This window comes from Monashia sp. HAY1-11D, assembly GCF_056868035.1.
The window spans coordinates 2787507-2901807 of the sequence record NZ_CP200320.1 but is presented as its reverse complement, the minus strand read 5'-3'; the positions used below and the strand labels follow the sequence as shown (position 1 = coordinate 2901807).

The following is a 114301-nucleotide window of genomic DNA, read 5'->3' as shown; positions in this document are numbered from 1 at the left end:
AGGGGGACCGAAGTTGCTGTCGCTCACGTGGAGTTGCCTCGGGTGCTGGGGCGGGCGGGGGGTCCGGCGGGTTCGGCTCCGCCGACGGGGCGGGCGGTGCCGCCAGCCAAACCATAACCCGCGGACCGGTGCGGTCCGCCGGGCCGATACCGCACCGTGACTCGGGCGTCGATGCGGCGCCTCCGTCGACCCCCGCCTCGGGTCCGACGTCGGGGCCGGCGGGACGATGCGGCAGCATGGACGCGTGGACCCGCAGCCCGTCATCGACCCCCTTGCCGTCGCCGCCCTCGACACCGAGCGTCACGTCGCCGCCGGCGGCTGGGACCAGCCGGCCCGGCTCTTCGCCCTGGTGCGCACCTCGGACCTGCTCGAGCGTGAGCCGCAGCTGCGCGCCGGCATGGGTCCGGCCGATCTCGCCGACGGGGCGCTGACCGCCATCGAACAGGACGGCCTGCCCCGGACGAGCTCGCTCGAGACGCTGCTCGGCCGGATCGCCTGGCCCGCCGAGGTCGCCGGCTGCGCCTTCGCCATCGAGCGGATGGTCGTGCCGCCCGAGGCCGAGCGCGACCTGCCGAGCCGCTCGGCCGACGCCGTCGAGGCGCTCGCCTCGCACCCGGACCGCAAGGACGTGCGGCTCGTCGTCGCGGTGCTGCGGGACGGTTCCTCGATCTGCCTGCTGCGCCAACGGGACCACGACTCCGACGACGCCGTGGCCACCGGTCGCGACATCGCGCCCGGACTCGTCGAGGCCCTGCGCGCCACCCTCTCGGACTGAGCGAGGCGCCCGCCCGGCCGAACCGGCCCCCTGTCCCGGTGGGGCGGTGCTCCGTCCGGGGTCAGCAGTGCGGCAGGGAGCCCGTCTTGTCCTTCGCGATCGCCTCGACGGCGTCGCGGGCCTGGTCGAACGTCGAGACCTTGACGACCTGCAGCCCGTCGGGCACGTGGGCGACGACCTCGTCGCAGTTGCCCGCCGGCGCCAGGAACCAGGTGGCGCCGTCGGCGCGGGCCCCCGCCAGCTTCTGGCGGATGCCGCCGATCGGCCCGACGTTGCCGTCGTCGTCGATGGTGCCGGTGCCGGCGATCTGGTGGTTGCCCGCGAGCGCGCCCGGCGTCAGCTTGTCGTAGATGCCGAGGCTGAACATGAGGCCCGCCGACGGGCCCCCGATCGAGCCGGCATCGATCTTCACCGTGGCGGGGAAGTCGTGCGCGAGGCTGAGGATGACCCCGAGCGCCGTCCGGCCGCCCTGCCCCTCGATGGTCGGGACGGTCACGGTGACGTCCTTGCCGCCGCGCGACACCGTCAGCTCGATGCTCTCGCCCGGTCGACGCTGCTGGAGCGCGGTGCGGACGTCGTCGGCCGACGTGATCTCGGTGCCGCCGACACGCAGGATCCGGTCCTTGGGCTGGAGCAGGTCCTTGGCCCTGGACTGGTCGGTCAGCTGGGCGATGACGATGTGGGTCGGTACGACCTTGCCGATGGCGCGCAGGGCGACCGCGGTGGCCTCCTCCTGCGACCCGGCCATCTGGACGGCGTTCTCCTCGGCGACCTGCTCCTCGCTGACCTGCGGGTCGAAGACGTCGTCGACCGGGTACACGTCGCGGGTCGGGTCGATCCACGCCCGCAGGACGTCCCACGCGTCGACCGGGTAGCCGGGCCCGCCCTCGACGCGGACGGTGGTGAACCGCAGCGCCCCGTCGGTCGGGTAGGTGGGCAGGCCGGTCACCGAGATGATCGGCGTCTTCTTGCCGTCGGAGGAGACGCCGAGGGTGTCCTGCGTCGGACCGGGGCTCATGACCGCGTACGGCAGGTGCACGAGGGACCCGATGACCATCGCGACGAGGAAGGCGAAGAAGAGGCCGAGGACCGCCTTGTTCCCCGGGTCAGCCGACCGTCGTCGCCGTGGCGGGGGTCGTGGACACCCGGGACGGACGCGCGGGGCACGGGCGGGTACGTGCCGGGCTGCTGGTCCGGCACGCGTCGGATCGTCCTCACGGCAGACCGACCCACTCGTCGGCGCCGTCGGTGAACTGCTGGTGCTTCCAGATCGGCACGCCGGCCTTGAACTCGTCGATGAGGGCCCGGCACACCTCGAAGGCCTCGCCGCGGTGCTCGGCGCTGACCCCGACGACGACCGCGAGGTCGCCGACCTCGAGGTGGCCGACGCGGTGGACGACCGCGATCCGCACGACCCGACCGTCCGCGGCGTGCTTCTCGGCGAGCGCGCGGGCGACCTCGGCGGCCTGCGGGTGTGCCGTGTAGTCGAGGTGGCTGACGCCCCTGGCGTGCTCGCCCGTGCCGCCGCCCTCACCCGCGGCCCCGGCCGGGCGGTCGTGGTCACGGACGGTGCCGATGAACAGGCACGTGCCGCCGGCGCGCGGGTCGGACACGCTCGCGAGCACCTCGTCGACCGACAGAGGTGACTCGCGGATCTCGGCAAGGGTGACCGTCACGCGCGCCATCGTATGCTGCCGGGCCGCGCCCTCGCGTCCGGTCGCCGCGACCACGGGGGAACCAACCCGACCGGTCCGTGGTTGTCTTGGAGAGACAACCGACAGCGGCGATGGGGATGAGCAGGATGGCCGACGACCGAGGTTCCCGGCGGGACGACGGACACGACGACGAACGCGACGACGAGCAGGACGGACCCGACGCCGGGCAGTCCGGCGGTCGGGCGGACGCGGGTGACGAGGCAGGCGGCTCGGCCGGTGCCGAGACGGGTCACCCGAGCGGTGACGCGGCGTCCAGCGGCGACCCGACGGTGCCGTCGATGCCGTCGATGCCGTCGGTGCCCTCCGACCCCTCGGGGCTCTTCGGGGCGGACAGCCCGTTCGGGCTGCCGCTGCGTCGCCCCGGGGGCGGCGACGTGCCCCCCGCCGACATCGGCGCGATGCTCGAGCAGGTCCTCGGCGAGGCTGCCGGCAACCCCGAGCTCGCGGAGGCGATGCGCAGCATGGGCGTCGACCTCACCGACCCGGCGACCCAGGCCGCGATGCGGGCCCAGCTCGGCACGTTCATGGCCGCCCAGCAGTCCCCGACCGGCTCGCGCGACCTCGCCACCGACGTCGCCCGCAAGCACGTGCTGGCGGGTGAGGGCAACGACGTGCACGACGACGCGGCGTCCCGCGCGGTCGTCGACGCCGTGTCCGTCGCCTCCCTGTGGCTCGACGAGCAGACCACCCTGTCGACGCCGGCCTGGCGTGCCACCGGCCTGAGCCGCGCCGAGTGGGTCGAGGCGACGATGCCGCGCTGGTTCGACCTCATCGAGCCGGTCTCGGACGGCGTCACGGCGGCGACGTCCGACGCGCTGCGCAAGCAGGTCGGCGAGCTCGGGCCCGAGGCGTTCGGTGACGCGCTGCCGCCCGGTCTGCCGGCCGGCTTCGACCCGCGGGCCATGGTGGAGCAGTGGGCGCCGATGCTCGGCAACCTCAGCCGCCAGATGTTCTCGGCCCAGCTCGGCCAGGCCGTCGGCACGCTCGCGACGGAGGTCGTCAGCGGTACCGAGGTCGGGCTGCCCCTGACCGAGCCCGGGGTCGTCGCGCTGCTGCCCGGCAACGTCGCCGCGCTCGCCGATTCCCTCGAGATCGACATCGCCCAGGTGCGCCTCTACCTCGCGGTGCGCGAGGCTGCGCGCGTCCGGCTGTTCGCCGAGGTGCCGTGGCTCGGCCCACAGCTGCTGTCGGCGGTGTCGGACTACGCGCGCAACATCACCATCGACACCGACGCCATCGAGTCGGCGCTCTCGACGATCGACCCCTCGGACCCCGAGGCGCTGCGAGCCGCCTTGCAGGGCAACCTGTTCCGGCCCCAGCCGACGGCCGCCCAACAGGCGGCGCTCGACCGGCTCGAGACCCTCCTCGCGCTCGCCGAGGGCTGGGTCGACCACGTGACGGACCGCGCCACCTCGCGCCACCTGCCGCAGTCGGCGGCGCTCGCCGAGACGATCCGTCGGCGTCGCGTCGGGGGCGCCGCCCAGAAGACGTTCGCCGGGCTCGTCGGCCTCGAGCTGCGCCCGCGCCGGCTGCGCGACGCGGCCAACCTCTGGGCCGCGCTCGAGGACGCGGGCGGGGCGTCGCTGCGTGACGGTCGCTGGGCCCACCCGGACCTCGCCCCCACCTCACGCGACCTCGACGACCCGATCGGCTTCGTCGAGCGGGTGCGCGGTGGGTCGGCCGGCGTCGGCGGGGCCGGTGACGCCGGTGGTGCCGGCGAGCTCGGCGACCTCGACTCCGTGCTGCGCGACATCCTCGAGGACGCCGAGCGCGAGCGGGGCCGCGGTGCCCGACCGGGCTCCGCCGGAGAGGCCGATGACTCCAGTGGCTCCAGTGGCTCCGGTGACTCCGGTGACTCGGGCGATCCCGGGGACCTCCCCGGTCCGCCGCGGTGACCCGGACGGACAGCGGCGCGGCACGTCGCGGGGTCGGCGACGCGTGGCTGCGGCTGCGTGCCGACGCGATGGCGCGCCTGGAGTCGTGGCAGGCGCCCGACGCTGCCCAGGAGCGTCTCCGGGTCGAGTTCCTCGACCATCTGGCCGCGAACACCGACGCCATGAGCAAGCAGGGACCACCGGCGCACCTGACCGGCAGCGTCGTCGTCCTCGACGACGAGGGCGCGCGCACCCTGCTCACGCACCACCGGCGCGCCCTGGCGTGGTTCCAGCTCGGCGGTCACTACGAGGAAGGCGACGCGTCGGTGTGGCACGCCGCCTGCCGCGAGGCCACCGAGGAGTCCGGCATCGACGCCCTCACCGTCCTGCCCGGCATCGTCCACCTGGACCGGCACGCCCTCGTCGGCGACTTCGGGTCGTGCCGCGAGCACCTCGACATCCGCTTCGCGGCCGTCGTGCCGCGTGGCGCCCGGGCCAGGGTCAGCGACGAGTCGCTCGACGTGCGCTGGTGGCCGGTCGAGGCGCTGCCGGAGGGGACCCGGGACGAGCTGCGTCCCCTCGTCGAGGCCGGGAGGCGCGCCCTGCGCGGCTGACGCTTCGGCCGCCGGGCACGGCACGGGCACGCGGCGCCGGGTGGCCGAAGGCTCCGGGGACACGGAGAGCACCGCGGCAACCGCGGACACCGGCGTCGGTTCAGTCGTCGCTGAGGTCCAGCCCCGCCGCGGCGGAGACGCCCTGCAGGTAGCCCCGCGCCCGCTCCAGGCGCGGATAGCCCTCGAGGAGCGCCCAGAACTGCGGCCCGTGGCCGGGCTGGAGCAGGTGGGCCAGCTCGTGGAGGAGCACGTAGTCGACGACCCAGGACGGCATGCCGTGCAGCTTGTCGGACAGGCGGATCGTGCCGTCGGCAGGTGTGCACGAGCCCCAGCGAGACGCCTGGTTGCCGACCCAGCGCACGCTCGAGGGCACCGCGCGGCCGCCGAGGTGGTCGCGGGACAGCTCGAGGGCCCGACGCTCGAGGTCGGTGTCGCTGCGCTGCCGGCGCCGTTCCGACGCGGCGACGCGCGCCACCATCGTGCGCACCCACTCCCCCTCCTCCGCCCGGCTCATCCGGGCCGGGACGAGGACGACGAGGCGTCCTTCCTGCCGGTAGGCCGAGACGGTGCGACGGCGACGCGGGCTGCGGCGGACCTCGACGGCGACACCGTCGACCACCGTGTGCACCACCTCGCGGGACGCCACTGCCATAGGGGCAGGCTAGGCCAGCACACCGACAGCCGCCCGCAGCACGGCGCGGACGCGCTGGAGCAGGGGGCTGTACCGCATCGCCGACGCGCGCGCCCAGCGGGGGATGAGCATGATTTCGTGCTCAGCGTGCTCTAGGGTTGCAGGAGTCGAGGCGCCCGTCGGATGGGCGCCAGCTACAAGGAGACACCAATGGCTGACGAGACCTACAAGGGCGAGTTCTACTGCGTGAAGTGCAAGGAGAAGCGCGAGGCCGAGGGCAAGGTTGTCGTGTCCGACAACGGTCGCCGCATGGCCAAGGGACAGTGCCCCGTGTGTGGCACGAACCTCAACCGCATTCTGGGCAAGGCCTGACCAGGTCGCGACGGCGTCGCTGACGCCGTGTGACGAGGGGCGGGACCCGACGGGTCCCGCCCCTCGTGCGTGCCGAGCCTCGTGCGTGCCGAGCCTCGTGCGTGCCGAGCCTCGTGCGTGCCCTGCCTCGTGCCTGCCGGGCCTCGTGCCTGCCGAGCCTGCCGGCCGGGAACGCGGTCCCGGGCCTGTGGACGACCCGCTCGTGGCCCGCTCGCGGCCTGCCAGCCTGAGCGGGTCCGGACCTCGCCCGCCGAGGACCGGCGTCGCCGCTCGACCCGCCTGGAGGCCCGATGTCCTCGTTCCCGGTCCCCGACCGTCCTCGCCTGCCCGCCTGGCTGCGGCCGTACGTGCGGCGTCCCGGCGAGATCCAGTTCGGCCTCCTGCCGGGGGCACCCGTCGTCGAGGGCGTCACACCCGCCGAGGCGAGCCTCCTCGCGGGCCTCGACGGGTCGCTGACGAGCGACCAGACCTACGCCGTGGCGGCCGGCGCCGGGGTGGCCCGCCGCCGCTGGCGTGACGTGCTCGCACTCGCGGCGTCGCTCGGCGTGCTCGTCGAGGCCTCCGCCGCGTCCGGGTCGCCGGCGTCCGTGCGCCGGCCGGGCCGTCCCGCCCTGCGGCAGCCGACGGCCCGGCGGCGGGTCCTCGTGGACGGGGACACGTCGCTGGCCTCCGACGTCGCGGCCGCGTTGCGCGACGCCGGTGCCGGCCTCGTCGTCAGCGACCGGTCCGACGTCGACCTGGCCCTCGCCGAGCCCGCCCGCGACGCGCCCGCGCTCGTCGTCCTCGTCGGCGCGCCTCTCGTCGACCCCCGTCGCGGCGACGTGTGGCTGGCGCACGGCGTGGCGCACCTGCCGGTCAGCGGTGCGGGCCCGTCCGCGACGGTGGGTCCGCTCGTTGCGGCCGACGGGTCCGGGCCGTGCCTGTGGTGCCTCGAACGGCACCGCACCGACCGCGACGACGCCTGGCCCACGGTCCTCACCCAGGCGATGCGGCACGACGACGCGGCGCCGGCGGGCACCACGGTCACCGGCCGGTCGCCCTGGCGCGAGCCCCTCGCACCCGGACTGTCCCAGCTCGTCGCGGGTGCGGTGACCCTGCTAGCCGGACGCGTCGTGCGAGGGGACGCCCTGCCCGGCGGCGTCTCCGTCGAGGTCGCCGTGCCCTGGCCGCGGATGGACCACCGACGCTGGAGCCCGCACCCGCTGTGCAGGGCCCACCCGCAGGCGCGGACCCCGACGGACCGGTGCTCGGCCTGAGGGCTGGGGCCCAGGCGTCCGTCCGTGCCGCGAGACCGAAACATCTAGAGTCGGGGCAGGGCCTGCCGACCGACGGGCCCAGCCGTGCTGGAGGACGCGTCGAAGGAGGGTGTGCCCGGTGACCGACCTGCCGCGCAAGGCCGTCGTGCGCTCGGCCAAGCTCGCCTCGGTGCCCCTCGGCTTCGCCGGCCGCACCGCACTCGGCCTGGGCAAGCGTCTCGGGGGCCGCCCCGCAGAGGTCGTCACCGCCGAGCTGCAGGCCCGCACCGCCCAGCAGCTGTTCCAGGTGCTCGGCGAGCTCAAGGGTGGCGCGATGAAGTTCGGCCAGGCGATGTCGATCTTCGAGGCGGCCCTGCCCGAAGACCTCTCGGGCCCCTACCGCGCCATGCTGACCAAGCTGCAGGACAGCGCCCCACCGATGCCGACGAGCTCTGTCCACGGCGTGATGCGCACCAGCCTCGGCCCACGCTGGCGCAGCCGGTTCGTCTCCTTCGACGACCACCCCGTGGCGTCGGCGTCCATCGGCCAGGTGCACCGGGCGGTCTGGAGCGACGGCCGCGAGGTGGCGGTCAAGATCCAGTACCCCGGCGCGGGCGCGGCCCTCATGAGCGACCTGCGCCAGATCTCGCGGGTGGCGCGGATGGCGGCGGGGTGGGTGCCGGGGATCGAGCTCGGACCGATCCTCGACGAGCTGCGCGAGCGGATGGCCGAGGAGCTGGACTACCGCCTCGAAGCGCGGTCCCAGCAGGCGTTCGCGGCGGCCTTCCGGGACGACCCCGAGTTCGCGGTGCCCGACGTCGTCGAGGGCGCCGAGCACGTCATCGTCTCCGAGTGGCTCGAGGGGCTGCCGCTGTCGCGGATCATCGACTCCGGCACGCGGGAGCAGCGCGACGCCGCGTCGCAGCTCTACCTCGAGTTCCTCCTCGCCGGACCGGCCCGGGCGGGACTGCTCCATGCCGACCCGCACCCGGGGAACTTCCGCATCACGCCCGACGGGCGCCTCGGCGTCATCGACTTCGGCGCCGTCAACCGGCTGCCCGGGGGCATGCCGCCCGAGATCGGCCCGCTGCTCACGACCGGTCTGCGCGGCAGCGCCGAGGAGGTGCTCGAGGGCCTGCGCCGGCTCGGCTTCGTCCGTTCGGGCATCGACATCGACCCCGAGCGGCTGCTCGACTACCTCGAGCCTTTCATGGCGCCGTTCCGCACCGACGAGTTCACGTTCAGCCGGGAGTGGCTGCGGGGCGTCTTCGCCCACATCAACGACCCTCGCCAGCCGAACTACGCGGTGGCCTTCAAGCTCAACCTGCCCCGGGAGTACCTGCTCATCCACCGGGTCTGGGGCGGCGGCATCGGCGTCCTCTCGCAGCTCGGGGGCACCGTCCGCGGGCGTGAGGCCGTCGACGAGCTGCTGCCCGGCGCCGACCTGCCGCCGATCGACGACGCGGACGCTTAGGCGGGCACCGGCTGCGTCGCGGTCCCGGCGCGCGGCCTCACCACCACGCGGGGTCGAGCTTGCTCTCGATCGAGCGGAGGTGCTCGCGGCTGCAGGCCTCGCACGTCCACGTCGTACGGCCGCGTTCGGTGCCCCGGCCCCAAGACAGGAGGGCGGCGGCACGGGCGGGGCCGGAGGCGACCCGTCCGCACGAGCCGCACACGAGGGCGGCTTCTGCCGGGTCGGGGTCGGTGCTGGGTGTGGCCGCCGTGTTCTGCGCGGCGTCGGTGCTCGAGGTGGCCATGGGGGTCTCCCTTCTCCTCACTTCGAGTATCCGCCGCTGGCGCGTGTCGTGTGGGCACCACGCCCAGAACCAGGACCTCACACCGGCGACGGCGCCGAGGTCCCGACGGTCACCGGCCGGGGACGCGAAACCGCGGGTGACGTTCGCGTCACCCGCGGCTCGCTCACTCGGTTCGGTTGTGGGGTACTGGCCGTGACGTCCCGCTCCTGCGGGACCAGCGTCACTTCTCGTGGTGGCGTCGACTGGCGCGGATCTCCTGCGCGATCAGCCGGGCGCTGCGACGGATGCCGCTGCGCTCCGAGCGCTGACTGCGCTGGTTGATCCGGTCGCGAGCCAGCATCTCGAGCTGGTTCATGACGGTCTCCTCGTCTGGGAAGAAAGTGGGTGGTCGTGTCGTGGTCGGTGGTCCGGCTGGCCATGTGGATCGCGGTGCGTCACAACGGAGCTCAGGCGGCCACGGGGTGCTTGCGCGGACGGCCGCGGGGTCGCTTCCTCGCGACGACGGCGCCCTGGACGAGCAGCTGCCCGCCCCAGACACCCCACGGCTCCTGGCGCTCGAGGGCACCGGCGAGGCACTGGACCCGCGCCGGGCAGAGCCCGCAGAGGGTCTTGGCGAACTCGACGTCCTCGGGGCGCTCGGCGAACCAGAGCTCGGCGTCGTAGTCGCGGCAGGGGATGGTCTCCCCGACCTGCTGGGCCTCGGTGCCGAGGTCGAGCATCTCGCTCAGCTGCATCGTTCTCACCTCCGTCTCCTGCACGGTCGTCGTCGACCGTTGCGTCTCACTCGTCTCTGTCCTGGCCCGAAGGCCGGCACCCGTGGTGCGGCTCTCGGTCCTGCTGCTCGGCATCCGGGGAGTCATGTGGGTTCCCTGATCTGTCTGGCACCGGTGGGTGCTGCTGGTGATGGCTGACCGTGTGGCTGTGGTCGGGTGGAGCGGCATTCGGCTGTGAGAAACGACAAAGGCCGCGAACCCGGTGATGTCGGGTTCGCGGCCTGGAGGTGAGGCTCGGTCTGTGTCTAGACCGGTGGCCTCCCAGAGCGGGAGCGAGCGACATCGATGGTCTTGTAGTCCGGGTCGAACGTGCGGGCGGCGGCCGGGACGAGTCCCTCGACGAGGGAGCCGGCACCGGCGACACCGCGGCCCTGACGGGCGGCGAAGGACACAGTGGTCCCCTCGCCCTGAGCACGGTTGTCCGCCATGAGGATCTGGCCGACCGGACGCAGACGCACGGAAAGAACGCAGGACACTGCGTTCGTCGTCATCGTGGTGATGTCCATCAGGTCAACCCTCCTCACTGTGGCTCGCGGTCCCCGACCGGCCACCTGGGCCGTCGGGCTTGACGTCGTCAAGGGTACGCGGGCCCCGAGCGACCGAACAACTGATTTATCGAAGATTTCGGAAGTTTTTTCAGGCAATCTCAAGGAACTGGCGATTCCTTTGCGGCAGAACGCCTTTCAAGAAGCTCTTCGACATCTGCGCCCTTCAGGACGGCGAGGACGTCGGCGCCGTACTGCTCGATCTTGCGAGCCCCGACGCCGCTGATTCCGGCGAGTCCCGCCTCGTCCGAGGGCGCCTCCTCGGCGATCGCGGTCAGGGTCGCGTCGGTGAACACCACGTAGGCGGGCACGCTCGCGGCTCGCGCGACGGCGAGCCGCCACGTGCGCAGCCGCTCGAAGGTGGCCTCGTCGTAGGTCGGAGGGCACGCGTCGCAGCGGCCCGTCTTGCGCTGGGCCGCGGTCGTCAGCTCGGTGCCGCAGCCGCGGCAGAACGCCAGACGCGCCTGCTTCGGGGCGCTGCGCCGCGACCCGCCGCTCCTCGCCTCCGCACGGGCGCCGGCACCGAGGATGTCGGCAGCCGGCGCGAGGAAGCGCGAGACGCGTCGGGTCGCTCGGGCGCCCGGGGTGCGTGCCGAGGACCAGGAGATGTGCAACCGACGCCGGGCCCGCGTCAGCCCGACGTAGAGAAGGCGCCGCTCCTCCTCGACGGCGTCGGGCCCCTCGGCCATCGAGATGGGGATGAGGCCGTCGGAGGCCCCGACGAGGAACACGGTGTCCCACTCCAGGCCCTTGGCGGCGTGCAGGCTGGCCAGGGTGACACCCTGCACGGCGGGCGCGTGCTGCTCGGCGGCCCGCCGGTCCAGCTCGGCGACCAGCTCGGGCAGTCGCGCCTCGGGAGCTGCGGCGGCGAGGTCGTCGGCCAGGGTCGCGAGGGCGCTCAGCGACTCCCAGCGCTCGCGCGTCGCTCCCCCGCCGGCCGGCGGCTCGGGCGACCAGCCCGCACCGGTGATGACGTCACGGGTCAGGCTGCCGAGCGACTTCTCGCCGTCGTCGCCGCGGGCGGCTCCCCGCAGCAGCAGGATGGCGTCGCGCACCTCCTTGCGGGCGAAGAACCGCTCGCCGCCTCGGACGAGGTACGGCACGCCGACATCGGTGAGGGCCGACTCGAAGGCCTCCGACTGGGCGTTGGTGCGGAACAGCACCGCGATCTCGGCCGGCGCGTGCCCGTCGTCGACGAGCGCGCGGACCCGCGCGGCGACTCCGGCTGCCTCGGCGGGGTCGTCGGCGTAGGACACGAGCTCGGGGGCGGGGCCGTTGCGCCCCTGCGCCTGCAGCCGCACCGCGCCCTCGCGCGCCGCCTGCGTGCCGGAGCCGACGACGGTGTTGGCGAGGGCGACGATCTGGGGCGAGGACCGGTAGTTGCGGACGAGGCGGACCACGTGCGCGCCACGGAAGCGCCTGGGAAAGCCGACGAGGTGGCGGGGGCTCGCGCCGGTGAAGGAGTAGATGGTCTGCGCGGGGTCGCCGACGACGGTGAGGTCGTCGCGCTCGCCGAGCCACAGGTCGAGGAGTCGCTGCTGCAGGTCGTTGACGTCCTGGTACTCGTCGACGACGAACTGCCGGTACTGGGAGCGGACGGCGCGCGCGATGTCCTCGCGCTCGTCGAGGATGCCGACGGTGAGCAGCAGGACGTCCTCGAAGTCGATGACGCCGCGCCGCTGCTTGACGTCCTCGTAGGCCTCGAAGAGGCGGGCCATCGCCGTGTGGTCCACGCCCGGCGGTTCGCGGCGCGCCTCGCGCGCCCGCGTGGCGTAGGACTGCGGGGTGAGGAGGTTGACCTTGGCCCACTCGACCTCGGCCGCGAGGTCGCGGATCGTCGTGCGGTCGAACTGCATGCGCAGCCGGGAGGCCGCCTCGGCGACGGCCGGCGCCTTGTGGCTCATGACCTCCGGCGCCGCCCCTCCGATGGCCTGCGGCCAGAAGTAGTGCAGCTGGCGCAGCGCGGCTGCGTGGAACGTGCGCGCCTGGACGCCGGCGACACCGAGCCCGCGGAGTCGAGTGCGCATCTCCCCCGCGGCGCGCGCCGTGAAGGTGAGGGCGAGGACCCGCTGGGGCTGCTGGGCACCGGAGTGCACGGCGTAGGCGATGCGGTGCGTGATGGCGCGCGTCTTGCCCGTTCCGGCGCCCGCGAGGATGCAGAGCGGCCCGGGTGGCGCGACCGCGACCTCCTGCTGCTCGGGGTCGAGGCCGGCGAGGACGTCGTCGGCGGACGGTGCGCGGCCTGCGGAGGTCGCGGGGGCATCAGGGCCTGCGGGGCGTGCGTGGCTCAGGACCGATCACCCTTCGAGCGCTGGTCGGCCGCCGCGAGGACGTCCGCGGCGTGGTCGGGCACGTAGTTCTGCTCGCTCTGGGGCGGCCGCTCGTACCCCCGCGGGGCCGGACGGTCGGGCACGGGGGGCACCTCGGGGGTCATCGGCTCGTGCGGGATCGAGGTGAGCAGGTGGTGCATGACGTTGACGCGCGAACGCCGCTTGTCGTCCGACTCGACGACGTGCCACGGCGCCCAGTCGGTGCTCGTCGCGGCCATCATGCGGTCCTTGGCCTCGGAGTAGTCCTCCCACCGGGTGATGGACTCGAGGTCCATCGGGGAGAGCTTCCACTGCCGCATCGGGTCCTTGGCGCGGGAGCGGAACCGACGCTCCTGCTCGACGTCGGAGACGCTGAACCAGTACTTGCGCAGGACGACACCGTCCTCGACGAGCATCCGCTCGAACACGGGGGCCTGGGCGAGGAAGCGGTGGTACTGCTCGTCGGAGCAGAAGCCCATGACGTGCTCGACACCGGCCCGGTTGTACCAGGATCGGTCGAACAGGACGATCTCGCCGGCCGCCGGCAGGTGGGCGATGTAGCGCTGGAAGTACCACTGGCTGCGCTCGCGGTCGGTGGGCGCGGGCAGCGCGGCGATGCGGGCCACGCGCGGGTTGAGGTACTCGGTGATCCGCTTGATCGCCGAGCCCTTGCCGGCGGCGTCGCGGCCCTCGAAGACGACGACGACGCGCTGCCCGGTGGCCCGCACCCACTCCTGGAACGCGACGAGCTCGACCTGCAGCCGCCGCAGCTCGGTCTCGTAGGCCTCGCCGTCCATCTTGGGAGGTCGTTTTGCACCGCGCGAGGCCATGGAGTCATCCTTGCACCGAGGGACGACACGTGCGACGGGCCGTCCCCAGCCGGCACGAGACCGCGTCCGGCCACGGACGCAGACGAAGGATGAAGGAACAGCATGCCCAAGGTGACCCCGGACGAGGGCTCGATCACGATGTTCACCACGACGTGGTGCGGCTACTGCACGCGGCTCAAGGGTCAGCTGACGCGCGAGGGCGTGCCGTTCACCGAGATCGACCTCGAGGCCAACCCCGAGCACGTCGACTTCGTCGAACAGGTCAACGCCGGCAACCGGACCGTGCCGACCGTCGTCTTCCCGGACGGCACCGCCGCGACGAACCCCTCGCTCGCCGAGGTCAAGTCGCGCCTCGCGGTCTGACGCGTCCCGGCGCGTCGGCGAGGACCTCTTGGCGGGTCACCGGCTCACCAGCGCGGTGTCGCGCCGCCGGTGACCGACTCCACGGTGGCACCGAGCCACCGCTCGATGATCCGCTTGGCGATGGAGATGCCGCTCGGGGTCCGGATCGTCCCGCCGGCCAGCAGGTCGCGGTACTCCTGCCGCGTCACCCAGCGGGCCTCGGCGATCTCGGCAGGGTCGGGCACGAGTTCGGTGTCGGTCGTCGAGGCAGCGAAGCCGATCATCACCGAGGACGGGAACGGCCAGGGCTGGTTGCCGAGGTAGCGGGCGGCATCGATCGCGATGCCGACCTCCTCGCGCACCTCGCGTGCGACCGCGGCCTCGAAGGACTCCCCCGGCTCGACGAAGCCGGCCAGCACCGAGAACCGACCCTCGGGCCACTGCGCCCCGCGTCCGAGCAGCAGCCGGTCCTCCGGGTCGACGACGGACATGATGACGGCGGGGTCGGTGCGCGGGTAGTGCTCACTGCCCTCCGCAGTGCACCGGCGCACCCAGCCGGCCTGGACCGCCTCGGTCGGGGCACCGCACCGGGGGCAGAACCGGTGAGCGGCGTGCCAGTGGGCCAGGGCGAGCGCCGTGGTGAACACCCCGGCGTCGCGCGCGGCCATCGCCTCCCCGGCCTGCCGCAGCGTCAGCCACCCGTCGGCGCCCGCCGCGGCGTCGGTGTCGGGCTCCGCCGTCGCGACGACGGCGACGTGTGCCGCGCCGTCGGTGTCGCGTCCCAGGTGCAGGACGAGCCGGCCGGCGTCGGCGTCCTCGGGCGCGCGCACCGACAGGGCGAGCGCACCGCTGCCGTCCTCGACGACGTGCAGCCGGTCTCCCCTGACCTCGACGACCCGCGTGCGCGGGTCCTCGAGCAGGGTCGCGACGGCGTCCGGACGCTGCCGCTCGTGGGCGACACGGTCGAGCGTCCCCCGTGACAGCGCGAGATCGCGCAGGATGTCGTCGACCTCGCTCACGCCTCCACCCTAGGGTGCGCCCCACGGGACCCGCGGGCGGCGGTGCGGCCGTGCGGCGGCACGGCGGTACGGCGGCACGGCGGTACGGGCGGCACGACCCGGCCCGTCCCGCCCACCTCCCACGATCCGGCGGGCGCGCGGCCTACCGTGGACGCGTGACGCGCAGCCCCCTGTTCCTCGCCGCCCTGGCGAGCTCGGCCGTCCCGGGCCTGGACCCGGTGTCGGTCAGGGGTGTCGCCGCTCGCACCGACGACCGCTTCGAGGTCGCCCACGTGCGCGACCGCCAGGACCGCGAGTGGGTCGTCAAGGTGCCGCGCACGCCGGCCGCCGGCGCCCAGCTCGACGACGTCGTCGGACTCTCGGCCCTGCTCGCCAGGCGCCTCGACCTGGCCGTGCCGGCCTACCAGGGCCATGCGCCCGTCGCGGAAGGTCGTGCCGCCGTCTACCCGCGTGTCGAGGGGCGGCCGCTCGACTTCGCGGCCCTGCCTCCCGGTCCGCTCGCCGAGGCCGTCGGTCGCGCCCTCGCCCACGTCCACAACCTCGAGCACCTGCTGTACGAGGAGGCGGGGCGACCGACCTACGACGCCGAGACGCATCGGCGCCGGCGGCTGTCCGACCTCGACCGGGCTGCCGCCACTGGACACGTGCCGACCGGCCTGCTGACGCGGTGGGAGGGCCTGCTCGAGGACGTCTCCCTGTGGCGGTTCGCCCCCACTGCCGTCCACGGCACGTTCGTCGGCCCCAACGTGCTGGCCACCTTCGACGACGAGGACGACGCGTCCAGCGGTCGCGTCGTCGGCCTCCTCGCGTGGGAGGAGTCGCGGGTCGGGGACCCCGCCGACGACTTCGCCGACCTCGTCGCCACGCTCGACCCCGACACCTTCGACGCCGTCCTCGGCGCCTATGCCCGCTCTCGCGTCGAGCGGCCCGACGGCCATCTCGTGCGCCGGGCCCGGCTCGCCGCGGAGATGGCCGTCCTCTCGACGCTCCTGCAGGCGTCCGCGGAGGGACGCACCCGAGCCGTCGAGCGCACGGCGGCCCTCCTGCGCGAGCTGGACGAGCGCACGGAGGACCTCGACGCCGAGTACGCGCGCGAGGACGCCGTCCGCAGCGAACGGACGCGCACCGCCCACCCGGACGAGGGCACTGACGGCCAGGACCCCGACGACCCCGAGCAGCCGCGGCCGGGCCACGACGTCCCGACGGCCGACGTGCCGTTCCCGATGCTCGCCGAGACCCAGGCCGTGCCGATGGCCGCGTTGCTGCGCGACGACCCCGAACCTGCCTCCGGCGCCCCGGCGGGCACCGGCACCACCGAGCCCGATGGGGCGACCCCTCAGCGGTCGTCGCACCGCCAGGCGGAGACGGTCCTCATCGACCCGGCCGTGCACGCGCCGCCGGTCGACGGCCACCCCGGGACCCTGCAGGCCGGTACGGGTCTGCAGGACGACCCTCGCGCGCCGGAGGGTGCCGACGCGCCGGAGGGTGCCGACGCGCCGGAGGGTGCCGACGCGCCGCCACGGGCGGGCGGCGTCCGACCGGAGCCGGTGCCCTACCTCGACGCCACGGACTCGTCGGCGTTCGAGATCGACGAGGTCGAGGCGCTGCCGGAGCCGTCGACCGACGTGGGCCGGGGCGGCTGAACCGGCTCAGTCCGGCAGCGTCCGCAGCAGGTCGAGCAGCTCCTGCTCGCGCGGAAGGTCGGGTCTGACGGTGACGCCCTCCGCCGCGTAGTAGAAGGCGGCGTCGACCTGCTCGGGCGGCACGCCGCGCAGTCGGGCGAAGGCGAGGGCGTACGCGCCGAGCTGCAGGGCCCGCACGGCCGCGTCGCGGCCGCTGGGCCGGGCACCGGTCTTCCAGTCCACGACGGTCCAGCCACCGTCGGCTCGCCGGAACACCGCGTCGACGCGACCGCGGACGGCGATGCCGTCGAGGACGGTCTCGATGGACAGCTCGACCTCCTCGGGCACGCGCCCGGCCCACTCGCCGGCGAGGAAGTGCTCCTTCATGGCCTCGAGGTCGGCGTCGTCGGCTGCTCCCTCGTCGGCGCTGCCGGGAAGGTCGAACAGGTCGACGATCGCGGCACGCGAGTAGTGCTCCTCGACCCAGGCGTGGAACGCCGTGCCCTGCCGCGCCGCGACGGCAGGGGGCTGCGGCATCGGTCGGCGCAGCGTCATGGCGAAGGCCTCGACGTCGCGGGCCAGCGACACGACCGCCGAGGCCGACAGGTGCCGGGGGACGTCGACGACGGGTTCCTGGCTGCGGGCCCGACGTGCGTCCCGCTCGGCGAGCAGCAGCCGGAGGTCACCGAGCCGCGGGTCTCCCTGTGGCACAGGCACTCCCGCCTCGATGACCGACGCGAGGCGGGACGCCGCAGCGTCGAGGGCTGCTCGCCGGTCGCCCATCGGGTCGTGCGGCCAGGTGGCGGAGACGGGGACAGCGAGGTGCGGGTTGGTCGGCGGCGTGGCCCTGCCCTCGTCGTCGAGGAGCGGCTCGGGGGCGCGCTCCCAGTGGCTGCGGGTGACCTCGGCCGGCATCGCCTCGCACACCTCGGTGAGGAAGCGCGAGGGAACCGAGAGCGTCTTCTTCGTCGCACCCCAGACGTGGCAGGACAGCAGCATCTCCGAGCGGGCGCGGGTCAGGGCCACGTAGGCGAGGCGGCGCTCCTCGGCCACGGCGTGCCGACCACCCTCGAGGACGAACGCCTCGATGGCGGCGCCGAGCGCCTTGCGGTCCGGCGCGGTGCGCCAGTCGAGGACCGGCAGGCCGTCGCGGTCGCCGCGCAGGTCGTAGGGCACGGAGTCGAGGCCGACGAGCCACCCCTTGTCCTTGGGTTCGCCCGCGCACGCGTACTCGACGGGGTCGGCGTCGTCGACGAGGGACACCGACGTGGCCGAGTGCGCCGGGAAGACACCCTCGACGAGCGAGGGGACGGCCACGACGTCCCACTCGAGGCCCTTGGCCGCGTGCACGGTGAGCACCTGGACGGCGTCGGCATCGGTCTCGACGTGACCGGCGTCGAGACCCCGCTCCTGGTCGCGCGCCGCGTCGAGCCAGGACAGGAAGCCCGACAACGTCGGGCGGTCCGAGCTGGTGGCGTACCGGGCGGCGACGTCCGCGAAGGCGTCGAGGTGGACGCGAGCCGTGGACGCGGTGTGCTCGGCGCGCGCGAGCACCTCGACGTCGAGGCCGATGGCGACCTCGGCCTCCGCGACGAGGTCGACGAGCGGGAGCGCGGTGAGGCGTCGCAGACGGCGGACGACGTCGGCGAGGTCGTGGAGGCGGCGCAGCGCCTCGTCACCGATGCGGGCGCCGTCGCGGCCGGTCCAGCCGGGCCGAGGCAGCTCGTCGAGGGCCTCGACGAGCGTGGCGGTGTCGGCGCTGTCGGCCGCGAGGTCGGAACCGCGGCGGTCGGAGTCAGCGCCGTCGGCGGTCTCCGACGCTGCAGGGCCGATGCCGACGCCCTCGGCCGTCGCTGCGGCCGGGAGGTCGCCGATCGGCAGCGCGGCCTGGGTCGTCGGCGCCGCGCCGACCCGCCAGGGCCGCGCGTGCAGCTCGCGGGCCCACGACCACAGGCCGGCGAGGTCGGCCGCGCCGAGGCGCACGACCGGGCCGGTGAGCAGGCGCATGAGCATGTCACCGCGCGTCGGGTCCTGGACCACCCACAGCGCCGCGACGAGGTCGCTGACCTCGGGTGTCACGAGCAGGCCGCCGAGCCCGACGACCTCGACCGGCAGGTTCTGCCGGCGCAGCGCCTCGAGGACGAGCGGGAAGCTGGACCGGCGGCGGCAGAGCACCGCTGCCGAGCGTCCGGTGCGCCGACCGGACGGGCTCGTCCACCGGCTCGCGATCCACGCCGCCACGTGGTCGGCCTCGGCTGCCGCGGTGTCGAGGCGCGCCACGGTGATGGCGCCGCGGCCGGCGTCGGGACGGGCTCGCAGGGGTTGCACGTGCTCGGTGGCGAGCGGGCGTGCCGTGACGTTGGCGGCCTCGAGGATGGTCGCGTCGTTGCGCCAGCTCGTCGACAGCGGCAGCACGGCGGCCGGCCCCGACGCGTCGGCGAACTCGACGGGGAAGCGCAGCAGCGTCGTCGCGGACGCGCCGCGCCAGCCGTAGATGGACTGGTTCGGGTCGCCGACGGCGGTCAGGGCGACGGCCTCGTGGTGGAAGAGCGCACGCAGCAGTACCAGCTGGGCCTCGGAGGTGTCCTGGAACTCGTCGAGGAGCACGGCCCGGAACCGCTCCCGCTCGGTGGCGCCGACAGCCGGGACCGACCCGGCGAGCCGTGCCGCGACGGCCATCTGGTCGGCGAAGTCGAGCGACTCCCGCTCTCGCTTGAGGTCGAGGAAGGACTGGACGATCGGCAGGACGGCGCGCCGCTCGCGCAGCACGGCGAGGGCGTCACGGGCCGGGGTGGTGCTGCCGCGGCCCTCGCCGTCGGGCAGGCCCTCGAGGCGCGCGATGACGGCATCGAGGTGCTCGATGACCTCGGCCGGCGTGCGGACGTGCTCGGCCATCTCGCCGGCGAGCGCCATGACCGAGGAGATGACGGTCGACTCGCTCTTGACGACCTCCTCCATCGGCCCGTCCCAGCGCGAGACGGCCTCGGCCGCGAGCTGCCAGGCCCCGGCCTCGGTGAGGACCCGGTACTCCGGCTCGATGCCGACGCGGAGGGCGTGCTCGCGCACGAGCCGACCGGCGTAGGCGTGGTAGGTCGAGACCGTCGGCGTGCCGCCGAGCACCTCGGCCCCGGTGCCGTCGTCGGCGGGCGGCTCCCAGAGGCCGGCGCGCACGAGCCCGCGCAGGCGCTTGCCGATGCGCTGGCTCAGCTCGGCAGCGGCCTTGCGGGTGAAGGTGAGGCCGAGCACCTGGTCGGGGGCGACGAGGCCGTTGGCGACGAGCCAGACGACGCGGGCCGCCATCGTCTCGGTCTTGCCCGACCCGGCGCCGGCGACGACGAGGAGCGGTCGCGGCCCGGCCTCGATGACCGAGGCCTGCTCGGCGGTCGGCGGTGGCATGCCGAGGGCGCGGGCGATGTCGAGGGCCGAGTGGCGGGGTGCGGAGCCGGCCGCAGGCGGCGACACCGGTGCCGTGCCCGCTGTCACGGCGTCCATCGTCGACGTGCTCACAGGGCGTCTCCCTCCGGCTGGACCGGGCACGAGGAGCGGACCGGGCACGTCTCGCACGCCGTGCCCTGGGCGGCGACGAACTCCGCGGCGCCCATCCCCTCGGCCGTCGACTCGACGAGGGCGCGGGCCCAGGCCGGGTCGGGGCTGGCGTCGAGGGCCGGCTGGTCGAGGACGCTCGGCTTGAGGCCGGACAGGCCCGCCTTGCCGATGAAGACGAGGGCGGCACCGGCGCTCTGCGACCCGAGCTCGGGAAACCCCTTCTCCTGCACGGCGACCTGGTAGGCGCCGAGCTGCCCGTGCGCGGCGAGCTCGGCGCGGGACGGCTTCGAGGAGCCCGTCTTGAGGTCGACGATGCGGATGCCGCCCGACGCGGCGCGCTCGATGCGGTCGACGCGGCCGCCGAGCAGCGCGCGGCCGACCTTCACCCTGAAGTCCTTCTCGATGCCGACGCGCTCCCACGTGCCCTCGGCGGCGTCGCGGTAGGAGACGAAGCGGGCCACCATGTCGTGCGCCTCCCGGCGGGTGCGCTCGGTGGTCCACCCGGGACGGAGTCCCAGCCGCCCCCAGCGTGCGTCGACCTCGGCGCGCAGCTCGGCGAGGGAGGCGTCGGGCAGCTCGGCGACGACGTCGTGGACGAAGGTGCCGACCGAGGCCGCACCGAGCTGGGTGCCCTCCCCGCCCACCGAGGTGAGGAACCAGCGCAGCCCGCAGTCGGAGAAGTAGGTGACCTTCGACGGCGACACCGGGACCGGCTCGTCGGGTCGACGCACCGGCCGGTCGTCGGTCAGCGACCGCAGCGCCCACCACGACGCCGGGTCGGCCCCCCGCACGCCGGCCTGGGCGGCCGCGGCGAGGACGGCGAGCGCCGGTTCGGCGACGCCCGGGTCCGGGTGGACCGCCTCGCGGCGCAGCTCGCCCACGAGGCCGGACAGGGTCATGGTGCGGGCGACCTCGGTGTGCGGGCGGACCTCGGCGGCCACGCCCTCGCCCTCGGGCGGGTCGACGAGGTCGAGGTAGACCGAGGGTTGCTCGTCCTCGTTGCCCACCGCCGTGACGAGGAGCCGCTCGGTGGCCCGGGTGACGGCGACGTGGAACAGCCGGGTCTCGTCGTAGCGCACCTGGGCCTGCGCGGCACGGAAGCCGAGCGGACGGTCGGCGACGGCCGCCACGAGGTCCTCGGAGCCGAGGACCGAGCCGCGCAGGCGCAGGTCCGGCCACACCCCCTCCTGGACGCCCGCGACGACGACGATGCGCCACTGCCGCCCGGCGGCGGACTGGGGCGTGAGCAGGCTGACGCTGCCACCGGCCTGCCCGCGGGCGGCCAGCGTGTCACCGGGGACGTCCTGGCCCAGCACGTGGTCGAGGAACTTGTCGGGCCCGGCGGTCGGCAGGCGGTCGACGTAGGCGGCGGCCGCGTCGAAGAGCGCCAGGACGGCGTCGAGGTCGCGGTCGGCACGCTCGCCCGGTGGGCCACCCGCGAGGGCGGTGCGCCGCCACGCCTCGGCGACGCCGGCGCCCTGCCACACGGCCCAGAGGACGGTCTCGGCGGTGACGCCGCTCGCCCACCGGCCCTCGGGCGTCAGGCGGGCCGCGGTGGCGCCGGAGGCGATGGCGTCGGCCACCCGGGCCGCGGCGCGGCCCACGGACCCGAGGAGGTTGGCGCGGTGCGGTTCGAGCAGGAGGTCGGCGAGCAACTCGTCGCTGGACCGCCCGCCACCTGACGCGAGCTCGTCCTGTCGCAGCACCCGCCGCAACCGCCGCAGAGCCACGGCGTCCGAACCCCCGAGGGGCGACAGGACGAGGTCGGCGGCGCGGGTCGGGTCGATGACGTGCCGTCCGCCCGCGACCTCGGCTCGCGCCACGGCGAGGGACTCCTCGAGGATCGCGAGCAGCGGCCGCACCGCGCCCTCGTCGCGGACGGGGGTCTCGGCGGTCGCGGCGGACACCGGGACCCCGGCCTGGGCCAGGGTGCGGCGCAGCGAGTCGGCGCGGCCGGAGCCGCGGACGATGACGGCCATGTCGGTCCACGGCACGCCCTCGATGAGATGGGCGCGGCGCAGCACGCTGCCGATGTGGGCAGCCTCCTGGGCCGCCGAGCGCAGCAGCGCCACGGCGACCCGCTGGTCACCCCGGGACGCGTCGGCCTCGTGCCGGCGCTGGTCGCCACCACCGAGCGCGCCGATCCGCCGCGCCACCCGCTCGGCCACGGCGTCGAGGACGGGGCCGAGACGGTGGCCGTGCTCGAGCACGACGGTGTCGGTCGAGGCCGGTGGCGCCGACGAGCGCCCACGGGCGTCGGCGAGCGCCTCCCAGCCGTGCGCGAGGAACCTCGGGTCGGCCCCCCGGAAGGTCTGCACGGCGACGTCGGGGTCACCGAGCAGCACGACGCGGGGCCCGCCGGGCGCGAGCACGCGCAGCAGCCTCGCCGCGGCGGCCGTGACCTCCTGCGCCTCGTCGACGACGACCATCGCGAGGCGCTCGTGCAGCCGGTCGAGGGCATCGGGGTCGTCCTCGAGCAGCTCGGCCACGGCCGTGAGCACCCACGCGGGGTCGTAGGAGCCGTGCCGGCTGAAGGACGTGACCTGGTCGTACTCACGCAGGACGTGCGCGGCCGCCACCCACTCGGGGCGGTCGTGCTCGACCCCGAGCCGATGCAGGTCGTCGGGCCCCTGCCCGTGCTCGACGGCGCGCATGAGCAGGTCGCGCAGCTCGTTGCGGAAGCCGCGCGTCGTCAGGGCGCCGCGCAGCGCGTCCGGCCAGTTGGGTCCGGGCACCTCGCCCGAGGCGTGCCCGGCGAGGAGGTCGCGCAGGATGACGTCCTGCTCGGGGCCGTTGAGCAGGCGCGGGCTGGGGTCCCCGTGCAGCGCCGCCTCGGCCCGCAGGACCCCGAAGCCGAACGCCTGCCAGGTCCGTGCCAGGGGCTCGGTCGTCGTGCCCCCGAGCCGGGCGGTGACCCGCTGGCGCAGCCCGGCCGCCGCCGACCGGCTCGAGGTGAGCAGCAGACAGTGGTCGGCGCGGGCGCCGCGACGCCGGACGGCGTCGGCGACCAGCTCGACGGCCAGGGTGGTCTTGCCGGTGCCGGGCGAGCCGAGCACCCGCAGGACGCGGGCCCCGGAGTCGAGCGCGGCCTGCTGCGACGCGTCGAGGCACACCTCCTGGGCGACCGGGGCCGGAGCGCGACGGAGGATGACCACCGGAGGATTCCATCACGTCGCACCGACACCGGCGCGGCGCCGTGCGGACAGCGCGGGCCACACGCGGCGACCCGGCTGCGCAGCCGCGGGACCCGCGTCCCGGCCGGCCCGGGTGCGACGCCCGTGCCGGGCTCGCGCGGTTTCTGGCGTTTTCAGTGTGGCCACCCCTGCACCGGCGTAGCGTCGAACCGTTTCATCGCCCTGTGTGCTCACCCGTTCGGGGACGTGACGCGATGTCGATGTGGGACGACCTGCCGCAACCGGTCCAGAGCTCCGGGGCGCTCGACGGGGTGCGCCCGCTGCTCGAGGACCTCGACGTCACGGGGCCGACGGAGGTGGGCGACGCCGACGGGGCGTGGGACGTCTGGACCTTCGACCAGGACCTGACCCGCCCCCTCGCCCTCGACCCCCGCACGGGAGGGTTCGGCGCGAGCCAGGGGTCGACGGGCACGCCGGTGGAGTTCACCGACCCGCACGTCGACGGTGACTTCTCGCTGCACAAGGACGGCCCCGGCGGCACGCGGGACGGCGGCTGGCGCCTGCGGATCGCCTCGCCGGGGTTCCTGTTCCACGTGCCGTTCCTCCGTGGAGCGCTGCTCGACGCCCAGGGCCAGCTGCGGGCCGACCCGGCCAAGCCGCAGGTCGGGTTCGTCGTGCCGCGCGTGCGCTTCCGGGTGCAGCAGCTCGGCGGCGGCTCGGTCGGCGTCGACATCCTCTCGGCGACGACGTCGGGCACGCCGGTCGACCACATCTACGAGCTCATCCGGATGGACCCGCCGTACGCCCTCGTCGGCCCGAGCGACTGCGTCGGGTTCGCCTTCCGCACCGCGGTCCTCGACCTCTCCGGCACCGCGGGTCCCGGCGTGCCGGCCGGCGCCCGCGCCATGCCGGGCGACTGGCAGGGCTTCTACCTGCCGGAGGCGCGTCTCTTCGTCGCGCCCGACGGCATGGAGGGCATCGCCGTCAGCGCCGGCGTGCGCAACCTCTGGGTCGGCATCGGCGTGCACGAGGGCGTCACCGGCGTCTTCGAGGCCGAGGTGGTCAACCGGGGCACGAACCCGAGCGTGCGCGTCCACTTCCGCACGGCCACCGGGGAGCTCGTCGACGACCCCGGGACCGGCACCGCGATGCTGCCCGAGCAGTCGACCCTGTTCGTCGACGCCGACGGTGGCCTCGCGCCCCTGACGACGACGATCGTCGTGGGCGGCGTCACCGCCACGCCCGCGAACACCGACCGCACCACCGTCACGACGCCGGACACCGGGACCGTCGCGGTCACCGTGACCGTCACCGACGCCGCGGCGCACACGACCGTGCGCACCTTCAGCGTCGGGCGTCGTACCGAGCCGGTGACCCCCGGCGCGACGGGCATGCCGGTCACCGTCACCGACACCTCGCACGAGGCGACGCGGGTCGTCATCGTGTCGCAGACCGGCACGAGCGCCCGCGTCGCCCTCGCGAGCGGCGTGGCCGCCGACTGGTCCTGGACCGGCGGCAGCTCGGGCAGCCTGTCGGCCGCGACCGAGGCCGAGATCGAGGTGGGCTCGGGCGCCACGGTCAGCGTCTCCGCCACGACGACGAGCGCCGCCCGGCAGCAGCTGGACGCCTACTTCCTCTTCGACCATCCGAGCCCGAGCGAGGGCCATGACTACGCCGTCAACCCGGCGAACCTGAGCGCCTCGCCCGCGACCGACCGCACCCACCCCTCGACCGGTCCCTCGTTCATCGCCGACGCCACCTCCCGCCGGTCGGTCGTCGGAGCGGCCACCCCGCTCACCGTCGACGGGTTCGCGTCGTACGAGGGGCCCGAGCAGCAGCCGGGCCACAACCAGGCGCTCAGCGAGCGCCGCATCGCCGCCATGGTCGAGGCCCTCACGGCGGCCGGGTACACCGCCGTCATCCCGGGCACGGCCCACGGGCACGGACCCGCCCAGGGCAGCGGCGACCCGGCGTCGGCCCGGTGGTGGCACGCGACCGCGACGTCCGGGGCCGGACCGGCGCCCGTCATGGTGACCGCCGACCTGCACCGCGATCCGCCGCCCGCGACGCACGACGACGACCCGGCCCCGCACCAGCCCGCACGCCCCGACTGCTTCCACCTCCTCGGAGTCCGGGTCGAGCTGGTCCGCAGCACCGTCGTGCGCTGCGAGGTCTACGGCGAGTTCGACATCGAGACCGCCACCGAACGCCGCCTTGCCGCGCACGGCGCCGAGCCGCTGCGGGCCGGTGACCGGCCCAACCCGAGCGACGGCATCTGCACCTTCCTCGTGCGGCTGCGCATCGCCGAGGACCAGGGCTCGTGGGACGTCACCGGCGAGTTCCGCGCCAAGGAGGGCGACCTCGACGGGCTCGCCGAGATGCGCGACTCGCAGGCGCACCCGGTCACCCTGAACATCCTCGGGGCCCTGAGCGTCCTCGCGCCGCTGACGTCGTCGGCCACCGAGCTGTCCCCGGCCGCCGGGGCCGTGGTGGCCCTCGGGTCGGTCGCGCTCGGCGCGGGCGACCTGCTGCACACCAAGCGGCTGACCCTGCGGGGCGCCGAGGTCATCGTGTCGCAAGGAGTCCTCGGCGGCGACGGCATCACGACCGTCAGCGACCGCGGCACGGCGGTGAGCGTGCTCCTCGACGTCGAGGTGGCGTTCTGGTTCGACCTCACCCTCGTGCGGGTCGACCCGAACATGCCGGTGACGACGCGGTACAAGGCCATCGGCGTGCGGTCGCAGTGGGGCACCGGCTCGGGAGGGTCGCTCGACTACGTGCCCCTGCCGGTCTTCGACCCGAGCCGGGGCTACTCGCTCGACATCCCCGCGGGGTCGATGCACGCGGTGCCGCCGCTCGACAACGTGCTGCGGATCATGGGCGTGCGGGTCAGCCGCGACAACCCGACCTACCTCGAGGTCGAGGTGGGGCTGGGACTCGATCTCGGGATCATCACCATCGAGACGGTCCGGGTGCGCGCCCGCGTCGACGGGCCGCCGCTCGACCTGCAGATCACCAGGCTCGCCGCGTCGATCGACATCCCGAACGTCATCACCGGACGCGGCGAGGTGAGCATCGAGCCGGGTGGCTTCTCGGGCGCGCTCGACGTGCAGATCGTGCCGGTCAAGATCCGCGGCAGCCTGACCTTCACGTTCCGGCAGGCCGGTGGGGTCAGCGGCGTGCTGCTCGGCGCCGAGATCGAGTTCCCCGTGCCGCTCGTGCTCGGGAACTCCGGCCTCGGCATCTTCGGCTTCCTCGTCGGCGTCGGCATCAACCACAAGCGCATCGAGGGCACCGGCCAGGTACCTGCTCTCGACTGGCTGCGCGACCAGCTGGGCCGGCCGGGCGGCGTCATGAACGGCGCCGGCTGGGAGCTGCACCAGGGCGGGTTCGCTTTCGCTGCAGGCGTTCTCGTGGGCACCCTGGAGGGCGGCTACGTCCTCCACCTCAAGGGTCTTGTCATCGTCGAGGTGCCCGGACCACGCCTGCTGTTCGTCATGAAGGCCGACGTCCTCAAGGTGCCCCCGGCGCTCGAGGACGCCAACCAGAGCGCGACGTTCCTCGCCGTCCTCGACCTCGACTTCGGCCGCGGCACCATCACGATCGGCATCGTCGCGGAGTACCAGATCGAGAAGATCCTCAAGGTGCGCGTGCCCGTCACCGCGTTCTTCGACACCAACGACGTCGAGTCGTGGCTCGTCGAGCTCGGCAACTACCAGGAGCGCGTCACCGTCGAGGTGCTCGAGGTCATCACCGGCAGCGGCTACCTCATGATCCACGGCAACGGGATCTCCCACGCGCAGCTGCCCGTCGACGGCCTGCCGGCAGCGCCGAGCGGCCTCGCCATCGCGACGGGGTTCCACATCAGCGCGGTCCTCATGGGCAGCAAGTCGGTCGGCCTCTACCTCGAGGTGGCGGCGGGGTTCGACGCGATCGTCGGCTTCGACCCGTTCTTCATCGCCGGCACGATCTACGCGCGCGGCGAGCTGCGCCTCTTCGTCGTCAGCATCGGGGCCTCGGCCGAGCTGACCGTCATGGTCGGCAAGCGGACCATCGGGGGCGTCGTCCGCGACGACCCGTACGTGCACGGCGAGGTGTGCGGCGAGATCGACCTGTTCTTCTTCTCCGTCAAGGGCTGCGTGTCCCTGACGATCGGCGCCGAGCCGGAGGACGACCCCAGGGCCAAGCCGCTCGTGGCCGGGCTGGCCCTGGTCTCACGCTCCCCCGCACTCGTCGAGGGCACCGCCACCGAGCGGGCGGTCGACGCCAAGATCGGCGACGGCGTCGACGTCGACGCCACCGACCCACCGCCGATGCCGGTGGTGCCGATCGACGCCGTTCCCGTGCTGACGTTCTCGACGCCGCCGCGCGTCGCCGCGAACTGCGTCATGGGCGGGAACCCTTTGGGACAGAACGGCGCTGCCGCCAACCCGTGGAGCCGCATCGGTGACCGCTGGTGGCGCTACGACGTGTCCTCGGTGACCCTCACCGGTGGGGCCCTCGTCCCGGCGCCGCCGACCGGCAGGACGCCCAGCGTCTGGTGGACCGGCGCCCCGGCCGGGACGGCCGTGCCGACGACCGCGCTGGCCCTGCTCGACTGGTTGCCCACACCGTTCTCCCGCGCCATCCCCTACGGGGAGCAGCTGACGACGAGCGTCACCGAGCGCTGGGGCACCGTGTGCCACCCGGCGGCACCCGCGGCGCCGGTGCTGTGGACCTTCGACGGCAAGCCGGCCGGCCCGAGCGTCCCGGGCTGGCGCCTCGACGGCGTCGCGTGGCCCGACCCTCCTGGCACGACGCGCTCGGCGCCGGTCCAGGCCCTCATGGCGGTCACCGAGCCGTGGCGCACCGGCGACCCCGAGGTCGACCTCCTCCACGGCACCGATCCCGCCGTGGTGCTCGCCGACGCCGTCCCGTGCCGGGGCGGCCGGGTGCGACGCTCCGACGGGCGCCTGCCGGCGAAGCTGGCGGCCGGGTCCGCGCTGACCGCCAGCGCGTCCGCGTCCTCGTGGACCACCGGCGACGCCGCGACGCTGGACCTCATCGACGCCGGCACTCCCCTGGCCGACGTCATGGCAGTCCGGGCGACGACCGCCTGGAGCCCCGACGCCGGGGCGGAGGGGCTCGCCTGTCGAGGTGCGGTCCTGCGCAGCCCGCGCCGCGACTCCCTCGACCCGGCGCCGCTCGGCACCGACGAGGACCGCGAGGAGGTCAAGGAGGCATGGGCCAGAACGAAGTTCGTGCCTGAGGACCTGCGCGACGCAGTCCGGTTCTCCCCCGACGGTGGCCTGCGCGGGGCCACGTTCCTGCTGCTCGCGCCGGAGCGAGCAGTGGGCGGCGGGCTCGTGCTGCGTGCCGAGGCGGCCGACCGGTCGGTGCTGGTCGACCGCCCCGTCGACGGCGGCGACCTCGTCGACGCGGGTCACCCGCTGCCGGCGACGTGGCTGGACGCGTCGGGGCCGTGGGTCGACCCGGTGCTGCGGGCCGGGCTCTACGCCGCCCGCGTGCGGGCCGCGTCCGGCTCCGGACTCGTGTTCGTGCTCGTCGACCTCGAGAAGCTCCCGGACGAGACGGCGAGCGTCGTCATCGGCTGGCGCCCCGAGGTGGCCGCCAGGCTCGACGAGCCCTTCTACGTCGTCGCGGCCACGGGCCTCGTCGGCTCCGAGGCGTGGCGCGAGGACTGGGACTCCACGACCTCCTCGGCCGACCAGGACGCCCTCCAGACGGCCCTGACCCAGGACCCCGACGACCGCGCCCTCCTCGAGCCGGGCCAGACGTGGACCGTCGCCGTCACGTGGACCGCGGCGTGGATGAAGCAGGACGCGCAGCCGGCGCCGACCGACACCGGCACGGTCCAGCCCGCCGTGACCCAGTCGTTCCGGTTCCGCACCGACGCCGCCTCGGCGTACCCGAAGGTCCTGTCGCCCTGGCTCGTCGCGACCGCCCCGGGCATGGACGACGTCGGCGTCTTCTGCCGTGAGCCCGTGCGGATCGCCTTCGCGACGCAGAAGGTCGCGGCGCTCTACCAGGCGCACGGACGCTCGCTCCAGGCCGTCGTGCGGTCGGCGTCCGGTGCCCACCCACCGGCCCCGGGCTCGGCCGACCCGGGCTCGCCCTACGACATCACGCTCGACCCCGAGGCGCTGCTCGCACCGGCGGCGGGCCTGCGGGTGCTGACGCCGTGGGAGGACGCGGTGCGCGACGTCGTGTCCGCCGGGGGCGACGGGACCCGCTGCATCGACGTGTCCGGCGAGCGGGTCCTCCAGGATGTCCTGACCCTCCCCTACGACTTCGAGCCGCTCACCGACTACCTCGTCGACGTCCACGCCGTCGCCTCGGGCGAGGCGACCACCAGCGCCAACCGCATCCACCGCATCGGCTTCACGACCTCGCGGTTCCTCGGGCTCGACGACCTCGTCTCCTACGTCGCGCCCGCGACCGTCCGCGGGCGCCTCGTGCCGACGGGGGCCGCCCTCTCCGGGCTGCCGCTTCGGCCCAGCGGGGACGACGTCGACACCGCCTACCAGGCAGCGGGACTGTCGGTTCCCGAGGTGCCCTCCTTCCCCGCGGTCGAGGTCCTGTGGTCCGGCGACGCCGTGCCGCAGCCGGTGGCCCTGGTCGTCGAGTGCAGCGAGCCGCTGTGGCGCTCCCGCGTCATGCCCCAGGTCGTCTTCGGCCCGATCGACGCGAGCGACCCGACCCACAAGTGGTGGAAGGGAGTTCGAGGCGACTGGCTCTCGCTCCAGCCCAGCACGGCGCCCGTCGGCGGTGGGGACCTCCCCCGGGCGAACGTGACCCGGATCGTGCGGTGCCCCGGCGACACGCGGGCCATCGCCCTGCTCGCCCCCGGCTCGCGGGGCCAGGAGGTGCGCCTCGACCTCGTCGTGGCCGCCGACCCGCTCGCGGGCGTCGCCGAGGACCGACGGGCGTGCGTGCGGATGGGCCTGCTCCGGGCCCCCTGGGAGGTGGAGGACTGATGGCACTCCTCGCGAGCAGCCGGCTCTTCCGGGCCGAGGCGATGCGCCTGGACTGGGGCCGCGTCGTGGAGGCGCACGTGGAGCAGGTGCACCGGTCGGGCTCGCCCCTCGCCGAGAAGGTCCTGCCCTCCGGTCGCCAGCTCGAGGAGGCGAAGCGACGCTCCCGCGACCTGCACGTGTGGTGGGCGTGCAGCCCGCGCCTCGGCGTGCCGCGCGGCCCCTTCACGGTGTGGGCGCGGGTGCCCGACGACCCGCTGACCGACGTCGACGCCGTCGGGCTGCCCGGCGGCGCGGGCGAGGCGCCCATCACGGCGTGGAACGTCGAGGCGGCGGTCGTCGAGCTGTCGGTGTCGCCCTTCGACGCGGGCCGGCCGGTCCGCGTCACGCTCCACCGGCTGCAGGGCACGCTGGCCGACGTCGTCGCGGCCGCCGTCGTGCCGCCGGGCAGCGGTCCGACGAGGGTCGGGCTGCGCTGCTCCGGAGCCACCTTCGCCCGCGTCGACAACGCGTCGGTCACCGCCGTGCGCGTCCGCAGCCTCGTCGACGTCGTCAACGACCCCGGCTGGCGGCGCCTGGAGGTCGTCGGGCTCCCGGCCGAGCAGCCTTGGGCCGCAACGGACTACGACACGACCGACCAGGGGTTCGTGAACGACCTCAAAGCCCCGCGGGAGGCGGCGGTGGACCGGCTCGTCCGTGGTGCCCCGCCGCTCGGGTGGTCGCCGATGACCCAGTCCGGACGCGCCGCGCCACCGTGGGTCTCCGCGGACCCCGACGGCCTCGTCAAGGAGGTGCAGGTCGAGCTGCTGCCCGAGCTCGAGCCGCTCTACCGGGCGAGCGTCCCGGAGTGGACCCAGCGCACCCTCGAGGAGACGCGCGCCGTGGCCGGGCCGAGCAACGGCCCGCGCACGTCGAGCCTCGACACGTCGGCCGTCATCCGGCCGCTGTCGCTGCTGACGCTGCCGGCCCAGACCGACCCGCTGCTCAACCTCGCCACCGGCTTCGGCACGACGTACACGGTCGACACGACGCTGCCCTTCGACGGCTGGCCCGACATCGCCGAGCGCCTCGACTTCATGGTGACGGCCGACTACTCGCGCACTCCATCACCGTGGCGTACCAAGGGCACCGTCGCCGCCTACGCCCCGGTCGTCGGGCCGCACACGGTGACCGCTCCGCCGACGGCGCTCACCGCCGAGCGTGCCGGTCTCGTCGGCCCGCAGCACCCCGACGACCCCTGGCGGGAGAGCGTCCGGGTGTCGTGGGACGCACTGCCGACCACCGTCAGCTTCGGACGCGTGTCGGCCGGCGTGCTCGCCCGCTGGGACGCGTCGTCGCTGACGAGTGAGAGCCTCGCGCCACCACGCGACTCCGGCGGTGTCCGCCCGCTGACCCTGAGCCCGGACGGCCCCGAGGGGCAGCCGGGACACGACCGGATCGCCTTCGTCGACGGCGCCGCCGACATCCCGATCGGCAGCGGCGGCCGCGACGTCGGCTACGCCACGGCCCTCGTCGACATCCACGGCCTGTGGTCGGCGTGGCGCGACGTGCCGTACTCCGGTGACGAGCCCGCGCCCCAGGCGCCCCGCGTCATCTCCCTGGCCCTCGACAGCACCTTCACCGGCAGCGCCGCCGCGTGCCCGTCCGCCGTGCGCCTCGAGGCCGCCGTCGACTGGAGCGAGCGCACCCCGGCCACGCTGGTCGGCGCGGCGCTCCTCTACCCGATGGCGAGCGCCTCGTCGGGCCCGCCCGCGGGCCTGTACCCGGACCTCGCCACGCCCGCCGGCTGCTTCCGGCGCGACTTCGCCCTCTCCTTCCCGACCGACACCCCGGTCCCGTCGGGCTGCACGGTGGTGTGCCTGTCCTCCGACGGCACGGAGGAGGTGCTCGCCGGTCCGGGGCAGGGTGACGGCGGCCGCCGGTACGCCCTCGAGGTGCCGGTGCCCTGGCTCGACTGGACGCCGACGCAGCGGTGGGGCGTGCAGGTGTGGCTGCGCAGCCACCTCGACGTCGGAGCCTCGCCGACGCCGTGGGTGCCCGGTGCCGCCAACCCCGCGCGCGCCGTGGCCGCCAGCCCGGTGCCCGTGACGCCGCTGCCCCCGCCCGCGCCACCGGGCGTGCCGCTCGGCAGCACCCTTGACGCCCATGGCTGCTCGCACGTCCGCGTCCGGTGGTCGTTGCCCGCAGGTGCACCGGTGCGCTCCTCGATCGTCTGGGAGGTCTCGGAGACCGCGCTCGTCAAGGCAGCGGGCGGGCTCTACACGCCTCCACCGGTTGCCGTCGGGTCCTCGGGGTCGCCGCCACCCGGTCTGCGCCTCGCGGCCCTCTGGGACGCCTACGACCGGATGGACGACACCGCTCGACGCGCCGCCTTCCGACGCCTTGCCGAGGTCGACCCGTCGACCGCGTCCCACGACGTGCGCCTGCCCAAGGGCTCCACCGACATCCACCTGTTCACCGTGACGACCCAGACCCTGACCGGCATCGAGCCACCGTGGCCGGGCAGCGACACCGCCGACGCGCACCTGCACCTCCAGGCGGCGATCGCGCCACGGCTGCGCCGGCCGGCTCCGCCCCTCGCGCGGGCCACGCCGAACGACGACGGCACCGTGACGCTCGCCCTGTTCTCGGCCAGCCGCATCCCGGTCGACCGGTTCCTCGTCTTCGCCACCCGGTCCGAGGCGGCCGCGCGGGACCGCGAGTCGATGGGGCCGCCCGTCGCGTCGGTCGGCGCGACCATGGGTGGGACCGACCCGGTGACGACTCCCCTGTCTACGAGGGGAGCTGGACGGGCAGCCTCGGCGCTGTCGCCTGGGACCCGTGGCTGGTCCGAGTCGTCGCACGCCCGGTCGACACGCTGCCCGTGGACGGTGTTCGCGGCCAGACGTCGGACGCCTCGGACGTCGTCTCGGTGCTCGTCCCGCCCGCCGGCGCACCCGACCTCGACGCACCGTCCGTGGAGGTCTGGGGTGCGGACCACCGCGGTGTCGTCGTCCGCACCTCGACGAGCGCCCCGACGCGCGCCACCGCGAGCGGGTCGCACCGCTTCGGCGCCAAGACGGGTCCCGGCGCCACCGACGTCGTCGTACCCGCACCGCTCGAGTCGCTCGCCGAGACCACCCTGACGACGCCACCCACAGCGGCCTCGACCTCCCCAGCCCCCGAGCGCGGGGCCAGGGTCGCCGGACGCTCGCCGCTCGCCGTGTGGTTCACCCGACCCGTCGCCACGGACCCCGTCGACGTGACGCTGCGGCTCGTCGACCCGTTCGGCCGCACGACCGAGCGCACCATCACGGTGCCCGGCTGGGTGCCTCCCCCACCGTTCACCGTGACGATCACGGGTCTCGTCCCCCGCCCCACCGGCGTCCTCGCCCTGCTCGAGACGGACGCGCCGACCGCGGCGTCTGCGGGCATCGTGCTGCACGTGCGCGCCCTCAAGCGCCGGTTCGGTCCCATCGTCGGGCCCGTCTTCGACCCACTGGTGGAGCCGCTGCCACGGCCGGACCGGCCGCTGCCGCCGGTCGCGCCCGTGAGCCCGGTCGGCCCGCTGCGACCACCCGTGGTGCCGGGAGCGCCGGGGCCCCTGACGCCGGCGGGTCCGCTCGGGCGACCGCCGGTCGGGCGACCGCCTGTCGGGCCGCTGTTCCCGCTCGTCACCGTGGTGACCGGTGACGTCGCCCTGGCCGACATCCCGGTCGGGCTGCCCTTCTTCCCGGCCGACGGGCAGGTGCACGCCGTGAGGGTCAAGGGGCCGGGCGGCGCCGGCCGCTACGCGGTGTGGGTCCCGGTGGTGTCACCGCTCACCGTCGAGGTCGTCCTCGAGTCGCCGGACGGCCGGACGGCGCGCGCCACGAGCAGCACGAGCAGCACCTAGGACGGACGCCTCGGCGCTCTCCACCGACGGCCGGGAGATCCGGCGCAGGTCCCGCCGCGCCCGCGCGGGCCAGGTGCCCGTCAGTCCGCGACGAGCTCGACCTCGAAACCCTCGCCGCTCTCGAGGTAGGCGGCGTAGTGCTGTGGTCCGCCGGCGTACGGGTGCCGGTCGGCGAACATCAGCGACCACCCGGCGTCGGCGCACTCGCCCACGACCGCGTCCACCTCGGCGCGCGATCCACCATGGAAGGCAAGGTGGTTCAGCCCCGCACGGGTGCGCTCGTGGCGGCCCTTCGAGACGTCGGGCCCGGACTCGACGACGAGGTAGAGCGAGCCGAGCTCCCACGCCTGCCCGTGTCCCCAGTCGTCGCCGAGGTGGTAGCCCAGCCGGCCGAGCAGCCAGCCCCACTCGCGGGCTGCCGCGTCGATGTCCTCGACCCAGATCTCGACGTGGTGCAGGGCGCCCCGCGACCGGGTGACGCCGCCGCCCGGCGACGCAGCCGCGCCGAAGTCCCAGCGCGCTGCGTCCATGTCCGCGCGGCCGCCGTCGACGAGCCCGCGGACCATCGGCGTGCCCTCGGCGCGCCAGTGCTCGACGGCCTCGCCCTCGAGGCCCTGCGGCGGGCGCCCGTCCGAGCGGATGACCCGCCACCACGGGACGTCGGAGCCGTACCGGCTCATGACCGAGCCGACGGTCCGCGGCCCCATGCCGCCCAGCCGCCTGGCGACGTCACCGTAGGCGAGCACGCGCCCGGACGGGATCGACGCGACGAGCGAGAGCACGCGGTCGGCGTGGTCCTCCAGTGCCACCGGGGTCCTTTCGGGAAGGGGTCGGCCGGACGTGGGCCGGGCGTTCAGTACTCGGGCTGCGCCGGGTCGATCTCGCGCACGTAGGCGACGACGCCGCCCGCCACGTTCGCGACGTCGGTGAAGCCGGCCCGGAGGGCCAGACGGGTGGCCTCCGCCGACCGGCCACCGACCTTGCAGTGGATGAGGACGCGCCGGTCCCGGGGCAGCTGCCCGAACGCCTCGCCCGAGCGGAACAGGTCCAGGTGGATCGGGACCGCGCCCGGGATCGAGGCGATGGCCCGCTCCTCCTCGCCGCGGACGTCGACGAGCAGCGGTGGCGCCTCGCCGCGCAGCTCGTCGGCCATCTCGCGGACGGTCACGGTGGGCAGGGCGTCCTCGTCGTCGTGGGCGGCGCCGGGCACGCCACAGAACTGCACGTAGTCGATGAGCTCGGTGACGGTCGGCTCGTCACCGCACACGGGGCACTCGGGGTCACGGCGCACCGTCAGGGTGTCCCACGTCTGGCGCAGGGCGTCGTGGACCAGCATCCGGCCGGTCAGCGGCTCGCCGATGCCGAGGAGGAGCTTGATCGCCTCGGTGGACTGCACCGAGCCGACCGCGGCGCACAGGACGCCGAGGACGCCGCCCTCGGCGCAGCTCGGCACCGACCCGGGCGGCGGCGGGTCGGGGAAGACGCAGCGGTAGCACGGCCCGTGCCCGGCCCACCACACCGACACCTGGCCGTCGAAACGCAGGATCGAGCCCCACACGTGCGGCTTGCCGAGCATGACGCACGCGTCGTTGACGAGGTAGCGCGTCGGGAAGTTGTCGGTGCCGTCGACGACGAGGTCGTAGCCGCCGATGATGTCGAGCGCGTTGGACGAGTCGAGCGCGACGTCGTGCCGCTCCACCGTGACGTGCGGGTTGACGCGGCGGACCGCCGCCTCGGCCGACTCCGTCTTGGGCCGGCCGATGTCGGCGTCGGAGTGGATCACCTGCCGGTGCAGGTTGGTCAGGTCGACGACGTCGGCGTCGACGATCCCGATCGTGCCCACGCCGGCGGCGGCGAGGTAGAGCAGCGCGGGCGACCCGAGCCCACCGGCCCCGACGACGAGGACGCGGGCGGCCGCCAGCCGCTCCTGCCCCTCGAGCCGGACGTCGGGCAGCAGGACGTGGCGGGCGTACCGCGTCGTCTCGTCCTTCGACAGCGGGCGACCCGTCTTGACCAGCGGATCCGTCGACATGCCCTCACCGTACTGCTCGGTATGGTGAGGAACGACATGGTCGTCCGCCTCGGCGGACGACGAGCACCACACAGGAAGTGCCTCGAGGGACGCATGACAGACGAGACCACCATGCCGGGCCGCGGGCAGCGGCTCCCCCGCTCCGAGCGGCGCGCCCAGCTGCTCGAGGCGGCGCTCGCCGTCTTCGTCGAGAACGGCTACCACGCGGCCGCGATGGACGACATCGCCGCGCGGGCCGGGGTGTCCAAACCCGTTCTGTACCAGCACTTCCCGGGCAAGCTCGAGCTCTACCTCGCACTCATCGACCAGCACGCCGGCGAGCTCGAGCAGCTCGTCCGCGACGCGCTCGCCCTGTCCGACAACAAGGCCCGCATCAACACCATGACGCGCGCCTACTTCGACTTCGTCGGCAAGGAGGGCGCCGCCTTCCGTCTCATCTTCGAGTCCGACCTCGCCAACGAGCCCGAGGTGCGCAAGCGCCTGGACCAGATCGACCTCACGTGCGCCGAGGCGATGGCCGAGATCATCAGCACCGAGACGTCGATGACGCGCGAGGAGGCCGTCCTCGTCGGCGTCGCCTTCGTCGGCCTCGCGCAGACGTCCGCGCGCCACTGGCTGACGCACGAGGCGAGCCTGTCCAAGGAGACCGCCGTGCGCATCACCGGGTCGCTCATCCGCCGCGGCTTCGGCGCCTTCCCCCGGTCGGGTGCGGGTTCGGACGACGCGTCCGGCCCGTCCCGGGAGTCGGTCGGCAGCAGCGCTGGTTAAGGTGGCCACAGGGCGTGCGACCCACCCACGCCACCACCGAAGGACGAACCGAGAAAGCAGGTTTGACGTGGAGGTCCGCATCGGCGTGCAGAACGTGGCACGCGAGATCACCTTCGAGACGACGCTGAGCTCCGACGAGCTCGTGGCCGTCGTCAAGGCCGCCCGCGAGGGCGACGTCCTCGAGCTGACCGACGACAAGGGCGGCCGCATCGTCGTTCCCGTCGCGTCGCTCGGCTACGTCACGACCGGCGCCGAGCGCCGCACCGGCGTCGGCTTCGGCGCCTCCTGACCGAACCCCGTCCGCGGCCGGCCGACGACGCACCGTTCTGCGCGGCGTCGGCCGGCCGCGAACGGGTACGTACGACCGGAGGCGTCCACCGCCTCCCGGCGCCAGGAGGAGCCCCATGACCGCAACCCTCGTCGCGGCGTTCGTCGCGGGAGCCCTCGTCGGTCCGCTCGCCCGGGCCGCGGTCCCCGGCCGGCACGGCACGAGCGTCGTGACCACCGTCGTCCTCGGCGCCTTCGGGTCGCTCGTCGGCGCGTGGATCTACCGGGCCGCCTCGGGGTCGCAGACGAGCGGCGTCGACTGGACCTCGTTCCTCATCGGCGCCCTCGTCGCCGCCGCGCTCATCGTCGGCTACGGCATGGTCACCGGCGACCGCCAGCCACACTGACCGGCGCGCCGAACCGACACCTCCGGCGCCCCGTGGGCAGCGCCATCGGACCGGGTGTGCCCCATCTTGCGCGGGCCCGATCCTCGCCCGGATCGGCCCGGACGTGATCGTTACGGCTCGGAGCGGGTACGAGTCAGGTGCACGAAGGCACCGTCACATCGACCACATGCGACACATGCGGTGGGAGGTCGGCGGTGTTGCAACTGGTACCCGCGCACGAGCACGGGACGGAAGCCGGTCACCGTCGGTGGCCAGAAAGGCTGAGACATGGTTGGCGCAATCATCGGCGCGATCGTCGCCGGACTCATCATCGGAGCCCTGGGCCGACTCATCCTCCCGGGCAAGCAGGACATCTCGATCGTCATGACGATCATCATCGGCATCGTGGCGTCGCTGCTGGCGACGTTCATCCTCGGCGCCGTCTTCGGCTACTCCAACGACAACGGCGGTGTGCGCTGGTGGTTCTGGATCGTCGGTGCCGTCCTGGCGGCGATCGGCATCACCGTCTACGGGCGGATCAGCAAGCGGGCCGTCTGACCCGCGCACCTCGACACGAAGGGCCCGACCGGTCACCGGTCGGGCCCTTCGTCGTGTCGCGTCGGATCGGGGCCCTCAGGCCGAGAGGCCGAGGCGCCCCATCCGACGCGTGTGCTCGTCGGTGAGCCGGGCGAACATCCGGCCCAGCTCGGCGAGATCGGCCCCCGGACGCCCCGGCGCCCCGACGAGGATGCCGGCGAGAGCGTCCCGCTCGACGCCCACGCGCTGGGCCTGGGTGATCGCCTCACCGACGAGCCGCCGGCCCCAGAGGGCCAGGCGTCCGCCGACCCGCGGGTCGGCCGCGATGGCCTCGCGCACGACGGTCACCGCGAACTCGGCCTGGCCGGTGTCCTCGAGCACGCCGAGGACCAGGGACTGGGTCTCGGGGTCGACGTACTGGGCGATCTCGCGGTAGAAGTCCTGGGCGATGCCGTCGCCGACGTAGGCCTTGACGACACCCTCGAGCCAGTCCGAGGGCCGGGTCCGCTCGTGGAAGCCGTCGACGGCGACGACGAACGGCTCCATCGCCTCCTCGGGGGTGACCCGCAGCTCGGTGAGCCGCTCGGTCAGCAGCTGGTAGTTGCGCAGCTCGTGCGCAGCCAGCTGCGCGAGGGCCGAGGTGTGGCGCAGCGTCGGGGCCAGCTCGGCGTCGCGGGCCAGCTGGCTGAAGGCCCGCAGCTCACCGTAGGCGAGGACGCCCAGCAGGTCGGTGACAGCCGCGACGTAGCCGGGGTCGTCGGTGGGCGTCGTGGGGGCCGCATCAGTCATGGACCCAACCTAGCGGCGCAGATTCGGGCGCTCGCGCGTCCTGCCGGTAGAGTGGGTGGGACAACTCGGTGCCCGGTCGGCCCGATGGATCGCCCAGATGGTGCTCGCGGACACTCTCCCGCGCACCGGCGGATCCCGCGATGACGCGGGGGTTCGCCCGTCAAGACACTTCCCGATCGGCCCGTCCCGCCACTGAGCTCCCGCGTCCGCGGGGTGCTCGTGCCGATCGAGAGACACACATGACCCAGACCCACGAGACCCCGGCCGAGACCGAGGTCACCACCGATGCCGCCGTTCCTGCCCCTGCCACCGACGCAGCGGCGGAGAACCCAGCCGAGACCGCCGCCGAGGTGTCGCCGGAGCTGACCTTCGCCGACTTCGACGTCCATCCCGACATCGTCGCCTCCCTCGCCGACGCGGGCATCACCCACCCGTTCCCGATCCAGGCGATGACGCTTCCCGTCGCGCTGTCGGGCCACGACATCATCGGCCAGGCCAAGACCGGCACCGGCAAGACGCTCGGTTTCGGCGTGCCGATCCTCAACCGCGTCGTGGCGCCCGGTGACGACGCGTTCGCCTCGCTGACGCGTCCGGGCAAGCCGCAGGCGCTCGCCGTGGCTCCGACGCGTGAGCTGGCCGTCCAGGTGGCCGGTGACCTCGAGCGCGCCGGCCGGCGCCGCGGCATCCGCGTCCTCACCGTCTACGGCGGCCGCGCGTACGAGCCGCAGGTCGACGCCCTCAAGGAGGGCGTCGAGGTCGTCGTCGGCACGCCGGGCCGGCTCATCGACCTGTCCAAGCAGGGCCACCTCGACCTGTCGCAGGCGCGCACCGTCGTCCTCGACGAGGCCGACGAGATGCTCGACCTCGGCTTCCTGCCCGACGTCGAGACGCTCATGTCGCTCACGCCCGCCTCGCGCCAGACGATGCTCTTCTCGGCGACGATGCCCGGTGCCATCGTGGCCCTGGCCCGCCGGTACATGTCGCAGCCCACGCACATCCGCGCGATGGGTGACGACACGGAGAACGCCCACACCGTCAAGGCCGTCGAGCAGTTCGTCTACCGCGCGCACGCCCTCGACAAGGTCGAGATGCTCTCGCGGATGCTCCAGGCCAAGGACCGGGGGCTGACCATCATCTTCAGCCGCACCAAGCGGACCGCCGCCAAGGTCGCCGACGAGCTCGTCGAGCGCGGCTTCGCCGCCGCGGCGATCCACGGCGACCTCGGCCAGGGCGCCCGCGAGCAGGCGCTGCGGGCCTTCCGCAACGGCAAGGTCGACATCCTCGTCGCCACGGACGTCGCCGCCCGCGGCATCGACGTCGACAACGTCACGCACGTCATCAACTACCAGTGCCCCGAGGACGAGAAGACCTACCTGCACCGCATCGGCCGCACGGCGCGCGCCGGGAACACCGGTGTGGCCGTGACGTTCGTCGACTGGGACGACCTGCACCGCTGGGCGCTCATCAACAAGACGCTCGACCTCGGCATCCCCGACCCGCAGGAGACCTACTCCAGCTCGGACCACCTCTTCACCGACCTCGACATCCCGACCGACGCGAAGGGCTACCTGCGCAAGTCCCAGCAGACCCGTGCGGGCCTGGCCGCCGAGGAGATCGAGGACCTCGGCGAGACCGGCAAGCGCCACGGCAAGGGCCAGTCGCACGGCACGTCCTCCCGGGGCGGCGCCTCGCGTGGTGACCGCCCGGCCGGCCGGGACGCGTCGGGCGAGCAGCGCGAGGACGGCGAGAGCCGGCCGCGTCGCCAGCGCAACCGTCGTCGCACCCGTGGTGGCGGTGCCGCCGCAGCCGGTGCGGCCCCGTCGGCCGCCGAGGCCACTGCGGCTGCGGCAGGCGATAACCCTGCCGGGGCCGCCGCCGAGGGTGCCGGCACGAGCGCCGGCGAGGGCGGGTCGTCGCAGCCGCGTCGTCGCCGTCGCCGCGGTGGCGCCGGCCGGGGCGGCCGAGGCGAGCAGGGTGGCCAGCAGGCCGGCAGCGCGCCCGCCGCGTCCGGCACCGAGTGACCGCCGGCGATGTCTGCCCGCTCTGAGGGCACCAGATCCGAGGAGGAGGGGCCGCGTCCTGTGGGACGCGGCCCCTCCCGTTCCGACCTGCGGTCGCGCCGAGGTCAGCCCAGGGCCTGGACCTAGGCTGCCCACCATGAAGCTGCACGAGTCGATCGACGGACGGCTGCACGCGTTCATCGAGGCCCAGCGGATGTTCTTCGTCGCGACCGCGCCCCTCGCGGCCGACGGGCACGTCAACGTCTCGCCGAAGGGCGTCGACGGCACGTTCCTCGTCGTGGACGAGCACACGGTCGCCTACCTCGACCTCACCGGAAGCGGCGCGGAGACGGTCGCCCACCTGCGGGAGAACGGCCGGATCACGTTGATGTTCTGCGCCTTCGAGGGCCCGCCGAACATCGTGCGCCTGCACGGCACGGGCCGGCACCTGCGTCCGGGCGACGACGAGTTCGACGCGTGGGCCGGCCGGTTCGACGTCGACCTGCCGGGCGTGCGCGGACTGGTCGTCGTGGACGTCGAACGGGTCTCGGACTCCTGCGGGTTCGCCGTGCCGCGCTACGAGTACACGGCCCAGCGCGACCTGCTCACCTCGTGGGCCGACAAGCGGGGACCGGCGGGGCTGGTGACCTATCGCTCGCAGAAGAACGCGACCTCGATCGACGGCCTGCCCGCGCTGGACCCGGAGCCGGAGACCGCCTGACCGGGGGCGCCCGTCTCAGGAAGGCGAGCCGATCGTGGCGGTGTCGATGACGAAGCGGTAGCGGACGTCGCCGGCGACGACACGGTCGTAGGCGGCGTCGACCTCGTCGGCAGAGATCGTCTCGACCGTCGCGCCGATGCCGTGCTCGGCGCAGAAGGCGAGCATCTCGGCCGTGGCGGGGATGCCACCGATGTTCGACCCCGCGACGACGCGGCTGCCGCCGACGACGGCACCGGGTGCGAAGTCGTAGTTGCCCGTGGGCAGCCCGACGTTGGCGATGACGCCGAGCGGGCGCAGCAGCCCGATGTAGGTCTGCATCGGCAGGTCGGCGCTCACCGTGTTGACGATGAGGTCGAAGCTGCTCCTGAGACCGGCGAGGACGCCGTCCTCGGAGGTGGCGTGGTAGCTCGTGGCGCCGAGGGCGAGGCCGTCCTCCTTCTTGGCGTCGGTACGGCTCAGCACGCTGACCTCGGCGCCCATGGCGGCAGCCAGCTTGACGGCCATGTGGCCGAGACCGCCGAGGCCGATGACGGCGACCTTCTTGCCGGGGCCGGCGCCCCAGCGCTTGAGCGGCGAGTACACCGTGATGCCCGCACAGAGCAGCGGGGCGGCGACGTCGAGCTCGAGGCCGTCGGGGATCGCGACGGCGAAGCGCTCGGAGACGACGACCTGCCGGGCGTAGCCCCCCTTGGTCTTCTCGCCGTCGTAGCCCGTGCCGTTGTAGGTCATGACGGCGCCCTTGGTGCAGAACTGCTCCTCGCCGTTCTTGCAGAACTCGCACTCACCGCACGAGTCGACCATGCACCCGACGCCGACGCGGTCTCCGACCTTGTACGTCGTGACGCCGTCACCGACGGCGGAGACGACGCCGGCGATCTCGTGGCCGGGGACCATGGGGAAGATCGCGCTGCCCCACTCCTCGCGGACCTGGTGGATGTCGCTGTGACAGATGCCGGCGAACGCGATGTCGATGAGGACGTCGTCGTCACGCAGGTCGCGGTGCTCGACGCTCCGGGCCTCGAAGGGGGCTCCGGCGTGGGGTGCGACCAGTGCGGGCGTGGAAATCACAGGGTTCTCCTTCACGGAAGATGGGCGACACTCTCGGATGCAGCGTCACCGGTCGACGAGACATTCCCGGCGTCCGGTCACAGACGCGGCAGGAGCGACGCCGCGACGTCCCGGTAGGCCTGCGCGCCGCGGGAGGTGCGGGCCGTGGACAGGATCGACCGCCCGACGGCGGGCGCCTCGGCGAACCGAACCGTCTTGGGGATCGGGGGGTCGAGGACCGGCAGGTCATAGCGCTCCCCCACGTCGGCGAGGACCTCGCGGGCGTGGTTGCTGCGGCCGTCGAAGAGCGTCGGCAGGATGCCCCAGACCTGCAGGTCGCGGTTGAGGATGCGCTGCACGTCGGCGACGGTGTCGAGCAGCTGCCCGACGCCCCGGTGGCTCAGCATCTCGCACGGCATCGGGATGACGAGGCCGTCGGAGGCGGTGAGCGCGTTGAGGGTGAGCACGCCGAGGCTCGGCGAGCAGTCGAGCAGCACGACGTCGTAGGCCGTTGCGAGGTCCTCGAGGGCGCCGCGAAGGACGTACTCGCGGCCGGGGCGGGGCATGAGGGCTGCCTCTGCACCGGCGAGGTCGATCGTCGACGGCACGAGGTCGACGCCCTCCTCGCACGAGACGACGACGTCGGCGAGCGGCGTCCGGCCGGTCAGCACGTCGTGCACGGACTGCTCGACGGCGTCGGGGTCGACCCCGAGGGAGAAGGTGAGACAGGCCTGCGGGTCGAGGTCGACGAGCAGGACGCGCCTGCCGTGCTCGGCGAAGGCGGCCCCGAGGCTGGCGACGGACGTCGTCTTGGCGACGCCACCCTTCTGGTTGGCGACGGCGAGCACCGTGGGACGGCTCGGTGGGACCCCGGGTGGGGCCGATGGTGCGGATGGGGTGAGTGGAGTGCTGCTGGCGTCCTGGCGGGAACGGGCGGCCATGGCGGCAAGTGTGTCAGGCCGGCGCTCAGAACGCCGAGATGGTCCGCGGAGCGCGCTCGGAGCGCGAGAGGGCCGAGACGACGGCGCCCTGGCCGTGCGTCTCGGCGGCGAGGTGCGTCAGCAGGCGCAGCACGGGGTCGAGGACGTCGTCGGGCAGCTGCGGGGCGGTGAACCCGACGCTCGCGGCGACGTCCTCACCGTGCACGACGACCTCCATCATCCGACCGGTCAGGAAGTCGTCGCGGCGCAGCGACCAGCCCTGCCACGGGATGAGCACCGCGCGGTCGGCCGGCTGCGCGGCCAACAGGTCGGGCAGCACCTCCCGGGCCGCGAGGACGCCCGCGAGGACCTCGTCGCGTCCGGCGGCGGCCTTCTCGTCGCTGCCCTCGCGGATCGCGACGTTGACCTCGTCGTCGAGGTCGGCACCGACCCACGCCGAGCGGCGGTAGTGCTCCTCGAGCGGTATCGGGTCGCGCGCCGGCTCGGCCGACAGGAGCGTCACCACCGTCGACGGCTGTCCGGCGAGGTGGGCGACGAGACCGCCGACGTCCCAGGCGGGCAGGGCGCTCGGGCGGTTCCAGGCCTCGGCGACGTCGTCGCGGGACACGAGGGCGAGGACGTGGTCGGCCGCCGCGAGGAACGCGTCGCGCAGGTCGGTCATGGGAGCCCTTCCTGGTCGTCGTCGCGCTCGAGCCCGGCCCAGTCGGACTTCTCGGGGCCCTGTTGCTGCCCCTCCGGGCAGTGTGCGCGGAAGTCGCACCACGAGCACAGTGGCGAGGGCCGTGGGGCGAAGCGCGTGGACTCGACGCCGACCTCGGCGAAGTCGGCGTCGGCGCGGCGCAGGTCGGTGGCGATGGACTCCGCCTCGGCGACCTTGCGGGCCAGCGAGTCATCGGTGTGCACGTGGCTCGCGACGGTTCCGGTGGGGACGTGGTGCAGCTCGACGCGCAGGCACGGCCGGCGGAACATCCGGGCCGCGGCGACGGCGTAGAGCGCGAGCGGCAGCGAGGTGCGGGCGTCGTCGTCGGTGGGGACCTGCCGGCCGGTCTTGTAGTCGACGACGACGAGCTCGCCGTCGCGGTCGTCGAGACGGTCGATGCGGCCCGTCACGGCGATCTCGCCGGTCTTGAGGGAGACGCTGCGCTCGAGGCCCACGGGCTGCCGGTCGCGGTCGCTGCGGCGCAGGTACTCGGTGACGGCGTCGCGCACCCGCAGGCGCCAGGCCATCGACTGCTCGGGGTCGCGGAACCCGACGTCGATCCAGGACGTGCGCACGAGCTCGGCGACCCCGGCCGGGGTTCGCTCGGAGGGCGGCAGGTCCCAGAAGTCGCGAAGGACGTTGTGCGTCGCGATGCCCACCGAGGTGTGCGCGCGCTGCGGACGTGCCGCGGGCCGGGGCCGGTCGAGGTACTGCATGCGGTACCGGCGCGGGCAGTCGAGCCACGCGAGGAGCCGCGAGGGCGAGCCGGTGTAGAGCGGTGTCGGCATGCCCGCGAAGCTCGGCTGCTGCGTCGCTCCGATGCTCACGCCGTCACCCTACGGTTCACCCCCGACAGCCCGCCGCACCACACGCCGCCCCACACGCCGCCGGACACCCAGGCACGACACGCCGCCCCGACCCGCCAGGGCCAGCAGCGGCGCCGTCAGGGACGCAGCACCGGTGTCACGCCGTTCGCCGCGGCCTCGATCACCTCGAGCACCTCCGGGGCCGTCGTGTTCTCGCCGAGGCGGTTCAGCTTGCCGGTGCCGTGGTAGTCGCTCGACCCGGTGGCGACGAGGCCGAGCCGGGCCGCGAGCGCCGTGGCCCGCGCGACCTCCCGGGGCCCGTGGTCGCGGTGGAAGACCTCGAGTCCGACGAGGCCCGCGTCGGCCATGCGTTCGATGAGGTCGTCGGTCAGCCCACCGGTGCGGGTCCGCGTGAACGGGTGGGCGACCACCGGCACGCCGCCCGCTGCCCGGACCAGCTCGACGGCCTGGACGGGGTCCGGGGACCAGTGACCGACGTAGTACGGCGAGTCGTCGGTGAGCCACTCGCGGAACGCCTCGTCGCGGTGGGCGATGACCCCGTTCGCGATCAGCGCGTCGGCGATGTGGGGCCGTCCCGGGGTCGCTCCCGGCGCGACCTGCGTCAGCACCTGCTCGTAGGTGAGGGGGATGCCGTCGTCGGCCATCCTGGCCACCATCCGCTCGAGCCGCGTCGCCCGGCTGTCACGGGCCCGCGCCAGCGCGCGCGTCAGCTCGGCGTCCGAGGGGTCGGTGAGGTAGCCCAGGAGGTGGATCGACGCGTACCGCCACGTGCACGACACCTCGATGCCGCGCACGAGCGCGATGCCGTGCTCGGCGGCGGCCTCGGCGGCCTCGGCCCAGCCGCCGACGGTGTCGTGGTCGGTGAGGGCGAGCACGTCGACGCCGGCGACGGCCGCCGCCGCGACGAGCTCCGACGGGGTGTCGGTGCCGTCGCTGACCGTCGAGTGGGTGTGCAGGTCGATGACCGGCGACCCTCCCCTGCCCGTGCTCACGAGCCCCAGCGTACGGGCGAAGCCGCCCCCGGCTCCTCGATCCACGGCCCCACCGTCCCCGTCGGCCCGCACCGCCCGCCCCGACACGCACCGCCGCCCCCGCGCCAACACGCACCGCCACCCCCGCACAACACTCGCCTCTGGCCCCGCAACACACCGAGCAGCTGCCAACCCGAGATGGGTACTCCTGTCGCCGTTGGCAGGTGCTCGGTGTGTTGGGTGACACGGGGGCGGGCGGTTTGCGGGTTGCGCCGGCAGCGGCCGGCCGGCCGAGGGGGTGGGTTCGGGTTTGGTCAGGCGGAGCGACGAGCCGGGCGGGCGGCTCGGATCCTCGCACCCAGCAGCCCGGGGCGGTCGAGCTCGGACCAGATGACGCGCTCGAAGGGGTACCCGAGCCGGCGCACCCGGTCCTCCCGGCGCTTCTCCAGCCAGAGGACCTCCGCGGGGTCGTCCGGCTGTTCGTCGGACCGGTCACGGACCCGGCCGTACTTGACCTCTCCGTCGAACTCCAGCACGACGCCCTCGACGACGAAGTCGACCCGCGCGACGAACCTGTCGGCGTCCGTGATGACGACCTGGCTCTCGTGTGACAGGCCGAGGTCCTGCAGGATCATCCGGGTACGCGACTCGCCGACCGACTCGGCTCCGGCGTCCATGCGCAGCACCGCGTCGAGAGCCCGACGCCGGCCCTCGTGCGGGGAGACCCTCGCCACCTCGTCGAGCAGCTCCGGCATCGTCACCGTGCCGGCCCGCAGGGCGGCGTCGCCCGCCACCACCGCGCACTCGGCGCCCATGGTCAGCGCCGTGCCGACGACGGCCCTCGCGGCGGAGACCACCGGAACACCCAGGAATGTCGGGGTGGCCACGCCGCGCCGGGGCCACACGGTCACGTCCCGACGCCTGACCACTTGGCGCCCCGCGCCGACGAGGTCGATGCGGCTCAGGTCCGCGGACCACAGCGGAAGGCGGTGCACGGCCAGGGCCGCGTGGTGGCTCAGGGCCTCGCCGGGCCGGGTGCGGGCGACCGCCATCGCGGCCAGCCGGTAGCGCCCGACGCGGTCGGCCGCGTGCAGCAGGTCTCTGCTCACGTAGGCCCCGCGCCGGACGCGGACGACGTGTCCGTGGCGTACGGCGTCACGCAAGGCGATGGCGTCGACGCCTCTCGCACCCGCCTCGGCGGCGGTGAAGACGCCGTGCTGTTCACCCGCCAGGGCCTGGAGTCGAGGGTCCATCGAGCGATCGTCGCGCTGCGACACGGACGGCGCATCGTCCGAGCAACCGCCTGTGGACGGCACGGCCCGCCGCCACCCCCTGTGGATCACCCGCAACACACCGAGCAGCTGCCAACCCACGCCAGGAACACCTCGCACGAGTTGGCAGGTGCTCGGTGTGTTGCACGACGACGGGGCGCGGTGGGTTCAGGCGCGGTGGGTTCAGGCGCGGCGGGTTCAGGCGCGGAGGGTTCGGGGCGCGGCGGTCGTGGCGTTGCGTCGGGGCGTCAGGGGCGGGGCGTGGGGTCGGGGCCGGGCCAGTTCCGGTCCGGGACCGGGGTGGGGCGGCCGGGCTGCTCGCCGCCGCGTGCCTCGAGGTAGCTCTGCTTCGGCACCATGACCTTGCGCCGGAAGATGCACACGACCGTGCCGTCCTGCTTGTAGCCGATCGTCTCGACGTGCACGACGCCGCGGTCGTCCTTCGACGTCGACTCCCACTTGTCGAGCACCCGTGTCTCGCCGTAGAGCGTGTCGCCGTGGAAGGTCGGCGCGACGTGGCGCAGCGACTCGATCTCGAGGTTCGCGATGGCCTTGCCGGAGATGTCGGGGACCGACATGCCGAGCAGGATCGAGTAGACGTAGTTGCCGACGACGACGTTCCGGCCGAACTGCGTCGTCTCCTCCGCGTAGTGCGTGTCGAGGTGCAGCGGGTGGTGGTTCATCGTCAGCAGGCAGAAGAGGTGGTCGTCGTACTCGGTGACCGTCTTGCCGGGCCAGTGCTTGTACACGGCCCCGACCTCGAACTCCTCGTAGCTGCGCCCGAACTGCATCGCTCCTCCATCTGCCAGACACCGACGGCCAACGCTGCCCAGCCTGCCCGAGCCTCCTGCGACGAGACACCGCCGGACGCCGTGGGCTTGCTCACGCCGTGGCCTGCGTCACCGAACCCGCGAGGAGGTCGTGTGGCCCACGGGCTGCGCCGACCCGGGGGCGGCGGCGTCGTCGGACCCGCCGGGGGCGGCCGGGTCGGACCCGCCGGCGGCCGCCGCCCCGGACACGCCGCCGGCAGCGGGCCCGGACACGCCGCCGGCAGCGGCCTCCTCGAGGACCGCCGACAGCTCACCCGTGTCGGACAGGACCGGCGCGGTGCTCGTCGCGGCGTCGCGGTCGGGGTCGGCGGGCAGCGTCGCCCCCGCGGCGGGGCGGGGGCGCACGCCCTGCTTCTTGGCGTCGAGCAGCCCCGCGAAGTACGTACCGAGCGACACGCCGGCAGCCAGGCCCAGGCCGAGGCCGAACGCCTGCAGCAGCGTCGGCACGCCGACCGCGAAGCCGTTGCCGTCGGGGTCGGTCACGAGCGCCGAGATGCCCTCGTAGGCCATCCGTCCCGGCAGGAGCGGCACGATCGCGGCGGTGGTGACGGCCAGCGCGGAGACGCCGAGGCGTCGCGACACGAGCCGGGCGGTGAAGCCGATGAGCAGCGCCGCGAGCGCCGAGGCCGACACGGCCCCGAAGGACAGCCGCTCGGCCGCTGCGAGGACGAGCCAGCCGAGGGCGCCGGCGACACCGGCCACCGCGACGGCCCGCCCGCTCGCGTACGACGACACTGCGAAGGACACTGAGATGATCGCCGCGCAGACCACCTGGACCGTGAGGTTGCCGGTCAGCTGCGTCTGCGACGAGATGGCGATCGGGTAGTCGAGCCTCTTGCCGACGGCGAGCACGACAGAGATGCCGACGGCGATGCCGAGCGACAGGACGACGACCTCGAAGGCGCGCGCGCCGGCCGTGACGTAGTAGCCCTCGAGGGCGTCCTCGGCCGCACCGACGACGGACAGCCCGGACAGCAGCAGGACGATGCCGGACGCGACGACGAGGGACGGCGACACCCCCTCGGCCACCTCGACGCCGAACGAGCCGGCGACGACGACGAGCGTCGCCGCGGCCGTCGGGATGGCCGCGCCGACGCACTGGGCGAAGAACGCCGCCACGCCCGCCCCGGTGAGCCAGGTGATGACGCGTCCGACGATGGTCGCGGTGACGAAGCTCGTCAGGATGAGCAGCCAGCCGGCGCCGAGCAGCCCGGCCGCGCCGGCGGCGAGCGCTCCCCCGGCCACGGTGACCAGCCAGCGTCGGTACGGGTGCGGCGCCGTGATGACGGCGTCGAAGCGCACCCTCGCCTCGTCGACGGCGACGGGGTCCTGGACCAGCCCGACGATGAGGTCGCGCAGCCGCTCGAGCCGGGTGTAGTCCTGGACGCGGAACCGGACGATGCGCAGCACCGTCATCGGGTCGGCGTGGGGGCCGCGGTGGTAGGACACCGTCACCGACGTGTACGTCACGTCGACGTGCACGGCGGACAGGCCGTAGGCCTTGGTGAGCATGAGGACGGTGGCCGTGACGTCGGCCGCGGCGGCCCCCGTGGAGAGCATCGCGACGCCGGCGCGCATCGCCAGGTCGATGACGGCGAGGGCGGTGTCGCGGTCGACGCCGTCCGGGGTGGTCCAGACGGGGATCTCGTCGGTCGGCGGGCCGCTCGGCCGCATGGCCCGGCGCGTGCTCGCCCGGAGCGAGGGCAGGGCCCGTCGTGCGGTCGTGGGCCGGGTCGGTCGGTCGGTGCGCGCCACCTCCCCGACTCTAGGACCCCGACGCCGCGCCGCCACGAGGCCCCCACCGTGCCGGAGGCCGGGCCGGAGCCCGGGCCGGGGCCCGGGCCCTGACCCGTCGGAAACCGGCTACGGCGCCGCAGCCGGTTCGTGACACGATGAGCCGGTGATGAGCGAGAAGCAGCAGTCCTCACCGAGCCGCAAGCGCCCGACGACCGACGAGTTCCGGGCCTTCGTCGCCTCCGGCTGGGCGCCGCGGAGCACCGGGGTGACCCCCCGGTCCGAGGTCGCCGACTGGGCCGCCAAGCGTCGTGCCGCCGTGAGCGCCGCCTTCCGGGGTGAGCGCCTCGTCGTGCCCGCCGGCGGCCTCAAGGTGCGCAGCAACGACACCGACTACGTCTTCCGCCCGCACAGCGCCTTCGCGCACCTCACCGGTCTCGGCGGTGACCGCGAGCCGGACGCCGTGCTCGTCCTCGAGCCGACGGGTGAGGGCGAGGCCGCCGGTCACGAGGCGGTCCTCTACTTCCGCCCCTTGGCCGACCGCGACACCGAGGAGTTCTTCGGCGACTCGCGCTACGGCGAGTTCTGGGTCGGGGCGCGGCCCACCCTCGCCGACGTCGAGTCCGAGCTCGGCCTCACGGCCCGCCACATCGACGAGCTCGCCGACGCCGTGGCCAAGGACGCCGGGTCCGTGACGGTCCGGGTCGTCCGCGACGCCGACGCCGAGGTCGCCGAGCGCGTCGACCGGGCGCGCGCCGCTGCCGCCGAGTCCCAGGACGCCGCCGAGGTCGAGTCGCGCACCGAGCGCGAGCGCGAGGCGGACGAGGCGCTGGCCCACTTCCTGTCGCTGCTGCGGCTCGTCAAGGACGACTGGGAGGTCGAGCAGATGCGCTCGGCCGTCGAGGGCACGCGCCGGGGTTTCGAGGCCGTCATCGCCGACCTCCCCGAGGCCGTCCGGCGCGGCCGCGGCGAGCGGTGGGTCGAGGGTGTCTTCGGCCTGTACGCGCGCCACCACGGCAACGGCGTCGGCTACGACTCGATCTGCGCGAGCGGGGACCACGCCAACACGCTGCACTGGATCAAGAACACCGGCGACATCGCCGAGGGCGACCTGCTGCTCCTCGACGCCGGCGTCGAGGTCGACTCGCTCTTCACCGCTGACATCACCCGCACCCTTCCGGTCAGCGGCACCTTCAGCGACGCCCAGCGCCGGATCTACGACGCGGTCTTCGCGGCCCAGGAGGCCGGCATCGCGGCGTGCAAGCCCGGCAACAGGTTCTCCGACGTGCACGCCGCGGCCATCCGGGTCATCGCCGAGCACCTGCACGAGTGGGGCCTGCTGCCCGAGGGCGTCGACGTCGAGGGCACCCTCGACGCGGAGCACGGCCAGTACCACCGCCGCTGGATGGTGCACGGCACGAGCCACCACCTCGGCATCGACGTGCACGACTGCGCCCTCGCCACGCGGGAGGAGTACAACGACGCCGTGCTCGAGCCGGGCATGATCCTGACCGTCGAGCCCGGTCTCTACTTCAAGGCCGACGACGAGCTCGTCCCGGCGGAGCTGCGGGGCAACGGCGTCCGCATCGAGGACGACGTCCTCATCACCGAGGACGGCTGCGAGAACCTCTCCGCGGCGATGCCGCGCAGCAGCGCCGACGTCGAGGCGTGGATCGCCCGGCTCTGGGCCGAGCGCGGCATCACGGCCTGACCCCGCACCCGGGCGCGCCGACCGGGGCTGCGCCTACGGGGTGGCGGCGGTCATGACCGCGGTGGGTGACGAGACGGCGCCGTCGGGGTCGGGGCCGGGGATGCGGGGGCTCCACCGCTCGACGAGGCGCACGACGTCGCCGACCTCGGCGGACTCGACTCCGCCGCCCCGCACGGGAGGCATGCAGTCGGGGTCGACGTCGACGCGCACCGCCGGGCCCTCCGGGTAGGTCAGCACGAGGTGGAAACGCCCGTCCGACGCCGCGCCCGAGCCGGTGCAGGTGTGCGCGGTCGGACGCACCGGCAGGGCCCGAAGGGCGGCGACCACCTGCGCCGACCTGGACCGGTCCAGGCCGGTGGCTCTCGTCGTGCCGTCCTCGGCCGTGCGGCACACGGTCACGAGGGGCGCACCCTCGGGCGCCAGGGTCCGCTCGTCGCCCAGGCGCCCGAACGTCCTTGCGTCACATCGCTTCCCGGCCGGCATGGGGAGGCCGGTGAGCATCGCGCGCAGGGGGACCCCGAGGGCGGCCCCCGACGTGAAGTCACCGTTGGTGGCTCGTGAGCACGAGTTCGCGTCGGCCTTGGCGGCGACCCAGACGACGGCGTCGTCGTAGCGCACGCCCACGAGGTAGGCCGTCTCGTCGCCGGCCATCATGGTGCAGACGTTCTCCTGCCCGTTCCAGCGGGGTGCCCAGGAGAACAGGTCGACGACGCGGGCTCGCAGCTCGGGCGAGGCCACGGTGCGCCGGGACAGGCGATACGGCGCCGTGGGCGGCTGGGGCGAGGTCACCGTCATCGTCGGGTACGCGCACACGACGAGGGAGGCGGGGTCGCGCGGGGGAAGCAGTCGGGCGTTGCCGTCGAGTCCCTGCGGCTGGTGCGGGACGGTGAGGCCGTCGGCGGAGGCGAGGCTCCGGGGGCACGAGAGGGCGCCGTCGGCTTCGAGCCGCTGCGCCGTGACCGGCCGCTTCACGCCCGGTGTCACGTGCGGCAGGGCCGTCCCGCCGGAGCCCGGCCCCGGCCGGGGTGCCGGGGTCGTGCCGCAGGCCACCAGGGCCGACGCCGAGGCGAGGGCCGCGCCGGTGAGCAGGACGCGGCGGGCGGTGGCGAGCACGCGGCTACGGGTGACCGTGCCGGCGCGGGTGTGGGACGGGCGGGTGGGCATGGGGCTCCCTCCATCGGGTGGTCCTTCACCCGAGCAGACACGTCGGGGCGACGAACCGTTGCACGCCCCGGGTGCCCGGCCCTAGACCGCCGGGGGCGGCGGTCCGGGCTGCGGCGGCCGGTCGGGCGAGGCCGGCGACGGGTGCAGACCGACGATGCCGGCCTCGGCGAGGATGGCCCGCCCCTGCTGGGCGAACTTGTGCTCGCAGAACACCTCGTACTTCGTGGCGACGACCTGGCTCACCGAGGAGAAGTCGCGTGCTCCGCGCGTGAACGAGTAGCCGACGAGGGACCAGATCAGCCCGAACCCTGCGCCGTAGACGACGGTCAGCAGCAGGATGCTCGTGGGGTTGGAGGTCTGGGTGAAGAGCATGAGGATTAGACCGACGAACAGGCCGAGCCAGATGCCCGACAGCAGTCCGCCGAGCGCCACGCGGCCCCACGTGAGCCGTGCGGTGACCCGTTCGAGCTGCTTGAGCTCGGTGCCGACGATGAGGCAGTTCTCGACCGGGAACTCCTTGTCGGACAAGGTGTCCACGGCCTTCTGGGCATCCTCGTACTTGTCGAAGATGCCGAGTGACAGGGGGTAGTCGAGGGACAGAGTCGCGAATCCCGGTCGTCGCCCCGGACCCTTCGGTTGCAGGCTCATGCCCTCATCCTCGCACTCCGGCCGTCCCCGACCCGGGACCGGGAGACGTCGACCTCAGCCGCGGAGGCGGTACTCCTCGAGGAGGCGACGCCCGATGATCATCCGCTGGATGTCGGCGGTCCCCTCCCCGATGAGCAGCATCGGCGCCTCCCGGTAGAGCCGCTCGATCTCGTACTCCTTGGAGTAGCCGTACCCGCCGTGGATCCGGAACGCGTCCTCGACGACCTGGGCACAGTTCTCCGAGGCCAGGTACTTGGCCATCCCCGCCTCGAGGTCGTTGCGCTGCCCCGAGTCCTTCGTCCGGGCCGCCTTGACCATCATCGCGTGCGCCGCCTCCACCTTGACCGCCATGTCGGCCAACCGGAACAGCACCGCCTGGTGCTCGACGATCTTCTTGCCGAAGGTCTCCCGCTGCTGCGCGTACGCCACCGCCAGCTCGAACGCCCGCCGCGCCACCCCACAGCCCCGCGCGGCCACGTTGACCCGGCCCACCTCGACCCCGTCCATCATCTGGTAGAAACCCCGCCCCGGCTCGCCGCCGAGGACCTGGGCGTCGGTGCTGCGGTGCCCGTCCAGGAGCAGCTCGGTCGTGTCGACGCCCTTGTAGCCCATCTTCTCGATCTTGCCCGGCACCGTGATTCCCTGGGCCGTCTGGCCGAACCCGGGCTCCTTCTCCACCAGGAACGTCGTCATGTTCCGGTACACCGACTCCGCACCCGTGTCGGTCTTGACCAGCACCGCCACCAGGTTGGCCGACCCACCGTTGGTCAACCACATCTTCTGACCGGTGATCGACCACCCACCGTCGTCCTCGCGCACCGCCTTGGTCTTGATCGCCGAGACGTCCGAGCCGCAGCCCGGCTCGCTCATCGAGAACGCCCCCCGCACCTCACCGGTGGCCATCCGGGGCAGGTAGCGCCGCTTCTGCTCCTCGGTGCCGTGCTGCAGGATCATGTACGCCACGATGAAGTGGGTGTTGATGATCCCGCTGACACTCATCCAGCCCCGGGCGATCTCCTCGACGCACAACGCGTACGTCAGCAGCGACTCCCCCAGCCCGCCGTACTCCTCCGGGATCATCAACCCGAAGATCCCCATCTGCTTCATGCCCTCGACGATCTCGCTCGGGTACTCGTCGCGGTGCTCCAGCTCGGTGGCCACCGGCAGGATCTGCTCCTCGACGAACTCACGCACGAGCTTGACCAGCTCGATCTGCTCCTCGGACAGGCCATCGGTCTGCTGCAGTCGGGACATGCTCGAATCGCCACCTTGCGTCTGGGCTGGACTGTGCCGGGACCTGGCGGGTCGGTGACGACCGGCCGGGTTCGGCTGCGACCGAGTATGCCGCCGGGCTCGTCGGCCGGGCAGGGCCCTCGCCTGTGAGGGTCGACACCTGTGGTCTCGGTCACCGGCGACCCGGCATCACCAGGGCTGGCCGAAGGCCACCTTCTTCGAGGCGACCGGGCCCTCGAGCGTCGAACGCTGGCTGAAGTCACCGCTCTTGAGGCCCGACGTCACGCTGCGCAGGAGCTCGGTACGGGTTGCGGCCCGGTTGCCGGCGAGGGCCTTGAGGAACAGGTACGTGAAGGCGCCGTTGGACCGGCCGTCGAAGGTCGCGTCGGACGCCGTCTGGTCCGGCTTGCAGGCCGCGAAGAGTACCGGCTTGGCCCCGGCGCGACGGCCCTTGGTCAGCTCGACGAGGGCCTTGCGGTCGACGGTGCGCGGCGCCGTGACCGACCTGATCGAGCGTACCTGCTCCAGTCCGGCCGGCGTCGGCGGTGGCAGGAAGCGCGGTGCGCGCCCGAGGACGGCCGCCTGCATGATCTCCTCGAGGTCACGCAGGCCGGTGCCGCTGTGGCAGGTGTCGAGGAGCACCTCGAGCAGGACGCCGTGCGGAACCGAGGCGAACAGGTCGCGCAGCTCGTCGTCGACGATGACGGTGTCGCGGTCCCACTGGTTGCCCCGCTGGCGGATGTCGTGGCAGGCGAAGGCCTCGTCCAGGCCGTCGGGCTCGGCGTCGCCGCCGGGTTCGTTGGGCACCTGGGTCCCGTGGCTGGAGAAGGTGAAGACGAGGTGGTCGCCGGGCTTGGCCCGCCTCACCATGTCGGTGAGCGCGCTCATGATGTTCTTCTTCGTCGCGTCGGCGTCGGTGAGGACCGTCGTGCCGCGCTTGGTGAAGCCGAAGGCGCGCAGACCCGCCGCGACGTCGTTTGCGTCGTTGACGCAGCCGTTGAGCCAGCTCGTGCGCGGGAGCGACGCGAACTCGTTGATGCCGACGCAGAGGGCCTTGCGTGCCATGGCCGTTCCTTCCTTCTCGGGAGTCGGGGTCGTGTGCGGTCGGTGCTGTGGTGCGGTCGTGCCGCCGCGGAGGATCGAGGCGGTGGGGGCGAGTGTGATGCGGCTCAAGCGATCTCGAGCACGGCGTCGGGTCGGGCGTAGACGACGTAGGCGAGCCAGGTGGGATCGCCCGCCTCCCGGGCGGCGGTGCGGGCTGCGGCGCTGGCGCGCGCCATCGGGGTGCCACGGAGCAGCTCGTCGTAGAGCGTCTCGACGAAGACCCGCGCCGGCTCCTCGTGCACGGACCACAGGCACGAGACGAACGCCGACGCGCCGGCGTCGAGGAAGGCCTTGGCGAAGCCGCCGACGGTCGTGAACAGCTCGCCGCCACGGCCGGTCTGGCAGGCGTTGAGGACGACGACCGGGCCGGGTCGGCCCGCAGCGGCCCAGGCGACGTTCTGCGACACGTCGGTCGAGCTGAGGAACTGCTGGAGCACCTCCTGCCCGCGGCGCCGCCCCTTGAGCAGCACCCGGGCGTCGGCGATGTCCGCGGCGTCGGCAGCGCCGTGGCCGGAGAAGTGGAGCAGGTCGAAGGTCCCACCCCGCAGCACCCTCTCCACGCCGCTCGGGGTGGCCGTGACCGGCCGCGCCCCGAAGCGTTCGTGCAGGTAGGCGGCCTCGAGCAGCCCCACGTCGTTGCGGAACATCGGGTCGGCGTACTCCGGGCAGATGGTGCGCGCCCTCCCCGCGCGGACGCGGATCCGCTGTGGCGGAAGGCTGCCGAGCTGCCAGCGCACGAGCCCGCCCTGGGCGAGGAACCGCGGCTCGACGCCGCGCTTGCCCCGGGGCGGCTTGAGGTGGAACAGCTCCCAAGGCACGTACGGCTCGTCCGTGTAGACGAGGAGGTCGCTGACCCGGTCGCGGTTGGCCCAGAGGTAGGCCCGCATGTCCGCGGGGAAGAACTGCTCGAACAGCAACGAGCCGGTGTTCTGCAGCTGCTTGAGGCGGCGCGCATCGCTGAGGTCGGGGTCGCGGATGACGCGCTCCACCTCGGCGATGCGCTCCCGGACGAAGTCGTCGCGACCGACGATCGGACCGGACTCGAACAGGTGCGGCTCCTCTCCGGGCACCAGCCGCACGGCATAGGAGTAGACGCGCTCACCGCTCGGCCGGCGGCACTCGACGATGTCGAGGCACGGCAGCCCGTCGAGCTCGGGAGCATCGATGCCGGGGTGCACGGTCGCGCTCACCGGTGGCGGCGTCACGACGGACGCGGCACCGGCCTTCGCGTCGAGGGTCACGTTCGCCACGGGTACCCATCCCTGGCGCAGGACGACCGCGACCGAGACCGGCCCGTCTGCGAGGGGTCGCGCGGAGAAGGTCAGCTCGCTCGCCCAGTCGCCGCTCGGCAGGCCGAACACCTTCGCCTCGCGCTCGAGCACCTCGACGTTGTCCTTGCCGAGCACCTGCACCGACACCGGTCGCTCCGCGACGAGCTCGACGGTCTCGGTGACGCTCGCCGTGCCCTCGGTGGCCGTGAGCCGCCCGCGAGCGAGCCGCACGCGCACGGTGAAGGTCTGGCCCGGCGTCAGGAGCGAGGGCATCTCGGCGGCCAGGCCGGCGCGCGTCGTCGGCGCGGCGGCCGGTTCGGGGGCCGGCTCCGGGGTCGCGCGCCGGGCCGTGACGCGGCCGGCGGGCGCCGGTGGGAGGTCGCGCGGCCCGCCACCGGTGGGCTCCTCGGGCTCCGCGCCGACCTGAGGCGGCAGCGGCGCCGGCGGCAGCGGCGCCGGCGGCAGCGGCGCCGGCGGCATCGGCTCGGCACCGGCCGTCATCCAGTCCGGGAGCGACGCGTCGTCGCCGGCGCCGGCACCGAGCCCCAGCGGCAGCCACTGCGACAGTGCACCGATCACCTCGAGCTGGGCGAAGTAGTCGACGTGCGTGACCGTCCCGTTGGTGCCCAGGGCCAGGGTGTCGCGCACGTAGCCCCCGCTCGGTGGTCCGATGGCCGACATCGACGCGACGTCGACGACGAGGTCGTTGGGGCCGTGGAAGAGCCCGTCGACGAACCCCTCGGCGAGCACGGTGGCCAGCTCCTTGGGGAGCCGGGCCGGGGCGTCGTGGCCGTCGAGGGAGGCGTGGAAGTCGCTGCTGACGACGTACCAGCTCGTCCCCGGCCCGGGCTGACCCGGCTGGTCCGCGTTGAGGTCGGTGACGAAGGGCCCACCGGGCACCATGGCGGCCAGGCCCGGGACCGCGGCGTCGTCACCGCTCGCCGTGGCCGCGGTCGCGAGGACCTTGACGAGGCTGCCGACCGCCCGCACGACGCCGCCGACGACCGCCGCGAAGGGAGCCGCGCCCGGGACGAGCCCGAGCCCGCTCGCAGCGAGCGTGACGAGGTTGGTGTAGAGGTCGACGAGGTCGCGCCACCGGGCCGGGTCGGCCAGGTGCGTCCCACCGTGCGTCGAGGCGACGAACACGGCGGTGTCGACCGTTGCTCCCCAGCCGGACCCGGGCAGCACCGACTCGATGAACGACCGGGTCACGAGCCCGCCACGGCTGTGCGTCACGACGTCGAGGACGAGGTCGTCGCGCACCCCCGCGACGTGGAGCCGCTCGAGCAGGTCGCGGGCGTTCTGCTCCGGGTCGAGGCTCAGGGTGCGGTGGTCGTAACCGATGACGGCGTCGTAGGCCTCGACGAGGGTCCGCACGAATCCACCGGCCCCGGGGGCCAGCGACAACGCGCCGAAGGCCCCCGCGGTCGAGGAGAACGTCCCGTGGACGAGGAGCAGGACCCGCGCGGGCCGGTCGGTCGGGAGGGGGACGTCGGCCAGCGTCTCGACGGGGAGCCACGTCTCGACCGGCTCGTCGGTGACGTGGACGAGGCCGGTGCGGGTCCCGGTCTCGAGCCGGTCGACGAGCGTGTCGAGCAGCGGTGACGCGAACCGCAGGACGACCGCCTCCGCCGCCCCGTGCACGAGGTCACCGAGCAGGCCCCGGTCCGTGGTTCCGGGCGGTCCGAGGGCTCGGGTTCGGTCACCGCGAGCGGCCGGTCGGCGTCGGGACGGCGTGGACGGACGCGTCGGCTGCACGTCGATGCGGAAGCTGACCGTCCGCGAGCCGTCGCCCAGCCCTCGGGTGCGGCCCCTCGGCAGGTGCCAGGACCACACGCCGTCCCGCTCGACGAGGACGACGGCGTCCTGTTCCGGGGGCACGTCGACGTCGACCGCGACGGTCCCCACGCGGTTGGCTGCAGCGCTGTCCAGGTTACGAGAGGCCCTCGGGGAGAGGGCGATCCGCTCGACGACGTCGAACTGCTCGTCCTGGAGGGCGGCGAGGACGCCCTCCTTGCGCGCCCCGGCCGACGAGGGCAGCGGGAGGTCGCGGGAGCGGTCCGGCGCGGGCGTGGCGTCGTAGTCCCGGGGCGTGCGTACGCGCACCGCTCCCCCACCGAAGGACGCGGTCGGCATTCCTGGCTCACCTCCGAGACGGACCCTGCTCCTTGCCACGGTAGAGCGGCAGAGGGCGGCTTTGATACCGAAACGGCACAAGTCGTCCGGGAGGACCCGTGCGGGCCGGGTCGTGGGGCGCGTCGGCCGCGTAAATCGGTTGCCGACGGCGCGCGCCCGCGCCACTCTCTACCAGAGCGGGCCGCATACGGCCGTCCGCACCGACCCAAGGAGGGTGACATGTCGATCACGGTCCCGGGCATGACCGCCCAGCTCACTTCTTCCTTGGAGTTTCCTTGTCTTTCAATGCTTTCCACGAGGACGAATACGAGGTATTCGACCCTCACCTGACCGACGGCCGCCTGTCCGACCTCGACGTCGAGCAGTACGCGGTCGACACCGACCCCGACGGTCCACCCGAAGGCGAGCGGTGGTCGTCGTGGGACGGTGCGACCCACGGTCCCAAGCCGCGCCCCGAGTGGGTCATCACCGACCTCGGAGCCGTGGAGTCCGACCTCGGCGTCCTCAAGACGGGCAAGGAGGCCGACGTCCACCTCGTCCGGCGGTGGGTGCCAGGCTCGCCCGACCGCGACGTGCTCATGGCCGGCAAGCGGTACCGGTCGAGCAGGAACCGGCTCTTCCACCGCGACGCCGGCTACCTCGAGGGCCGTCGGGTCCGCAAGTCGCGCGAGACGCGGGCCATCCGCACGCGTACCTCGTTCGGCAAGGAGCTCATCAGTGGGCTCTGGGCCTTCGCGGAGTTCGAGACGCTGGTCCGGCTCTGGCACGAGGGCCTGCCCGTGCCGTACCCGGTGCAGATGTCCGACGAGGAGATGCTGATGGAGTTCATCGGCACTCCCGACGGGCAGGCTGCGCCGCGGCTCGCGCAGACCCGTCCGGACCCGGAGCTGCTGCCCGGGCTCTTCGAGCAGCTGCGCGACGCGATGCTCCGGCTCGCCGAGCTGGGCTGGGCGCACGGCGACCTCTCGCCGTACAACGTCCTTCTCGACGGCGAGGGCGAGGCGGCCAGGCTCGTCATCATCGACTGGCCGCAGGTCGTCGACGTCATCGGCAACCCGCACGGGCCCGAGTTCCTCGAGCGCGACGCGCGCAACATCGGGGACTGGTTCACGCGTCGTGGGTTCGAGGTCGACCACGGCCTCCTCTTCGGTGACCTCATGGCGGCCGCGACGTCACGGTGGTGACGCCGCGGACGACGGCTCGACGACGACGTCGTGGCAGGCGGGCGGGGACCACGCGTTCGTGGCGTGGTCCCCGCCCCGGGACGGTTTCGGCGTCAGGACGGGGGCTCGGACAGGAAGTCGGCCGGGTGGCCGAACTTCCCCGAGTGGACGAACTCCTCGAGCGGCAGGCGGGATCGAGGGAGCCGTGCCCGGGTGCGCACCCAGTCGGGCATCTCGTCGTCGACGCCCGCCGGTGCCGGTAGGCCCAGGGCGATGCCCGTCGTGACGGCCCAGTGCCGCGGTACGGCGAACGCCTCGTTCGCGGCGCGGTGGTCGAAGCCGCCGAACTGGCGCACCTGCAACCCCATCGACCGGGCCTGCACGGTGATGTGGGCGACGGCCTGGCCGAGGTCGAACATCGCGTAGTCGCTGTAGGACACCTCGTGGTCCTCGTCCGTCGCCACCTGGTGCAGCGTGAAGACGATCGCCGACGCCGACGGGGCCCACACCCGGTTCGGGGCGCTCAGAACCTCGATCATCGCGGCGTGCGTCTCGTCCCCGCGGCGGCCGACGATGAAGCCCCAGGGCTGCGAGTTGCCCGCCGACGGCGCCCACCGCGCGGCCTCGAGGATGGCCCGCAGGGCCTCGGGGGACAGCTCGTGCTCGCGGTCGTAGACCATGACGCTCTCACGGTCGCGCAGCAACGGCGTCAGCACCTCCGGCTGCGCCGTCCCGGGCTGCGGCACGGGTCGCCCGGGCGTCACCGTCTCGTCGCTGTGCTGCTCGCTCACGCGTCCACCGTCCTCACGTCGGTCTCAACGACGCCGCGGGCCCGGACCTTCCCCAGACCGACCGTGACGCCGCGCACCCCGGACGGGAGGTCCCGACCGAGGAAACCACCGCCTTCGGGTTCGCGTCAGTAGGCACGGCCGACGACGGCGAGCACTCCGTCCGCGTCCTCCGACGGTGGCACCGAGCCGTCGGGCATCGTCAGGCACCGCACGGTGACGGTCGATGCGGCCAGCCGCTCCTCGCCCTCGACCCCGAGCGTCGCCCACGGGATCGTCGCCCATCCGGTGCGGGCGGCCTCGGCGGCCTCCTCGATCGTCGTCACGGCGCTCGTGCGCGCGTCACGGTGCGCCAGGGCAGCCGCGTAGAGGGAGTCCTGGTCCTCGGCGAGGGCCGCCGTGACGGTCGGCACGAGGGCGCGCAGCGACACCGGCGCCTTCCCCCGGCGATGCGGCGCACCACGGTGACGCTGTCGTCGACGAGGTCGCGGGGCCCGACCTCGACCCGTACCGGGATGCCCTTGAGCTCGGCGTCGACCGCGCGGCGGCCGAAGGGGGTGTCGGTGCGGTCGTCGAGCTCGGCACGGACACCGGCGGCGACGAGGTCGGTGCGGACCCGAGCCGCGGCCTCGGCGACCCCCTCGCCTGCCTTGACGACCATGACGAGCGCCTGCACCGGTGCCAGACGTGGCGGAACCTGCAGGCCGGCGTCGTCGCCGTGGCACATGATCAGGCCGCCGAGCATGCGGGTGGAGGTGCCCCACGAGGTCGTCCAGCACAGCTCCCGGTGGCCCTGCTCGGACAGGTAGGTGATGTCGAACGCCGTGGCGAAGTTCTGGCCGAGCTCGTGGCTCGTCCCCATCTGCAGGGCCTTGCCGTCGCGCATCATCGCCTCCAGCGCAAGGGTGTTCGTCGCCCCGGCGAAACGCTCGCGAGCGGTCTTGCGGCCGAGGACCACCGGCATCGCGAGCATCTCCCGCATGAAGGCCGCGTAGACCTCGGAGTGGATGCGCCAGGCGTAGTCGCGTGCGTCCTGCTCGGTCGCGTGCGCCGTGTGGCCCTCCTGCCAGAGGAACTCGCTGGTGCGCAGGAAGACCCGCGGGCGCAGCTCCCACCGCACGACGTTGGCCCACTGGTTGAGCAGCAGCGGCAGGTCGCGGTAGCTCTGGGTCCACTTCGCCATGTACTCACCGATGACGGTCTCGGACGTCGGCCGCACGACGACCGGCTCGTCGAGCTCCTTGCCGCCCGCGTGGGTGACCACCGCCAGCTCGGGGCTGAAGCCCTCGACGTGCTCGGCCTCGCGGGTCAGGTAGGACTCCGGGATGAAGAGCGGGAAGTAGGCGTTGCAGGCGCCGGCCTCCTTGATCCGCCGGTCCATGTCGGCCTGCATCCGCTCCCAGATCGCGTAGCCGTACGGGCGGATGACCATGGTGCCGCGCACCGGACCGTTGTCGGCCAGCTCCGCCTTGGCGACGACGTCCTGGTACCAGCGCGGGAAGTCCTCCACCTGCGGGGTGAGCACGCTCCGGGGCATGCGGCCGATCCTACGGTCGCCCGCGCGGCGCGCGTCGCGCTCAGGCGTCACGCGCCTCGCGCATCGTGGCCCGGAGGAAGGCCTGCCACGCCTCGACGCCGTCGGTCAGCTCGCCCTCGCCCCCGTGGTCGCGCAGGATCGCGGTCGTCGCGTCCCGCGTCGCCGCGTCGAGCCGGCCGGTGATCGTCACCTCGCCGCGTCCCCACACGTGGACGCACATGGCCTGGACCGCCTGGACCTGGGCGCCCGAGCGCGGGATGAGCCGGGGGAGTCCGCCGGGGCCGAAGCGTCCGCTGTCGACGTGGATGTGGTTGGCGTGCGAGGCGTCGAACAGGTAGGTCAGCACGTCCGCGAAGTGCAGGTGCAGGCCGGCCGCCACCTGCCAGTAGGTCCGGAGCCGGCGGCGCACCTCGGCGGCGGTGTCGTCGCGCCAGCGGTCGTAGCGCAGCGAGGCGACGTCCCGTCCGTCGGCGCGGAGGCGGGCGACGTCGAGCGCCTGGCCGGAGTGGTGCCACGACGTGCCGGCACCCCTGGTCCAGCCGCCGTAGGAGTGCAGGGCCTCCGGGCGCTGGCCGGTCAGCGCCCGGTGCGTCGTCATCCACGCCGCGAGCGTGGCGGCGAAGGCGTCCTGCACGTAGTACGGCGTCGCCCGGCCGTCCACCTCGTAGTGGTGGGCCACCCCGCCGACGGCGTCCCGGCGTCGGAGCACGGACCGCTCGACCGCGACGGGGCGGTCCCTGGCCTCCGGCGTCATCGTCACGGGGTGGTCCGGCGCGATCACCGAGGCGAGCGCCCAGCCGCCGCCGGCGACCGCGGCGGCCCCGAGCCCACCGAGGACGAGGACACCCCGACGCGTCAGCCGCAGTGGCGGCTCGTTCCCGACGCCGGGCGCACGCGTGGGGCCCGGCCGGCCCGCAGAAGTTCGCGCGGTCGACGCGAGCCTCGGCGGGCGCGTCTCGGGCGTCGTCACGGCCCCAGTCTCACCCGGGTCGGCCCTGCACGGGAAACGGGGCCGGCTCCGGCGCGTCCGCCATGTCACACCGTGGGCGCGACGCGTGTCCACCTGTCGAACCGCATGCGCCGCCGGTCCCTGCGATGATCGCGGTGGCCGGCCGGCAGCCACCAGACCACGAGGTGAGGAACCGATGAGGACCCCTGCGACACCGGACGCCGCCGACGGGACGCCCGCGACCCGGCACCCCCAGACGGCGGTCTTCGAGGAGCACCGCGGCAGGCTCGTCGGTGCCGCCTACCGGATCCTGTCCAGCCACAGCGACGCCGAGGACGTCGTGCAGGAGGCGTGGCTGCGGTGGCGCGACGTCGACCTTTCCACGGTCGACGAGCCGCGCGCCTTCCTGCTGACGGTGACGACGCGTCTGGCCCTCAACCGCCTTCGCCAGCTGCGCTCGCGGCGCGAGACCTACGTCGGCCCGTGGTTGCCCGAGCCGGTCGCGAGCGACCCCCGGGACGACGGTGCCGCCGCCGCCGAGCTGGCCGACGAGGTGTCGATGGCGATGCTCATCGTCCTCGAGTCGCTCAGCCCGCTGGAGCGCGCGGCGTTCGTCCTGACCGAGGTGTTCGGCATGCCGGCCACCGAGGTGGCCACGACGCTCGACCGGTCACCCGCGGCGGTGCGCCAGCTCGTGCACCGGGCACGCTCGCACGTCGAGGCGCGGCGGCCCCGGAGCGTCGTCGACGCGGCTCGGCACCGGGAGGTGACCGAACGGTTCCTCGCCGCGGCCGCCGGCGGTCAGGTCGAGGCGCTCTTCGAGGTGCTCGCCCCCGACGTCACCCTCGTCAGCGACGGCGGCGGGATCCGCCGCGCGGCCCTGCGCCCGATCCACACGGCGGACAAGGTCGCCCGCTGGCTCGCCGGCGTCCTGAACCGGCCGGAGTCGGCGGCCGTGACCGGTGCCGAGGTGCGCGTCGTCAACGGCGAGGACGCGGTCGTGCTGCTGACCGCCGAGGGCGTCGACTCGGTGTGGTTCCTCACCGTCGAGGACGACCGCGTCGTGGCCGTGTACGGCATCCGCAACCCCGACAAGCTCCACGCGGTCACCTGAGCCGCTCCTCGGGTCGAGGTCTCGGCAGCGGACGGAGGCGGGTCAGTCGGCGAGGGCCGAGATCGCCTCGGCGGTCGCGATGACCTTGCGCGCCGTGTCGACGTGGAGGTTCTCGACGAGCCGGCCGTTCAGCGTGGCGACGCCACGGCCCTCGGACTGCGCCTGCTCGAACGCCTCGATGACGGCGCGGGCGTCCTCGACCTGCCCCGCGCTCGGGGCGAAGACCTCGTTGGCCGGGCCGACCTGTGCCGGGTGGATGAGCGTCTTGCCGTCGAAGCCGAGCTCCCGACCCTGACGCGCCTCGGCGAGGAACCCGTCGGCGTCCTTGACGTCGTTGAAGACGCCGTCGAGCACCGCGACGCCGGCCGCCCGGGCCCCGAGCACCGCCAGCTGCAGGCTCGTCATGACGGCGGCGCGACCCGGCGCGAAGGAGGCCCCGAGCTCCTTGTAGAGGTCGTTGGTCCCGAGGACGAGACAGGCCAGCCGGTCCGACGCAGCGGCGATCCGGGCGGCGTCGAGGATCGCCGCCGGGGTCTCGACCATGGCCCACAGCCGCGTGCGCTCCGGGGCACCCGCGGCCTCGAGCGCGTCGACGAGGGAGCGCACCTCGTCGGCCGACCCGACCTTGGGCACGACGACGGCATCCGGGCCGGCAGCGGCCGCGGCGGCGAGGTCGTCCTCGTGCCACCGGGTCCCGATGGCGTTGACGCGTATCGTCAGCTCGCGTCGACCGTAGGCGCCCGATCGAGCTGCGGCACAGGCGTTCTCGCGAGCGGAGTCCTTGGCCTCCGGCGCGACGGCATCCTCGAGGTCGAGGATCAGCCCGTCGACGGGCAGCGTCCTGGCCTTCTCGAGCGCCCGTTCGTTGGAGCTCGGCAGGTAGAGCACCGAGCGACGCGGACGGAAGGCGGTCTCGTCGGGTCCCATTCCTCAGGCCCCTTGTCCCCGGAGCTCGGGTTCGGCGGGTTCGGCGTAGCGTCGAGCGAGGTCGGGATCCGTGGCCGCGAGCCGCTCGGCGAGCTCGACGATGACGAGGCACTGCTTGAGGCTCGCGTCGTCCTCCATCTTCCCGTCGAGCATGACCGCCCCGGTGCCGTCGCCCATGGCGGCGACGACGCGTCGGGCGTGGCGCACGTCGTCGGGCGACGGGCTGAACACCCGCTTGGCGATGTCGATCTGCACCGGGTGCAGCGACCACGCCCCGACACAGCCGAGCAGGAACGCGTTGCGGAACTGGTCCTCGCACGCGACGACGTCCGTGATGTCGCCGAACGGGCCGTAGTACGGGTAGATGCCGTGCATCGCGCAGGCGTCGACCATCCGGGCGATCGTGTAGTGCCACAGGTCCTGCTGGTGCACCGGGCGGGTCGCGTGGACGTCGTCGCCCGGTGCGTCCTCGCGCACGAGGTAGCCGGGGTGGCCACCGCCGACACGGGTCGTCTTCATCCGGCGGTCGGCCGCGAGGTCGGCCGGCCCGAGGGAGAGCCCCTGCATGCGCGGGCTGGCCCCGCAGATCTCCTCGACATTGACCATGCCGCGCGCCGTCTCGAGGATCGCGTGCACGAGGATCGGACGCGTCAGCCCCGCCCTGGCCTCCAGCTGGGCCAGCAGCCGGTCGACGTAGTGGATGTCCTCGGCGCCCTGCACCTTGGGGACCATGACGACGTCCAGCTTGTCGCCGATCTCGGTGACGAGCGTCGTCAGGTCGTCGAGCGCCCACGGGCTGTCGAGCGCGTTGACGCGCGTCCACAGCTGCGTGTGCTCGCCGAAGTCGGTGGTCTTGGCGACGGCGACGAGACCCGCCCGGGCCGCCTCCTTGCGGTCGGCCTTGACCGCGTCCTCGAGGTTGCCGAGCAGCACGTCCACCGTGCCGACGAGGCCGGGGACCTTGGCCGCCATCTTCTCGTTGCTCGGGTCGAAGAAGTGGATGACCCGCGACGGGCGGGCCGGCACCTGCGTGAGCGGAGCCGGCGCACCCACCGCGAGGGGACGGAAGAAGTCCTTCGCGCTGCGCATGGGCGCCAACCTAGCGGCGGCCCCACGGCACCGGTTATGACCGCGCTCACGCCCGGCCGGCATGAGGTGCGGATCACTAGGGTGGCCCTGTGAGCGACCCCAGCACCGCGCCTGCGACGACCGGCCCCACCGGCGAGCCCGTCCGCGAGCCCGCCGACCGTACCGCCGTCCGCGGCACGACCGACGACTCCACGGGCACCCCCCGCGCACCGGCCGCCAACCTCAGCGCGCTCCTCGACGAGGCGATGGGCAAGTCCGGGCTGCTGTGGATCGACGTCGCCGACGACCGTGCCTGGCCGGCCTGGCACGTGTGGGACGAGGGCGCGGCGCTCGTCGTCAGCGGTCCGGGCGAGCAGCCGCTGCCCTGGCTGCCGAAGGAGGTCCGACTGGTCCTGCGCAGCAAGGACACCGGTGGCCGGCTGCTCACCGTCCGCGCGACGGTCCACGTCCTGCAACCCGGCACGCCCCAGTGGGCCCGGGCCGCCGACCTGCTCAAGGCCTCTCGGCTCAACGCCGTCGACGACTCGCTGGCCCGGTGGGCCGCCGAGTGCACCATCACCGCGCTCGTCCCGTTCGGGGAGCCGGTCGAGTCGCCCGGCGCCTACTCCGCCGACGCCCACCGGGCCGCACCGGCCCGCACCACCGCCACGACGACGGCCTGGCGCCCCTGGCACCTGGGCGGCCGCGGCGAGGAGAAGGCCCAGCGCCAGCAGGCACGCGCCGAGGAGCGGAGCCGGCGCAAGGCGGCCAAGGAGCGGGCCAAGATGCGCAAGCACCAGCAGCGACGTGGCGGACGTCGCCGTCCGTCCTGACCGAATAGCCTTGGCGTCATGAGTGGAAACACCCGCGTCTTCGTCGCGCGCCTGACCGGCCTGAGCGTCTTCGACCCGCTCGGCGACCAGGTCGGGCGCGTCCGCGACGTCGTGGTGGTGTTTCCCGCGGGCCGGCCGCAGCCGCGCGTCATCGGTCTGGTCGTCGAGGTGCCCGGGCGCCGCCGCGTCTTCGTGCCGATGACCCGCGTCACCTCCATCGACGCCGGTGCCGTCATCACGACGGGTCTGGTCAACATGCGCCGCTTCGAGCAGCGCACCAACGAGGTGCTCGTCGCCGCCGAGCTGTTCGACCGCGCCGTCCACGTCACCACCCCCGACGCCATCGAGGCCGGCTTCGCCGATGCCGTCGTCGAGGACCTCGCCATCGAGCAGGGGCCCCGACGCGACTGGCTCGGTGTCAAGGTGTTCGTGCGCCAGGTCTCCGGCGTCTCGTCGGCCTCGCGCGCCGTCTCGCGGCTGACCCGGCGCCGTTCCGGCAAGACGATGCTCGTCGACATCCGCGACGTCACCGGCCTGCACGACCAGGCCGCCGCCCAGAGCGCCGAGCGGCTCCTCGAGACCTACGACGACCTCAAGGTCGCCGACCTCGCCGAGGTGATCCACGACCTCAACCCCAAGCGTCGCGCCGAGGTGGCCGCCGCGCTCGACGACGAGCGCCTCGCCGACGTCCTCGAGGAGCTGCCCGAGGACGACCAGGTCGAGATCATCGCCGGCCTCGACACCGAGCGCGCCGCCGACGTCCTCGAGGCGATGGAGCCCGACGACGCCGCGGACCTGCTCGCCGACCTGCCGCCCGAGCAGGCCGAGCAGCTGCTCCAGCTCATGGAGCCCGAGGACGCGGCTCCCCTGCGCCGCCTGCTGACGTACGACGAGAACACCGCCGGCGGCATGATGACGACCGAGCCCGTCGTCCTCGGTCCCGAGGCCACCATCGCCGAGGCCCTCGCGATGGTCCGCCGCGAGGAGCTCGCGCCGGCTCTCGCGTCGATGGTCTACGTGTGCCGTCCGCCGCTCGAGGTCCCGACCGGCCGCTACCTCGGGCTCGTCCACATCCAGCGGCTGCTGCGCGAGCCGCCGCACGCCGCCGTTGGCAGCATCATCGACAAGGAGATGGAGCCGGTGCCGGCGAGCGCCTCGCTCGAGACCGTCACGCGCACCCTCGCGACGTACAACCTCGTGTCGCTGCCCGTCGTCGACGACGACGGACGCCTCATCGGCGCGGTCACCGTCGACGACGTCCTCGACCACATCCTCCCGGAGGACTGGCGTGAGGAGCGGCACGAGCTGGAGGTGCGCCCGTGAGCGAGCGAGCCGAGCGGCGCACCGGCCCGCGGGGCAGCCGCATCGACAAGCTCGACAAGCTGGACCAGCCACGCGAGCAGCGGCCCCGCCTCCTGACCGTGTCGTTCTCGCAGGAGGCCTTCGGGGTCCTGTCCGAGAAGTTCGCGCGGTTCATGGGCACCGCGCAGTTCCTCATCGGGATGACGGTCTTCGTCGTCGCGTGGATCGGCTGGAACGTCCTCGCCCCGCGCGACCTCGTCTTCGACCAGTACCCCTTCATCTTCCTGACGCTGATGCTCAGCCTGCAGGCCTCGTACGCCGCGCCGCTCATCCTCCTCGCCCAGAACCGGCAGGCCGACCGCGACCGCGTCGCCCTCGAGCAGGACCGCGCCCGCGACGAGCGCAACCTCGCCGACACCGAGTTCCTGACGCGCGAGGTCGCCTCGCTGCGCCTGGCCCTGCGCGAGCAGGCGACGCGCGACTTCCTCCGCTCCGAGCTCCGCAGCCTCATCGACGAGCTCGAGGAGCGCGCCCTCATCCACCGCTCCGACGAGCCCACCCCCGCGCAACACACCGAGTAGTCGCCAACCCGTCACGGGTACACCCCGACGCGTTGGCCACTGCTCGGTGTGTTGCGCTCCGGGGTGGCCACTCGGTGGGTGCCTGCGGTGTGCGTCGCCGTGGGTGGCGGTGTGTGTCGCGGTAGACACGGACCGTGGTCGGGAGGGCCGCGGGCGCGACCTACGATGGAGGACATGTCCGCCCCCGCACTGCCGAGCCGTGACACCCTGCTCACGGCACTGTCGAAGGTCAACGACCCCGAGATCCGCAAGCCGATCACCGAGCTCGGCATGGTCAAGTCGGTCGAGGTCGACGACGCCGGTGCGGTGGCCGTGGCCATCTACCTCACGGTCTCGGGCTGCCCGATGAAGGACACCCTGACCCGCGACACGACGGCAGCCCTCCTCGCGGTCGAGGGCGTGGCCTCCGTCGACGTCGCCCTCGACGTCATGAGCGACGAGCAGCGCGCGGCCCTGCGCCAGCAGCTGCGCGGCGGCGCACCCGAGAAGGAGATCCCCTTCGCCAGGCCGAACAGCCTGACGCGCGTCTACGCGGTCGCGTCCGGCAAGGGCGGCGTCGGCAAGTCCTCGGTCACCGTCAACCTCGCGGCCGCCATGGCCGAGCAGGGCCTGCGGGTCGGGGTGGTCGACGCCGACGTCTACGGCTTCTCGGTGCCGCGCATGCTGGGCGTCGAGCAGCGCCCGACGCAGGTCGACGACATGATCCTTCCGCCCGTCAGCCACGACGTGAAGGTCATCTCGATCGGCATGTTCGTGCCCGGCAACCAGCCCGTCGTCTGGCGCGGCCCCATGCTGCACCGGGCCCTGCAGCAGTTCCTCGGCGACGTCTTCTGGGGCGACCTCGACGTCCTGCTGCTCGACCTGCCCCCCGGCACCGGCGACATCGCCATCTCGGTGGCCCAGCTCATCCCGACGGCCGAGATCCTCGTCGTCACGACGCCGCAGCAGGCCGCCGCCGAGGTCGCCGAGCGCGCCGGGTCGATCGCCCTGCAGACCCACCAGCGCCTCGCCGGCGTCATCGAGAACATGAGCTGGCTCGAGCTGCCCGACGGCTCGCGTCAGGAGATCTTCGGCTCCGGCGGCGGCCGCGCCGTCGCCGACTCGCTGAGCCGCAGCATCGGCGCGCCCGTCGAGCTGCTCGGCCAGATCCCGCTCGACACGCGGCTGCGCGAGGGCGGCGACGCCGGCACGCCCGTCGTCCTCGGCGCCCCGGACTCGGCCGCGGGGGTCGCGCTGCGGGGCATCGCGCGGGGCCTCGCGAGCCGGGCCCGCGGCCTGGCCGGCCGCTCCCTCGGCCTGAGCCCCGTCGGGCGCTGAACCCGACCAGAGGGCGACTCAGGCCAGGGAGTCCATCCAGGCCCGGTGCAGGCCGGCGAACCGGCCCGACCCGGCCTCGATGAGGTCGCCCGGCGCACCGTCCTCGACGATGCGCCCGTGCTCCATGACGAGCACCCGGTCGGCGATCTCGACGGTCGACAGGCGGTGCGCGATGACGACGGCGGTGCGCCCGGCGAGGATGGTCTGCAGGGCCCGCTGCACGAGCCGCTCGGACGGGATGTCGAGGGAGGACGTCGCCTCGTCGAGGATGAGCACCGCGGGGTCGGCGAGGAAGGCCCGGGCGAACGCGACGAGCTGACGCTGGCCGGCGCTGAGCAGGCCACCACGGTTGGACACCGGCGTCGCGTACCCCTCGGGCAGGGCGGAGATGAACGCGTGCGCACCGAGGGCCCGCGCCGCGGCCTGCACCTGTTCGTCGGTGGCCTCGGGCCGGCCGAAGCGGATGTTGTCGGCGACCGTGCCGCTGAACAGGTAGCTCTCCTGGGTCACCATGACGACCGCGCGGTGCAGGTCCTCGGACCGGATGCGGCGCAGGTCGACGCCGTCGAGCAGCACCGCGCCCCGCGTCGGGTCGTAGAACCGCGTCGCCAGCTTGGCCAGGGTCGTCTTGCCGGCACCGGTCGTCCCGACGAGGGCGACGGTCTGGCCCGCGGGGACCGTGAGGTCGAGGTCGGGCAGGACGGGGGTGCCGGGCACGTACTCGAACCGGACGTGCTCGAGACGCAGCTCGCCGCGCGCCCCCTCGAGCGCGACGGGGTCGGTCGGCTCAGGGACGTCGGGCTCCTCCTCGAGGACGCCGGACAGCTTCTCGAGCGCGGCCGAGGCGGACTGGAAGGTGTTGTAGAACTGGGAGATCTCCATCATCGGCTCGAAGAACTGCCGCAGGTACAGCAGGAACGCGGCGAGCACGCCGACCGTGACCTCGCCCTCGTAGGCGAGGCAGCCGCCGTAGAGCAGCACCACCGCGATGGTGACGTTGCCGATGAGGCGGATGCCGGGCATGAACCAGGCGACGAGGCGGAACGCGACGAGGTTTGCGCGCCGGTACTGGTCGTTGACGTCGTCGAAGATCTCCTGGTTGCGCGGCTCGCGGCGGAAGGCCTGGACCGCGCGGATGCCGTTCATCGACTCGACGAAGTGGACGATGACGAGGGCGACCTTCTCGCGGGTCGCGCGGTAGCTGCGCGCCGACTCCTTGCGGAACCAGTTGGTCAGCAAGGCGAGGAACGGGCCGCAGAGCAGGGCGACGAGACCGAGCTTGACGTCGAGGACGAGCAGCAGGACGGACGTGCCGACGAGCGTCAGCGCGGCCGTGACGAGGCCGTCGAAGCCGGTCTCGAGCATCTCGTAGATGGCATCGACGTCGGAGGTCTGGCGCGAGATGACGCGGCCCGAGGTGTACCGGTCGTGGAAGGCGGGGCTGAGGCGCTGGAAGTGCCGGAAGACGCGCCGGCGGATCGACAGGAGGATGTCCTGGCCGATCTGGCCGGAGCGCACGAGGAAGAGGTTGCGCGCGACGGCCTGCGTGACGGTGGCGGCGAGGACGAGGGCGACGACGACGAGCAGCGGGTCGAGGTCGCCGGAGTCACGGATCGGCGGGATGCCGACGTCGATGCCCTCCTTGACGAGGTACGGGATGGCGAGGCGGGCCCCGTTCTCGACGACGACGACGGCCATGAGCCACCACAGCGCCCGCCGCCACGGCCGCATCACGTCGGCGAGCAGCCGCCGTGAGCGGCCCGCGAGCCGGGCCGAGGCCTGCGCGGTCAGCTCGCCCTCGGTCTCGTCCGAGGCGACGCCGCGCCAGTCCTGCACGGGCGCGCTCATGCCGACACCTCCGCCGGGGCGTCGTGTCCGGCCACCGGGTCCGCGGCGAGCAGCTCGCGGTAGGCCGGGACGGTGTCGAGCAGCTCGCGATGGGTGCCGACGTGGGTGATGGTGCCGCCCTGCAGGAGGGCCACGCGGTCGGCGAGCAGGACGGTCGAGGCGCGGTGGGCGACGATGAGGCCGGTGGTCTCGGACAGCACTCGCGACAGCGCCTCCTCGACGAGGTTCTCGGTGTGGACGTCGAGCGCGGAGAGGGTGTCGTCGAGGACGAGGACCGCCGGACGCGACAGGACGGCGCGCGCGAGGGCGAGCCGCTGGCGCTGCCCGCCGGACAGCGACAGGCCCTGCTCCCCGATGCGGGTGTCGAGCCCCCACGGCAGGTCGTGGACGAATCCCGCCTGGGCGATCTCGAGCGCGGCGAGGACCTCGTGCTCGGTGGCCTCGACCCGACCGAGGGTCACGTTCTCGCGGGCGCTCATCGAGAAGAGGGTCGGCTCCTCGAAGGCCGTGGCGACGAGGCTGCGCAGCGCCGCGAGGTCGAGGTCGCGCACGTCGACGCCGTCGATGGTGATGCGCCCACCGGTGACGTCGAACAGCCGGGGCACGAGCGAGGTCAGCGCGGTCTTGCCGGTGCCCGTGGCGCCGACGAGGGCGACCGTCTGCCCCGGTGGCAGGTCGAGGTTGACGTCGCGCAGCACCGGCTGGTCGGGGGCGTCGGGAAAGGCGAAGTCGACGTGCTCGAAGCGCAGGTGGCCGCGCCTCGGCGTCGACGTCTGCCCGCCCGAGACGATCTCGGGTGCGGTGTCGAAGATCTCGAGGACCCGGGCCGCCGCGGTCATCGCCTCCTGGGCCATCGCGAGGATGACGCCGAGCGAGGAGACCGGCCACACGAGCGAGAGCATCAGGGTGATGAAGGCGACGAGCTCGCCCGGCGTGAGCGCACCGCGGCCGACGCCGATCGCCCCGAGGAGCAGCACGACGACGACGGCGAGGTTGGGGATGACCTCCAGGAAGGTCCAGAACTTCGCGGAGAGGCGCACCTTGTCCATGCTCGTCGCGCGCAGCTCGAGCGCGGCCGCGTCGTAACGACCGGACACGTGGTCGCTGCGGCCGAACGACTTGATGACGCGGATGCCGACGGCACCCTCCTCGGCCTGGGTCGCGAGGTCACCCTGCTGGTCCTGGACCCGGCGCGAGACGACGACGTAGGCCTTCTCGAAGCGCATCGAGAGCCAGATGATCGGCACCGACACGGCGGCCACGACGACCCCGAGCGGCCAGTACATCGACAGCAGGACGCCGGTGACGACGACGAGCTGCAGGACGTTGACGACGAGGAACAGCAGGCCGAACCCGCTGAACCGGCGGATCGCCGACAGGTCGGTGGTGGCTCGCGAGAGCAGCTGGCCGGACTGCCACCGCGTGTGGAAGCTCATCGGCAGCGCCTGCAGACGCTCGTAGAGGTCGCGGCGCAGCGCGGTCTCGAGGCCGAGGACGGCGTTGGACTGCACCCAGCGGCGCACGAAGATCAGCACGGCCTCGAGGACACCGAGGCCGAGCGCGAGCAGCCCGAGCGGCAGGACCGGGCCGAGCTCGTGCCGCGAGATCGGCCCGTCGATGATGGCGCGCGTCACCAGTGGCAGGGCGATGGACAGCCCGACGCCGGCGAGCGAGGCGGTGAACATGACGACCAGGGCCCGACGGTGCGGCCGCAGGTACCCCCGCAGGCGCCAGAGGGAGCGGACGGAGGCAGGCGGGTGCGCGACGGGTTCGAGAGACATCAGCTCCTGACGATAGCTGCCGCCCCCGACAGCCGATGCCTCTGGGTCAGATCGTTTTCTCGGCGGGGACCCGACGGCGTGCTCAGGTGGCCTCGGCGTCCCACGGCGTCGGTTTCGACGGGTCGTGGCCGCGCGGCAGGCTCACCGGTTTGTCCGGCTCCGGCTCGGGCTCGTCGGCCGGCGCGCTCAGGGCGTCGCGGACGATCCGGCGCGGGTCGTACTGGCGCGGGTCGTAGGCCCGCCAGTCGATGTCGGAGAACTCCGGACCCATCTCGTCCTTGAGCTGCTCCTTGGCCCGGTCGGCCATGGCCCGCGCCTGCCGGACGAACCGGCCGAACTTGGCGGCGTACTCGGGAAGGCGCTCGGGGCCGAGGACGATGACCGCGAGGAGGCCGAGCAGGAGCAGCTCCCACCCGTTGATGTCGAACACTCTTCCTCGCTTCCCTGCAGGCCGGCGCGCGCCATCATACGGAAGCGCCCCGGGAGCCGGCTCAGTTGTCCGGGTCGGCCTCGAGCGTCATCTGCAGGTCGGTCCGACGGCCGTCGCGCAGCACCGTGAGCGTGACCGTGTCCCCGACGGCGCGCGAGCGGATCGAGACGATGAGCTGGTCCGGGGTGCGGATGCGCTTGCCCTCGAAGGCCGTGATGATGTCGCCCGGCCTGACGCCCGCCTTGGCGGCGGGACCGCCCGCCGTCACGGCGTCCGGGCGGTCGAGGACCTGGGCGCCGTCGCCGCTGAAGGTGCGGTCGAGGCTGACGCCGATGATCGGGTGGGTGGCCTTGCCCGTGGCGATGAGCTGGTCGGCGGTGCGCCGGGCCTGGTCGCTCGGGATGGCGAAGCCGAGGCCGATGCTGCCGCCGGTCGAGCCACCGGTGCCGGGCACGCGGGCGATAGCCGAGTTGACGCCGATCACCTGTCCGGACATGTCGAGCAGGGGCCCGCCGGAGTTGCCCGGGTTGATCGCGGCGTCGGTCTGGATGGCGTTGATGAAGGAGGTCTCGGTGCCCTCGCCCGGCGTGACCGGCCGGTTGAGCGCGCTGACGATGCCGGTCGTCACGGTCTGGTCCAGCCCGAGCGGGGCCCCGACGGCGATGACCTGGTCGCCGACGACGACCTGGTCGGACCTGCCGAGCGTGAGGGGCGTGAGGTCGGTGCGGCCGATCCTGATGACCGCCAGGTCGTAGGAGGCGTCCTTGCCCACGACCGTGGCCTTCTCGGTGTCGCCGTTGCTGAGTACGACGTCGATCTGCCCGCTCGCGGCCGACACGACGTGGTTGTCGGTCAGGATGTGACCCTTGCGGTCGATGACGAAGCCCGACCCCGTGGCCGACCCCTCGCTGCCGCCGTCGACCTTGATCGTCACGACGCTCGGCAGGGCGGTCGCCGCGATGTTGGCGACGCTGCCCGCCGGGCGGGCGGTTGCCCCGATGCCGGGAGTCGGCAGCGTCGAGCCGCTCGTGAGGTTGACGCGGTCGTCGAGCACCTGCCCGGCGACGCCGCCGACGACCCCCGACAGGAGGCACAGCCCGGCGACGGCCGCCACGAGGACGCCGCGGCGTCGCCGCGGCGGCACGTCGACCGGCGCCGACGCCGCCCCCGACATCGGTCCCGCGACCGGTGTCGCTCCCGCGACCGGGGCCTCGGCGCCGGCGTCGGCCGGTGCCACGGGCACCGTGACGGGACCGGCGGCCTCGCTCGGCCCCCCGGGGCCGCCAGGGGCCCCCGGCGCCGCCCAGTAGCCGGCCGCCGACGCGCCCGGGCCCGTGGCGGGGGGGCCGGCACCGGTCGAGCCGGAGGGTGTCCCGGTCGCGGGGACCTCGTCGACGGCGTCGAGGGCGCCAGCGGCGGGCGCGGCGGGCGGGGCGTAGGCGGCCCGGTGTGCCTCCTCCGCCACGGCGTCGGCGCGGTCGCTGCCCCAGGCGGCATCGGCACGGGCTGGAACGCCCGGTCCCTCGGCCGGGTGCTCGCCGCGGAAGACGTCGAACCACGCCTCGGAGGATGCTGCGGGCCCGGGTACCTCCTGGGTGGCGCCGACGTCGATGACACCGGTGCGCTCCGGTTCGCTCGCGCCCTGCGGTTCGGGAGCACCTGCGGGCTCGGGTTCGGGCCTGCGCGGCTCGTCGCTCATGGCGTCGATTCTGCCGAACCCGCCGACGCCGAACGCACCTGGCCCACCTGCGGCGGACGGTTGACGACCCGGTTGGTGACGACCCAGTACGGCGCGCTGACGGCGGCGAGCCGGCTGGACGCCGGGGCATCCGGGCCGGCGGCTGTCGAGCCGGCTCCGGAGACGGCCCCCGCGGCCGTGGAAGCCGTCGAACCGCTCCCCCTGGCCGACGACCCGAGGCGGCTCACGAGCAGCGCCGACATGCCGGAACCCGTGGTGCTCGGACTCGACCCGAGGCTGGCCACGGGCACTCCCGCCGACGGCAGCCGCGTCCCGCCCGGCACGGGTGAGACGGCCAGGCCCCACGCCGCGGCGACCGAGGCCCCCGCGGCGAGCGACGCGACGACCGCGGCCCGCATCGGGGAGCGGTGCAGCGCGGGCGCGCCCGGACGCACGGTCGGCACCGGGTCGTAGGTCGGCAGGGCATGGCGCACGCCCATCGGCGGCAGCGGGATGCGCGGGCCCCCGTCGTGTCCCGACCCCGGCGCGGTCTGAGCCGCCGCCAGACCGAGCAGCGACGAACGCAGCGACGTCGGCATCCCGGTGTCCGAGCGCAGCGCCGCGACGATGCGCCGCTCCCGGTCGACCGCGTCGCGGCACGACACGCAGCACACGAGGTGCCGGTCGTAGAGGTGGAGCATCGCCGGAGGCAGGGCCCGGTCGACGTAGGCGCGCACGTAGCCTCGCAGGTGCGGCGTCACGGGTTCACCTCCAGGCGCATCGGTCGGGCTCCACGTCGTTCGTCTCGGCCGGCTCAGCGGGTCCCGGCGGCGACCCGGCGGCCGGGAAGGCGCAGGCCGGGGCGCGCCGTGCGTCCCTCCGGGCGGGCCCCCTTGGTGGCGCCTGCAGCCGGTGCGGCCGCCACGGCGTCGGGGGCTCGGTGGGCCAGCGCCTCACGCAGCTGCGCGCGGCCGCGGTGGATGCGCGAGCGCACGGTGCCGAGCTTGACGCCGAGCGTGGCGCTGATCTCCTCGTAGGACAGGCCCTCGATGTCGCAGAGGACGACGGCCGCGCGGAACTCCGGCGCGAGCGCGTCGAGGGCCCGTTGCACGTCGTCGTCGAAGCGGGCGTCGTGGTAGGTCTGCTCAGGGCCCTTCTCGCGGCTCGGGAGGCGACCTGCGGCGTCCTCGGGCAGGGCGTCGAAGCGGATCCGCTGCTTGCGGCGCATCTTGTCGAGGAAGACGTTGGTCGTGATGCGGTGCAGCCAGCCCTCGAACGTGCCCGGCTGGTAGGAGTGCAGGGAGCGGAAGACCCGGACGAAGACGTCGTGGGTGAGGTCCTCGGCGTCGTGCGGGTTGCCGGTGAGGCGGTAGGCCAGGCGGTAGACGCGCGCCGAGTGCTGCTCGACGATCTCCTCCCACGTGGGAGGGGTCCACGTCGACTCGGCCGGCGCCACCGCGGGGTGGGGCTGGGTGGACGGCACGCTGCTGGTCACGAGAGCCTGGGACCTTTCGAGGATCGGTTCAACGACGTGAACGCATCGGGTCGGCGATTCGTTCCCCTCCACCGTGCCCGTTTCGGCTGTCGCGTCACCAGCGGGAACCTGTGCGGACGCTGTGAACGTGCGGACCGGCCCCGTGACGGGCGACGCGTCAGGTCGCGAGGTCGCCACCGGCGCCGGTGCGGTCCCCGCCCGGGCCCCGGGCGCCCTGCTGCCCGGCGTCGTCGGGTACCGCCTCGTGGTGCCGCAGGCCCGGCGAGCGCCGGTCCTCCTTCATCTCGGCCTCGAACAGGTGCCGGCGGCCACCGACCAGCGCCTCCCGGGCCTCACGCTCGAACGCCTTGAACGTCGCGTAGTAGCCGTCGTCGTACTCCTCGACGACCTGGAAGGTCCAGCGGCCCTCGAGGACGTTGCGCCCCACGAGCTCGCGCCCGATGCGTTCGGCGAGATCGGTGTGACCGGCCTGGCGCAGCAGGTCGACGGCCTCGCCGAGGGCCAGGTCGGCGGTGCCGGTCAGCCGGTGGAACCCGTAGAGGTGGCCTCGGGCGTCCTCGACGACCTCGAGTGCCTCGGACAGCTTGCCGAGCGCCTCGACCGTCGCGTCGTCGACGCCGTCGGGGCGTCGGTGCTCGGCGGTCGGCCGGTCGGGCTCTCCAGTGGTCGTCGGCAGGTCCGTTTCGTCCATGACCGCACCATAGGCACGGAGGGGCCGGGCTCGTCCAGAACCTGTCGTTGCCGTCGCAGTAGGGTTGCGGCCATGAGTTCGCAGAAGGTCGCCGCGTGGTCGCACGCCGAGGAGTTCGTCGCCCCGAGCGAGCACGTCGAGCAGGCCCGCCTGCGCGGCGAGGAGCTCGGCGCCCGACCGGTCGGCAACGGCGTGGGGGCGACCCTGCAGTTCCTCGCGGCGGCCACCGGCGCCAAGGCGGTCATGGAGGTCGGCACCGGCGCCGGCGCGTCAGGGCTGTGGCTGCTCGGCGGCATGCCCGCCGACGGCGTCCTCACGACCATCGACCTCGACACCGAGCACCAGCGGGCGGCACGAGAGGCGTTCGCCGCCGCCGGCATCGCCCACCAGCGCACCCGGGTCATCGCCGGTCGCGCCCTCGACGTCCTGCCGCGCATGACGGACGCCGCCTACGACCTCGTCGTCGTCGACGCCGACCGGCAGGAGTACCCGGAGTACGTCGAGCAGGCCGGGCGCCTGCTCCGTCCCGGCGGCACCCTGGTGCTGACGTGGTCCGACGACGAGTCCGACCCGGCCAAGCGGGACCCCGAGACCCGGACGCTGCGCGAGGTCGGCCGCACGCTGCGCGACCAGGACCGGTTCACCGTCGCGCTGCTGCCCGTCAGCGAGGGGCTTCTCGTCGCCGTCAAGAGCTGACGCCGGTCGCCTGCTCCCGCTGCTCCCCCGCCCGGCGGCCCGGGCGCCCTGACGTTTCGGGACGTACCCGGACAGACCCGGGCAGGGTTCCCGGATGTCGGGCCCGAGCACCCCGCCGCCCACTCGCCGAGGACTAGCCTTGGCATCCTCACCGTTCGTTCTGCTGCCGGGCCCGGCGTCCGGCTCGCGACACGAGATGGGCGCGCATGAGCACGATCGAGCAACCCTCCACCCCGGCGAACGGGCGTCCTGGCGACCGCCGACCGCCTGCCACCGCCCCCGTGACGACCCCGGCCGGGGGCGCTCGCGCAACGCCCCCGGGACGGTCCGACGCCGGAGCGGTCCGGGCCCCGGCGAAACCGGCCGCCCCCGCCGGCCCCACGGCCCGCGACCTCGCCGATGCCGCCCGAGCGAACGCGGCAGGCGCCGACCGCCCGGGTCATCTCGGACGCCTCCCCGGCCCGGTACGGCAGGTACCGCCCCCGCCGCGTGAGGTCACTGGACCGGCCGCCCCGGCGGCGCCGCTGACCGCCGACGCGTTCACGGACGAGGCCCTGCTCGGCCGCGAGCGCACCGTCGCCCGCACCGGCTGGCGGCGCGGGCTCGCCGGCCTGACCGGTGGCCGGGTGGCCCCCGGCCCGGGGCCGGCCGAGCGGCGTCGCGCCGCGCTCGAGGCCCGGGTCAGGGCCCCCATCGAGGGGACCCGCCGCATCGTCGTCATGAGCCGCAAGGGCGGCGTCGGCAAGACGACGGTGACCGTGGCGCTCGGGGCCACCTTCGCCCAGAGCCGGGGCGACCGGGTGGTCGCCGTCGACGCCAACCCCGACGCCGGCAACCTCGCCCGCCGCATCGCCGGGGACTGCCCGCGCACCATCACCGACCTGCTGGCCGACGCCGACGCCATCGACACCTTCTCGACGATGCGCCGGTACACCTCCCAGTGCCACGAGTCACGGCTCGAGGTGCTCGCCTCGGACGACGACGCGAGCATCAGCCAGGCCCTCGACCGCCCGGCCTACCGCCGCGTCGTGTCCCTGCTCGACCAGTACTACAACCTCGTGCTGCTCGACACCGGCACCGGCATCCTCGACAGCGCCAACCAGGGGCTCCTGGCCGAGGCGGACCAGCTGGTGCTCGTCCTGCGTCCGGCCCTCGACGGCGCCCGCGCCGGGTCGCAGACCCTGGACTGGCTCGACGCGCACGGCTTCGGCGACCTCGTCGCGTCGGCGGTCGTCGTCGTCAACGCCGTCAACCACGCGGGCGACCCGGCGGTCATGGCCATCACCGAGCACTTCTCCCGCCGCTGCGCCCACGTGTCCCACATCCCGTGGGACACCGCGCTCGAGGCCGGCGGCCGCACCCTCCTGTCGCGGCTGGCCCCGAAGACCCGCGAGGCGTTCGTCGACGTCGCGGCCGCCGTCGCCGACCGCTTCTCCGTCGTGACCCCCTGACTCCCGGTCGGACCGCGCTCCCCCGGCCGGGACGCACGACGGCCCCCGACCTACAGGTCGGGGGCCGTCGGAGGCGTGAGTCGAGGCGCCTGGGGCAGGGAGCGCTTCAGCTGACGCCGTCGCAGCCCTGGATCGCGTCGCGCAGAGCCGCAGCCTCGTCGGGGGTCATCTCGACGACCAGCCGCCCGCCGCCCTCGAGGGGCATTCGCAGCACGATGCCGCGACCCTCCTTGACGACCTCGAGCGGTCCGTCTCCGGTCCTCGGCTTCATTGCTGCCATGGTTCCCCTTCCCTAGGAATCCTCGGTCTTTGGTCCCATTATTCCGTGTCTGGATTGCGAGACCTAATCCGGACGTGAGGATGCGCACGTGCGGGGCGCCGCACCTACCGTGGCCCGCCCGGATGGGACAGAGTGGCGCCCATGACCGCGCCCCAGTCCCATCCCACCGACGGCCCGACCTCGGACCGCGCACCCGTCGACGCCACCGGCCCGCTCGTCGTCGAGGTCGACGGTGGCGTCGCGTGGGTGCGCCTGTCGCGCCCGGACGCCATGAACGCCCTCGACGAGGCGCTCAAGGACGCGCTCGTGTCCGCCCTCGAGTCGCTCGCCGCCGACGAGACGGTCCGGTGCCTGGTCCTGACCGGCTCCGGCCGGGCGTTCTGCGTCGGGCAGGACCTCAAGGAGCACGTCCGCAGCCTCGCCGACCAGAGCGCGACCCTCGCCACGACGGTGACCCGGCACTACAACCGGATCGTCACCGCGCTCGCGACGATGAACAAGCCCGTCGTGGCCGCCCTCAACGGCGTCGCCGCCGGCGCCGGCCTCAGCTTCGCCCTCGCGTGCGACGTCCGCGTGGCGGCCGACACGGCGGGCCTCAACACCTCGTTCGCCGGAATCGCGCTGTCGTGCGACTCCGGGGCCTCCTGGTCCCTGCCCCGCCTCGTCGGCACGGCGCGCGCCAAGGACCTGCTGATGTTCCCCCGCACCGTCGGCGCCGCGGAGGCGCTCGAGCTGGGCCTGGTCAACCGGGTCGTGGCGGCGTCCGAGCTCGAGGCCGTCGTGGGCGAGCTCGCCTCGAGGCTCGCCGCCGGGCCGACGCTGGCCTACGGGTCGATCCGGCGCGCGGTGGCCTACAGCGCCACGGCGCCGCTGGCCGACGCGCTGGCCAACGAGGCCGAGCTCATGGCCTACACCGGACACAGCGCCGACCACCGCGCCGCGGTCGACGCCTTCCTGGCCAAGGACGAGCCCGTCTACACCGGCCGGTGACGCCCACCGGCGTCGCCGCTCGTGCGCGCCGGTCGCGGTCGGCGTCACGGCGGGTAGTCACCGTTCGGCGAGGGGACGTAACGCCACAGGATGTCGGTCCAGTACCACTGGCCCACGACGAAGAGCGCGAGCATCGGCACCGCGCGCACCAGCAGCCGGGTCCACGTGGTGCCGCGGCGGTCCGGCCAGCCGGCGCCGACGACGACGCCGAGCAGCGGGAAGAGTGGCACGAGGTAGCGGAAGATGCTGGTGAAGGGGTCGAGCACGGCGGCGAGGTAGGCCGGGTAGGCCAGCGACCACGTCCGCAGCTCGGCCCCGAGCGCCCGAGCCCAGGGGCCGGCCACGAGGGCCACGACCGCCGACGGCACGAGCCAGAGCAGCACCGGACCCCAGGTGTCGCCGAAGACGTAGCGCGCCATTCCGGCCCACGGCGTGAACGGCTCCACGGTGCCCGAGCCGCGCCAGGCGCCCATCGTCCGCGTGTAGGCGTCGGCCTCGCCGGTGACCCACCAGGCGATCGCGGGCCAGAGGAGCCCCGCGACGCCGCACCCGACGAGCGAGGCGACTCCCGCGGCGAGTCCCCGGGTGACGGGCCGCTCGGTACGAGCACGCCAGCGCAACCACAGCGCGACGAGCGTCACGACGCCCAGCGGCACCGCGACCGGACGCGTCAGGCCCAGCAGCACGGCGACTCCCGCCGCCACGAGCCACCGCTCGCGAGCCAGGGCGTAGAGGTACCCGACGAGCAGCAGCATCGCCGGTGCCTCGGTGTAGGCCAGCTGCAGCGTCACCGACGCCGGGAAGCACGCCCACAGGAGCACGACGACGAGCGCCGCCCGGTCACCGAGCCGGTCACGCAGCAGCAGCGCCATGAGCACGGCCGCGCCGAACCCGCACCCGAGCGCGAGCGTCGACCCGGCGGCCGGGAACGACAGCCCCACGGCCATGAGGACCCGCGAGGCGTACGGGAACAGCGGGTAGAAGGCCCAGGCGTTCTGCTGCACCGAGCCGCCCTCGCCGACGGGCAGCTGCGACGGGTACCCGTCGAGGGCGATGGTCTGGTACCACTGGCCGTCCCACAGCGCGGTGAAGGGGAAGTAGGTGACCGGCACGTGGTCGCCACCCGTCATGCCGCTCGGCACCTGGCGCTGCATGACGACGAGCAGGATCGCCGTCGTGACGACGCGGGCGGCGGCGTAGAGCGCCAGGACCCATCCGACGAAGGTGCGGCGGGGCAGGCTGGGAGCCAGGTCCCTCATCCGCTGCGGTCGTCGCCGACGCCGCGTCCGGCCGCCTGCGGCAGCCCCGCTGCATCGGCGGGTGGCGGCTCGGTGGGCGGCGTGGGCGGCGTGGGCGGCGAGCCCTCGGGGCCCGGACGCTCGTGGGCGGCTCGCGGCTCCTGGGCGGCTCGCGGCTCCTCGGCGGCTGGGGCCTCCTCGGCGGCCCGGGCCTCCTCGGCGGCCCTGGCCCCTCCGCCACCCGTGGGGTCGGCGGCGTCTACGGCCGCCGGCGCGGCGTCGCCGCGAAGGACGGCGATCTGCTCGTCCTTCTCGCGCAGCTCGCGGCGCAACCGGTCGACGACGGCGTCGACCTGGCTCATCCGGTAGCCGCGGGCGGCGACGTCGAAGACGAGGTCGTCGAAGTCGTCGTCGGCGATCGCCTCGTCGGGCAGCGGCTCGTGCGACAGCGAAGCCGTCGGCCGGCCGAGGCCGCCCCCCGCCAGACCGAGCACGAGCGCCACGACGAAGCACACGACGACGACGCCGACGAGCAGGATGAACCACTTCACGACGCGGTCTCCTCGTCGCCACGATGCGGATCGGCGGCCTCGGGGGGCATCGTCAGGCCCGGCTCCTCGAAGGTGCGGATGGCCTGCACGGCCTCGTCCGGGTCGTCGGTGAGGACGAAGCGGTCCAGGTCGGCCGGCACGATCATGCCCCGGTCGAGCACGGTGCCGCGCAGCCAGTCCAGCAGACCGGACCAGTAGTCGGTGCCCATGAGCACGAGGGGGAACTCGGTGACCTTCTGCGTCTGGGCCAGCGTCAGCGCCTCGAAGAGCTCGTCCAGCGTCCCGTAGCCGCCGGGCAGCACGATGAACCCGCGCGAGTACTTGAGGAACATGACCTTGCGGGCGAAGAAGTACCGGAAGTTGATGCCGATGTCGACGTACTCGTTGAGGCCGGTCTCGAAGGGCAGCTCGATGCCGAGGCCGACCGACGTGCCTCGGCCCTCGTACGCGCCCCGGTTGGCCGCCTCCATGGCGCCGGGACCGCCCCCGGTGATGACGGCGTACCCGGCCTCGACGAGGCGCCGGCCGACCTCGATCCCGGTGGCGTAGGCGGGGTCGTCACGGGCCGTGCGGGCGGAACCGAAGACCGCCACGGCCGGTCCGAGCTCGGCGAGCGCGCCGAAGCCCTCGACGAACTCGGACTGGATCCGCATGACGCGCCACGGGTCGTTGTGCAGCCAGTCCGAGCGCTGGGGCCTCTGGAGCAGCCGTTGGTCGGTCGTCGTCGTCGGCACCTGCTCGCGGCGCAGCGTGACCGGACCGGTCTGGCGTCGGGAGTCGCGGGGCCCGCCGGACCGCGGCGGGCGCGGTGCCGGGGCAGCCGGCTCGCCGATGCCGGCGTGCCGCTCCGGAGCCGCCGGGTGTTCGTCGTCACTCACAGCGCCACCCTACGTGCCGGTGCCGTGCGCAGACGCGTCAGCCGAGCCAGCGCAGCAGCGCCGCCTCGGCGTCGACGTACTGGTGTACCGGGCAGTGCTCGTCGTCCATGTGCGCGAGGTTCGGGTCGCCCGGGCCGTAGTTGACGGCGGGCACCCCGAGCGTCGAGAAGCGGGCGACGTCGGTCCAGCCCTCCTTGGCGTTGACCGGGACCCCCAACGCCTCGACGAAGGCCTGCGCGGCGGGCAGGAGCAGTCCCGGGCGCGCGCCGTCGGCGGCGTCGCCGAGGGTCACCTCGAAGCCCTCGAACACGTGCTGGACGTGGGCGAAGGCCTCGGCCACGTCCTTGTCGGGGGCGTACCGGTAGTTGACGGTCACCGTGCAGCGGTCGGGGATGACGTTGCCGGCGATGCCGCCGCTGATGGCCACCGCCTGCAGCGCCTCGTGGTAGTCCAGCCCGTCGACGGTGATCGTCTCGGCCTCGTAGGCGGTGAGGCGGCTCAGCACGGTCGCGGCGTCGTGGATCGCGTTGTGGCCCTTCCATGGCCGCGCCGAGTGGGCGGCGACGCCGGTCGTCGTGACGTCTGCACGCAGGGTGCCCTTGCAGCCGCCCTCGATCGCGCCGTCGGTCGGCTCGAGGAGCACCGCGAAGTCCCCGGCGAGCAGCTCGGGGTGGGTCTGGCCCACCCGGGCCAGGCCGTTGTACCTCGCGTCGATCTCCTCGCACTCGTAGAAGAGGAAGGTCAGGTCGCGCTCGGGCTCGGCCAGCTGCGCCGCGATGCGCAGCATGACCCCGACACCGCCCTTCATGTCGACCGTGCCGCGACCCCAGAGGTCGTCGCCGACGCGCCGGGTCGGCAGGTTCGGCTCGGCGGTCAGCGGGACGGTGTCGATGTGGCCCGCGAGGACGACACGCTCCGAGCGGCCGAGGTGGGTGCGGGCGACGACGGTGTTGCCGTCGCGCACGACCTCGAGGTGGGCCAGTGGCCGCAGCGCCGCCTCGATGGCGTCCGCGAGGGCCTGCTCGTCCCGGCTGACCGATGCGACGTCACAGATCGCTGCGACGAGGGTCGTGACGTCGGCGGTGAGGTCGAGCGGCGACGCCGGGCCGGCGCCGGGGGCGTGCGGGGCGGCGTCGGTGACCTCGGCGGTGGCGTCGGTGACCTCGTCGGTGGCGTCGGGGGCGGCGTCGGCGGTCACGGGCTCGGTGGACGGGGTCGGCTCGGGCATACCGGGAAGGCTAGCCCGCCGGTGCCCGCCGGTGCCCGCCAGCCGGACGGGGAGGCCGTCTGGTTTCGGGCACCGGACCCCGCGGCCCTATCCTTTCGCGCATGTCGGAGCGCAGCGCATGGGGTTATGGACTGACGACGGTCACGGACGGCGGGCAGGTGCTCGACACGTGGTTCCCCGAACCGGCCCTCGGGGCCCGGCCGGCCGAGGCCTCCGCTGCCGCGGGACTGGCCGCACTCGCCGGCGAGGACGCCGCCCGCCGCGTCCGCACCGAGGTGCGTCTCGTCGAGGTCGACCTCGACGCCGCGCCGGCGGACGCGCCCGACGCCTACCTGCGGCTGCACCTGCTCTCGCACTGCCTCGTGCAGCCGAACACCGTCAACCTCGACGGCATCTTCGGGGTCCTGCCGAACGTCGTCTGGACGAGCGTCGGGGCCTGCGCCGTCGACGGGTTCGAGCAGACCCGCCTGCGACTGCGCGCGGCCGGCCAGCACGTCGCGGTCTACGGGGTCGACAAGTTCCCCCGGATGACCGACTTCGTCGTGCCGCAGGGCGTCCGGATTGCCGACGCCGACCGCGTCCGCCTCGGCGCGCACCTGTCCCCGGGCACCACGGTCATGCACGAGGGGTTCTGCAACTTCAACGCGGGCACGCTCGGCACCTCGATGGTCGAGGGCCGCATCGTGCAGGGCGTCGTCGTCGGCGACGGCTCCGACGTCGGCGCCGGCGCCTCGATCATGGGGACGCTCTCCGGTGGTGGCACGGAACGCGTGAGCATCGGCGAGCGTTGTCTCGTCGGGGCCAACGGCGGCATCGGGATCGCCCTCGGCGATGACTGCGTCGTCGAGGCCGGTCTCTACGTGACGGCGGGGACCAAGGTGACCCTCCCCGACGGCGCGGTGGTCAAGGCCCGCGAGCTTCTCCGGTTCGAGCAACATCCTCTTCATCCGCAACAGCGTGACCGGCGCCGTCGAGGCTCGGGACCGGGCAGGCTCCGGCATCGCGCTCAACGAGGCCCTGCACGCGAACGACTGACCCCAGCCGACCCCACGCCCGGCGCGCCGTGGCGACGACGACGAGGACCCCATGCCGACCCGCCAGCGCCCGACTCTCGCGGAGTCCCGCGCGCCCCGACGTCCCGCGCGGCGCCGGCGGCGGGGTGTCGCGGTGCTGCTCGTCGTCGCGCTCGTGGCGGTCGGTGCCTGGTTCGGGGCGCGCTTCCTCTACACCAGCGTCGTCAACCCGACGTGCACCATCACGGCCGGAGGCATGACCGAGACCTTCGACCCCGAGCAGACCGCCAACGCCGCGCTCATCAGCGCGCTCGCGGTCAAGCGCCGGCTGCCCCCGAGAGCGGCGACCATCGCCCTGACGACGGCCTTCCAGGAGTCGAAGATCCGCAACCTGCGCTACGGCGACCGCGACTCGCTCGGGCTGTTCCAGCAGCGGCCGAGCCAGGGATGGGGCACCGAGAAGCAGATCCTCGACATGGTCCACGCGACCAACGCCTTCTACGACGCGCTCGTCAAGTTCAGGGGCTACGAGAGCGCCGACATCACCACCATCGCCCAACGGGTCCAGCGCAGCGGGTTCCCGGAGGCCTACCGCGACCACGAAGGGCAGGGACGCGTGCTCGCCTCGACGCTGACCGGCCATTCGCCCGGCGGGCTCACCTGCCGCCTCGACGCCGCGAAGACGAGCGTGAGCCCCTCCCGCGTGGCCGACGACCTGCAGCAGCAGATGGGCGTCGCGTCGGTGCGCCGCGGCGAGAAGACCGTCACGGCCACGGCGTCGAACCCGGCCCTGGCCTGGGCGGTCGCGCACTGGGGAGTCGCGCGGGCCGAGCAGTACGGCGCGACCCGCGTCACGATCGGCGACCGCACCTGGGACCGCTCCGAGGGCGACGCCGGCTGGTCCGCCGGCTCGGCCACCACGACGGTCACCATCACCCTCGCCTGACCTGCTCTGACGCGACCGACGCCTGGTCGGGCGTCGGAGCCGGACGTCGCGCCGACCGGGCGGCCGGCGCGGCGCAGACCACGGCCGGCGCGCGTCCTCAGTCGATCCCGGCGACCCGGTCGAGGTGCTGCAGCAGGTCGTAGGCAGCCCGTTCGACCTTTTTGTGGCGCCACTCGGCGGCCCGGTACACGCAGGCGATGAGGCCGGTGCGGTGCACCCGCCGCAGGTCACCGCAGACGAACGCGTACCGCGCCTTGGTCTCGTCGTTGGCACCCTCGGTCAGACCGAGGTGCCAGGAGGCGTACTCCTCCCACGAGTGGCGCTCGAGGTAGGCGTTCTGCGCCTCGGCGCCCGGTTGCACCTCGCCCCAGTCGCTGTCGAGCACGTACTGCCGCCGCTCGATGCGTTCGCGCACCGCCGCCACCGCCGCGTCGTTGACCGTGTAGCTCGCCATGACCCCACCTTGCCCCACCGCGCCGCGCCCCCGCGCACCGAACGAGTCGTTCGGTTGCTGCGACCCGGTCTCCGACAGGGAACCGAACGAGTCGTTCGGTTGCTCAGACCCGGTCTCCGACAGTGACCGAACGAGTCGTTCGGTCCCGAACGCGCCGTAGGGTGCCGAACGCGCCGGTGCACAGACGTTTTCGGCACCGAACGAGTCGTTCGGTGCCGAAAGCGTCGGAGGGCCCGGAGGGGTGGTGGGCGCTGGATCAGCCCTGCGGGTAGTCGCGCTCGGGGGACCCGGTGTAGATCTGGCGCGGGCGGCCGATCTTCGTCTCCGGATCGGTCATCATCTCGCGCCACTGGGCGATCCAGCCCGGCAGGCGGCCGATGGCGAACAGGACCGTGAACATCTTCGTCGGGAAGCCCATCGCCTTGTAGATGAGCCCGGTGTAGAAGTCCACGTTCGGGTAGAGCTTGCGCTCGACGAAGTAGTCGTCGGCGAGGGCGATCTCCTCGAGGCCCTTGGCGATGTCGAGCAGCGGGTCGTCCTGGCCGAGCTTGGCGAGGATCTCGTCCGCGGACTTCTTGATGATGGCCGCACGCGGGTCGTAGTTCTTGTAGACCCGGTGGCCGAAGCCCATGAGCCGGACGCCGCCCTCCTTGTTCTTCACCTTCTCCATGAACTTCTTCGGGTCGTCCCCGGACTCGTGGAGCTGGTCGAGCATGTCGAGCACGGCCGAGTTGGCGCCGCCGTGCAGCGGACCGCTCAGGGCGTGGATGCCCGCGGAGACGGAGTTGAAGAGGTTGGCGTGGGCCGAGCCGACGAGGCGCACCGTCGAGGTGGAGCAGTTCTGCTCGTGGTCGGCGTGGAGGATGAACAGGAGGTCGAGGGCCTTGGCCACGGTCGGGTCGACGGTGTAGGGCTCGACGGGGTAGCCGAAGGTCATCCGGAGGAAGTTCTCGACGAGCGAGAGCGAGTTGTCCGGGTACATGTAGGGCTGGCCGACGCTCTTCTTGTGCGCCATGGCGGCGATCGTCGGCAGCTTGGCGAGCAGCCGGACCGTCGAGATCTCGACCTGCTCCTGGTCGAAGGGGTCGAGGCTGTCCTGGTAGAACGTGCCGAGCGCGGAGACCGCGGAGGACAGCACCGGCATCGGGTGCGCGTCGCGCGGGAAGCCGTTGAAGAACGCGCGGAGGTCCTCGTGCAGCATCGTGTGGCGACGGATGAGGTCCTCGAACCGGGACAGCTCCTCGGGCGTCGGCAGCTCGCCGTAGATGAGCAGGTAGGCCACCTCGACGAAGGTCGAGTGCTCGGCCAGCTGGCCGATCGGGTAGCCCCGGTAGCGCAGGATGCCCTGGTCGCCGTCGATGTAGGTGATGGCGCTCTTGCACGAGGCCGTGTTGACGAAGCCGACGTCGTAGGTGACCAGACCGGTCTCCTTGAGGAGCGAGCTCACGCCGAGCCCGTCATTGCCCTCGACGGCGTCGACACCGGGGAAGGTGAGCTCCTTGTCGGCGACCTTGAGCGTCGCGTCCACTGCCTTGGTCACTTCGTTCCTCCTGTCGCCCCGGGCACGGGCGGTAAGTCGTCGGATTCCGCAGCGACGTTACCCCAGCGTCACCGGGCCTGGGAAAACAGGTGTCGGGCCGTGGACGCGCAGGTCGGGCGACGGGTGAGGGCTCAGAGCCGCTCGCACGCGGCGGCGATGCGCTCGTCGGTGGCGGTGAGGGCGATGCGTACGTGCCGGGCGCCGCCGGGGCCGTAGAACGCCCCGGGCGCCACGAGGATGCCGCGCTCGGCGAGGTCGGCCACGGTCGTCCAGCAGTCCTCGTCGCGCGTGGCCCACAGGTACAGGCCGGCCTCGGACAGCTCGATGCGGAGCCCCGCGCGCGTGACGGCCTCGACGAGCCGCGTCCGGCGCCGCGCGTACACGGCGCGCTGGGCCTCGACGTGGTCGTCGTCGCGCAGGGCCGCCGCCATCGCCGCCTGCACCGGTGCCGGCATGATCATGCCGGCGTGCTTGCGCACCTCGAGGATGCGCCCGACGAGCGCGGGGTCACCGGCCAGGAACGCCGCGCGGTAGCCGGCGAGGTTGGACTGCTTGGACAGGGAGTACACGGCGAGCAGGCCCGTGTGGTCGCCGTCGCAGACGTCGGGGTGCAGGATGCTGGGCGTGGCGGTGCCGTACTGCCCCTCACGCCAGTCGAGCTCGGCGTAGCACTCGTCGCTCGCGACGACCACGCCGTGCCGACGCCCCCACTCGACGACCTTGCGCAGGTGGCCCACGCCCAGCACCTGGCCGTGCGGGTTGCCCGGGCTGTTGAGCCACAGCAGCTTCGGCGTCGTGCTCGGCGTCATCGGTCCGAGACCGGTCAACGAGCCGACGACGCGCGGGGTCGCCCCGGCGAGCCGGGCCCCGATGTCGTAGGTCGGGTAGGCGACCTCGGGGATGCCGACGACGTCACCGGTCCGGACCCCCAGGAGGGTGGGCAGCCACGCGACGAGCTCCTTGCTGCCGATGGTGGGCAGCACGGCGTCGGAACCGAGCCCGGGGACGCCGCGACGCCGCGAGAACCACTCGGCGATCGCGGCCCGCAGGTCCGTCGTGCCGACCGTCAGCGGGTAGCCGGGGGCGTCCGAGGCGCCGGCGAGGGCGCTTCGCACGACCTCGGGGGTCGGGTCCACGGGCGTGCCGACCGAGAGGTCGACGAGGCCCCCCGGATGCGAGCTCGCCCGCGCCTTGTGGGGCGCGAGCGAGTCCCAGGGGAAGTCGGGCAGGTCGAGCGGCGCCGGGCCCGGGCCTGTGGTCGTGGCCACGGCCTCGTCACCGAGGGGCGTCACTCGTCGTGCGGCTGGGGCGGCAGGGCCGCGACGAGCGGGTGGTCCTTGTCGATGACGCCGAGCTTGGCGGCACCGCCCGGGCTACCGAGGTCGTTGAAGAACTCGACGTTCGCGTTGTAGTAGTCGGCCCACTGCTCGGGGACGTCGTCCTCGTAGTAGATGGCCTCGACCGGGCACACCGGCTCGCACGCGCCGCAGTCGACGCACTCGTCGGGGTGAATGTAGAGCGAACGCTTGCCCTCGTAGATGCAGTCGACCGGACACTCCTCGATGCACGCGCGGTCCTTGAGGTCGACGCACGGCTGGGCGATGACATAGGTCATGGGGAGGGGACCTCCTGGGAGCGTTCGGGGTGAAGTGCTGCACCGCCTAGTATGCCGGACATGACTGGCGAGCCCACGCGCGACCCCGCTGCTGAGACGGGCCCCGGGAGCACCCCCCTCACGGGCTCCGCGGGCACGCCGGGCTCCACCGACACGACCGGCCACCGCCTCACCGCGGGGCTGACCGTCGGCGGGCGCGTCGTCGTCCGCTACCGCCTCGCGGAAGGCAGCGACGCCGGTGCCACCGACTTCGTCGGCGAGCTCGTCGCGCGCAACGAGGACTTCCTCGTCGTCGACGCGAGGGCCGGGCAGGGTGGTCGGCAGACCGAGCGGGTCAAGCTCGTCCGCGCCGACGTCATCGCCGCCAAGGACGTGCCGCCACCGGCGAGCCAGCCGGGTCGCGCGCACCAGCGCGTGTCGGCCGACGACCTCGAGAGGCTCATGGCGCGTGGCTGGGCGGCGACGTCCCGCAAGGGGCTCGGCGACTGGCTGCTGCGCTCGGCGACCGGCTTCACCGGGCGCGCGAACTCGGTTCTGGCCGTAGGCGACCCGAGCCTCCCGATCGACAAGGCCATCGACTTCGCCGAGAGCTGGTACGCCGAGCACGACGCTCCTGCGCTGTTCCAGCTGCACGGCCCGACCGGCTTCGACGTGGCGGAGCAGCCGCTCGGCAAGGCGCTCATCGAGCGCGGCTACCTGCCCGGCGGCGGGCGGCCCGAGTGGTCCCGCGTCCTCGTCCTCACCGGCCTGTCCGCGCAGGTGCCGCCGCTCACCACCGAGTCGGTGCCGGTCACCGCGGACGCACAGCTGTCCCCCGAGTGGCTCATGGCCTACGCCGAGCAGCGCTCCGTCGTGCCGGGCACCACGGAGGCCGTCCTCACCGGCAGCGAGGGGCAGCTGTTCCTCTCGGTGCGCGACGAGCCGACCGGGCGGATCATCGGGATCGCCCGCATGGCGATCCACGCCGGTTGGGCGGGCATCTTCGGCCTCTGGGTCCATCCGGAGCACCGGCGCCGCGGCATCGCCTCGACGATCGTGTCGGCGATCGCGATGGTGGCCCGCGAGAACAACATGCCGGCGATGTACCTGCAGGTGTCCGGCGACAACACCGACGGCGTCGCCTTCTGGAGCCGGCTCGGGTTCACCGTGCACCACGAGTACACCTACCTGGCCCGCCCCGCATCAGCCTGAGGCCGTGGCAGCTCACCGGGTCACGGGGGCGTGGCGCCGGGGTTGGTGCAGATGACCTCGTCCTCGGGCACGTAGTGCGTCGTGACGTCCTCGCTCCGCACGAGCGTCGGGGAACCGGGGCGGTACCACTGCCGGGTCACCGTGACGTCGAACCCGGGGTTCGGCTGCTGCGGGTAGCACGTCGCGCTGTCGCTGCGGATCGTGCGGGGCGGTCTGACGTTCGTGCGCGGACCCTTGACGCTCCTGACGTCCCACACCTTGGTGCTCCAGACCCGGCCGTGCACCTGGCCCTTGTCGACCCAGGTCTGCAGGAGCATCCCGTAGGCGGTGTCGTTCGTCCACCTGTTGTCGATGCTCGGCCAGTAGACGGTGGCCTCGCGGCCCTCGGGGTAGCGCGGGATGAAGAACGCGTGCGGACGGAACTCGAGGAACCGGACCCCGGCGAAGTAGGCCAGGTTGTACACGACGGTCGAGACCTGTGAGACGCCGCCGCCGGTGCCGCGGGTCAGCCGGCCGTCGATGATGACGGTGCCGTCGGCATAGCCCTTGTCCTCCGTGCGCTCGCCGAGGATCGCGTTGAGGCTGAAGGTGCCTCCGGGCGGGACGTACGTGCCGTCGAGGCGCTGCGTGGCGACGACGAGGTTGTTGGTGCGGCTCGGGTCGTCGGTCGGGAACGGCGAGGAGAACTCGACGACCTTCGTCGTGATGCCCGCCCTGACGGCGTCCTGCGTGGAGAACGGGGGCTTGGCCGGGACCGCGGCCACCGTGACCGTGCGGCCCGTGCCGGTACCGGTGACAGCCGCGACGACGGCCTTGGCGACGGCGTCCTCGTCGACGGCCGCACCGTCGACCGACGGCACGAGCCTCGGAGCGCCGTTGCCCGGCCCGAAGACCCAGCGGGCGCTCGTCGCCGACCTCGTCGGGACCGTGACCTTCGCGGCGACGAGCCGGGCCAGGCCGGGCTCGTCGAAGCTCGCCCGCAGGCCGCCGGACCCGTCGGCCTCGACCTTCACGAAGGGGACCAGCTCGGTCGGCTGCACGACGACGCGCGACGTGCCGGCCACGAGGGTGACCGGCCCGGAGACGATGGCTGCGGCCGTGGTGTCGGCGAACTGCTCGACCGCCGCACCGGCCACCGTCGGCGCGGTGTCGCGCACCGCGGCGACAGCGGTCGTGGACTCGGGAAAGGCGCGCCGCAGGGCGAGCTTGGTGCCCACCACGTCGAGCGTCCGGCCGGACCGCGGCATCTCCACCGTGACGCGTCCGGCGGGGAAGGTGACCCGTCCCTCGCGCGGCGGCTGCTCGACCCTGGGGGCCAGCGCGTCGAGGTAGGCCGTGAGCCGGTCGTCGTCGACGCTCGTCAGCAGGGGCAGGCGCAGGGACCCGGTCAGCTTGGCCCAGATGGTGCGGGGGTCCAGCGTGAACCCGGTGAGGCCGTCGAGGGACCGGGCCGCGTCGACCCGGAGGCCGACGTCGACGGGCACGACGCTCACCGGCTCGGGCCGGCCGGGCACGGTGAGCGCGATGGGCCGAGTCAGGACCTCCCGCGCGCCGCGCTCGATGGCGGCGGTGGCCCGCTCGGGCGTCATGCCGCCGACGTGGATGCCCCCGACGGACACCGTGGCCGGCACGTGGTCGGCGGACCAGATGCTGAGGCCCGCGTAGGCGCCCCCGAGCACGACGGTGGCGGCGAGCAGCCGGACCGCGGTGGCGCGGCTCTCGCGGCGGGGCTGGGGCTGCCAGGTGTCCATGGGCCTCCGTACGCGGCGTCGTGCGCGGGCACGGCCTCGGGTGCGGCTGGTGGTGGCTCGAACGGTAGCCCGCCCGGGGCCCGGCACCGGCGAGGCGGACCGGTGTGGCCCGGACGTGACCGAGTCGTTGCCGGGCCGTGACGGCACCGGGGCCCGGGCCCCCGGTGCCCTTGTGCCCGGTGCCCCTGGGCCGGTGCCGTCGTGCCTGACGCCGGCGCGAGGGATCAGGCGAGCAGGCCCGCCTCCGACGCGGGGACGGCGCCCCCGATCGTCTCCCACGTCACGGGGTCGACGCGGCGGAAGCCCTCCCGAGTCGATGTCCGGGCGGCCATGAGGTTGGACAGCGCGTGCACGTCCTCGCTGGCCACGATGACCTGCGTGGCGTGCGCGCGCAGCGCCTGGTTCTTCACCGCCCTGGCTGCGGCGTCCTCGACGACGTGCGTCACGCGCTCGTCGGGCACGACCGACGGCGGGAACGGGTCGTCGGCGGCGGGCAGGACGAGCGGCGGCAGCCCGTCGGGGCGGGCCAGGCAGGCGGGGTCGGCGGCGTGCAGCCAGGCGCGGTCGGCGCGGGCCCACGACACCGGCGTGAGGATCTCGAAGGCGCGGTCGGGCCGCTCCGAGGCCTCGAGCAGGCGCAGCGCGCGCCGGGTCGCGTCGTGCGTCCGGACGTGGTCGGGGTGGCCGTAGCCGCCGTGCGCGTCGTAGGTGACGACGACGTCGGGGCGCACGTCGCGGAGCACTCCGGCCACGAGCGCCGCGGCCTCCTCGAGGTCGACGCCGGCGAACGCGTCGGGGCGGGCTGCCGCCGGCGAGCCCGCCATGCCGGAGTCGCGGTACCGGGACAGCCGCCCGGCGGCGGGGTCGGCGCCGAGCACGTGCATCGTGGCGCCGAGGCGTCGCAAGGCCTCGGCCAGCTCGGCGTGGCGGTGCGGGCCGAGGGCGTCGTCCGGATGCCCCTCGAGGTGGGCGAGGCCGGGCGGGATGACCTCGCCCTCCTCCCCCAGCGTGCACGTCAGCACGTGCACCTCGTCGCCCCGCGCGACGTGGTGGGCCATCGTCACGCCGCACGTCAGCGACTCGTCGTCGGGATGGGCGTGGACGAACACGAGACGGGCCACGGGGCCTCCTGCCGGTCGGGCGGGTGCGGGGACGGTCAGTGCAGGGAGACGGTCGCGAGGTCGACGATGCCGCCGACGGCGTGGTCCTCGTAGTGCACGACGCCGGCGCCGTGCAGGTACAACGCCTTGGTCGCCGAGAGCGCGACGTAGCCGCCGGCGTCACGCAGCGCGGTGTCGGCCTGCAGCCACACCTTCGCGCGCTGCTCGGGGTCGGGCGTGGCCTCGGCCTGGTCGATGAGCCCGTTGACGGTCTTGTCGTCGACGTAGCCGACGTCCTGTCCGGGACCGGTGGAGTCGATGTTGATCCGCGAGTCGAAGAGGGCCGGCAGGACCCCGGAGGCCGACGGCCAGTCGGGCGTCCAGACCCCGCGGAACACGTCGAAGGACGCGCCCGCCGTCTTGCGCTCGATCGTCTCGTAGTACTCCTCGGGGGCGACGCCGGTCAGCTCGACCTCGAAGCCGGCCCGCTCCCAGCCGGCCGCGAGGGCCGCGTAGGCCTTGTCGCCGAGGACCGAACGCGCGTAGACGACGCGCACCCGCACCGGCGTCCTGACGCCCGCCTGCTGGAGCACGCGGCGCGCCTGCTCCGGGTCGCCGTCGACCTTGGCGCCGCTCGGCACCTCGACCGTGGAGGGGTCGACGGCCGGTGACAGGATGGACCACGTCGGGGTGCCGGCCCCCTCGCCCCCGTTGGCGGTGACGTACGTGGCTCGGTTGGTCGCGAGCGCGAACGCCTTGCGCACAGCGGGGTTCGACATGACGGGGCTGCGCATGTTGAGCGCCAGGTAGTCGACGTTGCCGGTGTAGGGGAAGGTGAGGCGGGCCTGCAGGTCGGTGCCGGCCTGGTTGCGCAGCGTCGGGCTGGCCTGCACCCACGAGACCGCGTACGCGTCGTCGTCACGCTGGTTGAGCAGGCGCTGGATGACTGCGGCCTCACCGAGCCCCGTCGTCACCTCGATGCGGTCGGGGTAGGCCCGGCGGACGGGGTCGGTGCGGGGGTCCCAGTTCGCGTTGCGCACGAACGTGCCACCCTCGTCGGCCTTCCACGGCTTCTCCAGCCGGTAGGGGCCGCTCGACATGACGTCGTAGGAGGTCTTGTCGTCCTTGCGGTCGCTCGAGGCCTTGCGAGGGGCGAACTCGGGCAGCGCCACGACGTACGGGAAGTCCGGCTCGGCGTCGCGCAGGTGGAAGGTGATGGTGCGTCCCGAGCAGGCCACGGCCCGGTCGAAGTCCGGCTGGTGCGCCGTGTCGTCCGGGCCCTGGTAGACCGGCTTCTCGAGCCCCTCGGCGGTGACCTTCGTCGGGATGTCGAGCAGGAAGCTGGCGTAGTTGGTGCCGGCGACGTGGGTGCGCCGGTCGAAGGTGCGCGCGATGCCGTGGCGGACGTCGTCGCACGTGATCGGCGAGCCGTCCTGCCACGTGAGCCCCTCGCGCAGGGTGAACGTCCACGTCCGCCCGCCGTCCTTGGCGGTGCCGGTGTCGGTGGCGAGGTCGGCGACGACGTCGCGCTGGTGCGCGCCCGTGCCGTAGGCGGTCAGGCCGCGGGCGAAGACGCGCTGGGCGAAGAACGCCTCGGGCCCGACGTACATCAGCTGCGGGTCCCACGTCGCGACCTGGCCGGCCACGAGCACCTCGAGCGTTCCGCCCGGCTGCGGGGCCGCGTCACTCCCGACGCTGCCCGTCGACGTCGCCGGCCGGACGACGTCGGTGGCCGCGCCGGCATCACCCGTGCCGGTGCACCCGGCCGCCGCGGACGCGAGCAGGACCGCGGCGAGGCCGGCCCCGAGGGACCGGCCGAGCCGCGCCGAGCCACGCAGCGCACGCACCACGCCCGCCACGGCGGATCAACCCTCGGCGCGTGCCGCCGCCCGGGCCCTGGACGCCGTGCGCGCTCGCTCGTTGGCATCGAGGACGACCTTGCGGATGCGCACGGCGTCCGGTGTGACCTCGACGCACTCGTCCTCGCGGCAGAACTCGAGGCTCTGCTCGAGGCTGAGCTTGCGCGGGGGCACGATCTTCTCGAAGTTGTCGGCGGAGGAGGCGCGGACGTTGGTCAGCTTCTTCTCCTTGGTGATGTTGACGTCCATGTCGTCGGCCCGGGAGTTCTCGCCGACGATCATGCCCTCGTAGACGTCGGTCGTCGGCTCGGTGAAGAGGACGCCGCGCTCCTGGAGGTTGACCATCGCGTACGAGGTGACGGCGCCGGCACGGTCGGCGACGAGTGAGCCGCTCGTGCGCGTCGTGATGGTGCCGAACCACGGCTCGTAGTCCTCGAAGACGTGGTGGGCGATGCCCGTGCCGCGCGTCTCGGTGAGGAACTCGGTGCGGAAGCCGATGAGGCCACGGCTCGGCACGAGGAACTCCATGCGGATCCAGCCGGTGCCGTGGTTGGTCATCTGCTCCATGCGCCCCTTGCGGGCGGCGAGGATCTGGGTGATCGGGCCGAGGAACTCCTCGGGCGTGTCGATGGTGAGGCGCTCGACCGGCTCGTGCAGCTTGCCGTCGACCTCGCGGGTGACGACCTGCGGCTTGCCGACGGTCAGCTCGTAGCCCTCGCGCCGCATCTGCTCGACGAGGATGGCGAGCGCGAGCTCGCCACGGCCCTGGACCTCCCACGCGTCGGGACGCTCGGTCGGCAGGATGCGCAGCGACACGTTGCCGACGAGCTCCTTGTCGAGGCGGTCCTTGACCATGCGCGCCGTGACCTTGGTGCCCTTCGTCGGGCCGCGACCCACGAGCGGGCTGGTGTTCGTGCCGATCGTCATCGAGATCGCCGGCTCGTCGACCGTGATGAGTGGCAGCGGCACCGGGTTCTCGGCGTCGGCGAGGGTCTCGCCGATGGTGATGTCGGGGATGCCCGCGACGGCGATGATGTCGCCGGGGCCGGCGCTCTCGGCGGGCTTGCGCTCGAGGGCCTCGGTCATGAGCAGCTCGGTGATCTTGACGCGCTGCTGCGAACCGTCGTGGCGGCACCACATGACCTGCTGGCCCTTGGTGATCGTGCCGTTGTGCACCCGCAGCAGCGCGAGGCGGCCCAGGAAGTTCGACGCGTCGAGGTTGGTGACGTGCGCCTGCAGCGGCGCCTCGTCGTCGTACGTCGGCGCGGGGATCGTCTCGAGGATCGTGGCGAAGAGCGCCTCGAGGTCGTCGGCCTCGGGCAGCGCGCCGTCGGCGGGGCGCTCGAGGGAGGCACGGCCGGCCTTGGCCGAGGCGTAGACGATGGGGAAGTCGATCTGCTCCTCGGTGGCGTCGAGGTCGAGGAAGAGCTCGTAGGCCTCGTCGACGACCTCGGCGATGCGCGAGTCGGGGCGGTCGACCTTGTTGATGCAGAGGATGACCGGCATCTTGGCCGCGAGCGCCTTGCGCAGCACGAACCGCGTCTGCGGCAGCGGGCCCTCCGACGCGTCGACGAGGAGCACGACGCCGTCGACCATCGACAGCCCGCGTTCGACCTCACCGCCGAAGTCGGCGTGACCCGGGGTGTCGATGATGTTGATCGTGACGCCGTCGGCCAGACCCCGGTCGGTGGCCGCCTTGCCCGTGTAGTGGATCGCGGTGTTCTTCGCGAGGATCGTGATGCCCTTCTCGCGCTCGAGGTCACCGGAGTCCATCGCGCGCTCGTCGACGTGCTGGTGCTCGCCGAACGCGCCGGCCTGCCAGAGCATCTTGTCGACGAGCGTGGTCTTGCCGTGGTCGACGTGGGCGACGATGGCGACGTTGCGGATGTCCGCACGAGTCTTCAGGGGCATGGGGGACAGTCTCTCAGGGGTTGGGCAGTGGTTCCGACCACGCGGGGCGCGGCCGGGCCGGGCACGGTCCGGCATCCGACGGCGGTCCGGGCCGTCAGCCCGCACGCACCAGGGTCTCGATCCGCTCGACGATGGGCAGGTCGGCCGGCAGCCAGGCGACGCCCTGCAGGTCGTCGACCTCGAGCCACCGGAAGCTCGTCATGGTCCTCGAGGGGCGACGGGTCGCCCTCGATCACCTCGGCCAGCCACACCAGCATCTCGTACCTGTCGCCGAGAGGCCACGTGGCTCCGGGGAGCGGACCGGGCACCTGCACGCCGACGCGGACCGTGATGCCGAGCTCCTCCCGCACCTCGCGGTGCAGCGCCGCGAGCGCGTCCTCCCCCGGTTCCACCTTGCCACCGGGCAGCTCCCAGCCACCGGCCAGCACCGAGGGCTCGGTACGCCGCGCCGACAGCAGGCGGGTCGGGCGCGCGAGGTCGTCGACGATGGCGGCGCCGACGACGAGGGCGCGGGCAGGGACGGGCGGGCACATGGCGTCGTCGATAGTGCCACAGCACGGTTTACTGGGGTGATGGCACGACGACTCGACGACGACGAGGTCACGCGCCAGCTCGGCGACCTGCCGGACTGGGCCCGTGACGGCGACACCATCAGGGCCTCCTTCACGGCCCCCGACTTCCCGACCGGCATCCGCCTCGTCGACGAGGTAGCCGCCGACGCGGAGTCGATGGACCACCACCCCGACATCGACGTCCGCTGGACGACGGTGCGCTTCGCCCTCTCGACGCACTCCGAGGGGGGCCTGACCCAGCTCGACGTCGAGCTGGCGCACCAGATCTCCCAAGCGGCCGCCCGCCTCGGCGCCTCGGCAGAGTCGCCCGAGTCGGCAGAGTCCGCAGAGTCCGCCGGGTCGGCGACGGAGTAGGCGCCGGCACGGGCGGCGCGACCATCGACGGGGGGTCACGGGACGGCCGGGACCGCACCCCGGGTGCGGCGCTCGCCTAGGATCGCACCCATGCGACCACACGCCAGGCACGAGTCTCGCGGGTCCCGCGACGGCTCCCAGGAGGGCCATAGTCCCTCGCCGGACGCAGTCCGGCCGCCCCCGTCCCACCACCCGCTCACCGGGGTGGCGGTCGCATGAGCACCGTCCTCGGCATCGCCCTCGGCGTCCTGCTGATCCTCGCCCTCACCACGGCCACCGGCTACTTCGTCGCCCAGGAGTTCGCCTACGTCGCCGTCGACCGGACGGCCCTGCGCGAGCTCGCCGAGGCCGGCGACGACGCGGCCCGGCGCGCCCTGCGGGTCACGTCGCAGCTGTCGTTCACCCTCTCCGCGGCGCAGTTCGGGATCACCGTCACGGCGCTGCTCGTCGGCTACGTCTCCGAACCACTGGTCGGCACGGGCCTGGCCGACCTGCTCGACCCGTCGATGTCGTACGCGACCCGCCTGTCCCTGTCCGTCACCGCGGTGCTCGTCTTCTCCACCGTCGTCCAGATGGTGTTCGGGGAGCTCGCGCCGAAGAACCTCGCCATCGCGCGCACCGTGCCCCTGGCGCGGGCCCTGAGCCGCACCACCCTCGCCTACCTCACCGTGGCCGGCCCGGTCGTCCGGCTCTTCGACCGCGCCTCGACGTCGCTGCTGCGCCGGGTCGGCATCGAGCCGGTCGACGAGCTCGAGCACGGGGCGACCGCCGAGGACCTCAGCCGCATCATCGACGCGTCGCACGCGGGCGGCCTGCTCGACGACGACCTGTCCGACGTCCTCGAGGGCGGGCTGCGCTTCCGCGAGCTGGACGCCGGTGACGTCATGACGCCGCGCGTGCGCGTCACGACCGTCCGGGCCACCGACCCGGTCTCCCGGGTCGTCGAGCTGCTCGACACCGGCTGGTCGCGGTTCCCGGTCACCGGCCGCGACGGTGACGACATCGTCGGCGTCGCGGGCATCGCCGAGGTGCTCGCCGTCGACCGGCAGGAGCGGGCGACGACGACCGTGGCGTCCGTCGCCGCCGAGCCGACCGTGGTGCCGACGAGCGCTCCCCTGCCCCGCGTCCTCGAGCAGATCCGCGCCGACCACCGGCAGCTGGCCGTCGTCGTCGACGAGCACGGCGGCTTCGCCGGCATCGTCACCTTCGAGGACGTCGCCGAAGAGGTCGTCGGCGAGATCCTCGACGAGGACGATGCGACACCGGCCGGCATCGTCGACGTCGACGCCGACGCCGACGCCTGGTTCGTGCCGGGCCACCTGCGCCTCGACGAGCTCGACACCGCCACCGGGCTCCGGCTCGAGAGCGGCGACACGCACTCGACGGTGAGCGGGCTCGTCCTCGAGCACCTCGGACGCACCGCCGTCGCCGGCGACACCATCGTCGTCGAGGCGAGACTCGAGACCGGCGACCGGCGCCACCCCGCCACCGGCCTCTGGACCGACCCCGGGACGGACGCCGGGACGGGCCCGGGCACCGTCGCCGACAGGGACACGGACAGCGACGGGGACACGCACGCGGACTCCGACGCCGACCGGGCCCGCGACCCGGAGCCGCGCCGGCTGCCCGTCTCGGTGCGCGTCACCGTCGGGGCCGTCGAGCGCCACGTGCCCTCGTCGGTCCGCGTCGAGGTGCTCGACCTCATGTCCGACCTCGAGTCCCTCGACCGGGACACCGGGACCGCCGAGACCGCCGGGACCGCCGGGACCGCCGAGCCCGCCGAGCCCGGCGAGCCCGGCGAGACCGACCCCACGGGGGCCTCCGGACGCACGGAGGCGGACCGATGACGACCGCCCTGCTCGTCTCCCTGCTCCTGCTCGTCCTCAACGCCTTCTTCGTCGCCGCCGAGTTCGCCCTCGTCGCCAGCAAGCGGCACCGCCTCGAGGAGCGTGCCGAGAAGGGCAGCGCCGCGGCCCGCTCGGCCCTCCGGGGCTCGCGCGAGCTCTCGCTCATGCTCGCCGGCGCCCAGCTCGGCATCACCCTGTGCACCCTCGGACTCGGCTCGCTGGCCAAGCCGGCCGTGGCCGACCTGCTCGAGCCGGTGCTGTCGTTCCTGCGCCTGCCCGACGCGGTCGCCTACCCGGTCGCCGTCGTGCTGGCCGTCGGTGTCGTCGTCTTCCTCCACATGGTCGTCGGCGAGATGGCGCCCAAGTCATGGGCCATCGCGCACCCCGAACGGTCCGCCGTGGTCCTCGCGCTGCCGTTCCGCGGTTTCACCTGGGTCGTGCGTCCGGCTCTCCGCCTCCTCAACACCCTGGCGAACGGCTGCCTGCGTCTGGTGCGCGTGCAGCCGGTCGACGAGCTGGCGCAGGTGCACGGCCCGAAGGAGCTGCAGCTGCTCCTCGCCAGCGCGCACGAGCACGGCCAGCTCGCCGAACCGGAGCACCGCGTCCTGTCCGGCGCCATCGCGCTCGACACGACACCGCTCACCGAGGCCCTGGTGCCGCTCGAGCGCGTGGTCGGGGTGCCCTCGTCGGCGTCCTGTGCCGCGGCGGAGGCCCTCTCGCGCGAGTCGGGCCGGTCCCGGCTCGTCGTCACCGACGAGGGCCGGCCGGTGGGCGTCGCCCACGTGCGCGACGTCGTGCGAGCCGACCCGGGCGCGCCGGTGACGACGGTGACGACGCCCGTCCTGCGAGTCGCCTCGGGCCTGTCCCTCCTCGATGCGCTGTCGGTGCTGCGGGCCGAGCGGGCCCAGCTCGCGCTCGTCGAGGGAGCGCGGGCGCCGGTCGGCATCGTCACGATGGAGGACCTCCTCGAGCGGGTGCTCGGGCGCTTCGACGACGAGACCGACGCCTGAAGAGCCACACGGCGCCGTGGGGCGGCGGGGCCCGCACCCCGGGCGAAGCGGCCCGCTGTGGAATCCTTCCCCCGGAGGACCACATCGCCGGAAGATCTCCGCCCTGTCACGATTCGGCCACGTCGGTTGCCGCCGGTGTTTCGCGGCTGAAAGATGTTGCGGACGGTCATGGGGGGCCTAGGGTGGCGGTCGCTTCGCAGTCCGGAGGGCGAGCTCGCCCTCCTCGCACAGTCACGATCCGGAGGTACAGCCCGTGAGCACACCCCTTGAGGTCGAACCCGGCGCAACGTCGGCGGAACCGGAGGCGGTGCTGCAGGGAGAGCGCAGGATCGAGGGTCGCTCGCTCGGGCAGATCGCCTGGGCCCGTCTCAAGCGCGACAAGGTGGCCCTCGGCGGCGGCGTCTTCGTGCTGTTCCTCATCGTCGTCGCCATCTGCGCCCCGCTCATCGTCGGCGCGCTCGGGCACCCGCCGAACGAGTTCCACCAGGAGCTCGTCGACGCCAACCTGCAGATCCCCACGGCGCCCTTCGGCGGCATGTCGAAGGACTTCCTCTTCGGCGTCGAGCCGGTCAACGGCCGCGACATCTTCAGCCGGATCATCTACGGCTCGCAGATCTCCCTGCTCATCGCGTTCCTCGCCACGATGCTCTCGGTGGTCATCGGCACCGCCCTCGGCGTCATCGCCGGGTACTTCGGCGGCGCCGTCGACACCCTGATCAGCCGGGCGATGGACATCTTCCTCGCCTTCCCGCTGCTCGTCTTCGCCATCGCCCTCGCCGGCGTCGTGCCCGACCAGGCGTTCGGGCTCAGGGGCGACGCCCTGCGCATCGCCGTCATCGTCTTCATCATCGGTTTCTTCAACTGGCCGTACATCGGGCGCATCGTGCGCGGGCAGACGCTGTCGCTGCGCGAGCGCGAGTTCGTCGACGCGGCGCGCAGCCTCGGCGCCCGCACGCCGCACATCCTCGCCATGGAGGTGCTGCCCAACCTCATCGCGCCGATCCTCGTCTACGCGACGTTGCTCATCCCGAGCAACATCCTCTTCGAGGCGGGTCTGTCGTTCCTCGGTGTCGGCGTCCAGGCCCCCCGGGCCACCTGGGGAGGCATGCTCTCCGACGCCGCGCAGTGGTACCAGATCGACCCCTGGTTCATGGTCTGGCCGGGCCTGGCCATCTTCGTGACGGTCCTGGCCTTCAACCTCTTCGGGGACGGCCTTCGTGACGCCCTCGACCCGCGGTCGCGGTAACCACCGCACCCGCATCCCGCAAAAGAAGGAGCGCATCCACTCATGAAGAACACACGCGTGATGGTGGTCGCGACCGCGGCCGCCCTCGCCCTGGGTCTTTCTGCCTGCGCCGGCAGCCAGACCCCGGGCACCTCCCCCAGCGGCGGCGGCGGCGGCGGTGCAGGCGCAGGTGCGGCCACGGCCGCCGACGCGGCGCTGAAGGCGATCGTCCGGCCGTCGGACAAGAAGGGCGGCACCCTGCGCTTCGGCATCTCGAGCGACTGGGACTCGGTCGACACGGGCGACACCTACTACGGGCTCTCGTGGGACTTCCTGCGCAACTACGCCCGCACGCTCGTCTCCTTCAAGGCGGCGCCGGGCCAGCAGGGCAACCAGCTCGTCGGTGACCTCGCCACCGGCCTCGGCAAGCCGAGCGCGGACAACAAGACGTGGACGTACACGCTGCGCGACGGCATCAAGTTCGAGGACGGCACACCGATCACGAGCAAGGACATCAAGTACGGCGTCGCCCGCCAGCTCGACAAGAACACGTTCCCGAACGGGCCGACGTACTTCAACGACTTCCTCGCCGACATCCCCGCGGGCTACTCGGTCTACAAGGACAAGAACCTCGACGACCTGAAGTCCATCGAGACACCGGACGACAAGACGATCGTCTTCCACCTCAACAAGCCGTTCGCCGGCTTCGACTACTTCGCGCAGCTGCCCGCCACCGCACCAGTGCCGCAGGCCAAGGACACCGGCTCGAAGTACAAGGAGCACGTCATCGCGTCCGGTCCGTACAAGTTCTCGGTGTACCAGACCGGCAAGCGCATCGAGCTGGTCCGCAACGACGCGTACGACCCGAAGAGCGACCCGGACACCGGCCGCAAGGCCCTGCCGGACAAGATCACCGTCGAGATCGGCGTCAACGCCGCCGACCTCGACAACCGCCTCATCGCCGGTGACCTCGACATCGACCTCGCCGGAACGGGCGTCCAGGCCCAGGCACAGGGCAAGATCCTGGCCGACCCGACGCTCAAGGCCAAGACGGACGACGTCGTGAGCGCGCGCACGAGCTACACGCAGATCAACAGCGACGTCGCGCCGTTCAACAACATCGACTGCCGCAAGGCCGTCATCTTCGCCTACGACAAGACGGGCTACCAGCGCGCCTACGGCGGCAACATCGGTGCCGACATCGCCACCGGCCTGCTGCCTCCCGTCGTCCCCGGCTTCCAGGAGCAGGACCTCTACAACGCGAAGTCGAAGCCGCAGGGCGACGTCGACTCCGCGAAGGCGGCCCTCGCCAAGTGCGGCCAGCCCAACGGCTTCGAGACCAACATCTCCTACCGGCCCGAGCGCCCGAAGGAGAAGGCCACGGCCGAGTCGCTGCAGCAGGCGCTCGCCAAGATCGGCATCAAGCTGACCCTCAAGGCCTACCCGGCCGGTGACTACTTCAAGCTGTACGCCGGCAAGCCGGACTTCGCCAAGGCCAACAACCTCGGCCTCATGGTGATGAGCTGGGGCGCCGACTGGCCGGACGGCTTCGGCTTCCTCCAGCAGATTGTCGACAGCCGCGTCATCCGTCCCGCGGGCAACACCAACCTCGGGATCAAGCTGCCGGAGGTCGACAAGCTCATGGACCAGGCGCTGTCGGAGAACGACACGACCAAGCGTGAGGCCATCTGGGGCCAGATCGACAAGGTCGTCATGGAGAACGCCGAGGTCATCCCGGGCATCTGGAACAAGGCGCTGCTCTTCCGGCCCGACACCGTGTCGAACATCTTCGTCAACGACGGCTACTCGTACTACGACTACGCCGCCGCAGGTGTCACCAACCCGTGACCCGATGCGTCCGGCGTCGAGCCTCCGGGCCTGACGCCGGACGTCCGGTCCGACCTCCTTCCACCGAAAGTAGGTGAAGGCGTAGGCACGGTGGCGGACGGTCACGAACCGTCCGCCACCCGCCCGGCCGCCCCACAGTGCTGACGTACCTCATCCGCCGGCTCATCGCCGCCGTCCTGCTGCTCGCCATCGTGAGCGCGGTCGTCTTCGCCATCTTCTTCCTCGTGCCCCGCATCGGCGGGGCCACCGCCGACGACCTCGCCTCGCGGTACGTCGGCAAGAGCGCCGGTCAGGCCCAGATCCACGAGACCGCGGTGCGGCTCGGCTTCACCGACCCGATCTACGTCCAGTACGGACGCTTCGTCAAGGGCATCGTCGCCGGCGCCGACTACAACACCGGCGCCGGCACCGACCACTGCCCGGCGCCGTGCCTGGGCTACTCGTTCATCACCCAGAACCCGGTCCTGCCCGACATCCTCGACCGGCTGCCCGTCACCGCGACGCTCGCGGCCGGAGCCGCGGTCCTGTGGCTCGTCGGCGGGGTCGGCACCGGGGTCGTGTCGGCGCTGCGGCGCGGCTCGGTCCTCGACCGCGGCTTCATGGGCATGGCCCTGGCCGGCGTCTCCCTGCCGATCTTCTTCACCGGCCTGCTGTCCCTGACGATCTTCAGCTACGGCCTCAAGTGGACCTACGCCGGCGGCGCCAGCCCGATGGACGCCACCAGTCCCCTCGACCTCGTCCACCGCATGCTGCTGCCCTGGATCACCCTGGCCTTCCTCTACGCGGCCAGCTACGCCCGCCTCACCCGCGCCGGCATGCTCGAGACGATGAACGAGGACTACATCCGCACGGCGCGCGCCAAGGGCCTCAAGGAGCGCGACGTCGTCGTCAAGCACGGCCTGCGCTCGGCCCTGACGCCGATCCTGACGATCTTCGGCCTCGACCTCGGCCTGCTGCTCGGTGGCGCCGTGCTCACCGAGACGACGTTCTCGCTGCAGGGGATCGGCTTCTACGCCGTGCAGGCCATCACGAACAACGACCTCCCCAAGGTCCTCGGTGTGACGCTCTTCGGCGCGGTGTTCGTCATCGTCGCCAACCTCATCGTCGACCTCCTGTACGCCGTCGTCGACCCCAGGGTGCGCACCTCATGAGCCAGTCCAGCCAGTCCGGCCCCTCGGGCCAGCCCTCGAACCAGTCCGTCCTCGAGAAGGAGGGGCGGGTGAGGTCCGGCCGCGGCCGCAAGGCGTCGGTCAACGCACTCGACGGGATCGGCGGCCTCGGCGCGCCCGCGCCCGACGCGTTCCTGTCGGTGCGCGACCTGCGGGTGCACTTTCCCACCGACGACGGGATCGTCAAGTCCGTCGACGGTCTGTCCTTCGACCTCGCCCGCGGCAAGACGCTCGGCATCGTCGGTGAGTCGGGCTCGGGCAAGAGCGTCACGAGCATGTCGATCATGGGCCTGCACAAGCCGGGCACGGTCCGGATGACCGGCTCGATCCGCCTCGACGGGCAGGAGCTCGTCGGCACCCGTCCGGAGACCGTGCGCTCGCTGCGCGGCAAGAGGATGGCGATGATCTTCCAGGACCCGCTGTCGGCGATGCACCCGTTCTACACGGTGGGTCACCAGATCATCGAGGCCTACCGGATCCACAACAAGGTCTCGACGTCGGTGGCCAGGAAGCACGCCATCGACATGCTCGGGCGGGTCGGCATCCCGCAGCCGGCGAGCCGCGTCGACGACTACCCCCACCAGTTCTCCGGCGGCATGCGCCAACGCGCCATGATCGCCATGGCGCTCTCGTGCGACCCGGACCTGCTCATCGCCGACGAGCCGACCACCGCCCTCGACGTCACGGTCCAGGCACAGATCCTCGACCTCATCCGCGACCTGCAGGCCGAGTTCAACTCGGCGGTCGTCGTCATCACCCACGACCTCGGCGTCGTCGCCGAGCTGTCCGACGACATCATGGTCATGTACGCCGGCCGCTCGGTCGAGTACGCGGCGTCGACGGAGGTGTTCGAGCGGCCGCAGCACCCGTACACGTGGGGCCTGCTCACCTCGATGCCGCGCCTCGACCGGGCGCGCATCGAGCGTCTGCGCCCCATCGCCGGCTCGCCGCCCAGCCTCATCAACGTGCCGTCCGGCTGTCCGTTCCACCCCCGCTGTGCCTACGAAGGGCGCAACGAGGGTCGCAGCCAGGCCGAGCGGCCCCCGTTCGAGGAGTCCCTGCCCCGGCACTGGGCCGCCTGCCACCTTCCCGTGGACGTTCGCCGCTCCATCTGGGAGAACGAGATCAGGCCGACCCTGTGAGCACCGCCGCGACCGTCCCGACCACCGCGCCCAGCGCACCGATCCCAGGAGCCGCAGCGTGACCGCCTCCCCCGCCACCGCCCGGACGGCGGCGCCGTCGACGTCCGACGCGCTGCTGCAGGTCACCGACCTCACCAAGCACTTCCCGATCCGACGCGGCCTGCTCCAGCGGCAGGTGGGCGCGGTGCGGGCCGTCGACGGGCTGACGTTCGAGGTCGCCAAGGGCGAGACGCTCTCGCTCGTCGGCGAGTCCGGCTGCGGGAAGACGACGACCGGCCGGATGCTGACGCGGCTGCTCGAGCCGACCTCGGGCCAGATCCTCTTCGAGGGCCGCGACATCACCCACGCGTCCGTCGGCACGATGCGTCCGCTGCGGCGCGACGTGCAGATGATCTTCCAGGACCCCTACGGCAGCCTCAACCCGCGGCACACGGTCGGCACCATCGTGGGCTCGCCGTTCCACCTGCAGAACGTCAAGACCCAGCACGGCATCAAGCGCGAGGTCCAGGCCCTGCTCGAGCTGGTCGGCCTGAGCCCGGAGCACTACAACCGCTATCCGCACGAGTTCTCGGGCGGCCAGCGCCAGCGCATCGGCATCGCCCGGTCGCTCGCCCTCAGGCCCAAGCTCATCGTCGCCGACGAGCCGGTCTCCGCCCTCGACGTGTCGATCCAGGCGCAGGTCATCAACCTCCTCGAGGACCTGCAGGACGAGCTCGGCCTGACCTACGTCGTCATCGCCCACGACCTGTCGGTCGTGCGGCACATGAGCGACCGCGTCGCCGTCATGTACCTCGGCAACCTCGTGGAGGTCACCGGCCGCGACGAGCTGTACGCCCGGCCCATGCACCCGTACACGACCGCCCTCATGTCGGCGGTGCCGATCCCCGACCCGGCCCGCCGCGGCCGCCGCGAGCGGATCCGCCTCGAGGGCGACGTGCCGAGCCCGATCAACCCCCCACCCGCGTGCCGCTTCCACACGCGCTGCTGGAAGGCCCAGGAGGTCTGCCGCACCGAGACCCCGCCGCTCGTCGAGCTGCTCCCGGGCCACAGCGTCGCGTGCCACTTCCCGGAGAACATCGACCTGCCCGACCCCACCGTGCGACCCGGCGCCGCGTCACCGCTCGAGGCGGCAGCGGCGGACCTCTCCGCCTCCGGCGAGGTGCCGCACGACGACGCCGACCGCTCCGGACCACGGGTCGTGCCGCGGGACGCGTCCGCCGACGCGTCGGGCAACGCACCGGAGCCCGGCAACGCCTGAGGCCCTCGATCCGCACACCCGGGAAGCAAACGACGGGGGCGGTGGTTGAACGTTGCATGAAGGTCGAGATCTGGTCGGACATCGCTTGCCCGTGGTGCTACATCGGCAAGCGCCGCTTCGAGAAGGCCCTCGCGACGTTTCCCCACCGCGACGACGTGGAGGTGACCTGGCGCAGCTACCAGCTGGACCCGTCGCTGCCCGAGCACCACGACGGCACCGAGCTGGACTACCTGGTCTCCCGCAAGGGCCTGTCGGCCGAGCAGGTCCGCGCCATGTTCGACCAGGTCAGGCAGATCGCCGCCGAGGAGGGCCTGGCCTACGACTTCGACCGGGTCGTCGTCGCCAACAGCCTGCCCGGCCACGAGCTGCTCCACCTGGCCGCGGCGAGCGGCCTGGGCGACGCCGTCAAGGAGGCGCTGCTGTCGGCGCACTTCGAGCACGGCGAGGACATCGGCGACCGTGCCGTCCTCGTGCGGATCGGCACCGAGGCGGGCCTGCCCGCCGACGAGGTGGAGCGGGCCCTCGACGAGCACACCCAGCTCGAGGCGGTCCATGCCGACGTCGCCGAGGCCCGGCGCCTCGGCATCCGCGGGGTCCCGTTCTTCGTCCTCGACGGGCGGTACGGCGTCTCCGGCGCCCAGCCCACCGCGCTCTTCACCCAGGCGCTCGAGCAGGTCTGGCGCGAGACCAACCCGCTCGTCATGGTCGGCGCCTCCGACGCATCCGACGCATCCGACGCGTCGGGCGCGGCGTGCGGGCCCGACGGCTGCGCCGTCTGAGGCCGGTCGCCGCGCCCCCGGACGGCCGGAGACCTGACGAGGCGCCACTCGCTCGGGGGTTCGAGTGGCGCCTCGTTCATGCCCACCATCGACGCCGGCTGCCCCGGCGTTACACCCGTCTGCACCACGTTCTGCCTGCCCGTCCGCCCTCGCCGTCCTGCCTCCCGCCGGCCCGGGGGCTCTGGGCCGTGCGCGGTTCCAAAGCACCCGCATCGGGTCGGTGACCGACCTACCCTGAGTAGGGAGGGAGGCGGCGCATCGGGCGCCGCCGGAGGAGACCGACGTGAGCGCGTCCGAGCCGATGACGGTGACCCTGCACGGGCACTCGCTCTCCTACGTCGACGTCGGCGCGGGCGAGACGATCCTGTTCGTCCACGGCCTGCTCGGCTCGCACCACAACTGGGCCAGCCTCGTCGACGCCCTCGCCGACTCCTACCGCGTCGTCGTGCCGGACCTCTTCGGACACGGCGCGTCGGACCGGCACGCCGGCGACTACTCCGTCGCCGCACACGCCGCGACGCTGCGCGACCTGCTCGACCGGCTCGGCATCGCGCGGGTCACCATCGTCGGGCACTCGCTGGGCGGGGGCATCGCCCTCGAGTTCTGCTACCTGTTCCCCGACCGCGTCGACCGCCTCGTGCTCGTCGGCAGCGGCGGCCTCGGCCGGCAGGTCAGCGCGGTGCTGCGCTCGGCCACGCTGCCCGGCGCGGAGTGGGTGCTGCCGGTCATCGCCTCACCCTGGGTGCGCGGCGGGGCCGCGGCCGTGGGCCGGGTCCTGTCGCTGGCCGGCTGGCGCGCGAGCCACGACGTCCGCGCGGCGTGGGAGGGCTTCACCTCGCTGGGCGACGCCGACAGCCGCCGAGCCTTCCTCGCCACGACGCGGGCCGTGCTGGACCCGGGCGGCCAGCGGGTCAGCGCCACCGACTACCTGCCCGACCTCGTCGGTCTGCCCGTGCTCGTCGTGTGGGGCACGCGGGACCTCGTCATCCCACCGGCGCACGCAGCCCGCGCGCGAGAGTCCATCCCCGGCTGCCGCATCGAGCTGTTCGAGGGTGCCGGGCACTTCCCGCACCTCGACGAGCCGGAGCGCTTCGCCGAGGTGCTGCGCGACTTCGTGCGCGAACCCGGCCGGGACCGGTCCGTCGGACGGGCACGACGCGACCCCGATCTCGCGCCCGGCATCGACGAGCAGCGGGCCGGCTGAGCCGGGCCGGACGCGTGAAGAGGCGCCACCCGCTCGGGGGTCCGGGTGGCGCCTCTGTCACCCGGACCATCGCCGCGACCCGGCGCGGTGTTACACCGCACCACGACGGCACGACGGCACGACGGCACGAGGTTTGCGGCGACGGCGTGGACCGCCTCGACGTCAGTTGGCCAGGAAGGCCGCGACGCGGTCCTTGGGCCGGCCGATGATGGCGCGGTCGCCCTTAACGAGGACCGGACGCTGGAGCAGCCGCGGATGGCGCACGAGCACGTCGACCACCTGCTCGCGCGTCGCGACGTCGGCGTCGGTGAGGCCGAGCTCGGCGAAGTGTCCGTCCCGACGGACGAGGTCCGTCGGGGCGTCCTCGAGCTTGTCGAGGAGGTCCTCGAGGGCCGCGGCGTCGAGCGGGTGGCGCAGGTAGTCGACGACGGTGGCCTCGACCGCGGCCTCGTCGAGGCGGTCCATCGCGGCCCGCGAGGTGGAGCAGCGGTTGTTGTGCAGGATCGTCACGTCGTCGGTCATGGGTCCGACCCTAGCCAGAGCCGCCGGAAACCCATGTGCCGGGACCGGGCCGGCCCGCCTACGCTGCCCGGGTGGAGACCACCGACCGCACCGCCGGGGCGAGGCCCGAGCTGTTCGCCCTGTGCATCGCCGCGAACGACCCCGATCGGCTCGCCCGGTTCTGGCAGGGGCTGCTCGGCTGGCCGCGCGCCGAGTCGGGCGGACCGGCACTGGTGCCCGCCGACGACACCGGGTTCCTGCTGCGGTTCCTGCACACCGACGAGCCGAAGACGCGCCGCAACCAGATGCACCTCGACCTGACGAGCGAGTCGCTCGCCGTGCAGGAGGCCACGGTGGCTCGTGCGCTCCGCCTCGGTGGCCGCCACTTCGACGTCGGCCAGCGCGGCGACGAGGGCCACGTCGTCCTCGCCGACCCCGAGGACAACGAGTTCTGCGTCATCGAGCCCGCCAACCGCTTCCTCGCCGACTGCGGGTTCGTCGGGGCCGTGGCGAGCGACGGCACCCGCGCCCTCGGCCTGTTCTGGAGCGAGGCCCTCGGCTGGCCGCTCGTCTGGGACGAGGGCGAGGAGACGGCCGTCCGCTCCCCGCACGGAGGCCCCAAGATCACGTGGGGCGGACCACCCGTCGCCGACAAGACCGGCCCGAACCGCTGGCACCTCGACCTCGTGCCCGCCGACGACGGCGACCAGCACGCCGTCGTCGACCGGCTCGTGTCGCTCGGGGCCCGTCTCACGGACGAGGAAGCGCACGACCCCGGCGCCGTGGTCCTGCTCGACCCGGACGGCAACGAGGTCTGCGTCCTGCCCGCGCGTCCTTGACGGACGCCGGGGGGACGGTCAGTCCGACGCCGGTGGGTCGGTGCGCTTCGCGTCGTCGAGCTGGGCAGCCAGCTGGGCTCGCCACTGGTACAGCTGCTCGAGCGCCTGGAGGCGCACCTCCTCACCCACGGCCGAGGCGGCCGCACGGATGGCCTGGCCGTGCTCGTCCAGGTACCCCTGCAGGGCCTCCTTGACCTCGGTGCCACCCGTCTGGCCGCGCGCGGCGGACTGCAGCACCTCGCGGACCCGCTCGAGGTCGCTCGTGGCCGCCTCGAGCGACTCGGCGGGAACCTGCCCGGAACCGGTCGCGGCGGTGTCGGTCATGTCGGCTGGATGCCGGGACGGGCGACCGGGGTGCCGCCCCCGAGGCCCTGGAGGATCCGGATGAGCGCGTCGATGAGGTTCTGCAGCAGGTTCCCCAGCACCTGGCCCAGGTTCACGCCGTCGAGCAGGCCCGCGACGGCGCACAGCAGGTTGCCCAGCAGGTTGCCTGGGCCGGGAATGGCCGTGATGTCGAGCACGACCTGGTTGAGCTGGACGCGGAGTCCGAGCAGGTTGAGGTCCAGCGGACCGAGCTCGAGGTGAAGGATGGGACAGACGTCGGGTTGTGGAGGTGGTTGTGTCATGACGACTCCGGTCGAATGGTGCGAAGGTCGCTTTTCTCCGAACGGCCTACCGTCGAGTGTCGGCCCGGGTCCCGCGGATGCGCAATACCCCCTCGAAAAGCCCAGCCACGACAGGCCGTTCCGCTCGCCCACCCCGGCGCAGCGGGGTCAGACGTTGAAGCGGAACTCCACGACGTCGCCGTCCTGCATGACGTAGTCCTTGCCCTCCATGCGCACCTTGCCCGCGGCCTTCGCGGCCGCCATCGAGCCGGCGTCCACGAGGTCACCGAACCCGACGATCTCGGCCTTGATGAAGCCACGCTGGAAGTCGGTGTGGATGACGCCCGCGGCCATCGGGGCGGTCCAGCCCTTGCCGATCGTCCAGGCGCGCGACTCCTTGGGCCCGGCCGTGAGGTAGGTCTGCAGGCCCAGGGTGTGGAAGCCGGTACGCGCCAGCTGGTCGAGTCCCGACTCCTCTGCCCCGAAGCTCTGCAGCAGCTCGAGGGCCTCGTCGGCCTCCATGTCCATGAGGTCCATCTCGAGCTTGGCGTTGAGGAAGACGGCGTCGGCCGGGGCCGCGAGGTCCCGGAGCGACGCGTGCAGCTCGGTGTCGGCCAGCTGGTCCTCGTCGAGGTTGAAGACGTAGATGAAGGGCTTGGTCGTCAGCAGGCCGAGCTGCTTGGCCTCGGCGAGGTCGACCCCGGCGGCCGGGCCCGCGGCGAACA

Annotated in this window: 98 protein-coding genes and 2 pseudogenes (2 of these 100 only partly in view); 40 read left to right on the top strand and 60 right to left on the bottom strand. The window is 73.4% G+C overall.

Annotation, left to right across the window (positions count from 1 at the left end):
* A protein-coding gene (locus tag AC1VM9_RS13405; RefSeq protein ID WP_483122985.1) for a UPF0182 family membrane protein crosses the window boundary here: on the bottom strand, positions 1 to 27 show its beginning. It extends 3030 nt beyond the left edge of the window; only the first 27 of its 3057 coding nucleotides appear in the window; it begins with the start codon at positions 25 to 27; the stop codon falls past the left edge of the window.
* A 199-nt stretch (positions 28 to 226) separates the two neighbouring features.
* Here AC1VM9_RS13405 and AC1VM9_RS13400 point away from each other — a divergent pair, with 199 nt between their 5' ends.
* On the top strand, positions 227 to 775 hold the full coding sequence (locus AC1VM9_RS13400) for a PPA1309 family protein (protein ID WP_483122984.1): 549 nt from the start codon (positions 227 to 229) through the stop codon (positions 773 to 775).
* A gap of 61 nt (positions 776 to 836) precedes the next feature.
* Here AC1VM9_RS13400 and AC1VM9_RS13395 read toward each other — a convergent pair whose 3' ends face one another.
* Both AC1VM9_RS13395 and AC1VM9_RS13390 read right to left on the bottom strand, forming a co-directional pair.
* Positions 837 to 1832 carry a YlbL family protein gene (locus AC1VM9_RS13395; RefSeq protein WP_483122983.1) on the bottom strand — a complete coding sequence of 332 codons (996 nt, stop codon included), beginning with the start codon at positions 1830 to 1832 and terminating at the stop codon, positions 837 to 839.
* Between the two features lie 157 nt (positions 1833 to 1989).
* Positions 1990 to 2460, bottom strand: a complete 471-nt coding sequence (locus AC1VM9_RS13390; RefSeq protein WP_481341058.1) for a molybdenum cofactor biosynthesis protein MoaE — start codon at positions 2458 to 2460, stop codon at positions 1990 to 1992.
* 116 nt (positions 2461 to 2576) lie between these two features.
* On the opposite strand from AC1VM9_RS13390, the gene AC1VM9_RS13385 reads away from it, so the two are divergent.
* Both AC1VM9_RS13385 and AC1VM9_RS13380 read left to right on the top strand, forming a co-directional pair.
* Complete coding sequence (locus AC1VM9_RS13385; RefSeq protein WP_483122981.1) at positions 2577 to 4385, top strand: zinc-dependent metalloprotease; 1809 nt, start codon at positions 2577 to 2579, stop codon at positions 4383 to 4385.
* Positions 4382 to 4978, top strand: coding sequence for an NUDIX hydrolase (locus AC1VM9_RS13380; protein ID WP_483122980.1), 597 nt, complete (start codon positions 4382 to 4384; stop codon positions 4976 to 4978). The genes AC1VM9_RS13385 and AC1VM9_RS13380 overlap by 4 nt, the downstream gene beginning before the upstream one ends.
* A 100-nt stretch (positions 4979 to 5078) precedes the next feature.
* Here AC1VM9_RS13380 and AC1VM9_RS13375 read toward each other — a convergent pair whose 3' ends face one another.
* On the bottom strand, positions 5079 to 5630 hold the full coding sequence (locus AC1VM9_RS13375; protein WP_481341055.1) for a M48 metallopeptidase family protein: 552 nt from the start codon (positions 5628 to 5630) through the stop codon (positions 5079 to 5081).
* A 189-nt stretch (positions 5631 to 5819) separates the two neighbouring features.
* Between AC1VM9_RS13375 and AC1VM9_RS13370 the strand changes: the two genes are divergently transcribed.
* The 3 genes from AC1VM9_RS13370 (at position 5820) to AC1VM9_RS13360 (ending at position 8690) form a co-directional block, all read left to right on the top strand.
* Positions 5820 to 5981 (top strand): DUF5679 domain-containing protein, encoded by a 162-nt coding sequence (locus tag AC1VM9_RS13370; protein WP_020143053.1) that lies wholly within the window; start codon positions 5820 to 5822, stop codon positions 5979 to 5981.
* A gap of 290 nt (positions 5982 to 6271) precedes the next feature.
* Positions 6272 to 7237 carry a hypothetical protein gene (locus tag AC1VM9_RS13365; RefSeq protein WP_483122978.1) on the top strand — a complete coding sequence of 322 codons (966 nt, stop codon included), beginning with the start codon at positions 6272 to 6274 and terminating at the stop codon, positions 7235 to 7237.
* A gap of 118 nt (positions 7238 to 7355) precedes the next feature.
* On the top strand, positions 7356 to 8690 hold the full coding sequence (locus AC1VM9_RS13360) for an ABC1 kinase family protein (RefSeq protein WP_483122977.1): 1335 nt from the start codon (positions 7356 to 7358) through the stop codon (positions 8688 to 8690).
* A 37-nt stretch (positions 8691 to 8727) separates the two neighbouring features.
* Here AC1VM9_RS13360 and AC1VM9_RS13355 read toward each other — a convergent pair whose 3' ends face one another.
* The 6 genes from AC1VM9_RS13355 to ppk2 form a co-directional block, all read right to left on the bottom strand.
* Positions 8728 to 8973, bottom strand: coding sequence for a hypothetical protein (locus AC1VM9_RS13355; RefSeq protein WP_481345357.1), 246 nt, complete (start codon positions 8971 to 8973; stop codon positions 8728 to 8730).
* A gap of 220 nt (positions 8974 to 9193) precedes the next feature.
* Positions 9194 to 9328: a hypothetical protein gene (locus tag AC1VM9_RS13350; RefSeq protein ID WP_481341051.1), complete on the bottom strand. Its 135-nt coding sequence runs from the start codon at positions 9326 to 9328 to the stop codon at positions 9194 to 9196.
* Positions 9329 to 9419: 91 nt separating this feature from the next.
* A complete protein-coding gene (locus tag AC1VM9_RS13345) occupies positions 9420 to 9707 on the bottom strand; it encodes a WhiB family transcriptional regulator (protein WP_481341062.1) in 288 nt (95 codons plus the stop codon).
* 284 nt (positions 9708 to 9991) lie between these two features.
* On the bottom strand, positions 9992 to 10252 hold the full coding sequence (locus AC1VM9_RS13340) for a hypothetical protein (RefSeq protein WP_481341050.1): 261 nt from the start codon (positions 10250 to 10252) through the stop codon (positions 9992 to 9994).
* 140 nt (positions 10253 to 10392) lie between these two features.
* Positions 10393 to 12582 carry an ATP-dependent DNA helicase UvrD2 gene (locus AC1VM9_RS13335; RefSeq protein WP_483124014.1) on the bottom strand — a complete coding sequence of 730 codons (2190 nt, stop codon included), beginning with the start codon at positions 12580 to 12582 and terminating at the stop codon, positions 10393 to 10395.
* Positions 12579 to 13430: a polyphosphate kinase 2 gene (gene ppk2, locus AC1VM9_RS13330; protein WP_481341049.1), complete on the bottom strand. Its 852-nt coding sequence runs from the start codon at positions 13428 to 13430 to the stop codon at positions 12579 to 12581. Before ppk2 ends, AC1VM9_RS13335 begins: the two co-directional genes overlap by 4 nt.
* A gap of 102 nt (positions 13431 to 13532) precedes the next feature.
* Here ppk2 and AC1VM9_RS13325 point away from each other — a divergent pair, with 102 nt between their 5' ends.
* Entirely contained in the window at positions 13533 to 13793 is a 261-nt protein-coding gene (locus AC1VM9_RS13325; protein ID WP_481341048.1) for a mycoredoxin, read from the top strand.
* A 44-nt stretch (positions 13794 to 13837) separates the two neighbouring features.
* Here the strand turns inward: AC1VM9_RS13325 and nudC are convergent, their stop codons facing one another.
* The gene (gene nudC / locus AC1VM9_RS13320; RefSeq protein ID WP_481341047.1) at positions 13838 to 14791 is read right to left on the bottom strand and encodes an NAD(+) diphosphatase; all 954 of its coding nucleotides are present in this window, start codon (positions 14789 to 14791) and stop codon (positions 13838 to 13840) included.
* 155 nt (positions 14792 to 14946) lie between these two features.
* On the opposite strand from nudC, the gene AC1VM9_RS13315 reads away from it, so the two are divergent.
* The gene (locus AC1VM9_RS13315; protein ID WP_483122975.1) at positions 14947 to 16434 is read left to right on the top strand and encodes a phosphotransferase; all 1488 of its coding nucleotides are present in this window, start codon (positions 14947 to 14949) and stop codon (positions 16432 to 16434) included.
* A 6-nt stretch (positions 16435 to 16440) separates the two neighbouring features.
* Here the strand turns inward: AC1VM9_RS13315 and AC1VM9_RS13310 are convergent, their stop codons facing one another.
* Both AC1VM9_RS13310 and AC1VM9_RS13305 read right to left on the bottom strand, forming a co-directional pair.
* Positions 16441 to 19905 (bottom strand): ATP-dependent helicase, encoded by a 3465-nt coding sequence (locus AC1VM9_RS13310; RefSeq protein WP_483124013.1) that lies wholly within the window; start codon positions 19903 to 19905, stop codon positions 16441 to 16443.
* An 11-nt stretch (positions 19906 to 19916) separates the two neighbouring features.
* The gene (locus AC1VM9_RS13305; RefSeq protein WP_483122973.1) at positions 19917 to 23114 is read right to left on the bottom strand and encodes an ATP-dependent helicase; all 3198 of its coding nucleotides are present in this window, start codon (positions 23112 to 23114) and stop codon (positions 19917 to 19919) included.
* Positions 23115 to 23347: 233 nt separating this feature from the next.
* Between AC1VM9_RS13305 and AC1VM9_RS13300 the strand changes: the two genes are divergently transcribed.
* On the top strand, positions 23348 to 30070 hold the full coding sequence (locus AC1VM9_RS13300; RefSeq protein ID WP_483122971.1) for a hypothetical protein: 6723 nt from the start codon (positions 23348 to 23350) through the stop codon (positions 30068 to 30070).
* Positions 30070 to 33192 carry a hypothetical protein gene (locus AC1VM9_RS13295; RefSeq protein WP_483122969.1) on the top strand — a complete coding sequence of 1041 codons (3123 nt, stop codon included), beginning with the start codon at positions 30070 to 30072 and terminating at the stop codon, positions 33190 to 33192. The genes AC1VM9_RS13300 and AC1VM9_RS13295 overlap by 1 nt, the downstream gene beginning before the upstream one ends.
* An 829-nt stretch (positions 33193 to 34021) precedes the next feature.
* On the opposite strand, the gene AC1VM9_RS13290 is transcribed toward AC1VM9_RS13295, so the two are convergent.
* Positions 34022 to 34750, bottom strand: coding sequence for an MGMT family protein (locus tag AC1VM9_RS13290; RefSeq protein WP_483122968.1), 729 nt, complete (start codon positions 34748 to 34750; stop codon positions 34022 to 34024).
* Positions 34751 to 34794: 44 nt separating this feature from the next.
* Positions 34795 to 35973, bottom strand: coding sequence for a molybdopterin-synthase adenylyltransferase MoeB (gene moeB, locus AC1VM9_RS13285; protein ID WP_481346385.1), 1179 nt, complete (start codon positions 35971 to 35973; stop codon positions 34795 to 34797).
* A 93-nt stretch (positions 35974 to 36066) separates the two neighbouring features.
* On the opposite strand from moeB, the gene AC1VM9_RS13280 reads away from it, so the two are divergent.
* The 4 genes from AC1VM9_RS13280 (at position 36067) to AC1VM9_RS13265 (ending at position 37952) form a co-directional block, all read left to right on the top strand.
* The gene (locus AC1VM9_RS13280; protein ID WP_481341040.1) at positions 36067 to 36741 is read left to right on the top strand and encodes a TetR/AcrR family transcriptional regulator; all 675 of its coding nucleotides are present in this window, start codon (positions 36067 to 36069) and stop codon (positions 36739 to 36741) included.
* Between the two features lie 67 nt (positions 36742 to 36808).
* Positions 36809 to 37030: a DUF3107 domain-containing protein gene (locus AC1VM9_RS13275; RefSeq protein ID WP_481341039.1), complete on the top strand. Its 222-nt coding sequence runs from the start codon at positions 36809 to 36811 to the stop codon at positions 37028 to 37030.
* 115 nt (positions 37031 to 37145) lie between these two features.
* Positions 37146 to 37415: a GlsB/YeaQ/YmgE family stress response membrane protein gene (locus AC1VM9_RS13270; protein ID WP_481341038.1), complete on the top strand. Its 270-nt coding sequence runs from the start codon at positions 37146 to 37148 to the stop codon at positions 37413 to 37415.
* Positions 37416 to 37682: 267 nt separating this feature from the next.
* Positions 37683 to 37952: a GlsB/YeaQ/YmgE family stress response membrane protein gene (locus AC1VM9_RS13265; protein WP_481341037.1), complete on the top strand. Its 270-nt coding sequence runs from the start codon at positions 37683 to 37685 to the stop codon at positions 37950 to 37952.
* A 75-nt stretch (positions 37953 to 38027) separates the two neighbouring features.
* On the opposite strand, the gene AC1VM9_RS13260 is transcribed toward AC1VM9_RS13265, so the two are convergent.
* Entirely contained in the window at positions 38028 to 38720 is a 693-nt protein-coding gene (locus AC1VM9_RS13260; protein ID WP_483122966.1) for a ferritin-like fold-containing protein, read from the bottom strand.
* 239 nt (positions 38721 to 38959) lie between these two features.
* Here AC1VM9_RS13260 and AC1VM9_RS13255 point away from each other — a divergent pair, with 239 nt between their 5' ends.
* Together AC1VM9_RS13255 and AC1VM9_RS13250 are read left to right on the top strand one after the other, a co-directional pair.
* Positions 38960 to 40741, top strand: a complete 1782-nt coding sequence (locus AC1VM9_RS13255; RefSeq protein WP_483122965.1) for a DEAD/DEAH box helicase — start codon at positions 38960 to 38962, stop codon at positions 40739 to 40741.
* A 136-nt stretch (positions 40742 to 40877) separates the two neighbouring features.
* On the top strand, positions 40878 to 41441 hold the full coding sequence (locus AC1VM9_RS13250; RefSeq protein WP_481343822.1) for a pyridoxamine 5'-phosphate oxidase family protein: 564 nt from the start codon (positions 40878 to 40880) through the stop codon (positions 41439 to 41441).
* Between the two features lie 15 nt (positions 41442 to 41456).
* Here the strand turns inward: AC1VM9_RS13250 and AC1VM9_RS13245 are convergent, their stop codons facing one another.
* The 8 genes from AC1VM9_RS13245 to AC1VM9_RS13210 form a co-directional block, all read right to left on the bottom strand.
* Positions 41457 to 42509 carry an NAD(P)-dependent alcohol dehydrogenase gene (locus tag AC1VM9_RS13245; RefSeq protein ID WP_481343823.1) on the bottom strand — a complete coding sequence of 351 codons (1053 nt, stop codon included), beginning with the start codon at positions 42507 to 42509 and terminating at the stop codon, positions 41457 to 41459.
* Positions 42510 to 42586: 77 nt separating this feature from the next.
* On the bottom strand, positions 42587 to 43429 hold the full coding sequence (locus tag AC1VM9_RS13240; RefSeq protein ID WP_481343824.1) for a ParA family protein: 843 nt from the start codon (positions 43427 to 43429) through the stop codon (positions 42587 to 42589).
* Positions 43430 to 43454: 25 nt separating this feature from the next.
* Entirely contained in the window at positions 43455 to 44090 is a 636-nt protein-coding gene (locus AC1VM9_RS13235) for a maleylpyruvate isomerase N-terminal domain-containing protein (RefSeq protein WP_481343825.1), read from the bottom strand.
* Positions 44087 to 44956, bottom strand: a complete 870-nt coding sequence (locus tag AC1VM9_RS13230; protein ID WP_481343826.1) for a RecB family exonuclease — start codon at positions 44954 to 44956, stop codon at positions 44087 to 44089. Before AC1VM9_RS13230 ends, AC1VM9_RS13235 begins: the two co-directional genes overlap by 4 nt.
* 116 nt (positions 44957 to 45072) lie before the next feature.
* Positions 45073 to 45948 (bottom strand): PHP domain-containing protein, encoded by an 876-nt coding sequence (locus AC1VM9_RS13225; protein ID WP_483122963.1) that lies wholly within the window; start codon positions 45946 to 45948, stop codon positions 45073 to 45075.
* A gap of 293 nt (positions 45949 to 46241) precedes the next feature.
* Positions 46242 to 47180, bottom strand: coding sequence for a type IV toxin-antitoxin system AbiEi family antitoxin domain-containing protein (locus tag AC1VM9_RS13220; protein ID WP_483122962.1), 939 nt, complete (start codon positions 47178 to 47180; stop codon positions 46242 to 46244).
* Positions 47181 to 47446: 266 nt separating this feature from the next.
* Entirely contained in the window at positions 47447 to 47989 is a 543-nt protein-coding gene (locus tag AC1VM9_RS13215) for a MaoC family dehydratase (RefSeq protein WP_483122960.1), read from the bottom strand.
* Positions 47990 to 48097: 108 nt separating this feature from the next.
* Entirely contained in the window at positions 48098 to 49783 is a 1686-nt protein-coding gene (locus AC1VM9_RS13210; RefSeq protein WP_481343834.1) for a threonine/serine exporter family protein, read from the bottom strand.
* Between the two features lie 148 nt (positions 49784 to 49931).
* On the opposite strand from AC1VM9_RS13210, the gene AC1VM9_RS13205 reads away from it, so the two are divergent.
* A complete protein-coding gene (locus AC1VM9_RS13205) occupies positions 49932 to 51473 on the top strand; it encodes an aminopeptidase P family protein (RefSeq protein ID WP_481343835.1) in 1542 nt (513 codons plus the stop codon).
* Between the two features lie 33 nt (positions 51474 to 51506).
* On the opposite strand, the gene AC1VM9_RS13200 is transcribed toward AC1VM9_RS13205, so the two are convergent.
* The 5 genes from AC1VM9_RS13200 to AC1VM9_RS13180 form a co-directional block, all read right to left on the bottom strand.
* Positions 51507 to 52637: a hypothetical protein gene (locus tag AC1VM9_RS13200; RefSeq protein ID WP_483122958.1), complete on the bottom strand. Its 1131-nt coding sequence runs from the start codon at positions 52635 to 52637 to the stop codon at positions 51507 to 51509.
* 81 nt (positions 52638 to 52718) lie between these two features.
* Positions 52719 to 53285: a YflT domain-containing protein gene (locus tag AC1VM9_RS13195; protein WP_483122957.1), complete on the bottom strand. Its 567-nt coding sequence runs from the start codon at positions 53283 to 53285 to the stop codon at positions 52719 to 52721.
* 54 nt (positions 53286 to 53339) lie between these two features.
* Positions 53340 to 54539, bottom strand: a complete 1200-nt coding sequence (locus AC1VM9_RS13190) for an acyl-CoA dehydrogenase family protein (protein ID WP_481342226.1) — start codon at positions 54537 to 54539, stop codon at positions 53340 to 53342.
* Between the two features lie 168 nt (positions 54540 to 54707).
* Positions 54708 to 55583, bottom strand: a complete 876-nt coding sequence (locus AC1VM9_RS13185; protein WP_481342225.1) for a caspase family protein — start codon at positions 55581 to 55583, stop codon at positions 54708 to 54710.
* 104 nt (positions 55584 to 55687) lie between these two features.
* Positions 55688 to 59029, bottom strand: a complete 3342-nt coding sequence (locus tag AC1VM9_RS13180) for a DUF7379 domain-containing protein (protein ID WP_483122956.1) — start codon at positions 59027 to 59029, stop codon at positions 55688 to 55690.
* A gap of 275 nt (positions 59030 to 59304) precedes the next feature.
* Between AC1VM9_RS13180 and AC1VM9_RS13175 the strand changes: the two genes are divergently transcribed.
* Positions 59305 to 60213, top strand: coding sequence for a serine protein kinase RIO (locus AC1VM9_RS13175; protein ID WP_481342223.1), 909 nt, complete (start codon positions 59305 to 59307; stop codon positions 60211 to 60213).
* 92 nt (positions 60214 to 60305) lie between these two features.
* Here AC1VM9_RS13175 and AC1VM9_RS13170 read toward each other — a convergent pair whose 3' ends face one another.
* The 4 genes from AC1VM9_RS13170 to AC1VM9_RS13155 form a co-directional block, all read right to left on the bottom strand.
* On the bottom strand, positions 60306 to 60983 hold the full coding sequence (locus AC1VM9_RS13170; RefSeq protein ID WP_481342222.1) for a nitroreductase family protein: 678 nt from the start codon (positions 60981 to 60983) through the stop codon (positions 60306 to 60308).
* Between the two features lie 125 nt (positions 60984 to 61108).
* On the bottom strand, positions 61109 to 61306 hold the full coding sequence (locus tag AC1VM9_RS13165; RefSeq protein ID WP_483122954.1) for a hypothetical protein: 198 nt from the start codon (positions 61304 to 61306) through the stop codon (positions 61109 to 61111).
* Positions 61303 to 62517, bottom strand: a complete 1215-nt coding sequence (gene proS, locus AC1VM9_RS13160) for a proline--tRNA ligase (RefSeq protein WP_483122953.1) — start codon at positions 62515 to 62517, stop codon at positions 61303 to 61305. Before proS ends, AC1VM9_RS13165 begins: the two co-directional genes overlap by 4 nt.
* A 40-nt stretch (positions 62518 to 62557) precedes the next feature.
* The gene (locus AC1VM9_RS13155) at positions 62558 to 63487 is read right to left on the bottom strand and encodes an extensin family protein (protein WP_481342220.1); all 930 of its coding nucleotides are present in this window, start codon (positions 63485 to 63487) and stop codon (positions 62558 to 62560) included.
* Positions 63488 to 63662: 175 nt separating this feature from the next.
* Between AC1VM9_RS13155 and sigJ the strand changes: the two genes are divergently transcribed.
* Positions 63663 to 64580 carry an RNA polymerase sigma factor SigJ gene (gene sigJ, locus AC1VM9_RS13150; protein WP_481342219.1) on the top strand — a complete coding sequence of 306 codons (918 nt, stop codon included), beginning with the start codon at positions 63663 to 63665 and terminating at the stop codon, positions 64578 to 64580.
* A gap of 42 nt (positions 64581 to 64622) precedes the next feature.
* Here the strand turns inward: sigJ and AC1VM9_RS13145 are convergent, their stop codons facing one another.
* A complete protein-coding gene (locus AC1VM9_RS13145) occupies positions 64623 to 65507 on the bottom strand; it encodes an HpcH/HpaI aldolase/citrate lyase family protein (RefSeq protein WP_481342218.1) in 885 nt (294 codons plus the stop codon).
* A 3-nt stretch (positions 65508 to 65510) separates the two neighbouring features.
* Positions 65511 to 66596, bottom strand: a complete 1086-nt coding sequence (locus AC1VM9_RS13140; protein WP_481342217.1) for an HpcH/HpaI aldolase/citrate lyase family protein — start codon at positions 66594 to 66596, stop codon at positions 65511 to 65513.
* An 89-nt stretch (positions 66597 to 66685) separates the two neighbouring features.
* Here AC1VM9_RS13140 and AC1VM9_RS13135 point away from each other — a divergent pair, with 89 nt between their 5' ends.
* The 4 genes from AC1VM9_RS13135 to AC1VM9_RS13120 all read left to right on the top strand — a co-directional run bounded on the left by AC1VM9_RS13135 (position 66686) and on the right by AC1VM9_RS13120 (position 70608).
* Entirely contained in the window at positions 66686 to 67408 is a 723-nt protein-coding gene (locus tag AC1VM9_RS13135) for a hypothetical protein (protein WP_483122952.1), read from the top strand.
* Between the two features lie 18 nt (positions 67409 to 67426).
* Complete coding sequence (locus AC1VM9_RS13130) at positions 67427 to 68731, top strand: magnesium transporter MgtE N-terminal domain-containing protein (RefSeq protein ID WP_481342215.1); 1305 nt, start codon at positions 67427 to 67429, stop codon at positions 68729 to 68731.
* On the top strand, positions 68728 to 69291 hold the full coding sequence (locus AC1VM9_RS13125) for a DUF1003 domain-containing protein (protein ID WP_481342214.1): 564 nt from the start codon (positions 68728 to 68730) through the stop codon (positions 69289 to 69291). The genes AC1VM9_RS13130 and AC1VM9_RS13125 overlap by 4 nt, the downstream gene beginning before the upstream one ends.
* 174 nt (positions 69292 to 69465) lie before the next feature.
* On the top strand, positions 69466 to 70608 hold the full coding sequence (locus AC1VM9_RS13120) for an Mrp/NBP35 family ATP-binding protein (RefSeq protein WP_483122950.1): 1143 nt from the start codon (positions 69466 to 69468) through the stop codon (positions 70606 to 70608).
* Between the two features lie 18 nt (positions 70609 to 70626).
* Here AC1VM9_RS13120 and AC1VM9_RS13115 read toward each other — a convergent pair whose 3' ends face one another.
* The 7 genes from AC1VM9_RS13115 to AC1VM9_RS13085 form a co-directional block, all read right to left on the bottom strand.
* Positions 70627 to 72456, bottom strand: a complete 1830-nt coding sequence (locus AC1VM9_RS13115; RefSeq protein ID WP_483122949.1) for an ABC transporter ATP-binding protein — start codon at positions 72454 to 72456, stop codon at positions 70627 to 70629.
* Positions 72453 to 74237 (bottom strand): ABC transporter ATP-binding protein, encoded by a 1785-nt coding sequence (locus AC1VM9_RS13110; RefSeq protein ID WP_481344982.1) that lies wholly within the window; start codon positions 74235 to 74237, stop codon positions 72453 to 72455. Before AC1VM9_RS13110 ends, AC1VM9_RS13115 begins: the two co-directional genes overlap by 4 nt.
* 82 nt (positions 74238 to 74319) lie before the next feature.
* Positions 74320 to 74667, bottom strand: coding sequence for a twin-arginine translocase TatA/TatE family subunit (locus tag AC1VM9_RS13105; RefSeq protein ID WP_481342208.1), 348 nt, complete (start codon positions 74665 to 74667; stop codon positions 74320 to 74322).
* A gap of 61 nt (positions 74668 to 74728) precedes the next feature.
* The gene (locus AC1VM9_RS13100; protein WP_483122948.1) at positions 74729 to 76366 is read right to left on the bottom strand and encodes a S1C family serine protease; all 1638 of its coding nucleotides are present in this window, start codon (positions 76364 to 76366) and stop codon (positions 74729 to 74731) included.
* The gene (locus AC1VM9_RS13095) at positions 76363 to 77106 is read right to left on the bottom strand and encodes a hypothetical protein (protein ID WP_481344980.1); all 744 of its coding nucleotides are present in this window, start codon (positions 77104 to 77106) and stop codon (positions 76363 to 76365) included. Before AC1VM9_RS13095 ends, AC1VM9_RS13100 begins: the two co-directional genes overlap by 4 nt.
* Positions 77107 to 77159: 53 nt before the next feature.
* Positions 77160 to 77840 (bottom strand): RNA polymerase sigma factor SigE, encoded by a 681-nt coding sequence (gene sigE / locus AC1VM9_RS13090; RefSeq protein WP_481344979.1) that lies wholly within the window; start codon positions 77838 to 77840, stop codon positions 77160 to 77162.
* 157 nt (positions 77841 to 77997) lie between these two features.
* Positions 77998 to 78531 (bottom strand): hypothetical protein, encoded by a 534-nt coding sequence (locus AC1VM9_RS13085; RefSeq protein ID WP_481341526.1) that lies wholly within the window; start codon positions 78529 to 78531, stop codon positions 77998 to 78000.
* A 72-nt stretch (positions 78532 to 78603) separates the two neighbouring features.
* Here AC1VM9_RS13085 and AC1VM9_RS13080 point away from each other — a divergent pair, with 72 nt between their 5' ends.
* The gene (locus AC1VM9_RS13080; RefSeq protein ID WP_481341527.1) at positions 78604 to 79227 is read left to right on the top strand and encodes an O-methyltransferase; all 624 of its coding nucleotides are present in this window, start codon (positions 78604 to 78606) and stop codon (positions 79225 to 79227) included.
* 206 nt (positions 79228 to 79433) lie between these two features.
* The gene (locus tag AC1VM9_RS13075; RefSeq protein WP_481341528.1) at positions 79434 to 80678 is read left to right on the top strand and encodes a MinD/ParA family ATP-binding protein; all 1245 of its coding nucleotides are present in this window, start codon (positions 79434 to 79436) and stop codon (positions 80676 to 80678) included.
* Between the two features lie 106 nt (positions 80679 to 80784).
* Here AC1VM9_RS13075 and AC1VM9_RS13070 read toward each other — a convergent pair whose 3' ends face one another.
* Entirely contained in the window at positions 80785 to 80958 is a 174-nt protein-coding gene (locus AC1VM9_RS13070) for a DUF3117 domain-containing protein (RefSeq protein WP_076262632.1), read from the bottom strand.
* A gap of 141 nt (positions 80959 to 81099) precedes the next feature.
* On the opposite strand from AC1VM9_RS13070, the gene AC1VM9_RS13065 reads away from it, so the two are divergent.
* On the top strand, positions 81100 to 81948 hold the full coding sequence (locus AC1VM9_RS13065) for an enoyl-CoA hydratase/isomerase family protein (protein ID WP_481344977.1): 849 nt from the start codon (positions 81100 to 81102) through the stop codon (positions 81946 to 81948).
* A gap of 44 nt (positions 81949 to 81992) precedes the next feature.
* Here the strand turns inward: AC1VM9_RS13065 and AC1VM9_RS13060 are convergent, their stop codons facing one another.
* The 4 genes from AC1VM9_RS13060 to dapE are packed head-to-tail and all read right to left on the bottom strand — an operon-like array spanning position 81993 to position 85843.
* Entirely contained in the window at positions 81993 to 83207 is a 1215-nt protein-coding gene (locus AC1VM9_RS13060) for a hypothetical protein (protein ID WP_483122946.1), read from the bottom strand.
* Complete coding sequence (locus AC1VM9_RS13055) at positions 83204 to 83737, bottom strand: cell division protein DivIVA (protein WP_481344976.1); 534 nt, start codon at positions 83735 to 83737, stop codon at positions 83204 to 83206. Before AC1VM9_RS13055 ends, AC1VM9_RS13060 begins: the two co-directional genes overlap by 4 nt.
* The gene (locus tag AC1VM9_RS13050; protein ID WP_481344975.1) at positions 83734 to 84615 is read right to left on the bottom strand and encodes an LOG family protein; all 882 of its coding nucleotides are present in this window, start codon (positions 84613 to 84615) and stop codon (positions 83734 to 83736) included. The genes AC1VM9_RS13055 and AC1VM9_RS13050 overlap by 4 nt, the downstream gene beginning before the upstream one ends.
* A 37-nt stretch (positions 84616 to 84652) precedes the next feature.
* Positions 84653 to 85843 (bottom strand): succinyl-diaminopimelate desuccinylase, encoded by a 1191-nt coding sequence (gene dapE, locus AC1VM9_RS13045; protein WP_481344974.1) that lies wholly within the window; start codon positions 85841 to 85843, stop codon positions 84653 to 84655.
* A 101-nt stretch (positions 85844 to 85944) separates the two neighbouring features.
* Here dapE and dapD point away from each other — a divergent pair.
* Together dapD and AC1VM9_RS13035 are read left to right on the top strand one after the other, a co-directional pair.
* A pseudogene (gene dapD / locus AC1VM9_RS13040) lies at positions 85945 to 86878 on the top strand (2,3,4,5-tetrahydropyridine-2,6-dicarboxylate N-succinyltransferase).
* A 51-nt stretch (positions 86879 to 86929) separates the two neighbouring features.
* On the top strand, positions 86930 to 87802 hold the full coding sequence (locus AC1VM9_RS13035; protein WP_481341535.1) for a hypothetical protein: 873 nt from the start codon (positions 86930 to 86932) through the stop codon (positions 87800 to 87802).
* Positions 87803 to 87899: 97 nt separating this feature from the next.
* On the opposite strand, the gene AC1VM9_RS13030 is transcribed toward AC1VM9_RS13035, so the two are convergent.
* From AC1VM9_RS13030 to fdxA, 4 genes are all read right to left on the bottom strand, one after another.
* Positions 87900 to 88256: a hypothetical protein gene (locus AC1VM9_RS13030; RefSeq protein ID WP_481341536.1), complete on the bottom strand. Its 357-nt coding sequence runs from the start codon at positions 88254 to 88256 to the stop codon at positions 87900 to 87902.
* A gap of 256 nt (positions 88257 to 88512) precedes the next feature.
* A complete protein-coding gene (locus AC1VM9_RS13025) occupies positions 88513 to 89796 on the bottom strand; it encodes a citrate synthase (protein ID WP_481341537.1) in 1284 nt (427 codons plus the stop codon).
* A gap of 131 nt (positions 89797 to 89927) precedes the next feature.
* Positions 89928 to 91064 carry a succinyldiaminopimelate transaminase gene (dapC, locus tag AC1VM9_RS13020; RefSeq protein ID WP_481341538.1) on the bottom strand — a complete coding sequence of 379 codons (1137 nt, stop codon included), beginning with the start codon at positions 91062 to 91064 and terminating at the stop codon, positions 89928 to 89930.
* Between the two features lie 20 nt (positions 91065 to 91084).
* A complete protein-coding gene (gene fdxA / locus AC1VM9_RS13015) occupies positions 91085 to 91411 on the bottom strand; it encodes a ferredoxin (RefSeq protein WP_481341539.1) in 327 nt (108 codons plus the stop codon).
* Positions 91412 to 91471: 60 nt separating this feature from the next.
* On the opposite strand from fdxA, the gene AC1VM9_RS13010 reads away from it, so the two are divergent.
* Positions 91472 to 92602 carry a GNAT family N-acetyltransferase gene (locus AC1VM9_RS13010; RefSeq protein ID WP_481341540.1) on the top strand — a complete coding sequence of 377 codons (1131 nt, stop codon included), beginning with the start codon at positions 91472 to 91474 and terminating at the stop codon, positions 92600 to 92602.
* A 20-nt stretch (positions 92603 to 92622) separates the two neighbouring features.
* Here AC1VM9_RS13010 and AC1VM9_RS13005 read toward each other — a convergent pair whose 3' ends face one another.
* The 5 genes and pseudogenes from AC1VM9_RS13005 to AC1VM9_RS12985 form a co-directional block, all read right to left on the bottom strand.
* Entirely contained in the window at positions 92623 to 94353 is a 1731-nt protein-coding gene (locus tag AC1VM9_RS13005) for a VanW family protein (protein ID WP_481341541.1), read from the bottom strand.
* Positions 94354 to 94577: 224 nt separating this feature from the next.
* On the bottom strand, positions 94578 to 95474 hold the full coding sequence (gene mshB, locus AC1VM9_RS13000; RefSeq protein WP_481341542.1) for an N-acetyl-1-D-myo-inositol-2-amino-2-deoxy-alpha-D-glucopyranoside deacetylase: 897 nt from the start codon (positions 95472 to 95474) through the stop codon (positions 94578 to 94580).
* Between the two features lie 35 nt (positions 95475 to 95509).
* Positions 95510 to 97312, bottom strand: a complete 1803-nt coding sequence (locus AC1VM9_RS12995) for an ABC transporter substrate-binding protein (protein WP_481341543.1) — start codon at positions 97310 to 97312, stop codon at positions 95510 to 95512.
* Between the two features lie 6 nt (positions 97313 to 97318).
* Positions 97319 to 99223, bottom strand: a complete 1905-nt coding sequence (gene typA / locus AC1VM9_RS12990) for a translational GTPase TypA (RefSeq protein ID WP_481341544.1) — start codon at positions 99221 to 99223, stop codon at positions 97319 to 97321.
* 257 nt (positions 99224 to 99480) lie between these two features.
* A pseudogene (locus AC1VM9_RS12985) lies at positions 99481 to 99756 on the bottom strand (NUDIX domain-containing protein); the annotation flags it as partial.
* 39 nt (positions 99757 to 99795) lie between these two features.
* Here AC1VM9_RS12985 and AC1VM9_RS12980 point away from each other — a divergent pair.
* From AC1VM9_RS12980 to AC1VM9_RS12935, 10 genes are all read left to right on the top strand, one after another.
* Complete coding sequence (locus AC1VM9_RS12980) at positions 99796 to 100149, top strand: 4a-hydroxytetrahydrobiopterin dehydratase (protein ID WP_481346357.1); 354 nt, start codon at positions 99796 to 99798, stop codon at positions 100147 to 100149.
* A gap of 215 nt (positions 100150 to 100364) precedes the next feature.
* On the top strand, positions 100365 to 101996 hold the full coding sequence (locus tag AC1VM9_RS12975) for a hemolysin family protein (protein WP_483122943.1): 1632 nt from the start codon (positions 100365 to 100367) through the stop codon (positions 101994 to 101996).
* Positions 101993 to 103006 (top strand): hemolysin family protein, encoded by a 1014-nt coding sequence (locus AC1VM9_RS12970; RefSeq protein WP_483122942.1) that lies wholly within the window; start codon positions 101993 to 101995, stop codon positions 103004 to 103006. Before AC1VM9_RS12975 ends, AC1VM9_RS12970 begins: the two co-directional genes overlap by 4 nt.
* A 253-nt stretch (positions 103007 to 103259) precedes the next feature.
* Entirely contained in the window at positions 103260 to 104252 is a 993-nt protein-coding gene (locus AC1VM9_RS12965) for an ABC transporter permease (protein ID WP_481341549.1), read from the top strand.
* Between the two features lie 42 nt (positions 104253 to 104294).
* Positions 104295 to 106079, top strand: a complete 1785-nt coding sequence (locus AC1VM9_RS12960; RefSeq protein ID WP_483122940.1) for an ABC transporter substrate-binding protein — start codon at positions 104295 to 104297, stop codon at positions 106077 to 106079.
* Positions 106080 to 106216: 137 nt separating this feature from the next.
* On the top strand, positions 106217 to 107230 hold the full coding sequence (locus AC1VM9_RS12955) for an ABC transporter permease (RefSeq protein ID WP_481346361.1): 1014 nt from the start codon (positions 106217 to 106219) through the stop codon (positions 107228 to 107230).
* The gene (locus AC1VM9_RS12950) at positions 107227 to 108390 is read left to right on the top strand and encodes an ABC transporter ATP-binding protein (RefSeq protein WP_481342398.1); all 1164 of its coding nucleotides are present in this window, start codon (positions 107227 to 107229) and stop codon (positions 108388 to 108390) included. The genes AC1VM9_RS12955 and AC1VM9_RS12950 overlap by 4 nt, the downstream gene beginning before the upstream one ends.
* Positions 108391 to 108448: 58 nt before the next feature.
* Entirely contained in the window at positions 108449 to 109648 is a 1200-nt protein-coding gene (locus tag AC1VM9_RS12945; RefSeq protein WP_483122939.1) for an ABC transporter ATP-binding protein, read from the top strand.
* A gap of 56 nt (positions 109649 to 109704) precedes the next feature.
* Complete coding sequence (locus tag AC1VM9_RS12940) at positions 109705 to 110427, top strand: DsbA family oxidoreductase (RefSeq protein WP_483122938.1); 723 nt, start codon at positions 109705 to 109707, stop codon at positions 110425 to 110427.
* Between the two features lie 283 nt (positions 110428 to 110710).
* The gene (locus tag AC1VM9_RS12935) at positions 110711 to 111631 is read left to right on the top strand and encodes an alpha/beta fold hydrolase (RefSeq protein WP_483122936.1); all 921 of its coding nucleotides are present in this window, start codon (positions 110711 to 110713) and stop codon (positions 111629 to 111631) included.
* 162 nt (positions 111632 to 111793) lie between these two features.
* Here AC1VM9_RS12935 and AC1VM9_RS12930 read toward each other — a convergent pair whose 3' ends face one another.
* On the bottom strand, positions 111794 to 112153 hold the full coding sequence (locus tag AC1VM9_RS12930; protein ID WP_483122935.1) for an arsenate reductase family protein: 360 nt from the start codon (positions 112151 to 112153) through the stop codon (positions 111794 to 111796).
* A gap of 71 nt (positions 112154 to 112224) precedes the next feature.
* On the opposite strand from AC1VM9_RS12930, the gene AC1VM9_RS12925 reads away from it, so the two are divergent.
* Positions 112225 to 112971 carry a VOC family protein gene (locus tag AC1VM9_RS12925; protein ID WP_483122934.1) on the top strand — a complete coding sequence of 249 codons (747 nt, stop codon included), beginning with the start codon at positions 112225 to 112227 and terminating at the stop codon, positions 112969 to 112971.
* 18 nt (positions 112972 to 112989) lie between these two features.
* Here AC1VM9_RS12925 and AC1VM9_RS12920 read toward each other — a convergent pair whose 3' ends face one another.
* The 3 genes from AC1VM9_RS12920 to ychF form a co-directional block, all read right to left on the bottom strand.
* The gene (locus tag AC1VM9_RS12920; RefSeq protein ID WP_481342391.1) at positions 112990 to 113295 is read right to left on the bottom strand and encodes a hypothetical protein; all 306 of its coding nucleotides are present in this window, start codon (positions 113293 to 113295) and stop codon (positions 112990 to 112992) included.
* A complete protein-coding gene (locus tag AC1VM9_RS12915) occupies positions 113292 to 113597 on the bottom strand; it encodes a hypothetical protein (protein WP_481342390.1) in 306 nt (101 codons plus the stop codon). Before AC1VM9_RS12915 ends, AC1VM9_RS12920 begins: the two co-directional genes overlap by 4 nt.
* A gap of 147 nt (positions 113598 to 113744) precedes the next feature.
* Positions 113745 to 114301: the 3' portion of a redox-regulated ATPase YchF gene (gene ychF / locus AC1VM9_RS12910; protein WP_481342389.1), read on the bottom strand. The gene runs 529 nt beyond the window's last position; 557 of the gene's 1086 nt are visible here — the last part of the coding sequence; the start codon falls outside the window, past its right edge; the stop codon is at positions 113745 to 113747.

Bases quoted from the DNA above. Each gene is read 5' to 3' on its own strand.
- AC1VM9_RS13400 (WP_483122984.1), top strand. From the start codon at position 227: ATGCGGCAGCATGGACGCGTGGACCCGCAGCCCGTCATCGACCCCCTT.
- AC1VM9_RS13395 (WP_483122983.1), bottom strand. From the start codon at position 1,832: ATGGTCATCGGGTCCCTCGTGCACCTGCCGTACGCGGTCATGAGCCCC.
- AC1VM9_RS13390 (WP_481341058.1), bottom strand. From the start codon at position 2,460: ATGGCGCGCGTGACGGTCACCCTTGCCGAGATCCGCGAGTCACCTCTG.
- AC1VM9_RS13385 (WP_483122981.1), top strand. From the start codon at position 2,577: ATGGCCGACGACCGAGGTTCCCGGCGGGACGACGGACACGACGACGAA.
- AC1VM9_RS13375 (WP_481341055.1), bottom strand. From the start codon at position 5,630: ATGGCAGTGGCGTCCCGCGAGGTGGTGCACACGGTGGTCGACGGTGTC.
- AC1VM9_RS13370 (WP_020143053.1), top strand. From the start codon at position 5,820: ATGGCTGACGAGACCTACAAGGGCGAGTTCTACTGCGTGAAGTGCAAG.
- AC1VM9_RS13365 (WP_483122978.1), top strand. From the start codon at position 6,272: ATGTCCTCGTTCCCGGTCCCCGACCGTCCTCGCCTGCCCGCCTGGCTG.
- AC1VM9_RS13355 (WP_481345357.1), bottom strand. From the start codon at position 8,973: ATGGCCACCTCGAGCACCGACGCCGCGCAGAACACGGCGGCCACACCC.
- AC1VM9_RS13350 (WP_481341051.1), bottom strand. From the start codon at position 9,328: ATGAACCAGCTCGAGATGCTGGCTCGCGACCGGATCAACCAGCGCAGT.
- AC1VM9_RS13345 (WP_481341062.1), bottom strand. From the start codon at position 9,707: ATGCAGCTGAGCGAGATGCTCGACCTCGGCACCGAGGCCCAGCAGGTC.
- AC1VM9_RS13340 (WP_481341050.1), bottom strand. From the start codon at position 10,252: ATGGACATCACCACGATGACGACGAACGCAGTGTCCTGCGTTCTTTCC.
- ppk2 (WP_481341049.1), bottom strand. From the start codon at position 13,430: ATGGCCTCGCGCGGTGCAAAACGACCTCCCAAGATGGACGGCGAGGCC.
- AC1VM9_RS13325 (WP_481341048.1), top strand. From the start codon at position 13,533: ATGCCCAAGGTGACCCCGGACGAGGGCTCGATCACGATGTTCACCACG.
- AC1VM9_RS13310 (WP_483124013.1), bottom strand. From the start codon at position 19,905: ATGGACGCCGTGACAGCGGGCACGGCACCGGTGTCGCCGCCTGCGGCC.
- AC1VM9_RS13300 (WP_483122971.1), top strand. From the start codon at position 23,348: ATGTCGATGTGGGACGACCTGCCGCAACCGGTCCAGAGCTCCGGGGCG.
- AC1VM9_RS13295 (WP_483122969.1), top strand. From the start codon at position 30,070: ATGGCACTCCTCGCGAGCAGCCGGCTCTTCCGGGCCGAGGCGATGCGC.
- moeB (WP_481346385.1), bottom strand. From the start codon at position 35,973: ATGTCGACGGATCCGCTGGTCAAGACGGGTCGCCCGCTGTCGAAGGAC.
- AC1VM9_RS13280 (WP_481341040.1), top strand. From the start codon at position 36,067: ATGACAGACGAGACCACCATGCCGGGCCGCGGGCAGCGGCTCCCCCGC.
- AC1VM9_RS13270 (WP_481341038.1), top strand. From the start codon at position 37,146: ATGACCGCAACCCTCGTCGCGGCGTTCGTCGCGGGAGCCCTCGTCGGT.
- AC1VM9_RS13265 (WP_481341037.1), top strand. From the start codon at position 37,683: ATGGTTGGCGCAATCATCGGCGCGATCGTCGCCGGACTCATCATCGGA.
- AC1VM9_RS13260 (WP_483122966.1), bottom strand. From the start codon at position 38,720: ATGACTGATGCGGCCCCCACGACGCCCACCGACGACCCCGGCTACGTC.
- AC1VM9_RS13255 (WP_483122965.1), top strand. From the start codon at position 38,960: ATGACCCAGACCCACGAGACCCCGGCCGAGACCGAGGTCACCACCGAT.
- AC1VM9_RS13250 (WP_481343822.1), top strand. From the start codon at position 40,878: ATGAAGCTGCACGAGTCGATCGACGGACGGCTGCACGCGTTCATCGAG.
- AC1VM9_RS13240 (WP_481343824.1), bottom strand. From the start codon at position 43,429: ATGGCCGCCCGTTCCCGCCAGGACGCCAGCAGCACTCCACTCACCCCA.
- AC1VM9_RS13235 (WP_481343825.1), bottom strand. From the start codon at position 44,090: ATGACCGACCTGCGCGACGCGTTCCTCGCGGCGGCCGACCACGTCCTC.
- AC1VM9_RS13220 (WP_483122962.1), bottom strand. From the start codon at position 47,180: ATGGACCCTCGACTCCAGGCCCTGGCGGGTGAACAGCACGGCGTCTTC.
- AC1VM9_RS13215 (WP_483122960.1), bottom strand. From the start codon at position 47,989: ATGCAGTTCGGGCGCAGCTACGAGGAGTTCGAGGTCGGGGCCGTGTAC.
- AC1VM9_RS13205 (WP_481343835.1), top strand. From the start codon at position 49,932: ATGAGCGAGAAGCAGCAGTCCTCACCGAGCCGCAAGCGCCCGACGACC.
- AC1VM9_RS13200 (WP_483122958.1), bottom strand. From the start codon at position 52,637: ATGCCCACCCGCCCGTCCCACACCCGCGCCGGCACGGTCACCCGTAGC.
- AC1VM9_RS13195 (WP_483122957.1), bottom strand. From the start codon at position 53,285: ATGAGCCTGCAACCGAAGGGTCCGGGGCGACGACCGGGATTCGCGACT.
- AC1VM9_RS13190 (WP_481342226.1), bottom strand. From the start codon at position 54,539: ATGTCCCGACTGCAGCAGACCGATGGCCTGTCCGAGGAGCAGATCGAG.
- AC1VM9_RS13185 (WP_481342225.1), bottom strand. From the start codon at position 55,583: ATGGCACGCAAGGCCCTCTGCGTCGGCATCAACGAGTTCGCGTCGCTC.
- AC1VM9_RS13180 (WP_483122956.1), bottom strand. From the start codon at position 59,029: ATGCCGACCGCGTCCTTCGGTGGGGGAGCGGTGCGCGTACGCACGCCC.
- proS (WP_483122953.1), bottom strand. From the start codon at position 62,517: ATGCCCCGGAGCGTGCTCACCCCGCAGGTGGAGGACTTCCCGCGCTGG.
- sigJ (WP_481342219.1), top strand. From the start codon at position 63,663: ATGAGGACCCCTGCGACACCGGACGCCGCCGACGGGACGCCCGCGACC.
- AC1VM9_RS13145 (WP_481342218.1), bottom strand. From the start codon at position 65,507: ATGGGACCCGACGAGACCGCCTTCCGTCCGCGTCGCTCGGTGCTCTAC.
- AC1VM9_RS13140 (WP_481342217.1), bottom strand. From the start codon at position 66,596: ATGCGCAGCGCGAAGGACTTCTTCCGTCCCCTCGCGGTGGGTGCGCCG.
- AC1VM9_RS13130 (WP_481342215.1), top strand. From the start codon at position 67,427: ATGAGTGGAAACACCCGCGTCTTCGTCGCGCGCCTGACCGGCCTGAGC.
- AC1VM9_RS13120 (WP_483122950.1), top strand. From the start codon at position 69,466: ATGTCCGCCCCCGCACTGCCGAGCCGTGACACCCTGCTCACGGCACTG.
- AC1VM9_RS13115 (WP_483122949.1), bottom strand. From the start codon at position 72,456: ATGAGCGCGCCCGTGCAGGACTGGCGCGGCGTCGCCTCGGACGAGACC.
- AC1VM9_RS13110 (WP_481344982.1), bottom strand. From the start codon at position 74,237: ATGTCTCTCGAACCCGTCGCGCACCCGCCTGCCTCCGTCCGCTCCCTC.
- AC1VM9_RS13100 (WP_483122948.1), bottom strand. From the start codon at position 76,366: ATGAGCGACGAGCCGCGCAGGCCCGAACCCGAGCCCGCAGGTGCTCCC.
- AC1VM9_RS13085 (WP_481341526.1), bottom strand. From the start codon at position 78,531: ATGGACGAAACGGACCTGCCGACGACCACTGGAGAGCCCGACCGGCCG.
- AC1VM9_RS13080 (WP_481341527.1), top strand. From the start codon at position 78,604: ATGAGTTCGCAGAAGGTCGCCGCGTGGTCGCACGCCGAGGAGTTCGTC.
- AC1VM9_RS13075 (WP_481341528.1), top strand. From the start codon at position 79,434: ATGAGCACGATCGAGCAACCCTCCACCCCGGCGAACGGGCGTCCTGGC.
- AC1VM9_RS13070 (WP_076262632.1), bottom strand. From the start codon at position 80,958: ATGGCAGCAATGAAGCCGAGGACCGGAGACGGACCGCTCGAGGTCGTC.
- AC1VM9_RS13065 (WP_481344977.1), top strand. From the start codon at position 81,100: ATGACCGCGCCCCAGTCCCATCCCACCGACGGCCCGACCTCGGACCGC.
- AC1VM9_RS13060 (WP_483122946.1), bottom strand. From the start codon at position 83,207: ATGAGGGACCTGGCTCCCAGCCTGCCCCGCCGCACCTTCGTCGGATGG.
- dapE (WP_481344974.1), bottom strand. From the start codon at position 85,843: ATGCCCGAGCCGACCCCGTCCACCGAGCCCGTGACCGCCGACGCCGCC.
- AC1VM9_RS13035 (WP_481341535.1), top strand. From the start codon at position 86,930: ATGCCGACCCGCCAGCGCCCGACTCTCGCGGAGTCCCGCGCGCCCCGA.
- AC1VM9_RS13030 (WP_481341536.1), bottom strand. From the start codon at position 88,256: ATGGCGAGCTACACGGTCAACGACGCGGCGGTGGCGGCGGTGCGCGAA.
- fdxA (WP_481341539.1), bottom strand. From the start codon at position 91,411: ATGACCTATGTCATCGCCCAGCCGTGCGTCGACCTCAAGGACCGCGCG.
- AC1VM9_RS13010 (WP_481341540.1), top strand. From the start codon at position 91,472: ATGACTGGCGAGCCCACGCGCGACCCCGCTGCTGAGACGGGCCCCGGG.
- AC1VM9_RS13005 (WP_481341541.1), bottom strand. From the start codon at position 94,353: ATGGACACCTGGCAGCCCCAGCCCCGCCGCGAGAGCCGCGCCACCGCG.
- typA (WP_481341544.1), bottom strand. From the start codon at position 99,223: ATGCCCCTGAAGACTCGTGCGGACATCCGCAACGTCGCCATCGTCGCC.
- AC1VM9_RS12980 (WP_481346357.1), top strand. From the start codon at position 99,796: ATGGCACGACGACTCGACGACGACGAGGTCACGCGCCAGCTCGGCGAC.
- AC1VM9_RS12975 (WP_483122943.1), top strand. From the start codon at position 100,365: ATGAGCACCGTCCTCGGCATCGCCCTCGGCGTCCTGCTGATCCTCGCC.
- AC1VM9_RS12970 (WP_483122942.1), top strand. From the start codon at position 101,993: ATGACGACCGCCCTGCTCGTCTCCCTGCTCCTGCTCGTCCTCAACGCC.
- AC1VM9_RS12960 (WP_483122940.1), top strand. From the start codon at position 104,295: ATGAAGAACACACGCGTGATGGTGGTCGCGACCGCGGCCGCCCTCGCC.
- AC1VM9_RS12950 (WP_481342398.1), top strand. From the start codon at position 107,227: ATGAGCCAGTCCAGCCAGTCCGGCCCCTCGGGCCAGCCCTCGAACCAG.
- AC1VM9_RS12940 (WP_483122938.1), top strand. From the start codon at position 109,705: ATGAAGGTCGAGATCTGGTCGGACATCGCTTGCCCGTGGTGCTACATC.
- AC1VM9_RS12930 (WP_483122935.1), bottom strand. From the start codon at position 112,153: ATGACCGACGACGTGACGATCCTGCACAACAACCGCTGCTCCACCTCG.
- AC1VM9_RS12920 (WP_481342391.1), bottom strand. From the start codon at position 113,295: ATGACCGACACCGCCGCGACCGGTTCCGGGCAGGTTCCCGCCGAGTCG.
- AC1VM9_RS12915 (WP_481342390.1), bottom strand. From the start codon at position 113,597: ATGACACAACCACCTCCACAACCCGACGTCTGTCCCATCCTTCACCTC.